This is a genomic window from Nocardia blacklockiae (assembly GCF_015477355.1).
Classification (GTDB): domain Bacteria; phylum Actinomycetota; class Actinomycetes; order Mycobacteriales; family Mycobacteriaceae; genus Nocardia; species Nocardia blacklockiae.
Genome location: NZ_JADLRJ010000015.1, coordinates 57,672 through 158,147 on the forward strand (window position 1 = coordinate 57,672; position 100,476 = coordinate 158,147).

Here is a 100,476-nt window from a genome sequence, read left to right on the forward strand (position 1 = left end):
GCCGCCGCCTTCGGTCCCGCCCTCGGCGGCCTGCTGGTGTGGGCCTGGGACTGGCGGGCGGTGTTCCTGATCAACGTCCCCGTCGGCCTGCTGGCCTTCGTGGTGGGCCGCCCGTGGCTGCCCGAGATCAAGCCGGAGGTGCGGGAGCGTCCCGACCCGGTCGGCGCCATCCTGATCGCGCTCGGCGTCGGGCTGATCGTCGTCGGCCTCACCCAGGGCGGCGAATGGGGTTGGGCCAGTGCGGCTTTCCTCGCCACCACGGTCGGCGGCCTGGTGTTGCTGGCGGCCGGGATCCTGCGCTCGCTGCGGCACCGGGTGCCGGTGTTCGAGGTGAAGCTCTGGGGCGACCGCAAATTCGCCTCCGCGAGCGCGGTGTCGTTCCTGTTCGGCATCGCCATGTTCGCGTGGCTGCTGGCCTGCCCGCTCTACACCATCGTGGTCTGGAAGTACTCGATCTGGGAAGCGGGCCTGGCGAATTCGCCCGGCGCGTTCACCGCCGCGATCGGCGCGGGCGTGGTCGGCAAGTCCAAGCATCCCGACATCCAGCGCCTCGCGACCATCGGTGGCGCGGCGCTGTTCGGGATCTCGGCGGTGCTGTTCGCGCTGCTGCTGCACGAGCAGAGCCGGTTCCTGGCGGTGTGGCTGCCGGTCGGCCTGCTCTCCGGGCTGGCCATCGGCCTGCTGATGACCGCGGTGTCCTCGGCGGCGGCGACCTCGGTCCCGCAGGAGAAGTTCGCCTCCGGCTACGGCATGAGCATGACCGCCCGCCAGATGGGCGGCGGTTTGGGCATCGCGGCGTTCGCGGCGATCACCACCACGGTCACCACCGGGTGGCTGGACGGGCTGCACGCGGTGTTCTGGTTCGCGGCCGCGGCGATGGTGCCGGTGGCACTGGCCGCTCTGCCGATGACCGGCACACCCGCGGCGCCGGTGTCCGCCAACGGCTCCGGCCCGGCCACCGCACCGGGAGTTCGCGACGGTGTGTGATCGAATTCATAGCTTGCATTTCGGGGAACCGGATACGGCGCGGCGGGCGGCGTATGCGGGTCGGGAAGGCGGCTGACACCGGCATCGCGCAATTCGAATAATTTCTCGATTCCCGAGCGGGCGTATCGGATCATCCGATACGCCTGATCGGCGTGCCCGGGGGAATTCGTATTTCGCGTCCGGAGGCGAAGAATTTCCGGCGATCGGGTGCTTTCCGAGGCCGGATCGGAACGGGGGAAAATGCGGTCCAAACATGGGATCTTCCGGCGAATTGCGGGGCCGGTGCCCCCAACTGGCGGGGCAGTTGCCGGAATCGGGTGTGAACGCATTCGGTCGTTTCCACGATTACCATGACGAACGGTGGACGCCGGGGTCCTCGTACCATATCCGTTACCGGTAGCGAGAGATCCGCGACCGGTCTGTTGGGTAAGGGTGCCTCCCTTGGTAGCAGTTGAGAAAATCGCAGTAGCAGAATCGGAACGGGAGAGATCGGAGGGGACCGTTTCTGCCGGGGGGCGCGGTCGAACCTGGTCGGTGCCGGCGGCACTGGCCTATGTGCGCCAGGGCGGCGCCGGACGGGTTCGGGTGGCGCAACTGCTGGCAGTGCTGGATCAGCCGACCGCGTTGTGGATCCTGGCCAGGGTGCTGGACGCGGAACCCGCCGCGGTACGCGCCCAGGTGCGCGAGCTGACCGCGGTGAATCTGGTGGGATACGCGCAATTCCGGCGTCGCGACATCCGCGACGCGATCCTGCGCGAGGTGCCGATCGGGGTGCGGCAGCGGCTGCATCGGCGCATCGCGGAGGTGCTCAACGACGGCGCCGCGCCGGCCGTGCGGGTGGCCGACCACCTCCTCGGCGCCGACGAGGTCCGGGCGCCGTGGACGGTGCCGGTGTTGCGGGCGGCGGCCGAGGACGCCGTCGCCGACGACGAGATCCACCGGGCCATCGACTATCTCGAACTGGCCTGCCGCCTGTCCGACGACGAGGCCGAGCGCGCGGTGATGTTGTTGATGCTGGCGATGATTCGCTGGCGGCTCAATCCGTCCACGTCCAATCGCAGCTTCTCGCGGTTGCTGGCGGCGCTGCGCGGCGGCGCGATGCCGGTGGCCTGTCTGCCGATGGCGGCCCGATACCTGTTGTGGCACGGCCGATCCGAGGACGCCGCGGTCGCCCTGCGACTACTGCGGTCCGCGGCCGCCGCCGGCGACGCGACCGGGCTGGCCGGCTGGTCGGCGCTGCGGGAATGGCTCGGCTGTCACTACCCGGGCCTGCTCGACGACCACGCCGCACCGGCGCTCGCGGGCGAAACCGACCGCGCCGCAGCGTATCTGGGCAGCGGCTGGGCGGAATCCGACGCCGACGCCGCGCGCCTGCTGTCGGATGTGTTCGCGCACGGGGTGTGCGACCACGCGATGGCGCGGGCCCAGCGGCTGGTGCGCGCACATCGCTTGGACGACACCACCTTCGGCGCCCTGCTGATGGTCCTCGACGGCATGGTCTACAGCGATCGGCTGGACTCGGCGGCGACGTGGTGCGAATCGCTCATGCTCGAATCGGCCGCGCGCCGGGCGCCGGCCTGGCAGTCGATCTTCGCGATCTGGCGGTCGGCGATGTTCGTGCGCGCCGGGGCGCTCGACGCCGCGATCGCCCACGCGGGCAACGCGCTGGGCCGGGTGCGAGGCGAAAGCCTGGGCACCTACGCGGGTTTGGCGGTGGCGGGTCTGGTGGAGGCGTCGACGGCGGCCGGGCGGTATCGCGAGGCCGCCGCCTACCTCGACACCGAACTGCCCGACACGGTGGCGCTGTCCCGGATCGGCCTGCACTACCTGCGCGCCCGCGGCCGCTACCACCTGGCGGTGGGCGATCACGAGCGGGCTCGGGCGGACTTCACGCTGTGCGGGGAGCGAATGCGGCGCTGGCACATGGACATCGCGGGCATCGCGCCCTGGCGCAACGATCTCGCGGAGAGTTACCTGGCGGCCGGCGACCCGCGCTCGGCGCGCCACTGGGCGGCGGCACACGTGCGGCACTTGCGCGGCGCGACACGGCACTCCAGCGGCGCGACCTCGCTGCGCCTGGTCGCCGCGACCAGCCCGCCCGCGCAGCGCATCGGTTTGCTGCGCAAGGCGGTGGAGATCGCGGGGGCGGGGCCCGATCTGCTCGAATTGGCCACGGCGCTGGCCGATCTCGCGCACGCCTATCACCTGATCGGCGAGCGGGACCGGGCGCGCACCGCGTCGCGGCGGGCGTTGCGGCTGGCCGAGCAGTGCGGCGCGGAGCCGTTGCGCGCCCGGCTGGCGGGGACGCGCGGGCCGAACCTGCATTCGGTGACGGCGACCGAGAGCCCGCGCGGGGCGCTGGACACGCTGAGCCCGTCGGAGCTGAAGGTGGCGCGATTGGCGGCGGCCGGGTGCCGCAACCGCGATATCGCGCGGGATCTGCACATCACCACCAGCACCGTGGAACAGCACCTGACCCGTGTCTACCGCAAGCTCGGCGTCGCCCGCCGCACCGACCTGGCGGTCGTGCTCGGCGGTAACGAACCCGCGCGCACCGAGGCGGTGTGACCCGGCCTCACTGCTGCAGGATCTGCTCCATGAGCTTCTGGCCCTCCAGCAGCAGGAGGAACAACCCGTAGTAGATCATGAGCATAGTGATCAAGTGTGCAACACGACGCCGCACCGGGGACAGGGTTCGCCCGCAGATCCGGTGCGGCGGTGGCCTTCGCGCCGCGCGGCGTAATGCGAGGCCGCGCGGTCTGCCCGGTCCGGTTCGGGCGGATTCGCGCGGCGGTCGGGTGTGACGTAGTTCACGTCTCGCGGCGTGGACGGCCGATTCAGCGGCCCGGCGCCGCCGATCCGGGGCCCGGCGGCAGGTCCGGGTCGAACAGCGATGGCGCCCAGGTGAATTCGCTGTCGGCCAGCACCTTCGTGATCTGCTCGGCGGGCATCGGGTGGTGGAAGAACCAGCCCTGCGCGGTGTCGCAGCCCAGATCCAGCAGTCGTTCGGCCTGGTGCTGGGTCTCCACGCACTCCGCGGTGACGGTCAGGCCCAGTTCGTGGCTGAGCTCGACGATGGTCTGCAACACCAGCAGGTCGCTGCGGCTCGAGGTGCCGGGCGTGCGGATGCGGTGGATGAACGCCCCGGCCAGTTTCACCACGTGCAACGGCAGCCGGCCCAGGTAGGCCAGGTTGGAATAGCCCGTGCCGAAGTCGTCGATGGCGATGCGCACCCCGGCCTCGGTGAGCGCGCGCAGCGCCTGCAGCGGCCGTCCGGCGGCGTGCATGAAGGCCCGCTCGGTCAGTTCCAGTTGCAGGTGGTGCGGGTCGATCCCGGTGTCGTCGATGGTCCGCCGCACCCGGTCCAGCCAGGCCGGGTCGGCCACCTCGGCGGCGGAGACGTTGACGCTCAGCACCGGAGTGCGCGGACCGAACCGGTCGTGCCAGTCCCGCGCGGCGCGGCAGGACTCGGCGAGCACCACCGCGCCCAGCGCGCCGATGTGACCGCCGTCCTCGGCCAGCTCCACGAACCGGGCCGGGGACAGCACGCCCAGCTCGGGATGCCGCCACCGGACCAGCGCCTCCACCGCGACCGGCGCGCGGTCGGTGAGCGCCACGATCGGCTGGAAGTCGAGGAAGAATTCGCCCCGGCCCAGCGCCGCGGGCATGGCGGCGGACAGTTCGGCGCGGGTGTGCTCGCGGCGGCGGCGGTCGGCGTCGAACACCGCGTAGCGGCCGCGGCCGTCGGCCTTGGCCCAGTACATGGTGGTGTCGGCGGCCTGCAGCAGCTCGTCGGTGCTGGTGTGGCCGGCGCGCTGCACCGTCACCCCGACGCTGGCGCTGACGTTGAGGCGGTGGCCGTGGATGTCGAACGGCGTGGTGAACGCGTCGAGCACCGTGCGGGCCAGTCGGGCCAGTTCGCCGCCCGCGGCCGCGCTCGGCACGAGCACCACGAATTCGTCGCCGCCCATCCGCGCCACCAGGTGCTCCGGCTCGGTGATACAGGCGCTCAGCCGCGCGGCGGCCTGCCTCAGCAGCTCGTCGCCGGCGGCGTGGCCGAAGGTGTCGTTGACGCTCTTGAAATGGTCCAGGTCGACGTAGCACAGCCCGACCCGGGCGTCGGGGTCGGCGAAGGCGGTGGCGAGGGTGTCGAAGAAGCGGGTGCGGTTGGCCAGCCCGGTCAGCGGGTCGTGGTGGGCGCGGAACTGCAACCGCTCGCGCAGGGCCCGCTGTTCGGAGATGTCCTCGACCAGCACCAGCGTGTACTGCGGCGCGCCCTGCTCGTCGCGGATGAGCGAGACGTTGATGTTGGTCCACACCGTGTGGCCGTCGCGGTGCAGGTAGGCCTTCTCCAGTTGCACGTTGTCGTGGTCGCCGCGCAGCACCCCCGCGTAGAGCTCCCACATGCTCGGCGGGTCGTCGGGGTGGGTGAGTTCGGCGACGTTGAGCGCCAGCATCTCCTCGGGGCGGTAGCCCAGCAGCGCGGCGAAGGCGTTGTTGACCTCGATGATGCGGCCGGTCATATCGGAGAGTCCGGTGCCGATCCCGGCCTGCGAGAACACCGCCCGCAACCGGGCCTCGCTGGTGCGCAGGCGTTGCTCGGCCAGTCGGCGGGCGGCCATGTCGGCGGCGTGCACGCTCTCCTGCTCGCTGAGCAGCCACGCCCGGAAGGCGCGCACGTACCCGGAAGTGAAGGCGGCGAGCACTTCCGCGGTCCGGGCGGGGCGCACACCGGCGGTCGCGAAGTGCGTGCTGAGTACGGCGACGCTGCGCCCGAGCACCTCGTCGCCGACGAAATGCGCGCGCGCCAGCCGCTCGCCGGCCTGCGCCGCGCGCGCGGTGCCGCCACCGCGGGAGACCGCGTCCAGTTCGGCCGCCAGCCCGGTCAGCAGCGCGCGCACCTCGGCGGCGCTCAGCGGCACGATGTGATCGCGGGCCCCGCCACCGAGTGCGGCCGCCCACCGCTCGGCCAGATCGGCGTGCAGGACGTCGTCGGATCCTTCCCACGCCATAAAGATCGATCGTAGCCGCGTGCGTCGACGCGTGTGAACCGCCCGCGTTTCGAAGGTTGCTCGAATACGATTGCGATGCTTCGCCTTCCGGGTCGCCGGGCCGCGGGCGACGTTTCGCAGAGAGGTTTTCCGATGACCAGACCGAGTTGGGCGCCCGAGGGCATCGACCTGGACCGGCCCAGCGCCTCGCGGGTCTACGACTTCTTCGTCGGGGGCATGCACAATTTCGAGATCGACCGCGTGCTCGCGCGGCAGATCGAGTCGTTCACCCCGAATGTCGCCGAGACCATGCGGGCCAATCGTGATCTGTTGCGGCGCTGCGTCCGCCACCTGGTCGACGCGGGCATCACCCAGTTCCTCGATCTCGGTTCGGGCATTCCGACGGTCGGCAACGTGCACGAGGTGGCGCAGGCGCGCGATCCCGAAGCGCGCGTGGTCTACGTCGACATCGACCCCGTCGCGGTGGCGCACAGCCGCGCGATCCTCGACGGCAACGCGCACGCCACCGTCGTGCAGGCCGACATGGCCCGGCCCGAAACGATTCTCGCCGATCCTGAGGTGACGCGGCTGCTGGACTTCGAGCGGCCCGTCGCGGTGCTGTTGCTCGGTGTGCTGCACTTCCTGCCCGACGACGCCGATCCGGCCGGGTGCGTGGCGCGGCTGCAAGAGGCGGTGGTGCCCGGCAGCTACGTCGCCATCACCCACGCCACCGCCGACGGGCAGCCCGCCGAGGTGCTGGAGGCGCAGAAGCTGTCCGGCCGCACCTCCACCGAGATCGTGCTGCGCGGCAAGGACGAGATCGCGGGGTTCTTCGGCGACTGGCCGCTGCTCGAACCCGGCCTGGTCCATCTGCCGCTGTGGCGTCCCGAGCACCCCGGCGACGTGGGGGAGCATCCCGAGACGTCGGGTGCCTACGGGGGTGTGGCCCGCAAGGCTTAGGCAGAAGCCCTCGGAACGGTTGGTACCGAATGGTTTTCGCGGTTCGACGACCACGTCCGGCGGCGGCGACTGTAAGGTGTGAGCGCCCTCGAAGTAATCGGAAGGACTGTGGTGCGTACACCTTTGCTGATGGTTGTGTTCGGTCTGGCGCTGGCGGCCGGTGGCCCGAGCGTGATAGCGGCGGCCGATCCCGTCCCGGGCGTGACCGCCGCCCCGATCGCCGAGCCGATGGTGCTCGGCGCCGACGCGGACGGCCAGGCGATCACGCTGTCGTCCGGACAGGAACTGGTGGTGGCGCTGCCCGACAACCCCTCCACCGGCTACCACTGGCAGGTCGCCGAGGGTGACCAGGCCGTGCTGCGCCCGGAGGGCGAGCCGCAGTTCCGCGGCAACCCCGGCGACCTGCTGCCCGGCGGTGCCGGCAACTCGGTGTGGACCTTCACCGCCGGTGACGCGGGCGCCACCCACCTGACCCTGGTCTCGGTGCGCGCCGGCGACCCGGCTCCGGCCCAGCAGTTCTCGCTGAACGTGACGGTGCGCTGACCGTCGCTCCGCGAACACCGGCCCGGGCGAGTACGCCCGGGCCGGTGTGCGTTCCGGGGCCGCGCCATGTCCGGCTCGGCGACGAGTCGCGTGCCGGGCGCACGGTCCGGCAGCGGTTCGTTTGTTCTCGGCGCGTCAGGAGGCGGCGAGCAGGCGGGCCGCGTTGGCCGACTCGTCGTCGGCCGCCTCGTTCGCGGTGAGTTCGGCCCGGACCCGCTCGCGGTAGCGCGCGAGTTCGGCGGCCTTGGTGTCGGCGTCCCAGCCGAGGTGGCCCGCGACCAGGTCCGCGACGGTCTCGGCGGCGGCCAGGCCGCGATCGGGCACCTCGATGGAGATGCGGGTGCGGCGGGTGAGGATGTCGTCCAGATGCAGGGCGCCCTCGTGGGTGACCGCGTAGACCGCCTCGACGCCGAGATACTCCCCGGCCCCCGGCAGCCGCATCGCCAGTTCCGGTGCGGCGTCGAGCATTCCGATCAGCTCGGTCGCCAGTGAGCCGTAGCGTTCCAGCAGGTGCCGCACCGTCTCCACCGGCAGCCCCGCCCGCCGCGCGACGCCCTCGGCGTCCGCGAGCAGCTCCTGGTAGCCGACCGCGCCGAGGATCGGCAGATTCTCGGTGACCGACGGCGCCACCGCCTGCCCGAAGCCCGCCACCGCGGCGTCGACCACGTCGGCGGCCATCACCCGGTAGGTGGTGTACTTGCCGCCCGCGATCACGAACAGCCCCGGAACCGGTTCTGCCACCGCGTGTTCGCGTGACAGCTTCGCGGTGTCGTTCGAGGCGCCCGACAGCAGCGGGCGCAGCCCGGCGTAGGTGCCGACGATGTCGTCCTCGGAAATCGGTTCGCGCAGCAGCGAATTGACGTGATCGAGGATGTAGCGCACGTCGGTCGCGGTCGCCACCGGATGGTCGCGGTCCAGCGACCAGTCGGTGTCGGTGGTGCCGATGATCCAGTGCTCGCGCCACGGGATGACGAACAGCACGCTCTTCTCGGTCTTCATTATCAGGCCCGTGCGCAGGTCGAGGCGGGCGCGCGGCACCATGATGTGCACGCCTTTGGACATGCGCACGCGGAACGGGAAATCCACGCCGGTCATGGCGTTCATCTCGTCGGTCCACACGCCGGTCGCGCTGATCACGCTGCGGGCGCGCACGTCGTAGGCGCGGCCGGTCTCCAGATCGGTGACCGTCGCCCCGGTGACGCGGCCGCCCTCGCGCAGCAGTGCCGTCACCTTGGTGCGGGTCAGCACGGTGGCGCCGTGCTGGGCGGCGGTGCGGGCGAGCATCATGGTGTGCCGTGCGTCGTCGACCTGCGCGTCGAAGTAGCGGATCGCGCCGGTCATGGCGTCGGGACGCAGCGCGGGCGCCAATTCCAGGGCGCGCGAACGACTCAGGTGCTTGTGCATGGGCAGCGCGCGGGCCCCGCCGAGCGTGTCGTACAGCGCGACGCCCGCGCCGATGTAGGGGCGCTCCCAGTGCCGCTGCAACGGGAACAGGAACGACACCGGGTGCACCAGGTGCGGCGCCAGCCGGTTCAGCAGCAGCCCGCGCTCCTTGAGCGCCTCGCGCACCAGCGCGAAGTCCAGCTGCTCGAGGTAGCGCAGCCCGCCGTGGATGAGTTTGCTGGAGCGACTGGAGGTTCCGGCCGCCCAGTCGCGGGCCTCCACCACGACGGTGGTGAGGCCGCGGGACGCGGCGTCGAGCGCGGCGCCCGCGCCGACCACACCGCCGCCGATGACCAGCACGTCGATGTCGGCTCGCGCCAGGGAGTTCAGCCCCTCGGCCCGGTACTGCGAATCCAATTGTGTTGTCACAGCGGTATTTCTCTCTCGTGTTCCGTACGGGTCAGTCGTCGTCTTCGACCCAGTCGAGGGTGCGGGCCACTGCCTTCTTCCATCGCGCGTAGCCGCGTTCGCGTTGCTCCTCGGTCGAATTCGGGGTCCAGCGCTTGGATTCCTGCCAGTTCTGCGCCAGCTCGTCGACGTCCTTCCAGAAGCCGACGGCCAGCCCGGCGGCGTAGGCGGCGCCCAGCGCGGTGGTCTCGGAGACCACCGGCCGCGACACCGGCACGCCCAGGAAGTCGGCCTGCAACTGCATGCACAGCTCGTTGGCGGTGACGCCGCCGTCCACGCGCAGCACGTCCAGCTGCACGCCGGAGTCGGCCTGCATGGCCTCCACCACGTCGCGGGTCTGGTAGCAGATGGCCTCCAGCGCGGCGCGCGCCAGGTGCGCGTTGTTGCTGTAGCGCGACAGGCCGACGATGACCCCGCGCGCGTCGGAACGCCAGTACGGCGCGAACAGGCCGGAGAACGCCGGGACGAAGTACACCCCGCCGTTGTCGTCGACCTGCCGGGCCAGCGATTCGCTCTGTGCCGCACCGGAAATGATGCCGAGCTGGTCGCGCAGCCACTGGATCGCCGAACCGGTGACCGCGATCGAGCCCTCCAGCGCGTACACCGGGGCCTGGTCGCCGAACTGGTAGGCGACGGTGGTGAGCAGCCCGTGCTGCGAGCGCACCATTTCCTCGCCGGTGTTGAGCAGCAGGAAGTTTCCGGTGCCGTAGGTGTTCTTCGCCTCGCCGGGCCGGAAGCACAGCTGGCCGACGGTGGCCGCCTGCTGATCGCCGACGACGCCCGCGATCGGCACCTCCGCCTGGAACGGGCCGTCGGCGGAGGTGGTGCCGAACAGGTCCGGATTCACCGAGGGCCGGATAGTCGGCAGCATCGCGCGCGGCACCTCGAACAGCTCCAGCAGCTCCTCGTCCCAGTCCAGCGTCTCGAGGTTCATCAGCATGGTGCGGCTGGCGTTGGTGACGTCGGTGACGTGGTTGCCGCCGCGCGGGCCGCCGGTCAGGTTCCACAGCACCCAGGTGTCGGCGGTGCCGAACAGGGCGTCCCCGCGTTCGGCGGCCTCCCGCACGCCGGGCACGTTCTCCAGGATCCATTTCAGCTTGCCGCCCGAGAAGTACGGCGCCGGCGGCAGTCCCGACTTGTGCCGGATGGTGTCGGCGTGCCCGGCGCGCTCGAGTTCGGCGACGATGCGGTCGGTGCGGGTGTCCTGCCAGACGATGGCGTTGTAGTAGGGCCGCCCGGTGCGCCGGTTCCACACGATGGTGGTCTCGCGCTGATTGGTGACGCCGACGGCGGCCAGATCCTCGGCGGTCAGATCCGCGTGTGCCAGCGCGGTTTTGATGACGGTGCTGGTGCGCTCCCAGATCTCCGCGGGGTTGTGCTCGACCCAGCCGGCGCGCGGCATGATCTGCTCGTGCTCGAGCTGCCAGCGGGCCACCTCGTTGCCGCCGTGGTCGAACACCATGAAGCGGGTGCTGGTGGTGCCCTGATCGATGGCTCCGACGTAACGGGTCATCGTGGGTTCCTTTCGCCGAAAAGTAGTGGGGGAGAGGTAATCAGAAGACGGCGGCGGCGACCAGTCCGGCGAGCGCGCCGCCGGTCAGCGGGCCGAGCACGGGCACCCAGGCGTAGGCCCAGTCGTTGTTCTTGCGTTGCGGCTCAGGGGTTTCGGCGTAGTCGGCGCGTGCACCGACACCCGCCGCGACGCGCGCCCCGACCGGCTTGGTCACCGGCAGCACCGCGTGCGCCAGGCGGGGGCCCAGGTCGCGGGCCGGGTTGATGGCGTAGCCGGTGGGGCCGCCCAGCGAGGCACCGATGCCCACCACCAGCAACGCCGCCGCGAGCGGGCCCAGTCCGCTCGGGGTGTGCCCGATGCCGATGATGACCAGCACCAGCACGAAGGTGGCGATCACCTCGGTGGCGAAATTCCAGCGGTAGGAACGGATTTCGGGGCCGGTGGCGAAGACGCCGAGCTTCTTGGCGGCGTCCGGTTCGGCGTCGAAGTGCTTCTTGTAGGCCAGATACGCGGCCGTCGCGCCGAGGAACGCGCCGACCAGCTGTCCGGCGAGATAGGCGATCGTGGTGGTGACCGTGACGTCGATCCCGGTCGAGTACTCGTCGGCGCCGCTGAACAGCAGGCCGATCGTGACGGCCGGATTGAGGTGGCCGCCGCTCTTGTAGGCGACGTACACGCCGCCGAAGACGCCCAGCCCCCAGCCGAAGTTGATCAGCAGCCAGCCGCCGTCGAATCCTTTGGTCTTCGCGAGCAGCACGTTGGCGACCACGCCAACACCCAGCAGGGCCAGCACGCCCGTGCCGAGCGCCTCGCTGAGGAAGATCGACCCGAAGTTCACCGTTGAGCCTCCGTCCGCCGTCGGCCGCCCCGGTGCGACCGTCCTGGCCGCGACGCTACGGACGCCGCGCCGCCTGGAACACCGCGGTCGTTCGACAATGTCGAACAGGACGGGTGGAGCGTGCTCGTCGCGAAGGCTACCGTTCGGCCGTGTTCAGCAGGGTATGGCCCAGGTCACACCGCGTGGTCGCGGCGGCGCCGGGCCGGTGCGCGTGTTCGGCATCGTCGAATCCGCGGTGGCGAGTTAGGTTGCGTGCATGCCGGGTCCGATTCAGTCGATCGAGCGCGCGGCGGCCGTGCTGCGCCTGCTCGCCCGCTCCGGCCGCCTCGGGGTGGGCGAGGTCGCGGGGGCGCTCGGGCTGGCGAAACCGACCGCGCACGGCATCCTGCGGACGCTGCGGGGCGTGGGGTTCGTCGAGCAGGATCCGGGCAGCGGGAAGTACCGGCTCGGCGCGGCGCTGCGCGAGGTCGGCACCGGCTACCTGGACCCGAACGAGCTGCGCTCGCGGGCGATCAACTGGGCCGACGCGCTGGCGGCGCGCACCGGCGAGGCCGTGCGGATCGCGGCGCGGGCGAGCGGCGACGGTGTCGTGGTGGTGCACCACGTGTTCCGGCCCGACAACACCGAGCAGGCCCTGGACGTGGGGCAGGAACTGCCCGCGCACGCCACCGCCCTCGGCAAGGTGCTGCTGGCCTCCGACGCGGAACTGGCGGCGCGGGTGCTGAGCGGCGAGCCGGTCGAGCTGACTCATCGCACCGTGACCGAGCGCGGTGCGCTGACTCGGGAGATCACCGCGGTCCGGCAGGCCGGCTGGGCCGCGGAGATCGGGGAATTCCGTTCCGGCGTGGCCGGTATCGCCGCGCCACTGCGTGCGCACGGCGGGCTCGTGGTCGGCGCGATCGGGGTCGCGGGGCCGGTGGACCGGCTCTGTGACGCGCGGCTGCGGCCGCGTACCCGGCTGGTCGGGCATGTGCTCGACACCGCGCGCACGGTGTCGCGGGAACTGGGCGCGCAGTGACGGCCGCGCGCACCCCCGGCGGTCGTTATGTGGGTGCTTCGAAAAAGTTTGTGCTGGAAGGGTTCTCGACAGGAAGCGGCCGCGCATGACACAGCGATACGTGCTGGCGATCGACCAGGGCACGACCTCGAGCCGGTGCATCCTGTTCGACCGGCGCGCCCGGCTCGTGGGCGTGGCGCAGCGGGAACACCGGCAGTACTACCCGCGGCCGGGCTGGGTCGAGCAGGACGCCGCCGAGATCTGGCGCAATGTCGAGCGCATCCTGCCGCAGGTGCTGCGCGATGCCGGGATCGGCGCGGAACAGGTTGCGGCAGTGGGCATCGCGAATCAGCGCGAGACCACCGTGGTGTGGGATCGGCGCACCGGGCAGCCCGTCGGCCGCGCGGTGGTGTGGCAGGACGTGCGCACCGAGGACCTGGTCCGGGAATTCGAGGACGCGCCCGGCGCCGAATGCATCCGGGAACTGAGCGGGCTACCGCTGGCCACCTACTTCGCCGCGCCGCGGCTGCGGTGGCTGCTCGACACCGTGCCCGGATTGCGCGAGCGGGCCGAACGCGGCGAGGTGCTGTTCGGGACGATGGAGAGCTGGCTGGTGTGGAACCTCACCGGCGGCGTCGACGGCGGGCTGCACGTCACCGACGTCACCAACGCCAGCCGCACCCTGCTGATGAATCTGGCCAGCCGCACCTGGGACCCGGAGTTGTTGCGGTTCTTCGGAATTCCCGCCGCGATGCTGCCCCGCATCCAGCCCTCGACCGCCTCGTTCGGGACCGTCCGGCACGTGGTGCCGGGACTGCGGATCGCGGCCGCGCTCGGCGACCAGCATGCCGCGCTGTTCGGCCAGACCTGTTTCGCCCGTGGGGAACTCAAATGCACCTACGGCACCGGCGGCTTCCTGATGATGAACACCGGCACCGAACTCGTGCGCTCCGAGCACGGCCTGCTCACCACCATCGGCTACCAGATCGCGGACGAGCCGGTGTACGCGCTGGAGGGCCCGATCGCCATGGCGGGCTCGCTGGTGCAGTGGGTGCGCGACAACATCGGTCTGATCGCGACCGCGCCGGAGATCGAAACCCTCGCTCGCACAGTCGAAGACAACGGCGGCTGCTACCTCGTCCCGGCCTTCTCCGGCCTCTACGCCCCGCACTGGCGCAGCGACGCCCGCGGCCTGCTGATCGGCCTCACCTCCTACATCACCAAGGGCCACCTGGCCCGCGCCGTCCTCGAGGCCACCGCCTGGCAGACCCGCGAGGTCGTCGACGCCATGAACGCCGACTCCGGCCTGCGCGCCCCCGCCCTCCGCGTGGACGGCGGCATGACCTCCAACCACCTCCTGATGCAGATAGTCGCCGACGTCCTCGACATCCCCGTCACCCGCCCCTTCGTCGCCGAAACCGTCTCCCTCGGCGCCGCCTACGCCGCCGGCCTCGCCGTCGGCTACTGGCCCGACCTCCAAGGCCTACGCTCGAACTGGCGAGCAGCAGGCCAGTGGCTCCCCCACATGACCCCCCACCTCCGCGAGTCCGAGTACACCAATTGGCAACGCGCAGTGTCGCTTACGTACGGCTGGGCCCGGCCTTCCCAGACCGCCGACAGCCCACGACCAAGCGCCGCAACAGACAACTGACGACCGACAGGCAACCGCTCATCGCTCGCCTGCCTGGTACCCAAGGTCGCTACGACTTCAGACCTCGGTGTGCATTGCCTGTGTGCCGACGACTGTTAGGAGTGCGAGCTTTTCGGCGGTGTCGGTGCCGGGGCGGGGGGTGAACCACAGTAGGCGTTGGCGGGAGTCTTCGCTGAAGAGGCTGAGGCAGGTGAGGTCGAGCAGGCCGACGGTGGGGTGGAGGATTCGTTTGCGTTCGTCTCTGCGTACGCCGACGTCCTGGGCGGCCCACAGTGATCGGAATTCCGGGGATCGGCGTAGTAGGACGTCCACCAGTTCGGTCGCCTCGGCGTCGCCGGGGCTGCGGCGGCCGACCGCGGCGCGCAGGTCGGCGACGAACGAATGTGACTGTGGGGCAAGGTCTTCCGGTGGGTAGATCTGCCGGGAGGTCGGGTCGGTGAACCATCGGTAGATGAAGCTCGAGGCGGGGCCGTGGTGGGTGGACAGGTCGCCGAGCATCGCGATGGCGAGCGGGTTCTGGACCAGGACGGTGTGCAGGTCGGTGCTCACCATCGCCGGCGTGCCGTCGATTCGGGTGAGCAGGTCGAGCATGGCGGGGTGGACATGTGACGTCGTCCCGCCCTGGGGTGGGATCGGGCGGTTCGCCAGCCGGTACAGGTGGTCGCGTTCGTCGCGGCCGAGGCGGAGGGCGCGGGCGAGCGCGGCGAGCATCTGGTCGGAGGGCTGGGAGCCGGCACCGCGCTCGAGTTCGGTGTAGTACTCCACCGAGGCTCCGGCCAGCACGGCGACCTCATCGCGCCGCAGACCCGGGACGCGCCGCCGCGGGCCGGGCGCGAGCCCGACCTCCTCGGGGCGGATCCGCTCGCGTCGCGAACGCAGGAAGCCGCCCGAGTTCGGAGTACCTCGTGTTCGACATAGGCACAGCCTCCCCGGGCGGCTCAATCTGCGCCAGGGGACGGCGTCCCCACCTTCGTAAGCAACTCCCGCGCGCCCGCGCCTCGCAACAGAGTGGACGCCATGAACACCTCACTCACCGAATCCGGGGCCTCGCCGGTCGCTGGAAAGACGGTCCTGATCACCGGCGGGACGAGCGGGATCGGCGCGGCGACTGCCCGGCTCCTGCTCGAGCGTGGCCACCGCGTCGCCGTCACCGGGCGCGATTCCGGTCGGCTCCGAGCCTTCCTCGACGAAGTCGGCCACGGGGACCGCGTCCTGGGCCTGATCGCGGACGCCTCCGACCGGGAGTCCACGAACGCGGCGGTCGTCAGCACGGTAGAGCGCTTCGGCGCGCTCGACACGGCAGTCGCCAACGCGGGCGGCGCGTCCGCGGATCACTTCCGGACGCGCAGCGCCGTTGTCGACGACGGCGACCCGGAGCTGTGGGGACCGATGGTGCTCGCCAATGTGCTCGGCCCGGCCCTGCTGGCCAAGGCGACCCTGCCGCACCTCGAGCCCACTCGCGGCCGGTTGGTGCTCCTCGGCAGCGTGGCCGGAATCAAGAACAGCCCGGGCAACCTCTACTCCGCCACGAAGTGGGCGGTGGTCGGTTTCGCCGAGAACCTCCGCCTGCACGCCACGACCCGCGGCATCGGGGTCACGGTCGTGAACCCGGGCATGATCGACACCGCGTTCTGGCACGGCCACGTTCCCCCCATCGCGATGAGCCCGGACGCGGTGGCCGGGGCGATCGCCTTCGCGCTCGATCAACCGACCGGCGTCGACCTCAACACGGTGACGATCCGCCCGATCGGCCAGCCCGTCTGAAGCGGGCGGCCCCGACAGCGAAAACCGTTGTGGCTCAATGGTCACGGACGCGAGTGTGGACCGTCAGCAGTAGGTGATCGAAGACGGTGACGGTATCGGCGGGTGGTGGCGGGACCTGGTCGAGGTCGGCGATGAGCTGTTCGGCCAGGTCCCGGACTTTGGTGTTGGTTTCCTGGGAACGCCATCGCAGCAGGTCGAAGGCTTGCCCGGCGCTGATGCGGTACATGCGCATCAGCACGCCCTTGGCCTGTTCGATGACGGCGCGATTCTCCACCACCACCGGCATCGCCGCGTTCGGCGTGTGCTGTTGGGCGGCGGCGACGGTGTCGGAGAGGTCGACGTAGAACCCGGCGGTGCCGACGGGTTCACCGGCCGCGTCCACGATGCGGTCGGCGACGACCATGACCGAATGCTCGACGCCGGTGGCGTCGAGGAAGCGGTGCCGGCTGGAGAACGGCTCCTTCAGGTCGACCGAACGCGTAATCGCCTGCGCCACATGCTCGCGGTCGTCGGGGTGCTTCTGCTCGAGCAGCAGCGCGGTGGTCGGCTCGACCTGTCCGGGTTCATAGTCGTGCATGCGGTACAGCTCCGGCGACCACTCCCACCGATGGGTGGTGAACCAGAACCGGAAACTACCCGCGCGCGGCATAGTCGAAGCGGGTCGCGGCCCGAAACCGACTCCGCTGGTTTCCGACGTCTCGGTCACCGGCCGACCACGTCCTCGCCGTGGACGACGCACCGCGAGCACAGGAATGATGTCACGCCGGGCCGTGGCCAGGGAGTTCGCGGGAGCGTCATCTCGCAAATTTAGCCGAGCCCGCCCGAATTCACTGGTTTATGGCATCTACACCGGTTTACTCGCGCGAGCGCTACTGCCGCGCCTCGGCTGGCGGGAGTCCGGGCTCGTCGCCGTCCGGTACGTGTGGCTCCGGGTAACATAGGGTGACACGGTTCTTAAGGGGGACTTCATGTCATCGGACGATCACCGCGAGCAGGTTGATGATCCACGCGCACGCTGGCGTCACCTGCCTCCCGAACCCGACCGCTATGTCGAGGAAACTCAGGTCGATGGGGATTCGTCCGGGTACACGGTGCCCGCCGTCGATCCGGGCCAGGACTTCACTCGTCTCTATGGTGGCTGATGCTGGATAGGGTGGCGGTGGTGAAATCGTCCAGCGGGTAGAACAATTCGATGGCCAGTTCGGAGAGGGTCACGTCGGCCGGAGCGCCGAAGGTGGCCATGGTGCTGAACATCGAGAGTTCGCCGTTGGGTGTGCGGATGCGGATCGGGACCTGGAATGGGCTTGGTTGTGCCGCTTCGGGTTCCGAGGTTGCGGCAGGTTCGGGGTAGCGGGAGATCTCGTCGTAGAGTGCTCGCAGATGGGTGTCTCCGGTTGCGTTCACCTGACGAATGAGCCTTTCCAAGAACAGGTTTCGGACTTGGTGGGCGTTGACGAGGTGGGCGGACAATCCTTCGGGATGTAGGACCAAGCGGTACACGTTTGGCTCGGGGGCTAGTAGATGGTCCGGAATCCCGCTCATCAATACGCCCATCGCGCGATTTCCGGTGACCAGGTTCCAGTACCGGTCGACAACCACCGCCGGGTACGGCTCGTGCGCGGTGAGCATGGTGTCGAGCGCGGCTCGCACCGACGCCAGGTTCGCGTCCGTGAGACTGCTTTCCGGGTATTCGGGGGAATAGCCGGCGGCTAGGAGAAGGGTATTGCGTTCGCGCAGCGGGACATCCAGGGTTTCGCACAGTCTGAGGACCATCGCGCGGCTCGGCTTGGAACGGCCCGTCTCGACGTAGGACAGGTGCCGGGCCGAGGTGTCGGCCGCCAGCGCCAGATCCCATTGGCTCAGTCGCCGCCGTCGACGCCATTCCCGGAGGAGGGCGCCCACCTGTGTGGACGGGGCGATCGAGGTCATCGAGGCAGCATAGCCAGGCCGTTTCGGCGCCTCCATGACCTCCGAGGTTATTGAGACCACGATCTCCGTCCGGCACGGTCGTCTCAAGAGGCCCGATCGGTTTCGGCCCCTCGAATAGGAGACGAATATGACGACGATCCTGCCCGCGCCGATCACCGGGAATGCCCGTGCCGCCTACTTACGCACCATGCTTCAGGTGGACGGCTGGAGCACCGGTGGATTCGGCATCGTGCTGCTCGCGGCGGGACCGCTGCTGCATGGCCCGCTCGGGTTGCCCTCCACGTGGTCGATCCCGTTCGGCATCGGAATGCTCGGCGGCGCGGCGGCGCTCTTGCTCATCGCCGGATATCCCGATATCCCACGCGAACTGGCGCTCACCGTCGTGGCGGCGAATACGTTGTCGGCGGCGGTGATGCTCGTCCTGGTCTTTGTCGGCGCGATGCCGCTGACCGGGTGGGGAATTGCCTTCATGCTGATCGGTGCCGCGGTGGTAACGGCATTCGCCGCACTCGAATTCATCGGTCTGCGACGCACGCTGTCCCTTCGGCCCTAGGAGTCACGGGTGCGTTCCTGCCCTTTGCGTTCTCGTCCACGCTCTTCCCTGCCGCCGCGAGTCCAACCCGGCCTTCGGCGGTTCCCGGTGCCGTGACTCGATTCCGGGTGTCGGTCGCGTAACCCGCATCAAATCACTGACCCCGCGGGCCATGTCCACGGGCTGACCCTTGGCGGCCAGTTCGGGTTCTCTCTCTGAGCTTGCAGTGCGACACAAAAACTTGTGTCTTGTTATCGAACTCGATATCGAATCCGATTTGTTCGTCGCTCATTGCATCCCCCTGCGGCGGCTGTACCGGTACGCGGAGCCTATCGGATCCGGCCTGAGTCGGGCTTGACTCGTCCGGCCTCGATCAGCGTCTGGAACGCCGTCCGTTTCCGGTCGCAATCTTCTACCGGGCACTCTCGATGCTGCTGCATCGCCTTGTGCGCCTGGTTGGGTGTGAACGGCTCGGCCGGCGCGTCGTGCGTCCATCCGACCGCAGTCTGTTGGCGGGGCATCCGCTCTCGGATCGTTTCCACGGTGTTGCCGTGGTTGCGGTTGCGCCACCTCACGCGAAGCAGCCTTCTCGGATCATCGTCCAGCGAGTGAAACTCAGTCGCGGAGAGAGTGTTTCGATTTCCGCGAAGTGCAAGATCCCGTTGAGCGCGAGCGGGCTCAGGTGTTGCGGTGACGGAGTGATCACCGCGTCTACGTTGGCGGCCCGCACCTGGTCGGCAAGTGGGGTGAGTGAGAGCTCGGGCCAGATGATCAGGTACCCGAGCGAGCGCGCGAGCCGCTGGACTTGGGTGCGGTCCCACATCAACGCGTCGGATACCTCGGAATCAACCCATCCGAGTGCGGTCGGTCGGAATCGCATGACGCTGTGCCTCCCTGTGGGACTGACGTCGGTTCTTGGGTGGCACTTCCTGTGAAAGGTCTTGGCGCGCATGGGCCGCCGGGATGGGCGGCCGGTAAACGACTTCAACGGGAAGGCCGGTTCCCAACGTTATGGGCGGGCCGGGGACGCCAGAACCGTGCCGTGGACATTTCCGAAGACACTTCGGAACGTCCCGAATGTCTCCTAGCCTTATGGGTATGGCTCAGCAGAGACTAGAGACGGCAATCTTCAGGTCAGGGCTGAGTTCTGCGGAGTTGGCCGACAAGGCGGGCGTAGATGTGAAGACAGTGAATCGTTGGCTGGCAGGAAGGGTGCCCCACAGGCGGACACGCATCCGAGTGGCTGCATTGCTGGGGGAGACCGAAGAAACGCTGTGGCCCGCTGCCCGTCCGGATACACAAGCCGGTGCCCCCGCCACCGCTGAGGTACTGGGCGCTTACGCACACCGCGCCGAGATCCCGAACGATCTGTGGATTTCGTTGGTGCACAAGGCAACTCGTCGGGTAGACATCATGGGCTATGCCTACCCATTCGTGCTCGAACTTATGCCCGAGCCGCTGAGGTGATAGCGGACAAATGCTCGTCCGGGTGCGAGGTACTCTTAGGTTTCGCCGATCCGGACTGTGATCACGTCGCCGAGCGTGACACGCTGGAACAGATGAACGGCACGCTTCCGGGCCGGATACGCAACGCCCTGTCCATGCTCGGTCCGCTGCCCGATACCCCCGGGTGTCGGGTGGGTCTGCACTCGACGCACCTCTACAACGCCGTCTTTCGGTTCGATGACGAGATGATCGTTACCCCATACCTGTTCCGTGCTCGCGGTTACCAGCACACCGCCTTGCATCTGCGGCGTTTGTCCCCGCACGGAATATTCGAATCGTTCGCTGATCAGTTCGAACAGATATGGCAGACCACGGTGCCGTACACAGCGGAAGCCGGTCATGGGCGCACGGCGTGACTACTATCGCTCTCCGGACGCGCCTGAGCCGAACTCGCTGAAGCCGGGGGCATCTGCGCTGGTGACCGACGACTCCGGCCGTGTGCTCATGCAGCGTCGAGGAGACTCGGGCAACTGGTCGTTGCCAGGCGGGATCATGGAGTTGGGTGAGACGCTCTCGCAGTGCGCTGTTCGCGAGACTCGGGAAGAGACCGGCCTGGACATAGAGATCACCGGATTGCTCGGGATCTACTCGGACCCGGCGCACGTGATCGCATACGCCGACGGCGAGGTGAGGCAAGAATTCGTAGTCGTGTACTACGGCCGCGTGATCGGTGGTCGGCTCGTGGTGTCCCAAGAATCCATCTCTGTGGAGTTTCTGAGCCTGAAAGAACTCGAATCCTTGCCGGTGCACTCGACAGTGCGGTTGAGATTGCAGCACCATGCGGAGTACTGCGGTACGCCGTATCTCGGTTGACGCAGGTCGCGGTTGCCGCCGACTTTGGTCCAGCCCCCAACCCCGCCCGCCGCAGCTTGCGGCGGGCGGGTGCTGCCGGATCAGACCAGGCAGCCGTGGGTTTGCAGGCTGGCGTAGACGTCGTCGGAGACCGTGAGGGCGGTGCCGGGCTGGACGCCGGCGAGGACGCTCAGGGCGATGTTGTTCTGGAGCGAGCAGCCCAGCAGTTCGGTCGTGACGGTGATGGTTTCGTCGGCGTGGGCCACGCCGGTTCCGAGCACGGCCGCGCCGGCCAGTGCGAGGGCGGCAACGCCGGTCTTGACGAATCGCATGGAATCCTCCTGAATTCGTGATCGGACACGGCGGATGTCGGTCGTTTGTCCAGGTAAAGCGGGTTTTCGGCCGAGATTCGCCGCGATTGCGCGCCCAAGAGTAGAGGGTGCGACGCGGGTCTCGTGCGGCACCCCCGCCGCCGATCGCTCAGCGCAGGTCGCGGGCGAGGCGGGCGGCGCCGATCGCCATGTAGCCGCCGGTGAGGGCGACCAGGGGCACCGCCGCCGAGCGCGCGACGTCGCCGCGGGCGAGGTGCCCCGCGCCGTGGGTGGTGTCCATGATGTCCACCATGAGGGCGATGCGCTGCCAGCGCCGCCGCTCCGGCGCGGGCGCGGTCAGATAGCCGAGGCCCAACGCCACCGCGCGGGCACCGAAAATTCTTGTGAGATAGACGGATTCGGGGGAAATCCGGATGCCGAGCGCGCGGCCGAGCTGCCGGGGCGCCATCAGGGACGCCGCGCCCAGCGCGATCCGGCCGGCGGCCAGTCCCCGCAGTGCCGCGGCCAGGGTGCGATCGGCGCGCGATTCCTGAGTCGATGTCATGGTCCGAGCATGCCCGCCGCCGTGCGCCGAGGCGATTACCCGCGAGGTAAGACCGGACAGTTTCAATCAATGATTGAAACATTGCTTGAACGTGTGCTTGACTGGCCCGCATGAGCGAGAAGGTCTCGGCGGTGGGCACCCGCGAGCGGCTGCTCGCCGCCGCCGAGCGGTTGCTGCTCACCGAGCGCTACGACGACGTCTCGGTGCGTGCCATCTGCGCTGCGGCGCAAGCGAATCCGGCCGCGGTGCACTACCACTTCGGCTCCAAGGAGGCGCTGGTGTCGGCGCTGCTCGAGGACCGGCTGGGCCCGCTGTGGGCGGACCGGCTGTCGGCGCTGGCCGCGGCGCACGCCCCGGTTCCCGAGGTGGTCGAGGCGGTGCTCGAGCCGTTCGTCGAGCTGTCGGCCGATCCGGTGGGGCGGCTGCATCTGCGCCTGCTGGCCCAGTTCGTGCTGGGGCGGCACGGCACCGACTGGCGGCAGCCGTGGTTTCGGATGGACGCGTGGACCGGGCTGCTGCCGGATGTGCCCGCCGCCGCGGCCGGGCGCCGCTGGATGCTGGCGTTCGAGCTGATCATCATGCGTTTCGGCGGTGCGCGCGAGCGGCCGCCGTCGCCGCGGTCGGTGGCCGCGCTGCGCGAATTCGTGGTGGCCGGGCTGACCGCGCCGAGCGAGGAGGACCGATGACCGACATCTTCACACCGGCCGTGCTGGGGCCGATCACGTTGCGCAACAGGGTGATCAAGGCCGCCACGTTCGAGGCCCGCACCCCCGACGCCCTGGTCACCGACGACCTGATCGAGTTCCACCGCGAGGTCGCCGCGGGCGGGGTGGGCATGACGACGGTGGCCTACTGCGCGGTCGCGCCGGGCGGCCGCACCGACCGGCACCAGCTGTGGCTGCGGCCGGAAGCCGTTGCGGGACTGCGGAAACTGACCGACAGTGTGCACGCCGAGGGCGCGGCCGTGAGCGCGCAGATCGGCCACGCCGGGCCGGTCGCCAACGCGGCCTCCAACCGCGCACCCGCGCTGGCGCCGAGCCGGATGTTCAGCCCACTCGGCATGCGCCCCATGCACGTTCCCGACGAGGCCGAGATCCGGGAATTGATCCGCGCGCACGCCGAGGGCGCGCGCCTGGCGGAGCAAGCCGGATTCGACGCCGTGGAAATCCATTTCGGCCACAACTACCTGGTCAGTTCGTTCCTGAGCCCGCTGCTGAACCGGCGCAAGGACCGCTACGGCGGCTCGACCGCCAACCGCGCTCGTCTGGCTCGCGAAATAGCCTGTGCGGTAAGGGAAGCCGTCGGTGACCGAATGGCGGTGACGGCGAAGCTGAATATGGAGGACGGCGTCCGCGGCGGTCTCACGGTGCCGGAGTCGTTGCAGGTGGCGAGCTGGCTCGAGGCCGACGGCGCACTGGACGCGCTCGAACTCACGGCGGGCAGTTCACTGCTGAACCCGATGCTGCTGTTCCACGGCGACGCACCCCGGCGGGAGTTCGTGCAGGCCCTGCCCGCCCCGGCGCGCTGGGGCATGCGGCTGGTCGGGCGTGCCTTCCTGAAGGAGTATCGCCACCGCGGCACCTACCTGCTCGAGCGGGCGCGGCAGTTCCGCCGCGAACTCACCATGCCGCTGATCCTGCTGGGCGGCATCACGAATCTGGACGACATGCGAACGGCGCGCGCGGAGGGCTTCGACTTCGTCGCCATGGGCCGCGCCCTGCTCCGGGAGCCGAATCTGTTGCACCGCATACGATCCGACGCCACGACGCAGTCGGCCTGCGTGCACTGCAACCGCTGCATGCCGACCATCTACCGCCGCACCCGGTGCGTCTACCGACCGGAGCCGCTGTCCATCGAGAACATCGGAGGGAAGAACCTATGACCGGCCGACTGTCCGGACGCGTCGCGCTGATCAGCGGCGCGGCCTCGGGGATGGGCGCCGCGCACGCCCGCGCGTTCGTCGCCGAGGGCGCCGCGGTGCTGCTGGGCGACATCGCCGTGGACGCGGGCAAGCAGCTCGCCGACGAACTCGGCGAGCGGGCCGCCTTCGTTCCCCTGGACGTCACCCGCTCCGGTGACTGGGAACTCGCGGTGGCCGCGGCCGTGGGCCAGTTCGGCAAGCTCGACGTACTGGTGAACAATGCCGGGCTGTTGGACGGCGGTCCGCTGGGCACCTACACCGAGGAACAGTGGCAGCGGATCCTGGCGGTGAACCTGACCGGGCCGTTCCTGGGCCTGACCGCCGCGCGGGACGCCCTGGTCGCCGCGGCCCCGGCGGCGGTCGTGAACATCTCCTCCGCCGCCGGCATCCAGGGCGTAGCCGGGATGCACGGCTACACCGCCTCCAAGTTCGGGCTGCGCGGACTCACGAAATCCGCTGCGCTGGAACTGGCTCCGTTCGGCGTGCGGGTCAACTCGGTGCATCCCGGCGGCATCGCGACCCCGATGATCGGCGCGCAGCCGGGCCAGGTCACCATCGACCGCAATGCCGACACCCTGACCAGACTCGGTGCGCCCGAGGAGATTTCGGCGCTGGTCGTTTACCTGGCCAGCACGGAGTCCAGCTATTGCACCGGCGCGGAGTTCATCGCCGACGGCGGCATGACCGCGGGCTCGACGCTGGGCTGACCCGCTGCGCGACCGGTCGTCGCGCCGGGCTCAGGCCCGCCCCGCTTCAGGAGCGACCTGTCCATCTTCACTCGACGACTCCCTCGTGCCCGCAAGCACGGTCGTGCCCGACGGCGCGACAGTGCCCGACGACGCGACCGTATCCGGCGGCTCCGGCAGGGCCAGGGTCAGCGCACCCAGCCCGACGGCCACCACGGCGATGGCCGACAGCATGGTGATGCTGCCGTCGAGAGTGTGCGCGCGGAAGAACACCGTGCTCAGCACCGCCAATCCGACCGCGTTGCCGACCTGTTCGATGGTCGGCAACGCGCCGGAGGCCTCCGCCATGCGGTCCTCGTCCAGGCCGGCCAGCATGATCGGTTGCAGCAGCGCGCCGAAGGCGCCGACGCCGAAGCCGGACACGAACACCGGTACGACCGCGAGCGCGAGGCTCACCTCGCCGTCGGTCACCCACAGATACCCGGCGGCGATGGCCACGCAGACCCCGAACACGGCGATGCCCGCCGCCAGCACCCGCACGCCCCACCGCTTCACGAACAGCGGCGAAAGCAGCGCTCCCGCACCGGCTCCCAGCGCGAACGGCGTCATCGCGATGCCGGTGCGCAACGGCGACCAGTGCAGCACGTCCTGCAGCATGATGGACGCGGCGAACACGAACGCGGTGAACAGCCCGAAGAAGATCGTGATCAGCACCGAGCCGACCCGGAACCCGCGGTCGGCGAACAGGTCCAGCCGCACCAGCGGCCCCGCCCCGCGCCGGGCGCGCCGCCGCTGCTGCGCGACGAAGACCGCGGCGACCGCGAGCGCGGCGGCGATCATCGCGAAATGGCCCGGCCGCCAGCCGTTCTGCTGCACGTCGGCCAGCGCCGACAGCAGCAGGAGCAGGCTGATCGTCGACACCACCGCCCCCGTCAGGTCCAGTCCCTCGCGTTCCGGCGCGGGTCCCAGATGGAGGAATCGGTGCGCCAGCACGAACGCCAGCACGCCCAGCGGCAGGTTCATCAGGAAGATCGCGTGCCAGCCCGACCCGCCCAGGTTCAGGGTGATGAGCACGCCGCCCACGATCGGGCCGAGCATGCCCGCGAAACCGGCGGTCGCGCCGTAGAGCGCAAAGACCTGCTGATGCCGCTCGCGCGGGAAACTGGCGGTCAGGATGGCGATGGTCTGCGCCGCCATCCCGGCCCCGGTGATTCCCTGCGCCACTCGGGCCACGATCAATTCCGTAGCGCCGGTGGACATTCCGCACCACAGCGAGGCGGCGGTGAACCCCACCACCGACACCAGGAACATCCGGCGCCGGCCCACCAGCGCGCCGATGCGGGCCGCGGTGAGCAGTGTGCACGCGAACGCCAGCGAGTAGCCCGCCACCACCAGCAGCTGCGCCGACTGCGAGGCGTGCAGGTCGTGGCTGATGTCGGGCAGCGCGGTGTTCACGATGGTCACGTCGATCATCTGCATGAACACCGAGATCAGGCAGCCGGCGAACGCGAGCCACGCGGCCAGTTCGCCGCCGGTGCGCGCGGTGGTGTCGGCCTCGGTCACGAGATCGCCTCCGATTCCGGACGGTCGGGTGTGTCGTCCTCGACTGGGACTGTGGCAGAGGGCGGGCGCGCCGTCGCTCGGTACTCCGGAAGATTCCGCGATCACACAGCCGGGGTGTGCAGCCGTTGTGAGGCCGCCCAACGCGTTGTGACGCAGCGTCTTCGGGCTCAGCGCGTGGTCGGCTCCGGGGTGTCGGGCTGGTTCAGCGCCGCCTCGAACATCGGCCACGAGTTGTGCAGATCCTCTTCCCAGTAGCCCCACGAGTGGGTGCCGTTGGGCCGGAAATCGAAGGTGGCCGGGACCTTCAGCTGCCGCAGGCGCTCCTGGAGCTGATGGGTGCAGACGTTGGTGATCGCCTCCAGCGGCGCGCCGAAGAACAGCTGGTACATCAGCTGCACCGCGTCGCCGCGGGCGCCGGGCAGGTTGTCGCGCGGGCCGGGCAGGCCGTTGCCGGTGGACACGTAGATCGCGGTGCCGCGTAGTCGGTCCGCGTGCAGGTAGGGGTCGTTGGCTGCCCAGGCCGGATCGCTCGGCGGGCCCCACATGTTCACCGCGTTGCCGCGCTGCCCGGTGACAACCGCCGACACCATGGCCTGGCCCTGCGGGTCGCTGGTGCGCACGCAGCCGCTGTAGGAACCGATGGCGCGATACAGCTCCGGCGCGCCGATGGCCAGCTGGAACACCGAGGTGCCGGCCATGGAGAGGCCGGCGATGGCGTTGCGGCCGTTGCCGCGGAAGGCGGCGTCGACGATCGGCGGCAGTTCGCGGGTGAGGAAGGTGGCCCAGCGCTGGCGGCCCAGGATCGGGTCGTCGGCGCGCCAGTCGGTGAAGTAGCTGCCCGCGCCGCCGAACGGGATCACCACGTTGACCTGCTTGTCGCGGAAGTACTGCACCAGGTCGGTGGTCTCGAGCCAGTTGCCGTCCGAACCGCCGTTGGCGCCGTTGAGCAGGTAGAACGTGGGCGCCGGCCGGTCGGGGTCGGCGGCCCGCAGCACGGTCAGCCGGGTGACGGTGTTCATCGCCGCGGAATGCACCCCGACATCGAGGACGCGCTCGGAGATCTGCCGGATGTCCTGGATGCGGGTACCGTCGTCGGCGGTCAGCGGCGCACCCGCCGCGGGCTCCGCCGTCGCCGGGCCGCTCACGGCGAAACCGTTGACACTCAAGGCAGTAACGAGCACGGTGGCCGCGGTCAGCAGGCCCCGCGACAGCCGCTCGGACATCATCGCACTCCGATCTGGACGCCGTGACCCACCGCTGCGCGATCGGCGGGTCACCCCCGAAACCTCTTGCGAGTCAACCGCATGGTGACCGGGTAGGGCCAGGGTGCGGTCACAATGTTGTGGCGCGTCCCAGATCGTTCGTCGGGCGAATTACCCCGGGTCCCAAAGGGTCGTCCGGGCGTCAGAGCGTGAAGGGCTGCTCGGCGGGTGTCAGGCGGGGGAGGGTCGCGGAGATCCGCGCGCACAGCCGCCACGGGCGGTCGGTGTCCGTCGCGGCCTTGCCGCTGGTGAGGATGGCCCCGGACAGCGCCCGCTCGGGATCGGCCCAGCCGTATTGCGTGGTCAGGCCGCTGCGGCCGAAGTGGGAGCGGGTGTGTGCGCCGAATTTCGATCTGCGCCCGCCCAATTCGAAGCCGGCCCGGCTCACCCGGCCGGCCACGCCCGGCAGCCAGGCGGCCGGCTGCACCGCGCGGCGCAGGGTGTCGGGCGCGAGGATCCGGACACCGTCGAGTTCGCCGCCGCGCGTGAGGATCTCGTAGAACCGCGACAGTTCGGCGGCGGTGGTGACGAGATTGCCCGAGGGCAGCTCGGCGGTGAGGAAGGCGCGGTTGTCGGCCTCGGACACCGGCCCGCTCAGGCCGCCGCCGAGTGCCTTGTGCGCCAAGTACTTCCACACCCGCGAGGGCGGCGGGCCGGTGCGCACGCTGGGCACCACCAGGTCGACGTCCTCGGGCCGGACTCCGAAGTTGGTCCACCGGAAACCCAGTGGGTTCAGCACCTGTTCGGCCAGGTGCTCGCGCATCGGGCGGCCGGTGGCGCGGCGCACCAGCAGCCGCTGGATCAGTCCGCTGGTCATCGCGTGGTAGACGCGGAAGCGGCCGGGACGCCAGCTGGGGACCAGGTCGGCCAGCGCCCGCGCGGCCAGTTCCTCGTCGAGCACCAGTTCCGCGCCGCGGTAGGGCCCCGTGATGAACGGCACCCCGGCCGAGTGCGAGAGCACGTCGCCGAGGGTGATGGCGGCCTTGCCGTTCGCGGCGAACTCCGGGATGTAGCGGCAGATCGGGTCGTCGAGGGCGAACGCGCCCTGCTCGATCAGCATGAACATCAGGGTCGCGGAGACGCCCTTGGCGGTGGAGAAGCCGCAGAACGGCATGTCGGGGGTGACGAGCACGCGCTCGGCGTCGGGATCGTCGTCGGGGGCGTTGCCGCGGGCGTGGCCGATCGCCCGATTGAGCAGGATCTTTCCGTTGCGTCGCAGGCAGATCTGGATCGCGGGGGTCGTGCCCAGCCGGTACCAGTCCAGGACGGCGTCCCAGAGGTGGTCGACGGCCTCGCGCGGTACACCGGCGGCGGCCGGGTCGTCCTCGGGGCCGGTCGTCGTCACCGAGTCGAGGTCGGCGGGGACGGTCACCATCGGGTTGGTCATTGCAGCCAGCATAGCCACGGGCGGTAAATCGGGATCGGCGGTGCGTGCGGGCCGAGCCGCGCGGGGCTCGAATGTGTTGGCGGACAATAGGATCACACTGAGCGCAACCCGTGGGACGCGGTGGCCGCGGCGGATACGGTCAGGCTATGAGCAGTGTGTCCGGGCCGCGCCGTCCGCTGAAGACCGTGACGGGTGTGAGCGGGTCGCCGGAGGTGTACGCCGCCGCGATCGACCCCGGGCGGTCGACCCTGGACGCCGCGGTGGAGGTGGCGCGGCTCGCCGAGGCGCACAAGATCGACGCGCTGTTCGCCGCGGATTTGCTGAGCTTCGGCGCGCAGGGAGCGATCGGGGCGCAGGAGCCGCTGATCGTGCTGTCGGCGCTGAGCTCGGTGACCACGCACGTCGGCCTGATCGCGACGGTGACCACGACCTTCCACCACCCGTTCAATCTGGCCCGGCTGTTCGGGACCCTCGATCACGTGAGCAACGGGCGGGCGGCGTGGAACGCGGTCACCTCGTCGGTGGGGGAGGAGAACTACGGGGACGCGGACCTGCCCAGCCCGGACGAGCGCTACGCGCGCGCCGCGGAATCGCTCGCCGTGGTGAACGCGCTGTTCGACAGCTGGCATGCCGGTGCCCTGACCCCGGACGGGAACGGTGGCGCGCTGTTCGACGCCGAGCGGGTGCGGCCGATCGACCACGCCGGGCGCTACTTCACCGTGCGGGGGCCGCTGAACATCCCGCCGCTGCCGCAGCGGCGGCCGGTGCAGTTCCAGGCGGGGCAGTCCGAAGGCGGTGTCGAACTCGGCGCCCGGTTCGCGGAGGTGGTGTTCACCTCGCTGCCGACGCTCGAGGACGCGGTGACCTACGCCAAGCGCATCCGGGCGGGGGCCGCGGACCTGGGCCGCGCCGACGGGCTGCCGCTGATCATGAGTTCGCTGCACGCGACCTACGGGGCGACCGAGGCCGAGGTCCGCCGCACGGTGCGCGAACAGCAGGAGGCCACCGATTTCGACGCGGGGCGGCTGCGGCTGGCGGACATGCTCGGTGGCGACGTCGACCTCTCGGAACTGCCGCTGGATCGCCCGCTCCCCGAAAGCCTGCTGCCCGAGGTGGGTGCGCTCAACCGCCGCCGCGGCCGCGCCGAGATCTTCAGCCGCTTCGCCCGGCAGGGAAAGACGTTGCGCGAGTTGATCCTCGCCGCGAAGGACACCGGGCACTGGGCGGTCGCGGGCACGCCCGAGCAGATCGCCGACGCCGTCGCGGAACGCTACGACGCCGGCGTGCTCGACGTGGTCACCCTCGGCGGCCTCGACCACCCGCGCACCCGCGACTTCGCCCTCAACGGCCTGCTCCCGGAGCTGCGCCGCCGCGGCATAGTCGGCACCGACTACGCGGGCGACACCTTCCGCGCCAATCTCGAACTGCCGCCCCTGCCCGCGCCCTGACCGACTGCGCCTTCCCGGTGCCCCGCGAACGCTGCTGTCCGGCTCGGACGACCCGAAGGCTACTCGGGGTCGGTGATGCCCTCTGCGAACAGGAGGCGTAGGTCGATGGCGCCTTCTCGGACGGCTCTGGCCTCGCCGTATTCCGGGGAGTCGTACCACTCGCGGAGTCGGTCGAGGGTCGGGAATTCGATGGCGGTGACGACGCGGCCGGTGGGCCAGGGCGGGCCCTCGGCCACGTGCGGCGTGGCGCCCTGGATCAGGTAGCGGCCGCCGTACGCGGCGATGGAGGCCGCCGCGATCGAGAAGTATTGGGCGGCGCGGGCGGAATCGAGGTTGGTGGCCTCGACCAGAACGTATGCGGGCAAGGAAGCCTCCGGGCGATCAGGAGTGGATGGCGATGGTGGTGTCGGGAATGGCCTCCAGCAGCCGCCCCCACTCCGGATAGGTTCGCACCTTACGCGCGACCATGTCCGCGATCCGCGCACCCAGCTCCGGGTCGGGGTCGTCGGAGAGCCGGGCCGGCACCAGCCGCTCGAGGTGCGGCAGGATCTCGAAATCGCCCGCGAGGTGCACCGGGTCGTACAGGTAGCGTTCCAGCGCTTCGAGATCGGCGACCCCTACGCAGTAGGCGTGCGTGAATCCTTCCGCTGGATCGCCCAGATCCTGGCCCACCGTGCCGAACGACACCGACTCCACGCTTGCCGTCCGGCGCATCGCCGCCAGCACCGCGGCGCGCGTCGCCGCGTCCGCGCTGTCCTTGAACCGGAAGCGCAAAACGTTGACTATCACCGGAATACCTCCTCTGATTGAACTTGTCGGTTCAGATTAGTTGTCTGGTTAGTTTTGTCAAACGGTCCATCGGGCTGAACCGCCGAGTACAGCGCGGGGCGAGGCGGGATATGCTGCGGGAGTGGCAGCGGGACAGGCGGGCGCGACGCCGCGCGGGCGGATCGACAAGCGGCAGGCGATTCTCGACGCCGCCTTCCAGGTGTTCGCGCGCAAGGGTTTCGAGCAGGCCTGCGTGCAGGACATCGCCGCCGCGGCGGGCGTCGCCAAGCCCACGGTCTACAACCACCTCACCGACAAGCACAGCCTGCTGCGCGAATCGATCGCCGTGGTCGCCGATGCCGTCGGCGCGGACTGCGTCGCCGTCCTCGAACGGCTGCGCAACCCCGGCGACGATCTGCCCGCCCTGCTCGAGGACGTCGCCTACCGGCTGCTGCGCATCTGCAACGACGACCGCTCCCGCGCGCTGCGCCGGCTCGCCTACGGACAGGCCGCCGGGGACCCGGGACTGGTCGAACTCGCGCGCGAGCGCACCGGCCAGCGCACCCTGGACGCGCTGTCCGACCGGCTGGCCCGCCTGGCACTGTCCGGCCGCCTCCGCACCGCGGACCCGGCCGTCGCCGCCGAGCAGTTCCTCGCCTTGCTGACGGCGCCGGTGGAGAACCGCTCCCGCATGGGCACCCGCACCGTCCGCACCACCGAACTGCGGACCATCGCCGCGGCCGCGGTCACGACGTTCCTGGCCGCCTACGGCGCCGACGCGGGCTAGGCGTCTTCGAAATACACCAGCCGGTAACCGGCAGTTCGCCCGCGTCGCTGCAAGGCTCAGCGGGTGGCGTGCGGCCGATCGCCTCGGGGCAGCGTTCGGCCGACCGGGCGACGTAGCCGCCGAAACGCTGCGCCGACGCGGGCGGGGTGCTCAGGAGGTGAGGGCGGTCTCGAAGAGGGCCCAGGAGTCGTGCAGGTCTTCCTGCCAGTAGCCCCAGGAGTGCGTGCCGACCGGGCGCAGGTTGAAGGTGGCGGGGATCTGCAAGTGGTCGAGGCGCTCGCGCAGGGTGAGCGCGCAGCGGTTGGTGATGGCCTCGAGTACGCCGCCGCTGACCAATTGGCCGATGAGCTTGCCGCCGTTGCCGTGGATGCCGGGACCGTCGAGGGTGTCCAGGGGGCCGGGGAAGCCCGAGCCGTTGGACACGTAGATCGCGGTGCCGCGCAACCGTTCCGCGTGCAGGAACGGGTCGTTGGCCGCCCAGGTCGGATCGTTCGGCGGGCCCCACATGTTGGCCGGGTTGCCGCGCCAGCGCAGCACCACCGCGTCGACGAACGCCTGCCCTTGCAGATCACTGGTCTGCACGCAGCCGCTGTAGGAGCCGACCGCCCGATACAGCCCGGGCGCGGCGAGCGCCAGCTGGAACACCGAGGTGCCGGCCATGGAGATCCCGGCCACGGCATTGGCGCCGCTGCCGCGGAACGCCGAATCCACGATCGGCGGCAGTTCGCCGGTGAGGAAGGTGGTCCAGCGCTGGCGGCCGAGCACCGGGTCGTCGGTGCGCCAGTCGGCGAAGTAGCTGCCGTTGCCGCCCATCGGGACCACCAGGGTGACCTGCTTGTCGCGGAAGAACTCGGTGAGGTCGGTCTGCTCGGTCCAGCTGCTGGAGTCCGCGCCGCCGCTGGCGCCGTTGAGCAGGTACAGCACGGGCGCGGGACGCGAACCGTCCGGCGCGGGACGCACTTTCACCGTGAGGTCGGTGTTCATCGCCGCCGAGTGCACCCGCAGTTCGAGCATCCCGTCGCCGGTCTCGGCGGCGGCGACCAGGTGCGAACCGTCGGCCGCGGGCAGCGCGGCGGCGGTGAGCGCGGGAATGTCCACCGGCGCCGGCTCGCTGCCCGCGTCGGCGGCCGCCGGCGACCACGGCGACAGCCCGACGACGATCAGCGGCGCGAGCAGCAGCCTGGCCCGCACGCGCCTGCCACGACTTCTCACCGGGGACCTCCGAAACCTCTCGTACGAGCGTGTTCGGTGCCACCGTAGATTCGGATATTCCGCTGCCACAACCGGTTACGCGGGGAATTGGGACGACCGGTCGGGCCGGTCGGCCGATCCTGGGGAAGGTCACAAGATTCCCGGCCGGAGGTGGTCGCATGCCACCGGCTGTCGTTAACTCGTCACCATGTTACCGGCGCGTTACCCGGGTCGGTGACCGAGTTCTGCTGTGCCGTATGAATTGAGGGCCACCGTGGTCAGTTTCGGTTTCTTCGACGATTGGCATCCGGAGCCGGGCAGGCTCACCAGTTGGACGGCATCGCCCAGCTCACGGGCCGCGGTGCGGCAGGCGCCGGTACACCCGGCGCCGCCGTCGTATCAGCAGGAGGCGTATCTGCGGGCGGCGCATCGCAATTCCGGTGCGGGCTTCCGGGTTTCCCGCCTGTGTATGATCGCATTCGATATCCCCGGGGCCCCGGTACATGTCGCCCTGACCCGGACGGTGAATGCGTTCCTGCGCCGCCACGACACATTCTCCAGTTGGTTCGAGCTCGATTCCGAGGACCGATTCGTCCGGCATGTGGCGGCGGCCGAGGATATCGAATTCGAGCCGACCGATCACGGTGAATTCACCGACAGCGACGCGATTCGCGCGCACGTGCAGAACGAGACCCCGGACCCGTCGCAGTGGGACTGCTTCAGCTTCGGCATCATCGAGCGGGCCGACTCGTTCACCGTCTACGCCGCGGTCGACCACCTGCACACCGACGGTGTGGCGCAGGCGTTGTCGTGCGTGGACCTGCTGACGCTGTACGGCCGCGAGCTGTCCGGCGGCCAGGTCGCGGTGGGCGAGGTCGACGGGCACATCGCGCATTGCGCCCGGGAACGGGCCTACAACGCCGAGCTGACGCTGGACTCGCCGCCGGTCCGCCGCTGGGTGGAGTTGTTGCGGCGCAACGGCGGTGACGTGCCGTCGTTCCCCTTGGACCTGGGCGCCGGGGCCGGGTACACGCGAGGCGCGCAGGTGACCGTGCCGCTGATGAGCGAGGCCGACGCGCTGGCCTTCGAGCGGGCGTGCGCCGAGCACGGCGGGCGGTTCCTGGGCGGGCTGTTCGTGGCCATCGCCATCGCCGAACTCGAATTGAGCGGCCGGGACCGGTATTTCGGCTTCACGCCCGCGAACACGCGCAGCACGCCCGGCGAGGCGGGCTCGATCGGCTGGTACACCAACCTGATTCCGGTGACGGTGGACATCCGGCCCGAGGACACCTTCGCCACGCTGGTCGGCGCGGCGCAACAGGCGGCCGAGCGCGCCAAGGACCTGCTCGATGTCTCGCTGCACCGGGTCCTGGAACTGGCCACCCCCGACCTCGGCATCCACACCGAGCCGGGCTGGGCCGCGCCGATGTTGTCCTACGTCGACGTCCGCAAGATCACGGGCGCGGAGATGTTCAGCCGCATCAACGGCGGCCTCTACGGCAACAACGCCTCCGCCGGCGAGGTCTACACCTGGGTCAACCGCCTACCCGACCAGACCAAGCTGAGCGTGCTGTTCCCCGACACCCCCCAGGCCCACGAATCGATCGACCGCTACGTGAAGGCGGTGACCTCGGTCATCACCACCGTCGCGGCCGAAGGGGATTACGGCATCCGCGCCGACGCGCGGTCATGAAAGGAGCATTCGGCGCGGCCGCGCCCGACCGCGTCGATACTGTGGCGGAAGTCGGCGAGCAGCGCGACGGTTCACGAGAAACAGTGCCGCCGTTCGCGTTCCGGCCCGTGGCGGCCGTTGCCGGGCTTGCCGCGCTGATCCTGGTGGTGCGGGCGGATCGGTACGACTGGTTCGGTGACGAGTTGTATTTCCTGGCGGCCGGGCGGCGGCCGGCGTTCGGGTATGTCGATCAGGGGCCGCTGGTGCCGCTGTTGGCCCGGTGTGCCGACCTGATCGCGCCTGGATCCCTTGTGGTGCTGCGACTTCCGTCGATTCTCGCGACGGTCGGGGCGATCGTGCTCTCGGCGGCACTGGCCCGGGAGTTCGGGGGGCTGCGGGCGGCGCAGGTGCTCGCGGCGCTGGCGTACGCTACCTGCCCGTTTCTCGTCACCCAGGCCGCGACCCTGTCGACCTTCGCGCTGGACACCACGCTCACCGCGGCGGTGATCTGGTTGCTGGTGTGCTGGAACCGGATTCGCGACGATCGGCTGCTGCTCGCCGCCGCGGCCGTGGCCGCTCTCGACGTGCAGGTCAAGCTGCTGGTTGCGGTGCCACTGCTCGGGCTCGCGCTGGGTGTCGCGGCCTGCGGCCCGCGCGAGCTGCTGCGTCGGCGCGCGCTGTGGTTCGGCACGCTGCTGGTGGGCGCGTCGGCGCTGCCGGGATTGCTGTGGCAGGCCCGGCACGGCTGGCCCCAGCTGGCGATGGGCGGGGTGATCCGCGCCGAGCAGCAGGCCGCCACCGGCGGCACGGCGGGCCTGCCGCTGCAAACGGTGCTGCTGATGGGCCTGCTGGGCGGCCTGCTCACCCTGGCCGCTGTGTGGGCGTGGGCCGCGGCGATCCTGCGGCGCAGCGGGTCCGTTAGTGCCACAGGCGCTTTCGGCGCGGCGCTGGTTCGCCACCGCTTCGTCGCGGTTGCGGTGGGTTGCCAGATTGTGTTCGTCGCGGTTACCGGTACACGGCCGTATTACCTGGCCGGGCTGTTCCCGGTGGTGTTCGCGGTGGGCGCGGTGTGGGTGCTCGAGCGGGAGGTCTCCCGGCGCTTGCGGGGTGCGGTGACGGTGGTGACGGGGATCTCGGCGGCGATCGTCGTCACCGTGCTCGTCGTGTTGCCGCTGCCGCAGACCGAGCTGCGGCAGCCGAGCGACACCCAGAGCCGGATCTCCGCGCGGCTGCGGATGTTCGGCACCAGCGGCTGGGACCATCTCGGGGCCGCCGTCACCGCCGCCTACCGCGGCCTCGCACCCGAGGAACGGGCGCGGGCGGTGATCGTCACGCAAACCTATTGGCAGGCAAGCGCTCTCGACCACTTCGGCGGGGAACTTCCCGCGGTGTACAGCCCGAACCGTGGGTTCGCCTACTTCGGAACGCCGCCCGAGTCCGCGACCACCGTGCTCTACCTCGCCCCGCCGAAAGCCGCGCCGCGCCTGCGCGAAACGTTCGCCGGCGTCCGTCCCGTGGCCGTTCTCGACGACCGGCTCGGCTTCCCCGGCATCGACCGCGAACTGATCGTCTGGCGCTGCGACCGGCCGCAGCGGTCCTGGGCCGCCACCTGGCCGAGCCTGACCACCACCGTGCTCGACCCGGGCATCTGACGCGCACAAGGAGATTCGATGTCGCTGACGGCCGACACCACCGGCAGCACCTGGTTCCGCGGCGAATGGTCGCTGCCGGACCTGACGAAACGCAAAGGGACGCGGACCATCTCGGTCGTCGTCCCGGCACTCAACGAGCAGGACACCATCGCCGGGGTGATCGCCTCGGTCCGAGGTCTGGTCGGCACTCTCGTCGACGAGCTGATCGTGGTCGACTCCGGTTCCACGGACGCCACCATCGACCGCGCCCGCGCCGCCGGGGCCACCGCCGTCTACACCCGCGAACAGGCGCTGCCCTCGCTGCCGCCGCGCCCCGGGAAGGGCGAGGTGCTGTGGCGTTCGCTGGCCGTGGCGACCGGCGACGTGATCGTGTTCATCGATTCCGATCTGCGCCACCCGGATCCACGCTTCGTCCCGTCGCTGGTGGCGCCGCTGCTGCACGACGAGCGGCTGCGGCTGGTGAAGGGCTGCTACCGCCGGCCGCTGGGCAACGACCCCTCCGGCGACGCCGACGGCGGCGGGCGCGTCACCCAGCTGGTCGCCCGCCCGCTGCTGGCCGCGCTCGCCCCCGAACTCGCCGACATCGTGCAACCGCTCGGCGGCGAATACGCCGCCACCCGCGAACTGCTCACCGCCGTGCCGTTCGCGCCCGGCTACGGCGTCGAGATCGGCATCCTGCTCGACACCTGGCGGCGGCACGGCGCGGCCGCCATCGGCCAGGTCGACCTCGGCACCCGGGTGCACCGCAACCGCCCCACCCACGAACTGGCCGTGATGAGCCGCCAGATCGTGGCCACCCTGCTGGACCGGCTCGGCATCGCCGACTCCGGGATCGGGCTGACTCAGTACCGCCCCGACGGCACCGGCTGGCGGCGGCACACCACCACGGTGTCGCTGGCCGACCGCCCCGCCATGGCCGACCTGCTCGCCTACGACTGTTCCCTGCTCAACCCGTGATGCCACGGCCCACGCCGCCGGAGGACCCACCGTGATCGCCCATCCCGCCCGCGTCGCCCCGGTGCGGCGCACGCTGCTCGCGGCACTGCTCCTGGCCGCCGCGCAACTCGCGAGTGTACCTGCGGCACAAGGTCAGCCGCCGGTCTCCACGTCGCCGGTCCCCACGCCGGTGTCTACGTCGCCGGTCTCCACATCGTCGGTTCCCACGCCGCCGGTCTCCACGCTGTCGGCCGACGGCTCGCGGCTGGACCGCATCCAAGCGCAGCCCGGCCGCCTGCTCGACCTGTACGTGTACTCGGCCGCGATGAACATCGTGATCCGCTCCCGGGTGCTGCGCGCCGTCGACGAGCAGACCCCCGCGCCGACGCTGTACCTGCTCAACGGCGCGAACGGCGGCGTCGACGGCAGCTGGTACGACGAGACCGACGTCGCCGAGTTCTTCCGCGACAAACAAGTCAACGTCGTCATCCCGATCGGCGGCGCGGGCAGCTACTTCGCCGACTGGCGGACCGACGACCCGATCCTGGGCCGCCAGCGCTGGGCGACCTTCCTCACCACCGAACTGCCCCCGATCGTCGACGCCGCGCTGAACGGCAACGGCGCCAACGCGATCGCGGGCCTGTCGATGGCCGGCACCTCGGTGTTCCAGCTCGCCCTCAGCGCGCCCGGGCTGTACCGCGCGATCGGCTCCTACAGCGGCTGCATCCAGACCAGCAACCCCGGCGGGCAGGCCATGGTCGCCGCGGTGGTGGCGCGCCAGCGCGGCAACGCCGCCAATCTGTGGGGCCCGCCGTCGGATCCGGCGTGGGCCGCGCACGATCCCTACCTGCACGCCGACCGTTTGCGCGGCACGGCCGTCTACGTCGCCACCGGCACCGGCGTCCCCGGCGACCACGACACCCCCGCGGGCACCCGCGGCGACCTGATCCAGCTCACCTGGCAGCTGATGTTCGGCGCGCCGCTCGAGGCCATCGCCAACGCCTGCACCTACCAGCTCCGAGATCGCCTGCGCGAGCTGGACATTCCCGCGACCTTCGATTTCCGGCCGACCGGCACGCACTCGTGGGGTTACTGGCAGGAGGACCTGCACCGGTCCTGGCCGCTGTTCGAGGCCGCGCTGGCCCGCCCGGTGCGTTAGGTGTCATCGCGGCCCCGCCGCGACGATTGTGGACCGTCATCATCGACGCCGCAGCACATTTCGGGCATCGCCGCGGTGTCGTAGCCTGGCCGACCGACAGGCAGCGACACAGCGGATCGGAGGAGCGCGATGGCCGACGCCTTCGGTGCCGACGCACGGTACTGGGAACCGCCGTCGGAGCGGACCGTCGAACTGCTGCGGGCCGCGGTGGAGCTGGTGCTCGACCACCCCGAGCTGATGTACGAGGCGATGGACGACGCCTCGCTGGCCGCCGCGAGTCCCGCGATCGCCGCCGAACCCGCGCTGGCCGAGGCGGTGCGCGCCTGCGTGCGCGCGAATCTGACGCACTGGTGCCTGGCGAATCTCAGCAATCCGGGAATGCCGGTGGCGCCCAATCTCTCGGCCGAGAACGTGAACATCGCGCGCGCGGTGGTGCGGCACGGATTCGACGAAATGCTGGTCACCAATTTTCATGCCGGGCAGAATGCCGCGGTGCGGAAATGGACGCAGCTGGCGTTCTTCGTCAGCCCGGACCCGTACGAGGTGCGCGAATTACTCGACGTCGTCATGGGATCGATTTTCGCTTTCATCGACGACACCCTGGCCGGCGTATTCGAACTGATTCAGCGCGAACGCCGGGAACTCGCCGACGTCGATCACACCGAACGCATGGAGACGCTGAATCTGGTGCTCGGCGGCGCGCCGATCAGCGCCGGCCGCGCGGGGGAGCGGCTGCGCTACGAACTCGACCGCTCGCACCTGGCGGCCATCGTGTGGAGCGACTCCTACCCGGCCGAGCCCGAGCCGCTCGAGAAGGCGGTCAACGCGCTCGCGCAGGCGGCCGGTTCGGTGCAGCCGCTCACCCTCGTCCCCAGCCCCTCGACGCTGTGGGTGTGGCTGCCCGCCGAGCGGCTGCCCGAACTGGAGCCGGTCCGCGCGGCGCTGACCGCGCCGGGCGTGCGGATGGCCGTCGGCTCGGTGGGCACGGGCATGGCGGGGTTCCGTCGCGCGCACCTGGATGCCGTTGCGGCACAACGACTCATGCGCCGACTGCCGGCGGGCGCGCGGCTGGCCACCTACGACGAGGTGGAGGTCGTCGCGCTGGCCACCGGCGACGAGGAGCGGGCCCGCGAGTTCGTCACCCGGACGCTGGGCAACCTGGTGACCGCCGACGCCGAACTGCGCGAGACGGTGCGCGTTTATCTGCACGAGGGGTCGAACACGACGCGGACCGCGCGGGCGCTGTTCACCCACCGAAACACGATCGTGCACCGGCTCGACCGGGTCCGCGGGCTGTTGCCCTGCCCGCTCGAACAGCGTCCGCTGCAAGTGGCGCTGGCGCTGGAGATCGTGCGTGTCATCGGCGCGGCCGACGGCCACTGAGCCATAGCCGCGGCGCGCCGCCCGCGGGCCGCGTCGGCGAGAGTGCACAAAGTCCCCGCGCAGCGGTGTGCACTTCGACCTGTTCCCGTCGCGGACTTCGGGATAGAGTTTCCCCCTGGCGAATTACGCCGTGCAAAGTGTGCCTCGCAGCGTCGAACGGGGAATGTCATGACCATCCACCGCCCGGGTCCGCCCCTTTTCGGAAAGAACTTCCGATGGCCGAGCGAGGAAGTATCACAGCGGAATTCGGCCCGTATTCGTGAATTCTCCCAATCGGGAGGCCGCTCGTGACGGTGACCGACGGCATCGGCCCGGGAATCGCCACCGTCGAGGGGACCGGCACGCCGAATTATCAGGCGCTGGCGCGGAAGATCGTGGACGGTCTCGACCTCTCCGCCGTTGCCGCGCGGGCCCGTTCGGACCCGGGTGTGCGCGGCGACCTGCTCACGGTGACCCGCTGCTGCATGGAGGCCATCGTCGCCGCCGCGCGCACCGGCGCGGCGGTGCCCGAGCGCGCGGCGGCCCGGGTGGAGGCGATCGCGGCGCGCTGGGCGGACCGGCAGCTGCCGGTGGAGTTGGTGCAGCACGCGGTGCACGCCGCCGCCGAGGCCGTCACCGAGGTGGTGGTGGGCGAACGCGGGCGGCCCGATGTCGCGGCCCGGCTGCACGGCGCGGGCGTGGTGCTGATCGAGGCGCTGCGCACGCTGTCGACCGCGGTGGTGCGCGGCTACGTCAACGAGGTGCGGGCGATGACCGGCGAGCGGCGGGTCGCCTCGCAGACGCTGGTGTCGGCGCTGCTGACCGGTCGTGCCGACGCGATCGCGCGGCGCCACAACGACATCGAGCTCGCGGAGCACTACCTGGTGGTGGCCGTCGCGCTGGCCGCACACCCCGATGAGCAGGATCCGCGCCTGGACGCCGGGGTGGTCGCGCGCCGCAAACTGCGCCGCGTGCAGGCCGAACTCGCCCGCGAGCAGGAGCCGCGGGCGCTCGCGCTGCTCAGCGTCGACGGCGGCACGGTGCTGGTGCCCGCCGACGCGTCCGGCTCGGCCGACGACCGGCTCCACGCGCTGATCGACCGGCTGAGCCGCGCCGCGGACGCGGAGGTCACGGCGGCGTTCGTGCCGGCGCCGCGCGCGCGGATCCCGGAGGCCGCCGACCGCGCGCATCAGCTGCTGGATCTGGCGCTGCGCCTGGGCCGCGGTCCTGGCCTGCACCGGTTCCGGGAGCTGGCCTGCGAATACCAGCTGGTGCAGCCGGGCCCGGCCAACCGGCACCTGCGGTCGCTGCTGGACCCGCTGCAAGCCGAGCCCGAACTGGTGGACACCGTCGACGCCTTCTTCGCCGCCCAGTGCAAACGCGAATCCGCAGCTCGCCGGCTGGGCATCTCGGTGAGCGCGGTGCGCCGCCGTCTCGACCGCATCACGGCGCTGACCGGGCTGAATCCGGACGCACCGACCGATTTGTGGTATCTGCGCGCGAGTTTCGTGGCGCGGATGCTGGAGCCGGGCCCGGCGGGCGGTCCGTTGTGACCCCTCGGTTGTCCGCCACGTACGCACTGGTAGTCGCCACAAAGCGCGGTAGCGCGGCGGATGCGGGCTGTTAGCGTCGAGTTCAGGAGGTGGCCATGACCGCAGAGCGGCGGTTCGATGTCGACGTGCTGATCGTCGGATCCGGGTTCGGTGGCAGCGTGACGGCGCTGCGGCTGGTGGAGAAGGGATACCGCGTCGCGGTCGTGGAGGCCGGGCGCCGGTTCGCCGACGCCGACTTCGCCGCCACCAACTGGGATCTGCGCCGCTATCTGTGGGCGCCGCGGCTGGGTTGCTACGGGATTCAGCGCATCCACCGGCTGCGGGACTGTTTCATCCTCGCGGGCGCGGGCGTCGGGGGCGGTTCGCTCAACTACGCCAACACGCTCTACAAGCCCGGCCCGGCCTTCTTCGGCGACAAACAGTGGACCGAGATCACCGACTGGGACGCGGAATTGAGCCCGCACTACGAGCAGGCGCGGACGATGCTGGGCGTGGTGCCCAACCCGCACACCACGCCCGCCGACGAGATCATCGAATCGGTGGCGCGGGACATGGGCAAGGCCGACACCTTCGTACCGACACCGGTCGGCGTGTACTTCGGCGAACCCGGAAAGACCGTGCCCGACCCGTATTTCGGCGGCGTCGGCCCCGAGCGCACCGGCTGCGTCGAATGCGGCGAATGCATGACCGGCTGCCGCCACGGCGCGAAGAACACCTTGGTGAAGAACTACCTCGGTCTGGCCGAACGCGCAGGCGCGCAAGTGCATCCGCTGACCACGGTGACCGCGCTGCACCCGCAGCCCGACGGGAGCTGGCGGGTCGACACCCGCCGCACCGGGGCCTGGGTCCGGCGGCGTCCGCGCACCTTCACCGCTCGCTACGTGGTGCTGGCGGCGGGCACCTGGGGCACTCAGCAATTGCTGTTCCGGATGCGGGATTCCGGTGTGCTGCCGAATCTTTCGGCGCGGCTGGGGGTGTTGACCCGCACCAACTCGGAGGCCATTCTCGGAGCCGGGCGCACCGAGGTCGATCCCGGCCTGGACCTCACCGCCGGTGTCGCCATCACCTCTTCGTTCCATCCCACGCCCGACACCCACATCGAACCGGTTCGCTACGGCAAGGGCTCGAACGCGATGGGGCTCTTGCAGACCTATCTTGTCGACGGCGGTCACCGCAGCCCGCGCTGGGTGCGGGTGTTCGCGACGGCGTTCGCGCACCCGGTCCGGACGGTGCGGCTGCTGCGCACGCACCGCTGGAGCGAGCGGACGTTGATCCTGCTGGTGATGCAGAGCCTGGACAACTCGATCACCACCTACACCAAGCGCGGCCTGTTCGGCCGGCGTTTCACCAGCAAACAGGGCTACGGCGAACCCAATCCCGCCTGGATCCCGCCCGGCCACGAGGTGACCCGGCGGGTCTCGGAGAAGCTCGGCGCCACCCCGGGCAGCACCTGGCCCGACGTCTTCGGCGTCCCGATGACCGCGCACTTCATCGGCGGCTGCGTGATCGGCGCCGATCCCGAGCACGGCGTGATCGACCCGTACCACCGCGTCTGGGGCTACCCGACGCTGAGCGTGGTCGACGGCTCGGCCATCTCGGCCAATCTCGGCGTGAACCCGTCGCTGACCATCGCGGCGCAGGCCGAACGCGCCGCCTCGCTGTGGCCCAACCGCGACGACGAGGACACCCGCCCGCCCATGGGCCACCCCTACCGCCGCATCCCCGCCGTACTGCCGCGCAACCCGGTCGTCCCGGCCGGCGCCCCGGCGGCGCTGCGCCTGCCGCTGTTCGTGGTACGCGATTCGGCCGACCGGGCCGGGGACCAATCGGCCTGAGAGTTCGCCGAGGTCCCGAACGACCGGCACCGCGACCGCGGCCCAGGCACGGTGGTCGATGAACCCGGGCATGTCGTCGGCTACCCGTACCGTGTGTAGGGCGCTGAGTGAACGGGCCGGGCTGTACGAGTGATCGACCGGAAGAGGTGATCGCGTGCGCTGTGTGGTGTTCGGGGCGACCGGGTACATCGGGGGCCGGCTGGTGCCGGAGTTGCTGCGGCGGGGGCACGCGGTGCGGCTGCTGGTGCGCAGTCCGGAGAAACTGAGCGAGGTGCCGTGGCGCGATCGCGTGGAGGTGGTCGTCGGTGATGTCACCGACGGCGACGCGGTGCAGCGGGCCGTCGCGGGGCAGGAGGTGCTCTACTACCTCGTCCACTCGCTGAGCTGCGACGACTTCGAGGACGTGGACCGCACGGCCGCCCGGATCGCGGCCGACCGCGCGGCGCGGGCGGGGCTGCGGCGGGTGGTGTACCTCGGCGGCATCACTCCGGAGGGGCAGGAGTTGTCGCGGCATCTGCGGTCCCGCGCCGAGGTGGGCGAGATCCTGCTCGCCGGGTCGACCCCGGCGCTGGTGCTGCGGGCCGCGGTGATCATCGGATCCGGTTCCGCCAGTTTCGAAATGCTGCGTTACCTGACCGAGCGGCTGCCGGTGATGGTGACCCCGCGCTGGGCGCACAACCGCAGTCAGCCCATCGCCGTGCGCGATGTCCTGCACTACCTGGTCGGAGGCGCGGAACTGCCCGAATCGGTCACCGGGGCGTTCGACATCGGCGGTCCCGACGTGCTCACCTACCTGGACATGATGCGCGGCTACGCGGCCGTCGCCGACCTGCCGCGCCGGGTGATCCTCACCGTCCCCGTCCTGACGCCGTGGCTGTCGGCGCAGTGGGTGAATCTGGTGACGCCGGTGCCGCGTTCGATCGCGGTGCCGCTGATGGAATCACTGATCAACGACGTGGTCTGCCGCGACGACGCGATCGCCGAGCACATCGCGCCGCCGCCCGACGGCCCGACCGGCTACCGCCGTGCCGTCGAACTGGCGCTGGCGCGCATCAAGGACCTCGACGTGCCCACGCGCTGGTCGGACGCGGGCGCGCCGTCGGACCCGCTGCCCACCGACCCGGACTGGTCCGGCGGCTCGCTCTACACCGACGTGCGCGAACACGCCACCACCGCCGACCCGGAGCGGCTGTGGGCGGTGATCGAGGCGATCGGCGGCGAAAACGGTTGGTACTCTTTCCCGTTGGCGTGGGCGCTGCGCGGCTGGATCGACCGGGTCTCCGGCGGTGTGGGCCTGCGGCGCGGCCGCCGCGACCCGCAGCGGCTGCGACCCGGCGAGGCCCTGGACTGGTGGCGCGTCGAGCGCATCGACCGGCCGCGGCTGCTGCGCCTGCGGGCCGAGATGCGGGTGCCCGGCCGCGCGTGGCTGGAGCTGTCGGTCGCGCCCGGAACGGGGGCGGGCGCGGTCTACCGGCAGCGCGCCGTCTTCGAGCCGCACGGTTTCGCCGGACATCTGTACTGGCACGCCATCGCACCCTTCCACGCGCTGATCTTCGGCGGCATGGCCCGCAACATCACCGGTGCGGCCGAACGGGAGCGGTGATTCGCGGCGAGGCTATTGACAGCCCCCGAGGCCGGGATGCTTTACTTTAGGCGAGGCTTACCTCGTTAGTTGAGGCTAACCTCCCGACCTTGTCCCCGTGTTACCGAGGCCCGCCGTGTACGTCTGCATCTGCAACGCCGTCTCCGAGAAGGACGTGCATCGTTGTGTCGCCGCCGGCGCCTGTTCCACCCGTCAGGTGAAGCTGGCGTGCGGCTGGAAGCCCGGTTGCGGTTCGTGCACCTCGCGCCTGGCCGAGGTGGTGGGCCGTGCTCGCGCCGAGGCGTCGGCGGAGGTCGCCGCCGAGGTGGCAGGGGTTCCGGCCGCCTGATCCGTAGTCAGGTCTGCCTTACCGGGTGGTCTCCTGTGAGCTGTGACACGATCACACGCTATGGAAGGCGACAAGGAAATCATCGGGCTGCTCAACGAGCAGTTGACAGCCGAACTCACGGCGATCAACCAGTACTTCCTGCACGCGAAGATGCAGGAGAACTGGGGTTTCACCAAACTCGCCAAGCACACCCGCTACGAATCCATCGATGAGATGAAGCACGCGGAGCTGCTCACCGACCGGATCCTGTTCCTCGAGGGGCTGCCGAACTATCAGAAGCTCAACGCGCTGCGCATCGGGCAGACCGTGCCCGAGCAGTTGCGGGCGGACCTGCAGATCGAGATGGAGGCGGTGGACCGGCTGCGCGGCGGCATCGAGCTGATGCGTTCGCGCGGCGACGTCACCTCGGCGCGCATCTTCGAGGCCATCCTCGAGGACGAAGAGCACCACGTCGACTACCTCGAGACCGAGCTGGACCTGCTCGAGAAGCTCGGCGAGCAGCTCTACCTGCAGCGCTACACCGACACCCCCGAAGGGGACTGATCGGGCCGGCGGCCCGCGCCGAGGCCGTGGAGGATCGTCTCGACGACGACGTCCGCGGCCTGGGCGCAATCCGCGGTGATCAGAAGCGGAAGGTGGCGCCCGCGCCTTCCAGCGCGCAGGTGTTGGCGAAGGTGTGCTGGTAGTCGACGGGGCGCGATTCCCATGTGCCGGTGACCCGCACGGTCACCGGATCCCAGATCATCGTGCACATGCGATGCTCGTCGCCCGCCGCGACCGCGTCGAGGTCGCCGCCGCGCTCGGTGAGCTGTGCGCAGGCGGCCTGCGGATCGGGATGGGTGCCGCCCGCGGGCTGGCAGTCCAGGGTCACCGTCCGCTGCGGCGGCGCGGACTGGTCACCGGGCGCGACCGACAGCGTGAGCCGCGATCCCGGTTCGTCCTGGGCATGGGCGGGTCCGGTCAGCGCCAGCGCCGCGAGCAGCACACCGGGCGCGACGACCAGGGCCCGTATCGGAAAACGCACGTCATCGACCTCCGCCTCGACTGATCACTTCGCCACCGAGCCTAGCCCCGCCGCCCGAGTGGCCCGGCGCACCGCAGTCGTCACCGCATGACGGCGGCCGTCGCCGGACCCGTAGGTACGCGACCGCATGGCGGCGGCCGTCGACGGGCCCGCAGGTACGCGACCGGATGGCGAACCGGTCATGGCCGGGTTGGTGGCGGACCCGGCCGCGTGTTTGCCTGTAGCCGTGTGGTCGAAGGTGATTCGGGTCGGGGTTCAGGTGCTCGCGGGACTCGCGACCTTCGCGGGGGCGGTGGGCGTCGGGTTGCATTTCAGTTCCTCGTGGGCGCGGGTGTTGGTGCTGGCGGCATCGGGTGCCCCGTATTTGATGGTCGGCGCGGTGGTCGGGGTCGTGGGGTTCGCCGCGGTGCGCAATCGGGTGGGGGCGGCGGTGGCGATCGTGGTCGTCGCCGCGGCGCTGTGGACACTCGCCCCGCTCTACGCCGGGCGCTCCAGCGCGGCCGACGGGCCCGGTGTGACGGTCCTGCAGTCCAATCTGCTGTTCGACGGCGCGGACCCGGCGGCGCTGGTCGAGCAGGTGCGCGCCCGGAACGTCACGGTGCTCACGGTCGACGAACTCACCCCGGCCGCGGTCGAGGCGCTGGGCCGGGCGGGGCTCGACGAGCTACTGCCGCACCGGTTCCTGTCCCCGGGCCGGACCGCGACCGGGACCGGCATCTGGAGCGCCCACCCGCTGTCGGAGACCGTCGAATACGACGGGTTCGTCCTGAACCAGCTGTCGGCCACGGCGGCCGTCCCGGGCGTCGGACCGGTCACCGTGTACGCGTTCCATCCCGTGCCGCCGATCTTCGGCACGCGGCAGTGGGGCGACGAATTGGCCCGGCTCCGTGCGATTCTCGACCGCGCGCCGGACCGTCCGGCGATCGTCGGCGGCGACTTCAACGCGACCTACGACCACGCGCAGTTCCGCGCGCTGCTGACCGGACGCTTCCACGACGCCGCCGAGCAATCGGGCGCGGGCTACCTGGCCACCTATCCCACCGACAAGCGCTGGCCGCCGCTCATCGGCATCGACCACATCCTCGTCGCGGGCGGCCGCGCGGGCGGCGTGGACACCGTGTCGCTGCCCGGCGCGGACCACCGGGCGCTGGTGGCGCGGATCGGATTCGATTCGGCGCGTTGACCTTTCGCGGCTCACCACCAGCCGAAGATGGGCCGCAGCTGCCGCTCCAATGCGGGCGCCAGCGAGCGTGAATACGTCGCGGTCAAGTGATGCTCGTCGTGGTAGAGCAGGACATTGCCCGCCACCACGGGACAGATCTGCGGGCCGCAGACCGCGTCGCTCAGGTCGATCGGGAAGAGGTTGGGGAAGGCGGCGGCCGGTGCCGCGGCGGGATCGACGGGGTCGAGGGCGTCGGTGCGGGGCATGCCGCAGCCGTCGCGATCGCCGCCCTGGGCGAGACAGTCGATGGCGCGGTAGCGAATCCCGTTGCGCCGCAACCACGGCGTATCCCGCACCACGACGACGTGGAGACCGCGCTCGGCGAACTGGGTCCACACGTCCACGTAGTCGGCGGGCGTCTCGTCGCCGGTGGTGTCGCGCGGGCGGGTCCCGGTGGTGAACACCCAGTCCGGCCGCTCGACGCCGAGCCGATCGATCACCTCGCGCGACCAGTCGCGGCAGTCGGGGATGCTCTCGCCCTTGTACATCGTGTCCGCCGAGACGGTCAGCGGGCAGCCCATCTTCAGGTACACCACGATCCGGAACGCGTGCTGCCTGCCGAGTTCGTGCAGTGCGGGAATCCAGTGCTCGGCGTGCGAACTGCCCACCACCGCGAGCGTGCGATGCGCGTCGGGGTCGCCGTAGACGCAGGTGACGACGTCGCGGGTGTCGAAGTCGGCGATGCAGCCGTCGCGGGCGGGATAGGCGCGGTCGGCGGGCGCCTCGGCGATCGACGGGCGCATCGGGGCGTCGGGCGCACCGACGCCGGCCGCGAGCTGTTCCGCGCCGGGATACCGCGCGCGGTCCAGGTCGCCGACCGGATGCGGCGGATTCGAGCCGACCACCACGATCCACACCGTCGCGAGCACCGCGACCGCCGTGCCCGCCGCCGACACCGCGACGCCCGCCCGGCGGCGATAGGTCGCCGACGCCTGCGGCTCGGCCGCGCGGAGCCGCAGCGGCTGTTCGACGAACCGGTGCGTCGCCCACGCTGCCGCCAGCGACACCGCGATCACCACGAGCCCGTCGGCGAATCCCGCGTCGGGACGGCCGCGTTCGGTCAGGTAGAAGATGAGGATCGGCCAGTGCCACAGGTACAGCGCGTAGGCGATGTCCCCGAGCCGCAGCATCGGAGCCCAGGTGAGCAGCCGGTTCGGCAGCGGTCGTGCCGCCGGGTCCGCCGTGTTCCCGGCGATGATCAGCGCGGCGGCGGCGCACACGGGGAACAGCGCGGCCGGTCCCGGGAACAGGCTCGCCCCCTCGAACAACCACCCGCACGCCACGACCGCCGCGAGACCGAGCACGGCCAGCACGGACCGCATCCAGCGCGGCGGCGCGAGGTAGGGCAGGGCCACCGCGAGCAGCGCCCCGACGAGCAGTTCCCACGCCCGCGCCACACTGTCGTAGTAGTTCCAGCCCTGCTGGTCCGCGCTGCCGTGCGCGGCGTAGGCGAACGACAGCAGCGCGAGCACCGCGAAGACCGCGAGCCAGGCCCGCGTCGGCACCCGCGAGGCCGCGAATCTCGCGCCCAGCCAGCACATTCCGGCGACCAGCAGCATCGCGGCCAGGTAATACTGCCCCTGCACCGACATCGACCACAGGTGCTGCAGCGGGCTCACCGACGGATCGGCGGCCGCGTAGTTCGACCACGACAGCGCCAGGTGCCAGTTCTGGTAGTAGAACAGCGAGGCGACCGTCTGGTCGGCCAGTTCGTTCCACTGGGTGTAGGGACGCAGCAGCACCGTCGCCGCGACGACCGCCGCCAGCACCGTCACCAGCGCTGGGAGCAGCCGGCGCGCGGTCCGCCGCAGGGTGGCGCCCAGGCCCACCGACCCGGACGCCGCCCGGCGCAGCAGCAGCCCGGTGAAGAAGAAGCCCGACAGCACCAGGAACACGTCCACGCCGCCGGACACCCGCCCGAACCAGACGTGGAACACGACCACCAGCCCGATGGCCACACCGCGCAGACCGTCCAGGTCGAGCCGGTAGGTCGCGGCGCCCGAGCGTTCCGGGGCTCGGGTCCGGCGGCCGCGTGCGCCGATCTGCGTCCTCGCGGGCCGGGCCGTCACCGCGACCGGCGCGCCGGGCGTCCGCGGCGCACGGTCGCGGTGCGAACCGGCGCGGGACGGGCGGGGAGGAGGGGCTGCACGATATGTCTCTTACCACGGTGCTCGAAGACGGGTCCAATCCGCCGCGGCCCATAGCTGACGATTCGCTGCCGTACCGGTACGGCGGCCGGCGGGAGCGGTGTTATTGCGTACCAGGGTAACTGCCTGGTCGCTCCGGGCGCGTCGCGGACCCGGCCCCGGTGACCGCCCGCTGTCGCCGGGTGGCGCGCCGGGGCGGTGTGATGCTTCGATCGTGAGATGACCGACAGCACCACCGACACGCGCATCGTCTCGGCCGCCCGCGAGATCGCGGCCGGCGCGGACCGAATCTTCGAACTGATCGCCGAGCCGTCCCAGCAGCCGCGCTGGGACGGCAACGACAACCTGTCGGAAGCCGCAGCGGGACAACGCCCGCACGCGGTGGGCGACGTCTTCGTCACGACGCTCACCAAGCCGGGCGTGGTGCGGGAGAACCACGTGGTCGAGTTCGAGGAGGGCCGCCGCATCGCGTGGCGCCCGGCCGAACCGGGTGCGCAGCCGCCCGGGCACCTGTGGCGCTGGGAACTCGAACCGGTGGACGAGTCGCGCACCCGCGTCACCCACACCTACGACTGGACGCTGCTGAACGACGAGAAGCGGCTGGTCCGGGCGCGCGCCACCACCGCCGACAACCTGCGCGCCTCCCTCGATCGCCTCGCCGAACTCGCCGAGCGGGACTGATGCGGCTACCTGGTGGCGCGGTAGCTGCGCGCCACCAGCGCCGACCGTAGGTACCACAGCCCGGCCGGCTGGGTCGGGTCGAAACCGGTCAGGTGCGCGACGCGTTTGAGCCGATAGTCGACGGTGTTGGTGTGCACGTGCAGCGCCCGCGCGGTCTGCTGCCGGTTCAGGTTGGTGGCGATGTGCTTGCGCAGGGTGCCGAGCAGTTCGGGATGCGCGTCGAGCACGTCCAGCAGCGCGCCGAGGTACTCGCGGCCCGGGCCCGGCCGGGTCAGCTGGTACTCCAGCGCCAGTTCGTCGAAGCGGTAGAGCGCGGGCCGGCACTGCAGGCGCTGCACCATGTCGAGCAGGTCGTGGGCGCGCTGCGCGGCGTCCGGGATGTCGGTCGCGCTCGCCTCGATCACGGCGGCGGTGACGGGCACCTGCGCGTTGCGCGACAGCGCCGCCACGAACTCGTCGAGGTCGCCGTCGCCGAGGGTGGTGGTCGGCACGAGCACCGTGCCGCCGTCGACGCTCAGCAGCGACAGCGCGGTGTCGGCGCAGCGGTCGGCCAGCACCGCCTGCACCCGCCGCAGCTTGCGCCGGGCCACCACCTGGCCGTTCAGCGCGGGGTTGCGCTCGTCCGGATGGGTCGGGATCGACAGCGCGACAACGTGATACGACTCGGCGATCTCGATGCCCGATTCGCGGGCCATCACCGAGGTCGGGTGGCCGGCCAGCAGCGCCGAGGTGAGGGTGTGCACGGCGGTGTGGTGTTCGCCGACCACGCCGCGCAGCTCCTTGACGTAGGCGCGCGAGACGGTGGCGTTGATGGTGTCGAGCACGTCCAGCAGGCGCCGCGACGCGCCCTTGAGGCTGTCGAAGTCGTCGGGGGTGGCGCGATCGAGGATGAGGTCGAAGCCGAGCCGGAAGCCCTCGTGCAGCGCGTGCTGGATGGTGTCGATCGGAATGCCCTCGCGGGCCCAGTTGGCCGCGGCCTGTTCGAGCCGCGCGGTCTTGTCCGGGATGTCGGTGCCGTCGAGCATGCTGATCGCCAATTCGAGGCAGGCCCGGGTGACGGCGGTGATGTCGCCGCGCAGCGCGTCGCCGGGCAGCGTGCCGCACGGCGCGACATTGTCGACGAAGTGGCCTACCATCTTCCGCGCCAGGGCGCGCACATCCTTGAGCGGGGAGGTGACCGGTTGCCCCGAGACGGTGAGGTCGTGGTGCTCGGTGCTGGTAGCCGTCATCGTCGATTCCCTTCCGCCGGCGCGGCATTCGCGTAGCACCTCACGGTAACGCTCCGGTCACGGCCGGACGGCCGACCTGGTGGTGTTCTGTGAACGCACGGGGTGGCGACCGTCGCGGACTGTGATCGGTCACAGCGCGGTGCGCACGCGAGCCCGGGCGCGGCCCGCAGGATTCGGCATTCCGGGACGGGTGCGGCGGCGTGGTGTCGTACCGTCGAAGGCAGGTACCGATGGTGGAAGGAGTGGGTATGAGCGCGGAGCCACACGATGCGGGTTCGGTCGGCAGACCCGGTCCCGCCCGGCGACATACCGCCGCCCACGACGCCACGGTACGCGCGGGCTTCGCGTCGGCGCTGTCGGTCGTCCAGGCGGCCGAGGCCGCGGGCGTGTCGACCCTGGACTGGTTCGAGTACGCGGCGGCGAACTGCCGGCACAGCGGCGTCTCGCGCGACGCGGTGCACAGCGCGGTCGCGGGCGGCATCGCCGAGGGGCTGGACGACAGCGACGAGACGGCTCCCGGCGCGGACGGCTCGCTCACCACGCTGCGCGAGCTGCTGACCACCACGGTCGACCGGATCTACCGGAGCTGAGCGGCCGGAAACCGTTGTGCCGCCGCACCTTCGGCCGGTCCGCCCGCCGCATAGAATGGCCGGTGACCGGTCGAGGCGGTGGGAGGCGTGGGTGTGACCCGATTGTCGGGTGTGTACGACGCGTCCCGGCCCGGGCTGCCGCGCGGGCGCAGCCGCCTGCCGGCCGAGCGGGCGCGGGCCGAGCAGCGGTCCCGGCTGTTGCGCGGGGTGATCTCGGCGGTCGCCGAGAAGGGGTACGCGGCCACCACGGTCGCCGATATCGTTGCGCGCGCACGGGTTTCGCGGCGTGAGTTCTATCAGCACTTCGGCGACAAGCAACAGTGCTTCCTGGACGCGGCGATGGCGGGGGCCGAAGTGGTGTTCGCGGCGCTGGATCCGCCGCCCGCGAACGGCTCCGCCCCGGCCGATCCGCTGGCGCTGCTGCGGCTGCGGGTGCGCGGCTATCTCGACATGTGCGCTCGGGAGCCGGAATTCACCCGCTGCCTGATCGTGGAGCTACCGGGCATGGGCGCGCTGGGGCTGGCGCTGCGCAACGCGGGCTATCAGCGCATCGCGGAGATCCTGCGGGAGTGGCACGGCCGGGCGCGCGCGGTGTATCCGGGCTGGCCGGAGGTGCCGGAGGCGATGTTCACCGCGGCGGTGGGCGCGATCGAGGAGTTGGTGCTGGGTCCGATCAGCGCGGGGTTCCCCGACGAGATCCCCGCGCTCGAGGAAGCGGCGGTGCAGGTGCTGGTGCGGCTGTTCGCCGTTCCGGCCTGACGCGCTCAGCGGGTGGGCAGCGCGCCGCCGAGGCCGCCCACGTCGGTGATCTGCCAGCCGTGGGCGCTGTCGACGGTGACGTCGTAGGTGACCGTCATCCGCCCGCCGTCGGGGTTCTGGGCGTTGGTCGAGGTGACGTCGACGAACACGTCGACCTTGTACACGCCGCCGGTCTTCGAGATCACCTTCGCGGCGAGGGGCGCGGCCGTGGAGGTCCATTTCAGCGGGAGCAGGATCTCCTCGAGTTTCGGTGCGGTGGCGTCGAACTTGCTCGCCAGCTGCGGGCTGGTGTTGGCCTTCAGCTTGCTCACCCAGGCGGCGACGTTCTGGTGATCGATGGTCGACGCGCCGACGGCGTAGTCGGTGGCGACCTGCTCGGCGTGCCGATCGCCGTCCGCGGTCGCGCGCTGTTCCGCGAGATCGCCACGCGCCGAATACCATCCGAAACACGCGACGGCCAGCGCGGCGACCAGGACGAGCAGCCCGGCCGAACGCGCCAGGGCGGGTACCGATATCGACACGGTCCGCCCGCGCACCGGAATCTTTTCCCGCACAACGGAATCTTCCGCCGCTGGAGCAGCGGCGGACGGCTCGGGAGTCGCGGCGGGGGTGGGGGTTTCGCGGGTCATGGCCTTCCTTCGGGCTACTTCACGGTGAGCTGCAGGTGGATGGCGCCGTCGCCGGGGCCGGTCGCGGCCAGGGCGCTGGAGATCAGGCCGGAGAGGTCGATGCGGGGGACCACCGCGACGAGCGTGTCGACCAGTGGTTTCAGGATCGGCGCGAGCGGTGCGAGGTCGGGCCCGATCTCCTGGATCCAGCGGCCGAGGCGATCCACGAACGGCACGAGTCCGTTGTCCTCCACATACATTCGCGGCGCGTCGCCGGTGCGGAACAGGCGGCCGATGGCCTCGGCGATGTCGTCGACGCGGTGCCCGAAATCGATGAACGGCGGGGCGGCGGCGCTCATCGCGGGCCCGGCCTGGTCCATGCGGGGTGCGATGCCCTGCAGGTCGGCGAGCAGGCCGCCGATCGCGGGGGAGCGGCCGGCGAGCGCGGCGGCGAGCAGGTCCGTCGAACGGGACAGTTCCGGGACGACGGTCTCGGTGCCGGTCAGTGCCGTGCTGAAGGTGTCGACCAGCGCGTTGGCGGCGGCCGGATCTATCTGTCCCAGTAGGCGGGTCGCGAGCCGGGCGAGCTCGGGGATCGACAGCGGCGGCCGGACCAGCGCGGTGTCGACCGTCTGGCCGTTCTCCAGGTAGCGCCCGCCGTCGCGCCGCGGCGCGAATTCGACGTAGGGCTCGCCGAGCCACGACAGGTTCTCGATGGTGACGACGCTGTCGGCGGGCACCCGGTACGGCGACCGGATGTCCATGACGACCGCCACCCCGGCGTCGGTGGTGTCCACGTCGGCGATCTCGCCGACTTCGATGCCGGTCAGCAGCACCGGCGAGCCGGCCCCGAGACTGCCGGAGTCGGGCAGGCGCAGGGTGACGGTGGTGTGGTGCGCGAACGGATCCGCCCGCACCACACCGAACGCCAGATAGGCCGAGCCGAGCACCGAGACCGCGGCGATGGCCCCCAGCGACAGCAGCGAGCGCGGCGTCATCGCACGACTCCGATCATGCGCAGGGTGCGCAGGATCCGCTCGGTCTGCTCGTCGGCGTCGGGCGGCGGCCCCTGCTCGGGGGTGACCGCGACGCGCCGCAGGTTCACCTTCGGCCCGTGCTCGACGAACGGGATAACCTTGTCGCGGATCAGCGCGACGAGCATGTTGAGATTCGACGGCGCGTCCAGATCGAGCGGCCGCGCGGTGAAGGCCAGCGGCACGAACGCGCGCGCCGCGGCGTCGGCGGATTCGGCCAGCGGCGTGAGCCAGACGACCGCGTGGGCGATCGGTGCCATCGCGCCGAGCACGCCGACGACGCCCACGATGGACGCCACCGCCGCCGAAACCTGTTCGACCGCAGGCTCTCCCAGCAGTTCGGCCAGGGTGTCGCCGCGCCGGTTGACCACGTCGGCGTCTGTGCCGAAGCCGTTGAGCAGCAGGTCGACCTGGTCGAGATTGCGGGCGAGGTCCTCGGCGTCCGCGCCGAGCACCTGGAAGATGTGCGCGGTCTCGGCCGGGTCCTCGGGCAGTACGCCGTTGAGCTGGGTCACCATGTCCTGCAGGTGGTTCACGGCGCCGCCCTGCACGAATGTCGCGATGCCCGCCAGGGTGTCCTCGACGCGCACCGCGGGCCGGGTCTGCCGGGCCGGGATGGTGTCGCCGTCGCGCAGCAGCCGCCCGAAGCCGTCCGGCGGCGTGGTGAGCGCGATGTGCAGGTCGCCGAGCAGCGTGTTCTGCCGCATGGCCGCCGTGGTGGTCGCGGGCAGCGCGACCGCGTCGTCGATCTCGGCCTCGACCACGACGTGATCGGCCCCCGCCGCCCGATCCCGCGGCGCGAGTTCGACTTTCGTCACCACGCCGATCTGCGCACCGTTCGCGACCACCTTCGCGCGCGACGGCAGGTTCAGCACATCGGTGAACTCGATCCGAATGTGGTAGGCGGGCCCCGCCACACCCGCCCCCGGCACCGGCAGCGTGGCCGGGTCGAAAGCGCATCCGCCGCAGACCAACCCGGTGGCCGTCACGAGAGCGGCGATCGCCGCGCGCCGCTTCATCGCGCACCTGCCAGGGCGAGAACGGTGCGGGCGAGGTCGAGGTGGGCGATGCCGTCCTTGCCGGTGCAATGACCCGGTAGTAAGGGTTCGACTGCGGCACAGAGTCTTTCGGCGTCCGGAGTGGGGACGGCGACGCGCGGCGGGGCGTAGGTGAGGCCGGGTGCGCCGGTGCGGGGGTTCAGGACCTCGGCGAACGCGCCCGTGATGACCGGCAGCATGTCGAGGATCTGGCGCAAGGTCGCGACGCCCGCGCCGACCAGGTGCAGCAACGGCACGCTCGCGTCCAGCAGCAGGAAGATCGGGTCGCCGAACATGGTGGTGATGTCGTTGAGCATCGGCAGCACGCGGCGGAAACTGTCGATGATGCCGACGGTTTCGCTGAACAGCTCGTCGTTCACCTGGTGCAGCACCGTCTCCAGGCGCAGCACCATGGCGTCGATGCTGTCCCAGTGCGCGGCGACGCTCTCGGCGAGCGCCGCCAGGCTGTCCACGACGCCCGCGAGGTGACCGATGGCGGCATCGGGATGATCCAGTGCCGCACCGAGTTTGCCGACGATGGCGTTGAGCTGCGGTCCCGTGCCCGAGGTCGCCGCGTTCAGCTGTGTCACCAGCCGCCCGATCGCGTCGTCGGAACCCGCTGCGGGACCGAGCAATTGCCGCGACAGCTCGGCCACCGCGCGCAGCGTCTCGGTGAGACTCTTGGGCGTCAGGGTTTTGGTGAGGCAGCGGGCGGGATCCCAGGTGTCACGCACCGTCCCGCTGTGTAATACGGCGAGATCGCGGTCGGTGGTGATGTTGCGCGACACGGTGGTGGCCGAGGCGTCGGCGAGTACCGGGTGCTCGGCGTCGACACTGAAATCGACTCGCACCCGGTCGTTCTCGGGCCGCACCGAGGTGACGGTGCCGACCGTGATGCCGCGCATGGTGACGTGGTTACCGGCGTAGAGCCCGATGCCGTCGGCCATGATGGCGCAGTACGACACGGTCCGGCGCAGCGGATCGGCCGCCACCACGTACCCGAGCGCGGCGAGCAGCACCAGCACGAGCGCGCCGACCACCGACATCGTCGTGCGCGACCCGGCCACCGCGCGCAGCCGCGCCGACGCCTCCCCACGCACCGGCCGCAGTCCTGGCAGCGCGCGCATCAGCAGGCCTTTCCGGGTACGGGGACACAGAATTCGCCGACCAGCGCGGCGGGATCGACCGTCTCGCCGGGCACCTCCGCGCCGGGTTCGCCGACCTGCATCCCGCCCTCCGGCAGCGCCATGTCCCGCAGCTGCCCGGCGATGCCGTGCACGGAGTCGACCAGGGGCCCGAGCCGTTCGCCGAGCGTCTCGAGTTCGTCGACGGCGTCGGCGAGCTGACGGGCCATCGGTTTCAAGGTGCCCTCCCAGGACGGTTGCAGGGCGCCGACCCGGCCGAACACCGTGCGCAACAGCCGCACCGCCACCCGCACCTCGGCCCGCTTGTCGGTGAGCATGGTCTCGAGCAGGTTTATCTTCTCGATCATGCGGCGCAGCTGGCCCTTGCCGAGATCGACGACGCCGAGATACTCCGCCGCGATCGCCAGCGCCTTCGACACGTCGGCGCGCTGCTGGTTCAGGACGTCGACGAGATGCTCCGCGCCGCCGAGCATGTCGCGAATGCTGCCGGGCGCGCCGGTGAGGGCGTCGGCGAGCGCGGACACGTTGGCGCGCAACGTCTCTCCGTCGATGCCGCGCAGCGGGGCGTCGGCGTCCTGGAAGGTCTGCATCAGGCTGTAGGGCAGCCGCACCCGATCCGCCGGAATCGCGTTGTGTCCCAGCGGCTTCGTCCCGGCGGGGAAGACCGCGACGTAGTTGCCGCCGACGAGGGTGAGCATCCGGACGTCGAGGGTGGTCTCGTCGCCGAGGAAGACGTCGGCGTCGACGGTGAACCGCATGAGCACCCGATCCGGGTGCAGCTCCAGCGATTTCACCGTGCCGACCGAGATGCCCGCGAGCCGCACCTCGTCGCCGGGCTTCACCGATTCGGCCTCCTCCAGGACGGCGAGGTAGGTGCGCTGGCCGAACGGCACCGCGTACAGCACGGCGACGGCCAGCAGCGCGAGCACCACCAGCACCGCGCCGAGCAGGCCCGTGCTCAGTTCGCGCCCGGCGGTGCCGCGCCGGGGAAGCAGCGGGCGCACCCGCGTGATCAGCGATTGCATATCGACACCCGTTGTCCGGCGATGAGTACCTCCAACGGCTGGGGCACGGCCGCGGTGCCCTTGCTGCACACCGGCGTCGAATCCGGAATGCGGTGCGGCAGCGAGGCATTGAGTGCGGCAAGCGCCGCGGGCAGCCGCCCGAGAATGTCGACGATCGCCGCCGGATCGGGGATCAGCCGCCGCAGGATGGCCTCGACGTCCGGATTGTCGTCCACGGTGAAACCCAGTGTGGCCAGCAGACTGTCGGCCGGCCGCAGCACCGGCGGCGCGGTGAGCGAGAAGTCGATCAGCCCGACGACGTTGCGCTGCAACGAATCGAAGATGTCGGCGATATTGGCGACCAGGGTGACCAGCGGCGCCGACCGGCCGCCGATCTTGTCGGAGATCTCGGACATGTTGCGTACCAGGGTGGTGATGACGTGCTGACGGTCGGTGACGTAACCGGCCAGCGCGCCGATCGCGTCGAGAGCGGGCCCGATGCCGCTGCCGTTGCCCTCGATCACCGCGAGCATGCTCTCGGTGAACCGGTTGAGCGTTTCCGGCGACAGCGTCGCCAGCACCGGCTTCAGGCCGTTGAACAGGCTGGTCACGTCGAACGAGGGCACGGTGTGCTCGGGGCCGACGGTGACGCCGGGCCCCAGCCGGGCACCGGGATCGGGCGGATGCTGGATGTCGACGTAGCGCTGCCCGATCAGGTTCTGGTAGCGGATTGCGAGCGTGCTGCGCTCGAACAGCGGCGTCGCGGTGTCGAGGCGGAACCGCACCTCGGCCCGGTTGCCGTGCAGCGCGATCGTTTCCACCTTGCCGACCTGCACGCCGCGCAGCCGCACGTCGTCGCCGGTCCGCAGGCCGTTCACGTCGGTGAACACCGCGGTGCGGGTTTCGGTGCGGCCCGCCACCGGCCGCTGGATCGCCGTCACGACGGCGGCCAGCAGGAGCACCGTCGCGACGGTGAACAGCGCCAGTCGCCAGAGCGCGCCGCGCACGGTCGTCATCGCCCGCCTCCGTTCGTCACCGGAATACCCAGCGGCACCGCGAGTGCCGGGACACCTCGCAGGTCGACCTCGGCCTGGAGCACCGGGCCGTCGGGGGTGTCGGGCATGGCCGCGCGCCAGCGGTCCAGCATCTCGCGCAGCTCCGCGCCGGAGCGCTGCGGCGCGGGCACCAGCTGCGCCAGCAGCCGCAGCACCGGCACACCGAGCTCGGTGTAGCCCGCGAACGCGGTCTCCGCCTTCGTCAAAGTCTGTGTCACAGTGGGGAACAGCTGGTCGATGACCATCGCGATACCGGCGTCGACGCGGGCCCGGTCGGTGCGCAGCGTGTCGATGCGGTACACCCGGTCCAGCACGTCGACGATCGAGTCGATGAACTGCCCGCCGCCGCCGAGGGTCGCCCCGAACCGGCCCAGCACCAGTGACGGCTGCACGTTCTGCACGTCGGTGACGGTGCGGGCGAGCACGACGACCGATTCCAGGAACGGCGTGAACGCCCGGGTCTCCGCGGCGAGTGTGGCCAGCAGCGTCGCCATCCGCGGCGTGAGCACGGCGTCACCGACCTGCGACAGGTTGCGGAGCAGGTGTCCCATGGTCGCGTCGTACACGGCGTCGGCGGCGGTCAGGTCGACCTCGGTGCCCGGCCGCAGCGGCGGCCCGCCCGGTCCGCGCCGCAGCTCGATCTCGCTGATGCCGAACAGGTTTCCCGCGGCGTAGTCCACCCGCAGGCTGGCATCCAGGCCGGGCAGCCGAAACCGGTCCAACTGTACGGTGATCCGCTGGGTGCCCCGCTCGGCCGGGCTGATCCCGGCGACGCGGCCGACCTGCACGCCGTCGAGGCGCACCGGCGTGCCCGCCACGATGCCGTCCCCGATCCGGCTGGTACGCACGGTGATTCGCAGTCCGTCGTCGCCGCGCTCGGCGCGGTACACCGCGGTCACGAACACCGCGAGCACCGCCAGCACGATCGCCGTCACTCCGACCAGCAGCGCGCGCCGGCGATCGACGGTCACTCCCGGCATGGCATAGTTCGGCATCCGCGTCACCCCGTGAAGGTCACCGCGGAGCTGACGCCCCACAGCGCGATCGACAACACCATGTCCAGCGCGATGATCGCCACCGAGCTGGCCCGCACCGCGCGGCCGGACGCGATGCCCACGCCCTCCGGCCCGCCCGTGGCGAAGAATCCGTAGTAGGAGTGCACCAGGATGACGGTGGTGGCGAAGACGGCCACCTTGATCACCGCCGCGATCACGTCGAATCCGGCCACGAACTGGAAGAAGTAGTGGTCGTAGACCCCGGCGGACTGGCCGTGCACCAGGGTGATCAGCCCGCGGCAGGACAGATACGACAGGATCAGCGCGATCAGGAAGGTCGGCACCATCGCGACCGCGCCCGCGATCACCCGCGTCGTCACCACGAACGGCACCGAGCGCAGACCGAACGCCTCGAGCGCGTCGATCTCCTCGCTGATCCGCATCGAGCCGATCTCCGCGGTCATCCGGCAGCCCGCCTGCCCGGCGAACCCGACCGCCGCCGCGATCGGCGCCAGCTCCCGGGTGATGGCGTAGGCCGACACGATCCCGGTCACCGGGCCCATGCTCAAAATGTCCAGGGTGGCAAAGGATTCGATGCCCACCGAGGCGCCCATCACCAGCCCCAGCACGATCATCATCGGCACCGTGCCGCCGCCCACGATCACCGACCCGGCGCCCCACGTCATATTCGACACCGCGCGCATCGTCTCGTCCCGGTAGCGGCGCAGGGTCAGCGGAATCGACGACAGCACTTGCCAAGTGAAGGCGAGGGCGAAGCCGATCGACTCCACCCGCCCCAGCCCGTAGCGCCGATACCACCGCGCCACCGCGGCGAAACCCCTTGGTGTGTAGGTGCTTACGGCCATCACGCCAGCCTCGTCGGGAGGAACATGGCGGTGATCTGTGTGATCACCAGGTTCACCAGCACGATCGCCACCACCGACAGCACCACCGCGGCATTCACCGCGTCGGCCACCCCGCGCGGGCCGCCGCGGGCCTCGAGTCCGCGCTGGCAGGCGATCACCACCACCAGGAACCCGAAGATCATCGCCTTCAGCAGCGAGATCCACACGTCGGTGAGCGTGGTGAACGAGCCGAAGGTGGCCCAGTAGCTACCGGGCGTGACATTCCGGCCGCCGATGGCGACCGCGTATCCGGCCAGCACGCCCACGACGATGATCAGCACGTTGAGCAGCGGCGCGACCAGCAGCATGGCCACCGTGCGCGGGATGACCAGCCGGTGCACCGGGCTGATGCCCATGGTGTTCAGCGCGTCGATCTCCTCGCGGATGGTGCGCGCGCCCAGATCGGCGGCGATCGCGGCCGCACCCGCGCCGCCGAGCAGGAACCCCGTGGCCAGCGGCGCGCCCTGCTTGATGACCCCGAGCCCGCCGGTCGCGCCGAGCAGCGAGTCCGCGCCCAGGCTGTGCACGAGATTGCCGACCTGCACCGAGACGATGACGCCGAACGGGATCGCCATCAGCACCGCCGGGATCGCGGTCACCGTCACCAGCCACCACGCCTGCAGCGCGGCCTCGCGCCACTGCAGCCGGCCGCGCAGCGTGTCGCCGAGGGCGCCGGTCACCGTTTCCTCGGCCATGCCCACAGCTCGCCCGAAGGTGCGCAGCGCCGCGATCAGGGTGTCGGAGACCGTGTCGCGCGCCACCCTGGTCAGGGAGCGGCCCGCGGTCGTCGCCCGGTTCGAATTCGTCACCGTCACAGGAGCTTCCGATTTCGTTCGCTGTCACCGAATCGGTCCCGAGCCGATCGGTCGGCTCATTGGTACGGCAGGATTCCTTTGATCATGAACGGAACCGGGCAAGGCTGGGCAGATCCCCAACGCGAACGCGGCGAACCGCCGGGAAGTCACAACGGACCGGGCCGCGCGGGTGTTTCGATCGCGCTGCGCACAACCGGTGAACACACCGGGGATCGTGGGTGATGGTGAGGCATGACTTCCACCGCTGCGCCCGCTGTGACCGATGCCGAACTGGACGCGGTCTTCGCCCCGATCTACGAGCGAATCGCCGCCGGTGCCGTCGATCGCGAGATCGACCGCACGCTGCCCTACGACGAAGTGGCCGAACTACGCGCCGCACGCCTCGGCGCGCTGCGGGTGCCCGCCGAGTTCGGCGGGTACGGCGCGAGCGTGCGGCAGCTGTTCCGGCAATTGATCGAGCTGGCCGCGGCCGAGTCGAACATCCCGCAGGCGCTGCGCGTGCACTTCTCGTTCGTGGAGGACCAGCTGCTGGCCGAGCCGGGGCCGGTGCGCGAGCGGTGGCTGCGCGCGGCGGGCGAGGGCGTGCTGGTCGGCAACGCCATCACCGAACCCGGCGTCGGAGCGGTCGGGCGCTATCAGACGCGGCTCACCCGCGACGGGGATCGCCTGCTGCTCAACGGCGTCAAGTACTACAGCACCGGATCGCTCTACGCCGATTACATCCTCGCCGCCGCCGATCGCGACGGCGAGCGGGTCGGGGTGCTGGTCGACGCGCAGGCCGCCGGGGTCCGCCAGCACGACGACTGGGACGGCTTCGGTCAGCGGCTGACCGCCAGCGGCACTACGGAGTTCACCGACGTGGTGGTCGCGGAGGACCGGGTGCTCGGGCCGGGCTACGGTGTCGCGGGCCCGACCTACGTGACGTCGTATCTGCAACTGGTGCAGCTGGCCGTTCTCGCGGGCATCGCCCAGCGCGCCGAACGCGATGCGCGCGAATGGGTCTCGCAGCGCACCCGCACCTACACCCACGCCGTGGCCGACCTGCCGCGGCACGATCCGCTGGTGCAGCAGGTGATCGGGCGGCTGTCCGCGGCCGCGTTCGGCGCCCGCGCCGCCGTGCTCGCGGTCGCCGACGTTCTCGACGAGGTGCTCAGCGGCGACGCGACGGACGAGAAGGGTTTGGTCCGCGCCGAATTGGCGGCGGCGCAGGCGCAGCTCGCCGTCATCGACACCGTGCTGCCCGCCACCAGTCAGCTGTTCGAGGTGGGCGGCGCGTCGGTGACCTCGGAGCGGCTGCGGCTGGATCGGCACTGGCGCAACGCCCGCACCGTCTCCGTGCACAACCCGGCGATCTTCAAGGCGCGCGCCATCGGCGACCACCTGCTCAACGGCGCCGACCTGCCGTTCGCCTGGAGCGCCGGCGAGCGCACCGGCGGTTCGGAGGCCGCGCGGTGACGCGACGCATCCGGTTCAACGCCTTCGACATGAACTGCGTCGCCCACCAGTCGCCCGGCCTGTGGCGGCATCCCGACGACCGGTCGCACCGGTACAAGGAGCTGAGCTACTGGACCGAACTCGCGAAGCTGTTGGAGCGCGGCCGGTTCGACGGCATCTTCATCGCCGACGTGCTCGGCACCTACGACGTCTACGGCGGCAACGACGTCGCGGCGCTGCGGCAGGGCGCGCAGATCCCGGTGGCCGATCCGCTGCTGCTGGTCTCGGCGATGGCCGCGGCGACCGAGCACCTCGGGTTCGGGATCACCACCGGCACCGGGTTCGAACACCCGTATCCGTTCGCCCGCCGCCTGTCCACGCTCGACCATCTCACCGGCGGGCGGATCGGCTGGAACGTCGTGACGGGCTATCTGCCCTCCGCCGCACGCAATTTCGGCGCGGACGACCAACTCGACCACGACGAGCGCTACAACCAGGCCGACGAGTACCTGGAGGTGCTGTACAAGCTCTGGGAAGGCTCGTGGGAGGACGACGCGGTGGTGCGCGACGCCGCCCGGGGCGTCTACGTCGATCCGGCGAAGGTGCATCACATCGGGCACCGCGGCCGCCACTACACGGTGCCGGGCATTCATCTGTCCGAGCCCTCGCCGCAGCGCACGCCGGTGATCTACCAGGCCGGGGCGTCGCCGCGCGGCGTGCGGTTCGCGGCGGAGAACGCGGAGGCGATCTTCGTCGCCGCGCCGTCGAAACGAGTGCTCGCACAGACCGTTTCGAATATCCGGGACGCGCTGGAAGCGGCGGGACGGGGCCGGTACGCCGCGCGCGTCTACGCCCTGTCCACCATCGTCACGGCGGCGACCGACGACGAGGCGCGGCGCAAGCACGAGGAGTACCTGTCCTACGCCAGCATCGAGGGCGGGCTGGTGTTCATGTCGGGCTGGATGGGAATCGACCTGTCCCGCTACGACCTCGACGACCCGATCGGTCAGGTGGAGAGTAATGCGATCCGCTCGGCGGTGGCGGCATTCCAGGAGTTCGACGACGACGGCCGGGAATGGACGGTGCGCGACATCGGGCGCTGGGCCGGGATCGGCGGCATCGGACCGGTTTTCGTCGGTTCCGGGACCACGGTCGCGGATCGGTTGCAGGAATGGGTGGCCGAGACCGACGTCGACGGATTCAACCTGGCCTACGCCGTGACGCCGGGATCGTTCGAAGACGTTGTCCGGCACGTGGTTCCGGTGCTGACCGAGCGCGGGGCCTATCCGAGCGAGTATGTCCCCGGCACCCTGCGCCACGCGCTGTTCGGCGCCGGTGACCGGCTGCCGGCCGAGCATCGCGGCGCGCGCTACCGGCTCGGCGGGCCCGGCTCCACGGTGCTGTCCGACGCCGAATCCCGGCCCGGCACAGTGGCTTCCCTCGATTCTCGCTGATCGCAATACTCCACTGTTGCCGCTTCGGACCGGAGGATTTCGTTATGACGACTCAATCCCGCTCCGAATCCACCCGCTCGGCCGCGATCATCGGCGCCGGGCAGACCGGTGTCACCGCCGCGCTCGGTCTGCTCGACGCCGGGTTCGACGTCACGGTGTACAGCGACCGCGAGCAGCGGTCGCTGCGCGACGACGTGCCCGCCACCGGCACCGCCCTGATCTTCGGCGAGGCGCAGGCCGCCGAGGCGGCCCTCGGGCTCACCAGCTACGCCGACCGCGCGCCGCTGCACAGCGGCCTCACCGTCCGGATCGCCGCGCCGGACGCCGAACTCATCGAATTCGACGGCGCCTTCGACGATTACAGCGGCATCGCCGTGGACACCCGGCTCAAGGCCGACGACCGCCTGACCGCGTTCCAGGAGCGCGGCGGGCGGTTCGTGGTCGAGGCGGTGACGCCCGAGAAGCTCGACAGCATCGCCGCCGCACACGATCTCACCCTGGTCGCCACCGGGCGCGGCGGGCTGTCGGACCTGTTCCCGGTCGACACCGCGCGCACCGTCTACGACGCGCCGCAGCGCAGCCTGCTGACGGTCACCGTCACCGGGCTCGGCTTCGACGAGAGCGTCTTCGCGCACCGCAGCCCGGCGGGCGGGGCGCGCAGCGGCTTCTCCATCCGCGCCGACCAGGGCGAGGGCTGGTGGGGCCCGTACCTGCACAAGGACGTCGGCCCCAGCTGGGCGTTCCTGGGCTGGGCGCGGCCCGGCAGCGACTGGGAGAAGCGTTTCGCCGCAGCGGATTCCCCGGAGTCGGCGCACCGCATCGTGGTCGACCTGTACCGCGACTACCTCGACTGGGACCTGCCCGAGGTGCAGGCCACGCAGGTGATCGCCGAGGACCGCCACTCCTGGCTGAAAGGCGCGGTGCGCCCGGTGTTCCGGGCCGGCCTGGGCCACACCGCCGGCGGGCATCCGGTCGCCTCGCTCGGCGACACCTCCGTCGCCTACGACCCGATCGCCGGGCAGGGCGCGCAGAGCGGCCTGATCCAGGCGCAGCGGCTGGTCGCGGCGGCCGCCACTCACACCGGACCGTTCGACGACGCGTGGATCACCGAGCAGCACAACGGTTTCCTCGCCGCGCGCGCCGAGGCCGCCGCCCACACGACCCGCCTGTTCCTCAGCGACCCGGAACTGGGCGACATCGGCAACCTGTTCTTCGCCGCGGCAGCGGTCGACCCCAAGTTCGCCTCCGCCCTCGTCGGCCTCCTGCACCGCCCCCAGCCCTTCCAGGGCATCGACACCGTCGCCGCCGCCGAGGAATACGTCGCCTCGGTCACGGGTGAGAAGGCCTCGGATCTCCTGTCCCGCTTCGAGCCCGCCGGTCGCTTCTCCCGCTCCACCTACCCCGCCGCGGCCACCGCTCGATAGGTCACGTTTTCCGCACCACCGCACTACCCCGGGTCGCCGTGGGTCTCTCGCTACCGCGCTCAGTGAGAGGCCCACGGCGCATTCGCTTCCCGTGCCGCCCAGGACGGGATGGGTATCGGCGGACGATCGTTGGGGATGCGCTGTCGAAAGTGACATAGCCCACCGCGTGGGTACTGCCGCGGCACTACTCGCATTTCGGGTGGGCGGTATCGCCATGCACGGGGAGGAGGCCGCTCACCTGGAGCGAGCGGCGGGGAGCTGTGGTGGTAACCACACGGTCGCCCGCGCGCGGATCTTCGGTGGGCGCGGTAGTTTCGGGACGGGTCCGTGCACAGTGGACCGGCGCGGCGGCGGCGCGGGCGTTCCGGCCTGCGGCGTGGCGGTGCTCCCCCTATGCTGGTCGGGTGATCGAGATGTCTACGGACACAAGCGAATTCGCGTTGCCTTCGGTTACCCGCATGTTGCTCAGCGCCGACGGGTCCACCACGTTGCTGCTGGAGGCGCTGGTCGGGCAGCCGCTGTCGCTCGACGTGCTCGACCAGCACGCGGCGGCCGCCGGTGAGCTGCCCCCGGCGGTGCGTTCGGCTCTGAACTGCGGTGCGGCGGACCGAGTGATCGTGCGACGGTCCATGCTGTTCGCCGGTGACGGCACCCGGGTCTCGGCGAATTCGGTCGTCATCGCCGGCGCGGACCGCGGCCTGGTCGACCTGCTCGCCCAGCAGCGCGTCCCCATCGGCCACAGCCTGGCCGCCGCCAAGCGACATCTGGGCCGCACCGTGCTGGCCGCCGGGCGGACCACCTGGCCCGCGGACGACGACGCCGCCGGAATCCCGTGCGCCTGCAAGGAGAGCGTGCTCCTGGATCACACCGCGAGGGCCGTGGCCTACCTGCACGAGCGTTTCAACCCGGCTTTCGTGCCCGTGGCGGCGTGCTGATGCGGGTGCTCGTGGTCGGCGCCGGAATCGGCGGCCTGACAACGGCTTTGAGCCTGCACGCGGCCGGGATCGAGGCAGTGGTGGTCGACGCCGTCCGCGAACTGCGGCCGCTGGGCGTCGGCATCAACCTGCTGCCGCACGCCACCGCGGAACTCGCCGCGCTCGGGCTCGCCGACCGCCTCGCGGAACTGGCCGTCCCGACCGCGGAGGTGGTGCACTTCGATCGGTTCGGCAACGAGATCTGGCGCGCGCCGCGCGGTGTGGCCGCCGGGCACCGGTGGCCGCAGTACTCCGTGCACCGCGGCGAGTTGCAGGCGATGCTGCTGGCCGCGGTCCGTGAACGACTCGGCCCCGGCGCGGTGCGCACCGGCCACCGGTTCGTGTCCGCCACCGAGATCCCCGGCGGCGTGCGCACCCGGCTGTGCGAGCGCGACGGCGGCGGCGTCACCGAGGTGGAGACGGATCTGCTGGTCGGGGCGGACGGCCTGCACTCGACCGTGCGCGCCCAGCTCTATCCGGGGGAGGGGCCGCCGCGCTGGAACGGCATCCGGATGTGGCGGGGCGTGGCCGTCGCGCGGCCGTTCCTGTCCGGCGCGTCGATGGCGTTCGCCGGAAGCAACCACGCCGCGAAGTTCGTGGTCTACCCGATCTCGCGCGCGTCGCGGTCGGGGCGAACGCTGCTCAACTGGGTCGCGGAGGTCCGGCTGCCCGACGGTGACGCCGAGGCGGCGGACTGGAACCGGGTGGGCCACCCGGCGGACGTGCTGCCGCACTACCGCGGCTGGCGGTTCGCGGGCGTCGACGTCGCCGAACTCGTCACCGCCAGCGACCACATCCTGGAGTACCCCATGGTGGACCGGGACCCGTTGCCGCACTGGACGATCGGCCGCATCACCCTGGTCGGCGACGCCGCCCACCCCATGTACCCGATCGGCTCCAACGGCGGTTCCCAGGCCGTGCTCGACGCCCGCGTCCTCGCCGCCGAACTCGCCCGCGCGGGCGACGCGCAGGCGGGCGCCCGCGCCTACGAGGCCGCCCGCCTGACCCCGGTCAACGAGATCGTCCTGGCCAACCGCGACATGCCCATGGACCGCATCCTCCGCGCGGTCGCCGAGCGCGCCCCCGACGGTTTCGACCGCATCGAGGACGTTCTCACCCCCGAGGAACTGGCCGCGATCGCCGAGGGCTACGGCCGCACGAGCACCGTCCGGTGAACGCGCGGCCGCATCCGCTCAATCCGCGACGAGAAACGTTCGGAATCCGCCGAATTCGCGCTGGCGGCGAATCACGTAGGTGCCCGGCGCGCACCCGGTGGCGCCGTGTTCGGGATGCATCAGATACGCGACGGCCTCGGTCGTGAACATGCCCAGCGCCAGCCCGGTGGGGTCGGCGACCTGCGTCGTCCAGCGACATGTGCCGGGTTCGGCGACGAGGCTGTGCGGGTTGCCCCCGGCCGCGCCGCGCAGCACCTCGACGCCGCCCGGCGGCACGTGACGCCAGTCCGCCTGCGGGTGCGCCGCGACCGCGTCGAGCAGGCGGATCGGGATCACGAGGAGGTCGCCCTGGGCGTGCAGGCCGTCCAGCACCGGGATCCGCAGGGATTGCTCGAGTCCTTCGAGCGCAACGGTATTCGTCATATGTCACCTCAAGTACGTTGTGCCAGTCGGGAATACTGCGCCGCGGTCAGGCCGTAGGTCCAGGCGGCCGCGGCGACGGGATCGGTGAAATGGCCCGGCACGCCGAGCCCGTAGCGGCGGCGGGTGCCGTCGCGTTCGAGCGACCCGTTGGTGACCACCAGCAGTCGCCGGTCGCGTCGCAGGTCGTACAGCAGCAGGTCGAAGGCCTGGTTGCCCGGGTCCGGCGCCGTGGCGACCAAGCGCATGCCGGCCTGCTCGACATAGTCGGGCCAGCCGAGGCGTTCGATGGCGCACCGGCGCACCTCGACATTGGGTTCGGCATCGATGGCCGCCGCGGTGGGCGCGGTGATCACCCATTCCGGCACTCGCGTGCCGTGCCAGAAGTACAGCTCCCAGCCGTCGGCGTAGCGGATCGCCGGGCCGTCGGCGCGATGCGGGCGCACCTCGTCGCGGTCGCCTGCCGGTTCGGTGTGCAGTGCCACCGGACGCTCGGCGAGCACGCATTCGGTGCGGCCGGGCCACCAGTGCCCGCAGGTGCGGGCCACCGTCGCCCACAACGCCCAGGCTTGCGCGTCCGGGCCGCCCCGGTGCGCGGCCCAGTCCGCCCACACCCAGTACCAGCCGCGCGACCGATGCCAGCCCGCCGACGTACTCCAGCCGTCGTGCGCGGCGGTGAGCACCGGTTGCGCGCACTGCGCCCAGGCCCGCGACATCGGCGCCGACACCCACTGGTCGAACAGCCGCCTATCGAGGGGGTCGGCCGTGCACACGTCGACGCACAGGGCCGAAAGACGTTGCAGTACCGGGCAATCCGACATATCCCAGCTGTGTACCGGCTTGCGTTCGACCCGGCCCGGTGTGCCGGTGTGCAACGCGGTGAACGGTGACGACGCCCAGCGGAAGCGCGGCGGGCTCAGCCCGGCCAGGCGGTAGAGTTCGCGGATCGCGGCCTCGGCGGCCGGTCGATCGGCGGGAGTGGTGGACAGCAGCCACCGGAGACGTTCTCGACGGATGTGCGCAGCTTCCCGCTGCCCGAATGCACTCACCGGATGACGGTGGTGTGGTCCTTTCCAACGAACATGACGGATATCGTGACAGCTCGGGCGCGGCCGGGCAACCGTGCCGCGGTCACCGGCGCTCGGCGATCTCGCGGCCGACGGTTGCGATGGCGGTGAGGCCGGCGGCGATCAGCGGGTGGGTGGCGGCGCCGCGGCGGACGGTGCCGATGATGGTGCGGGCCGGTCTGGGGCTGCCGTGCAAGGGGATTCGGGTGACCGTGTGTTCGTCGGGGATCGGCACCAGCCGGGGGAGCAGGCAGACGCCGAGGCCGTGGGCGACCGCCGACGAGACGGCGAACCACTCCTTCACGTGGTGCGCGACGCGCGGGGTGAAACCCGCGGTGGCACAGGCGGACAGGACCACGTCGTAGGTGTCGCCGCCGGGGAAGTCGAGGATCCACGGTTCGGCGGCGGCGTCCAGCAGCGTGACCGACTTCCGTTGTGCCAGCGGGTGTTCCGCGGGCACCAGCAGGTCCTGTACGTCGTCGAGCAGCACGTGCTGTTCGAAGCGCGGGTCGTCGACGGGAGGCGTTGTGGCCGTGGGGAATCCGACAGTGATGTCCGCCGCGCCGGCGAGCAGGAGCTGGAACGCCTCGGTGCTCTCCATCTCGTCCACGGTCGCCACCACCCGGGGGTGGCGGTCGCGCAGGCGTCGCACGGCGGGCACGACGAGCGCGGCGATGGCCGAGGACACGCCGGTGAAACGCAGTGTGCCTGCGGGTTCGTCGCCGCGCGCGGCGATGTCGGCGCGGGCAAGCTCCCATTGCTCGCTGAGGATGTCGGCGTGGCGGAGCAGTTCGAGCGCCGCCGGGGTCAGCCGCACCCCGCGGCCTTCGGGCTGTAGTAGGTCCACACCGAGTTCGCTTGCCAGCGAACGGATCTGCTGCGACACGGCGGACGGCGTGACATACAGCGCGGCGGCGGTGGCCGTGACGGTCCCGCGATCGGCGAGCACGCGGAGCACCTGTAAGCGTCGTAGGTCGATCATGTAGGTAATTCTGCACAATATGTGACGGAGATCGGTGGTGGATCTGCACGGCGGGAGTCGAGAGGCTGGTTTCATGGTTCCGGCTCCACTGTTCGTCCTGGCCGCCGCGCTCGCCACGCAGACCGGCCAGGCCTTCGGCAAGCAGTTGTTCGCGCGGGTGGACCCGCCCGGCGTGGTCGCGCTGCGGGTCGGGATCGCCGCCCTCGCGCTTGTGGTGCTGTACCGGCCGCGCCGGTGGCCGCGCGGTCGGCGACTGGGCACCGTCGTGGCGCTGGGCGCGGCGATCGCGGGGATGAACCTCATCTATCCTGCGCTGCACTATCTTCCGCTGGGCGTGGCGGGCACCCTGCAACTGCTCGGCCCGCTGACCGTGGCGCTCGCGGGATCGCGCAGACCGGCCGATGTCGCGGTCGTCGCGTTGGCCGTCACGGGCCTGGTGCTCGTCCGCGACCCGGCCTCGGGTGCGCTGGCCTGGCAGGGCATCACGCTGGCGCTGCTGTCGGCCGCTTCGATGGGCACGTATCTGCTGCTGTCCCGGCGCGTCGGAGCGGACGCGGACAGCCGAGCCGGGCTCGCGCTCGGCGTGGCGGTCGCGGCACTGTTCTGGGTGCCGGTCGGTGTGGCGGACAGCGGCTCGGACCTGGCCGCGCCGGGCGTCCTGGTGGCGGGCTGCGCGGTGGCGCTGCTGTCGGCCGTCGTCCCGTATTCGCTGGAACTCGCGGCGCTGCAACGGCTTCCGGCCGGTGTCGTCGGTACGCTGCTCACGCTCGAACCCGTGGTCGCCGCGGGCACGGGGTGGCTCGTACTGCACGAGGAGCTGTCCGCGCGGCGCTGGCTCGGCATCGGGTGTATCTGCGCGGCCGCCGCCGGGGTCACCCTGGCGACCGGCCGCCGGTCCCGGGATCGGATCGGACCGATTCAAACCCTGGTTCCCGACCGGGAGCGGTGTTGAAGTGTGGGGCACACCGGGCGCTCGGTTGCCGCGCCCGGTGTCCGCCAACCTCTCGATCACAACCGCCTGGAGCAGCAATGACGACCGAGAACATCGCCGAGCAGGTGCGGTTCGCCTACTGGGTGCCCAACGTCAGCGGAGGGCTCGTCACCAGCGACATCGAGCAGCGCACGAGCTGGGATTTCGAGTACAACAAGAAGCTCGCGCAGACCGCCGAACGCAACGGTTTCGACTACGCGCTGTCCCAGGTGCGCTACACCGCCTCCTACGGCGCCGAGTTCCAGCACGAGTCCACCTCGTTCAGCCTGGCGCTGCTGGGCGCGACCGAGCGGCTGAAGGTCATCGCGGCCGTGCATCCGGGGCTGTGGCATCCGGCGGTGCTGGCCAAGTTCGGGGCCACCGCCGACCATCTCTCCGGCGGGCGTTTCGCGATCAACGTGGTGTCCGGCTGGTTCGCGGGGGAGTTCCAGGCCCTCGGCGAGCCGTGGCTCGAACACGACGAAAGGTACCGGCGCAGCGGCGAATTCCTCGAGGTGATCCGCAAGATCTGGACCGAGGACGCGGTGAACTACGGCGGCGACTTCTACCGGATCCGCGACTTCACCCTCAAGCCCAAGCCGCTCAACACCCCCGAGCGGCCCAATCCCGAACTGTTCCAAGGCGGTAACTCCACCGCCGCGCGGCGCAACGGCGGCCGCTACGCCGACTGGTACTTCTCCAACGGCAAGGACTTCGACGGCGTCACCGAGCAGCTGGACGATCTGCGCGAGGTCGCCCGCGCCCACGACCGCGAGGTGAAGTTCGGGCTGAACGGCTTCATCATCGCCCGCGACACCGAGAAGGAGGCGCGCGACACCCTCCGCGAGATCATCGAGAAGGCCAATCGCCCTGCGGTGGAAGGCTTCCGGGACGCGGTGCAGCAGGCGGGCGCGTCGACCAAGGACCGCACGGGCATGTGGGCCGACTCCACCTTCGAGGATCTGGTCCAGTACAACGACGGCTTCCGCACGCAGCTCATCGGCACCCCGGAACAGATCGCCGAGCGCATCGTCGCCTACCGCGACCTCGGCGTGGACCTGATCCTCGGCGGCTTCCTGCACTTCCAGGAGGAGATCGAGTACTTCGGCGCCAAGGTGCTGCCGCTGGTCCGCGAACTGGAGGCCGCCCGCACTCCCGCCGCGGCCGCGAGCCGATGACCGCGGTCGCCGCCGAGCGCATCGAGTCGGCCGCGCACGCCCACGCGGTGGCGCGGCGGCTGGCGGCGGATTTCGCGACCGGCGCCGCCCGCCGTGACCGCGAACGTGCACTGCCGCACCGGGAAATCGAGCGGCTGGCGGCCAGCGGGCTGCTCGCGGTGACGGTGCCGGCCGAGTTCGGCGGCGCGGACCTGGCGCCGAGCGCCGTCGCCGAGGTGGTGCGGATCCTGGCGACCGCCGACCCGAACATCGCCCAGATTCCGCACAGCCACTTCGTGTACGTGAACCTGTTGCGGCTGGCGGGATCTCGGGAGCAGCGGCGGCGGTATCTGGGGCAGGTGCTGGGCGGCGGGACCATCGCCAACGCGCAGTCGGAGCGCACCAGCGCCACCGTCGCCGAGATCGGCACCACGGTGCGCCCGGACGGTAACCGCTTCCGCGTCGACGGCGTCAAATACTATTGCACCGGTTCGCTTTTCGCCGATGTGCTGGCGGTGCTGACCCGGCTCGACGACCCTGGCGAGCAGAGCGGCTTGGCGCCGGGGGAGTACGTCGCCTACCTGCCCGCCGAGTCGCCGGGGGTGCGGATCGTCGACGACTGGAACGGCATCGGGCAGCGCACCACCGGCAGCGGGACGGTGTCGTTCGACGGCGTGCTGGTGGATCGCGATCAGCTGGTCGCCCGTTCGGCGGCTGTGCGCGCCCCGACCGGCTACGGCGCGTTCGCGCAACTGCTGCACGCGGCCATCGACACCGGCATCGCCCGCGGAGCCCTCACCGCCGCAACAGATTTCGTTCGCACCAGCAGTCGCCCGTGGTTCGAGGCGAACGTCGACCGCGCCATCGACGACCCCTTGCTGATCCAGCGCTTCGGCGAACTCGCGGTCTCCGTCGCCACCGCCGAAGCGGTTTTGACCGCCGCCTCCACCGCGGTCGACGCGGCGGTGGGTTCGCCTGTTACGGCTCGCACCGTGTCGCCCGTCGACCCGGCACCCGCTGGTCTCGAAGCGAACGATGCGCCGGGAACAGCGTCCGAGGACCCGGTGGCAGCCGCCTCACTGGCGGTCGCGGCGGCGAAGATCGTCGCCGACCGAGCCGCCAACGAGGTCTCCGCCGCCCTCTTCGAGGTCTCCGGAACCCGCAGCGCCGCAGCCGATCTCAACCTCCACCACTTCTGGCGCAACGCCCGCACCCACACCCTCCACGACCCCGTCCGCTGGAAATACCACCACCTCGGCAAGTCCCTACTCCACGACACCCCACCCCCACTACACGGCGTGATCTGAGCCCACCCGCCCAACACCGTCACGCCCCCACCACGTCAACCCGAACGCCCCTCGCGTCATCCGAGCGTCGCCACCCCGAACGCCCCTCCCGTCATCCGAGCGTCGCCACCCCCCGGCTCCCGTCATCCCGGCACGTTTTTGGCCGGGATCCACCCCGCCCTCACCCCCGCCCGTGCCGCGACTCGTACGCCGCCCGCTCGGCCTCCGCCCGCCGCCGCTGGCGGATGTCGGCGAGTTCGGGGTCCAGACCGTGCTTGATGAGGCGGTGGCGGCGGTAGACGTACATGAGGGCGACGGTGAAGTAGATCAGCGGGATGTAGAGCAGCGCCATCATGGACAGGCCGATCCACAGCGGGCCGGGGACCAGCAGGAACAGGCACAGGACGGGGATCACGGGGACCAGGAAGCGCAGCAGGTAGCGCCGGGCCGCGCCCGCCCCGGTGAGGTCCTCGAGCACCCACTCCCGCATCGAGTCCGGCAGTGTCGCGCCGCAGATGTAGCGCAGGCGCTGGATCGGGTCGGGGGTCTGCCCACTCATGTGTCTCTCCTGGTCTCGGGGGCGGCGTGGGCCGCGCGGGCGGCCTCGTTCACGCGGGTGAGGACGTCGCGCAGTTCCTCCAGATCGGCCAGGCTCACGCCGAGCCGCTCCACGACGGCGGGCGGGATTCGCTCGGCCCGGCGGCGCAGCGCGCGCCCGGCGGCGGTGAGGTCGATCAGCAGGTTGCGTTCGTCGCGCGGATCCCGGCGGCGGGTGATGAGCCCGGCCGACTCCAGCCGCTTGAGCAGCGGCGAGAGCGTCGCGGAATCCAACTGGACCGCTTCGGCGATGGCGCGCACCGACATCGGCGACTCGCCCCACAGCGCCAGCATGACCAGATACTGCGGATGGGTCAGCCCCATCGGCTCCAGCAGCGGCCGATACACCGCCAGCACCGACCGATTGGCGACCGCCAGCGCGAAGCACACCTGCCGGTCCAGCCGCAGCGGATCGTCCTCGTCGCTCACCGGTCACCTCTCGAAGTCGTCACCCGGCAAAGCTTAGTCCGGCAATAGTTAGTGCACAAACTATTAGGGCGAGAGTCGTGCCACACCCGGGTTCCGATCAAGGGGAGGACAAACCTCGTGGAGCGCCCGGCCGCTTCCTAGGCTGCGCCACCGTGACCCTCACAGAACGGACATCGCCGCCCGAGATCCGCCCGGCCGCGATGTCGCCCCGTTCCGTCGCGCTCGGCAGTGTCATCGGCACGACGATCGAGTGGTACGACTTCTACCTCTACGCGACCGCCGCGGCCCTGGTCTTCAAGCCGCTGTTCTTCCCGAACGTCTCCTCCACCGCGGGCACCCTGGCCGCCTTCGCCACCTACGCGGCCGGCTTCGGGGCCCGCCCGCTCGGCGCGATCGTGTCGGGCCATCTGGGCGACCGGGTGGGCCGCAAGGCGGTACTGGTCGGCGCGCTGCTGCTGATGGGCGTGACGACCGCCGCCGTCGGCGTGCTGCCGACCTACGGCCAGGTGGGCCTGCTCGCCCCGGCGCTGCTCGCGACGCTGCGCGTGCTGCAAGGTCTCGCGGTCGGCGCGGAATGGGGTGGCGCGGCACTGCTTTCGGTCGAACACGCGCCCTCGGGACGGCGCGGGCTGTACGGCAGTTTCACCCAGCTCGGTTCGCCCGCGGGCATGCTGCTGGCGACCGCGGTCTTCTATCTGGTGCGCGCCGTCGCCGGCGAGGACGCGTTCCTGGCCGGGGGCTGGCGGATTCCGTTCCTGCTCAGCGCCGTGCTGGTCGCGGTCGGCCTGCTGATCCGGGTGCGGCTCAGCGACGCCCGGATCTTCGGCAGACTGCGCGAGAGCGGCGACCTCGCGCGGCTGCCGATCGTGGAGGTGGTGCGCACCCAACCCCGGAACATCGTGCTCACCATCGGTTTACGCCTCTCGCAGATCGCGCTGTACGTCCTGCTCACCACGTATTCGCTGAGTTATCTGCAAGACGAGTTCGGCAAGGGCAGCTCGGTCGGGCTGGTCGCACTGCTGATCTGCTCGGCGATCGGGCTGGTGAGCACGCCGCTGTGGGCGTGGCTGTCGGACCGCGTCGGGCGGCGGCGGCCGTACCTGTTCGGCGCGGTCGGCGGGCTGGTCGCGCTCGCGCTGTTCTTCGCCGCCGCCGAGACGGGATCGAAGGTCGCGGTGGTGGTGGCGATCGTGTTCGGCGTCAACGTCATGCACGACGCGATGTACGGACCGCAGGCCGCGTGGTTCGCCGAGCTGTTCGACACCCGGGTGCGCTACAGCGGCAGCTCGCTCGGCTATCAGATCGGCGCGGTGCTGTCGGGCGGGTTCGCTCCCTTGATCGCGGCCGCGCTGCTGACGGCGGGCGGCGGCAGTCCGTGGCTGATCGTCGGGTACTTCGCGGTGCTGTCGGCGCTGACGATCGCGGCGGCCTGGTTCGCGCGGGAGACCTATCGAGACGAGATCGGAGAGACAGCGTGAGCCGGATCTACCTCAACGCCTTCGACATGGCCTGCGTCGGGCACCAATCGGCGGGCCTGTGGCGTCACCCCGACGACCAGGGCCATCGGTACCGGGAACTCGGGTACTGGACCGAGTTCGCGCGCATCCTCGAGGCCGGCGGTTTCGACGCGCTGTTCCTGGCCGACGTGCTCGGCGTCTACGACGTGTACGGCGGTTCGCGCGACGCCGCGGTCGCCGACGCGGCGCAGTTCCCGGTGAACGACCCGACACTGGCGATCTCGGCGATGGCCGCGGTGACCGAGCGGCTCGGCTTCGGCGTCACGCTGTCGCTGACCTACGAGCAGCCGTACGCGCTGGCCCGCCGGATGTCGACGTTGGATCACCTCACGGGTGGTCGGGTGGCGTGGAACATCGTCACCTCCTACCTGGACAGCGCGGCGCGAAACCTCGGGCTGGACAAGCAGATTCCGCACGACGAGCGGTACGCCGTCGCCGACGAGTATCTCGAGGTGTGCTACAAGCTGTGGGAAGCGTCGTGGGAGGCCGACGCGGTGGTGCGCGATCCGCGGCGCGGCGTGTTCACCGACCCGGCGAAGGTCCACGACATCGAGCACAAGGGCCGGTACTTCACCGTGCCGGGGCCGTTCCTCTGCGAGCCGTCGCCGCAGCGCACGCCGGTGCTGTTCCAGGCCGGGGCGTCGCCGCGCGGGGTCCGGTTCGCGGCCGCGCACGCCGAGGCGGTGTTCGTCTCCGGGCCGACGCCCGAGATCGTGCGGGAGCCGGTGCGCGCGCTGCGGGAGACGGCGGCCGAACTGGGCCGGGATCCGCGGTCGATCAAGGTGTTCGCCATGGCCACGCCCGTGGTGGCCGAGACTCGTGAACAGGCCGCCGAGAAGCTGCGGTCGTATCGCGAGTTCGTCAGTGTCGAGGGTGCGCTGGCCCTGTTCGGCGGGTGGACCGGTGTCGATCTGGCCGATCTCGACCCCGACGAGCCGTTGCGCTACGTCGAGACCGACGCCAACCGCTCCGCTCTCGCCTCGTTCACCACCGGCGACCGCTCCTGGACTCCCCGCGAACTCGCGGACACCCTCGGCATCGGCGGCCGCGGCCCGGTGCTGACCGGCGCGCCCGCCGACGTCGCCGACGAACTGGAGCGCTGGGTCGACGAGGCCGACATCGACGGCTTCAACATCGCCTACGTGACCACCCCGGGCACTTTCGCCGACTTCGCCCGCCTGGTCATCCCCGAACTCCGCCGCCGCGGGCGGGTCCCGGAATCCACCACCCCTACGACCTTGCGCGAAAGATTGGGCGGCGCAGGACCGCTGCTGGCCTCCGACCACCCGGGTTCGGCGTACCGCCGCTAGCGGGTTCGCGGACCGTAGCGACTCCCGCTGCCGCGTCCTTCGCCGTGCCCGTGTGCCGCCCCACTGGGCGCGGCCGATTCGGTGCGCGCAGTGTCTGGACGGCGCGATTCGGCGGGAGCCGCCTGCGGAGGCGGGTGAGCGCATACGCTGAGCTACGTGGATTTGCTGGTGGGTATTGATCTCGGGACGGGGAGTAGCAAGGGGGTCCTGGTCCGGCCGGACGGGGTGGTGGTCGCCGAACATCAGGTCGCGCACGAGATATCGCTGCCGCGGCCGGGGTGGGCCGAGGTCGATCCGGTCGGCATGTGGTGGGCCGAGGTGTGCGCGATCAGTCGTGCGCTGGTGGCCGCCGCGCCGTCCGGGTCGCGGATCGCCGGGATGTGCGTCAGCGGCGTGGGGCCGTGCTTGGTGCTGTGCGATGACGAGTTGCAGCCCGTGCGCCCCGCCATCCTGTACGGCATCGATACCCGGGCGTCGGCGGAGATCGCGGCGCTCACGGACCTGTTCGGTGCCGACGAGATCCTGCGGCGCGCGGGCAAGTCGTTGTCGAGTCAGGCGGTCGGGCCGAAGATCGAATGGGTGCGCAATGCCGAGCCGGAGACTTTCGCGCGGGCCCGGCGCTGGTACGGCTCCAACTCGTTCGTGGTGGCGAAGCTGACCGGCGAGTACGTCCAGGACCACCACACGGCCAGCCAGTGCGATCCGCTGTACTCGATCCGCGACTTCGACTGGAACGCGGACTGGGCCGGGCGCATCCTCGGCGACCTGCCGCTGCCGCGCCTGGTGTGGCCCGCCGAGGTGGTCGGCGCGGTCACCGCGGCGGCCGCCGAGCAGACCGGGATTCCGGCCGGGACGCCGGTGGCGGCGGGCACGGTCGACGCCTACGCGGAGGCGTTCAGCGTGGGCGTCCGCAATCCCGGCGACCTCATGCTGATGTACGGGTCGACCATGTTCCTGGTGCAAGTGCTGGAGAAGTTCCACACCAACCCGGCGCTGTGGACCACGACCGGCGTCGAACAGGGCACCTTCGCGCTCGCGGCGGGTACGTCGACGGCAGGAAGCCTCACCCAATGGCTCCAGAAGGTCACGGGCGGTGCGCCTTTCGACCAGCTGATGGCCGAGGCCGCGGCGGTGCCGCCTGGCTCCGAGGGTCTCGTGGTGCTGCCGTACCTGGCCGGTGAACGCACGCCCGTCTTCGATCCGGACGCGCGCGGCGTCGTCGCCGGACTCACCCTGCGCCACGGCCGCGGCCACCTGTTCCGCGCGTCCTACGAGGGCATCTCCTTCGGCATCCGCCAGATCCTGGAGATGTTCGACGACGCCGACTCCCCGGTGACCCGCGCGGTCGGCGTCGGCGGCGGCCTGCGCAGCCCCGTCTGGACCCAGGCCCTCAGCGACATCACCGGCCTCACCCAACTCCTCCCCGAACAAGCCATCGGCGCCAGCTACGGCGACGCCCTCCTGGCCGCCATAGGCACCGGCCTCGTTGCCCCCGAAACAGATTGGGCCCGCATAGCCCGCGAGGTCCCCCCGAACCCCGCCCACCGAGAACGCTACGACGACCTCTACAAAACCTGGCTCCAGCTCTACCCCGCCACCCGAGACCAAGTCCACCGCCTAGCCGAATTCGGCTGAATCGCGTTCACCAAGACTCAACGGCCCCTAGGTTCGATGCCACGTTCCCGGCCTCGTTCCACCCGACCGGTGCGTGTCCGAGCCGCCGCTATCGCGTCGCGGCTCGGCGGTTCGATGCCGGGTGTGGGTCGGGTGACTCTCAGTAGATCGGCCACCTCTCGGGCCATGTCGCCGCGTTCTCCCTTGGCGGCGAGTTCTCGCGCCTCTTGTGCCGTCTTCGCGAGCCGATCGGCCGCATCCCGCTGATGCTTCCGTGCTGCCTCCTCGGCAGCCTCACGTCCTTTCCTCGCCTTCTCCGTCGCAGCGTCCGCGACCTCCCGCCGGCGCGCATTCTCCACTGTGTCCGGCGTATCTCGCCCGCGCCCGCTGTCACCCTGTCCCTGTGCCCGCAACACATGCCCGAATCGCTGCGCGAACTCGCGGGCTACCTGTCGGGCCGCTTCCTTCTGCAGCCGCTCGCGCTGTTGTCTGTGCGCTTCCCGTTCGTCACGAGCGCGCTGCACGGCGCGGTCGCTACGTTCGCGCTCCGCCCGGACTCGCGTCAGCCATCGGGCAACCTCTCTCTTTTGCTGCAACAGCCGATTACGCGCCAGCTCTTGCCCGACCCGGATAGCGCGCAGCCGTTCCGCTTTCGAGTCCTCGACGACTTTGAACCGGCCTTTGAACTGTTTCTCCATCCGGTCCATGAGCGCCCGGACCGCCGGGTCGACGCGCTGCCCTCTGACTATCACCCATTCCTTGTAGTCGATTCGACCCCTCGCGAGCAGTTCTCGCTCTTTCAGCAATTGCGGGATGGCGGTTTTGGCACGAATTCGGCCGGATTTGTACTCGGTTGCTTCTCGCACCCTCTTACCGGGTCCCGGCAGCGCGTTATCCAGGATGCGTGGGCCTTTGAATCCCGGTACGTCCAGGCGTAGCTCTTTGCGCCACCCGTTTGCTTCGGTGTGCCCGCGTAGGTGCGCCATGCCGTCGCGGAACCAGTCGCCGACCTCGCGGGGGCCCTTGCCGTGACTGCTGTAACTGTCGTCGCGGTCGGCCACGACTGCCCCCCAAGGTTTCTGGATACAGTTAGCCGGGTCCTACTGGAACAGGTACGGCTTCCACTTCCGCAATGCGTCCCCGGTGGGACGTCCGGCCGCCACCCATTCAGCATGGTCTTCGGCGGTGTAATCGTATGTGTCCAAAAGGAATTCGCTGCAAAGCAACCCCGCCGGGTCGATGCCCGCCCCGAACGGTAGTTCGACCTCCGGCGACACCTTTGGCCCATCGTTCCCGGGGGCCGAATTGTTTATCCATTCACCCTCGAAATTGCGGCGGAACACTTCGCCGATGAACCGGATGAACGGGGCGGCCTCCTCCCAGTCCGCAACGTCGAATTCGCCGCGCTCGACAGCTGCCCAATTGGGAAGGGTCTGCTTCGCCACCGCTCGAGCGTGAATCAAACCTTCACGGCTGTAGGGGTCTTCACCCAAACTTGGAACAGTCCGGAAGAACGCCTCCAAGTCGGAATCCGCGCGGGCGAGCCATTCGATCCACAACTGAGAGGGCTGGTCGGCGTCCATCCGTGATTCCCCTTTCCGTCTGCTGCTGTCGCTGGGAGCCTAATAGTTCCGGCTGCTGTCCGGCTTGATCTTCTCGGCCTCGATCAGCGTCCGCCATGCGGCCCGCTTGCGTGGGCAGTCCTCCACCGAGCAGGCCCGGTGCTGCTGCATGATCGTTTGGGCGTGCCGAACCGTCAGCGGCGAATACGGCGCATCGTGCGTCCAGCCGATCGCCGACCGCTCCCGGCCGAGGCGCGCCCGAATCTCCTGCACGCTGGGTCCAGCTTGGTCGTCGCCGAAGCCTCCGCGCCACCAATCGAATCTCGTCATGTCCGATCCACCTTCATCGAGAAGGAGGTCCATCGCCCGAAACTCATTCGTGGAGTAGCGGTTTCAACGTCCACCACACACATCAGCGCGTGCAACTGGACCACGTCGAAATGGCAAGGCGTCGGCGCGATCACGGCATCCACGTCAGCGGCCCGCACCTGATCGACCAACGGAATGACCGACGGGTCCGGCCAGTACAGGGCATAGCCCAGCTGCCGGGCAAGCCTTCTGATCCGAGCATCCTCCAACTCGCCCCACCGCACATTCGAGTCCACCCACGCAAACGCTGTCGGATGTGCCCTCATAGTCCCGCTTGCCTCCCAATCTGTCGCTGGTGAGCACCCGCCCGCCGGGCCATGAAGAAGAGCCTGATCGAGGGAGGACAGACGAAGTGCCACCGCTTGTGGCACTCTGGGCAGCGAGGACACTGTCCAATTGGGGATGTGAAAACGATGACCCAACCAGTCGACGGAGTCGGCGTCCGCGTCAGGGAACGGCGCAAGCTCGCCGGATTGACGCAACGGCAACTGGCAGAGCGGTCGAACCTTTCACTGTCGCTGGTCCGAAAAGTGGAACAGGGCGACAAGCCGGCTTCGCCAGGCTTCATCAGCGCCGCCGCCCGAGCTTTGAACACCGGCATCGACGATCTCACCAACCAGCCATTTCCGCGGAACACCCGCGACGAGCAACAGGTACACGCCGGAATCGTCGGTATCCGCCGCGAACTCGCCTCGTATCGCATCGAGCCGTTCGGGGATATTCCGCCGCGACCGATCGACGAGCTCGCGAGCGAGGTAGCGACCGCATCGGCATACCGGCATGGCGTGAAGCTCGGCGAACTCGGTCATATGTTGCCGGGGCTACTGTCCGATCTTCGGACGGCTTGGCATTCGACATCGGGCTCCGAGCAGGAACGCGTCTTCGCACTTGCCGCCGAGGCATACGCCGCGACCAGCCAGGTCGTCTACAAGCTCGGCTACATCGACCTGTCCTCGCTCGCCGTCGAGCGGTACGAGTGGGCCGCCGCTCGTTCGGGCGACGAGCTGATGGTGCTCGCGGGCGATTACCAGCGCGCCGGAGAGCTGATCATGGGTGCCGACTGGGCCGCGTCCGAGCGGCTTCTCGAAAGCAGCCGATCACGGATCGAAGATCGCCTCGGCACCGGAGATCCGGTGGTGCTGAGCATGTGGGGGAACCTGCATCTGAAGAGTGGGCTCGCTGCCGCTAGAGCCGGACGGCGCGACGTTGCCGACGCACATTTGGCAGAGGCCACGGACACCGCCCAACGGATCGGCGAAGACCGCAACGATTACCAGCTCTGCTTCGGACCGACCAACGTCGATATCTGGCGAGTCGGCTTGGCGGTAGAAGGCATGGACGGCTCCGAGGCGGTCCGGCGCGCACAATCGGTCAAGCTTCCCCGGCACACGCCCAAAGAGCGAGCCGGGCACTATTACATCGACCTGGCCAGAGGATTCCTGTTGCACGGCGACAAGGAGGGCACTCTCCACTCGCTGCACATGGCCAAACGGATCGCGCCGACACAAACCAGATACCACACCCAAGTCCACGAGACTGTCCGACAACTCGCGCGAGACGAAGTCCGCAGCACCGAATCCATCCGAGGCTTCGCCGCCTGGTGCGGCATCACACCATTCTGATCCGGTGTCTACGCGACGGTGGACGCCACGCAGGAAGGACATGGGGGCAGGGCGTGTTCGTGGCCGAGCTTGTCAGCTCACCCCGTACCCCCCGTCGATCGGCACCTCCACCCCGTTGATCATCGACGCGAGGTCGGAGGCGAGGAACAAAGTGGTGGCCGAGACCTCGGCGGGAACCGCGAAGCGGCCCAGGGGGATTCGGGCGAGCATGGGGGCGGATTTGGTTTCCTCGCCCCAGACTTTGCGGCCCATGTCGGTGAGGACGACGGTGGGGCAGACCGAGTTCGCGCGGACGTTGTGGGGGCCCAGTTCGAGGGCGAGTACTCGGGTGGCCATCACGAGACCGGCCTTCGAGGTGCAGTAGGCGTAGTGCTCGGGTAGGGCGCGCAGGGCGGCGGCGGAGGCGACGGTGACGATCGCGCCGCCGCCGGCTTCGGCCATGGCCTTGCCCACTGCGGCGGCCAGAAGTGCGGGCGCGCGGAGATTCACCGTCAGCACTTCGTCGAACGCGGCGGCGGTCAGGTCGGTCACCATCTCCGGGTGGGAGATTCCGGCGTTGTTGATGAGTACGTCCAGCCCGCCGAAGACCGCGGCCGCCTCGTCCGCCAGCCGCGCGGGCGCGTCCGGTTCCGACAGGTCGGCCGCGACTCCGGCGGCTTCAATCCCATACTGCTCAGCCAACTTTCGGGCCTGCGACGACAGCGCGTCGCCGCCGCGCCCGGACAGCACCAGCGTCGCGCCCGCACCGGCGAACGCCTCGGCCAGGTCGGCCCCGATACCCCGGGACGCGCCCGTGATCAGCACCCGTTTCCCGTCGAGCCGTATCGAATGCGTGTGCTCCCCAATCGAATTCATGCGCTCTCCAACAGTTGTCGTGCGGTGGCGGGATCGGTGACCAGCCGGTTGAAATAGCCCGCCCGCGCCCCGGCGAGGATCGGTGCCACCTTCTCGCCGCCGACGGCCACCGCGATGCCGACGGGAATCCGTTGCAGCACCGCCAGTTCCACCGCGATCAGCCGCTCCCCGCCGGGAAAGTCGACCCGCTCACCGGACCGGTCGTAGAACCGCGAGCACACGTCACCCACGGCCGCCCGCAGCGAGGCCGAGGTGGTGGGTACGAATTGCGGGATGTCGTCGCGCAGCAGCGGGGGAGCGCCGACACCCATCAGCGCGCACCGCGCCTTCGGCCACAGATCGAGGACCCGCTGAATCGACGGGTCCGCGCGCAGCGTGTCGTAGAGATCCGGGCCCGGAAGTGCCGGAGCGAACAGGTAATTCGGCCGCCCGCCGAGCTTCGCGGAGATCAGCCGGGTGATCTCGTTGGTCTGATACCACCCCTCCGGCTGGTCGTTGCCGCCCACCGTGGGCACCACGAGCACGCCGGGAACGCGCTCCAGATCGAACTGCGCCACCTCGTAGACCGTGCGCCCGGACGACACCAGCAGCACGTCCCCGGCGACCAGCCCGACCTCCGCCAGCGCCCGCGACACCGCGGGCGCGAGGAAGCTCCCCATCACCTCGACCAGCGGCTTGGCCGGGGTCGGCGCGGGCAGCGGAGCGGACAGGTAAACCCGTTGCAGCCCAATCGCTTCGGCCAGCGAACCGGCGAGATCGCCGGTGTCGTGCGCGTCCGGCGCGCGCACCTCGATGCGCACGATGCCCTGCCGCCGGGCCTGCGACAGCAGGCGGCTCACCGTCGCCCGGCTGACCCGTAGCTTCTCCGCGACCTGGGCCTGGGTGGCGTCCTCCTCGTAGTACATCTTCGCGGCCGCGTAGAGCTGCGCCGGCGCGAAAGTGCCACTGTCGGACGGGGTCTGCGCCGGAGTGTCGGGGCTGCTGGGCATGCCTGCAGTATTCCACTGAACATATGTTCACGCCATAGGTGCTGTGAACATTCGTTCTGGACAAATGTCAACGACGTGGGTTACTGTGACGGCAGACACAGGATGAAGGGCAGTGCGATGACGGAGAAGATGCAGGCGGTGATCTGCCACGGACCAGGTGACTACCGGCTGGAGGAGGTGCCCGTCCCGGTCCCCGGTCCGGGCGAGGCGCTGGTCCGCGTCGAGGCGGTCGGGATCTGCGCCAGCGACCTGAAGTGCTACCACGGCGCGGCCAAGTTCTGGGGTGACGAGAACCGCCCGGCCTGGGCCGAGACCGAGGTCATCCCGGGTCACGAATTCGTCGGGGAGATAGTCGAAATCGACGCCGAGGGCGCCACGCGCTGGAACGTGCAGGTCGGCGACCGGGTCGTCTCCGAGCAGATCGTGCCCTGCTGGCAGTGCCGCTACTGCCTGCGCGGCCAATACCACATGTGCGCCCCGCACGACCTCTACGGCTTCAAGCGCCGCACGCCCGGCGCGATGGCGAAGTACATGGTGTATCCGGTGGAAGCGCTGGTGCACAAGGTGTCCAAGGACCTGCCGCCCGCGCACGCCGCGTTCACCGAACCGCTGTCGTGCTCGCTGCACGCGGTCGAGCGGGCCGGGATCACCTTCGACGACGTCGTGGTGGTGGCGGGCTGCGGCCCGATCGGCCTGGGCATGGTCGCGGGCGCGCGCGCCAAGAGCCCGGCGCACGTGATCGCCCTCGACATGGCCCCCGAGAAGCTGGAACTGGCCCGCGAGTGCGGCGCGGACATCGTGATCAATATCCGCGAACAGGACGCGCAGGCCATCGTCATGGAGCTGACCGACGGCTACGGCGCGGACGTCTACCTGGAGGGCACCGGCCACCCCTCGGCCGTGCCGCAGGGCCTGAACCTGTTGCGCAAGTTGGGAACCTACGTCGAGTACGGCGTCTTCGGCAGCGACGTGACCGTCGACTGGAGCATCATCAGCGACGACAAGGAACTCGACGTCCGCGGCGCGCACCTGGGCCCGCACTGCTGGCCGGCCGCGATCCGGATGCTCGAGTCCGGCGTCCTGCCGATGGACAAGATCTGCACACATCAGTTGCCGCTCAGCGAGTTTCAGAAGGGCCTCGACCTGGTGGCGAGCGGGACGGAGTCGGTCAAGGTGTCGCTGATCCCGTCGTGAATCCGGCCGGGGCGGCCGCCGGATGAGGGGGCGGCCGCACCACAGCAACGGGGGGACGACCACACCAGCCGCCGGCGACGGCGAATCCGAGGAAGTTCGATGAGGGACAGACAGTATTGCGGACCGCAGATGTCACGCCGGAACATGTTGCGGGCCATGGGAATCGCGGGCGCGGCCGCCGCGACGCTGCCGGCGCTCGCGGCATGCGGCGTGGGCGGCGGCGTGAACGCCACCAACGGCGCGTCGGAGGTGACCGGACCGTTCGACTGGCGCGCCGCCCAGGGCACCACGCTGAACCTGCTGCAGACTCCGCACCCGTACCAGCAGTCGCTGCAACCGCTGCTGGCCGAGTTCACGCAGCTGACCGGGATCACGGTGAACACCGACCTGGTCCCGGAGGCCGACTACTTCACCAAGCTGAACACCGAATTGGCCGGCGGCACCGGCAAACACGACGTGTTCATGCTCGGCGCGTACTTCATCTGGCAGTACGGCCCGCCCGGCTGGGTCGAGGACCTGGCCCCGTGGATCGCGAATTCCTCGGCGACCAACGCGGAGTACGACTTCGAGGACATCTACGAGGGCCTGCGCACCTCCACCCGCTGGGACTTCACCCTCGGCTCGCCCCTGGGCACCGGCGGCCAGTGGGCGATCCCGTGGGGCTTCGAGAACAACGTCGTCGCCTACAACAAGGCCTACTTCGATCAGCGAAAGATCAAGCTGCCGGACACTTTCGACAATTTCATCCAACTCGCCGTCGATCTCACCGACCGCTCGCAGAACCGGTACGGCATCGCCACCCGCGGCTCCAAGTCGTGGGCGACCATCCATCCCGGATTCATGACGCAGTTCGTCCGTGAGGGCGCGCGCGACTACGAGTTCTCCGGCGGCGAGCTGCGCGCGGCGATGGATTCCGACGCCGCGGTCGCCTTCACCGAGAAGTGGATCGAGATGCAGCGGCTGGCCGGGCCGACGTCCTGGACCACCTACGACTACCCGAACGCCACCGGCGACCTGGGCGACGGCAAGGCGATGATGGTCTACGACGCCGACAGCGCGACCTACCCGAAGAACAAGCGCGGCGCGAGCGCGCAGGCGGGCAACCTCGGCTGGTACCCGGGACCGGCGGGCCCGGGCGGCAACTACAGCACCAACCTGTGGACCTGGTCGCTGGCGATGAACTCGATGTCGAAGAACAAGCTGGCGGCGTGGCTGCTCATCCAGTGGGTGACCGGCAAGGAGGCGCTGTCGAAGGCGGTGCAGGGCGGCATCTTCGCCGATCCGGTGCGCAAATCGGTGTTCGACGGCGTGTTCAAGCAGCAGCTCGGCGGCATGCCCGGCTACCTGGAGACCTTCGAGGCCGTGATCGGCAGTTCGAAGATCCAGTTCACCCCGCAGAAGAAGTTCTTCGACACCACCGAGGACTGGGCCGTCGCCCTGCAGGACGTCTACGGCGGCGCGGACGCTCGGTCGCGGCTGGCCAGCCTGGCCAAGACCTGTTCGTCGAAGGTCAATCTGTGACCCGCCGCGGGTCGGAGAAAGGGAGAGCGAGATGACCACTCGAGCCGTCAGTCCGCCGCCGACCGCGGCCCCGCAGGCCTCGCCGCCGCCGGAAACGACTGCCGCCGTGGCGGTTCCGCGCTGGCGACGGTCGCTGCGGCCGTACCTGCTGTCGGTGCCCGCGGTGCTGATCGTCGTCGGCATCCTGTATCCGTTCGTCATCGGCGCGTACTACTCGGTGCTCAATTACGCTGCCGTGAACCCGAATCCGGTGTTCATCGGCCTGCGCAACTACGCGAGTGTGCTGGGGGACATGCAGTTCTGGACCAGCGTGCGGGTCACCGGCGTCTTCGCGGTGGTGGCGACCGCCGTGGAGACGGTGATCGGCGTGGGAATCGCGTTGCTGCTCAACAGGTCCAGCCTGATCGGGCGGATCTTCGAGAAGGTGCTGATCCTGCCGCTGATGATCGCGCCGGTGATCGCCGGGGTGATCTGGAAGCTGATGTTCAACCCGCAGTTCGGGATTCTGAACCACGTCTTCGGGCTCGGCTCCACCTTCGACTGGCTCTCGCACGACAACGCGCTGTGGTCGGTGATCCTGGTGGACCTGTGGATCTTCACGCCGTTCGTGGCGATCCTGGTGCTGGCCGGCATCCGGTCGCTGCCCAAGGAGCCGTTCGAGGCGTCGGCGGTGGACGGCGCGAGCTGGTTCTACATGTTCCGCAAGCTGATGCTGCCGATGCTGTGGCCCTACATCCTGGTGGCGGTCATCTTCCGATTCATGGACAACCTCAAGGTCTTCGACGCGGTGTACGTGCTCACCGCGGGCGGTCCGGGCGTGGCCACGCGCACGCTGCAGATCGGCGCCTTCGAGGACTCCATCATCAATCTCGACTACTCCCGCGGCAGCACCTACATGTTCCTGCTGTGGGCGATCGTGTTCATCACCGCGCGCCTGCTGGTGGGCGTGCTCGGCAAGGCGCAGCGTCGCGCCGCTGGAGCGGAGTCGTAGCTCATGGCCAAAGAACTTCTTCCCGGACAACGGCGGTTCACCGCCGCGTCGGTGGGCGCCGACGTGGTGCTGATCGGCTGGTTCGTCTTCTCGCTGTTCCCCATCGTGTGGATGGTGTTGCTGGCGTTGAAGACTCCCGCCGAGCAGACCACCACCTACTTCCGGTTCAGCCCGACGCTGGAGAACTTCGGGACCGTGCTCAGTCGGCGCGGTACCGACCTCACCAGTGTCGACTTCAAGGCGGCGTTGCTGACGAGCTTGCTGAACTGCGGTGGGGCCGTGCTGGTTTCGCTGCTGATCGGTATCCCCGCGGCGTACGCGGCGGGCCGGTGGCAGTACAAGGGCTCCAACGACCTGATGTTCACCATGCTGTCGTTCCGGTTCGCGCCGGAGCTGATGGTGATCGTGCCGCTGTTCGTCATCTACAACCAGATCGGGCTGTTCGACACCAAGGTCGGCATGATCTGGGTGCTGCAACTGGTGACCATGCCGCTGGTGGTGTGGATCCTGCGGTCCTATTTCCAGGATCTGCCCGAGGATCTGGAACAGGCCGCCCTGCTCGACGGGTACACGCGGCGGCGGGCGTTCGTGATGGTCGCGCTGCCGCTGGTGCGGCCGGGCATCGCGGCGGCGGCGCTGCTGGCGTTCATCTTCGCCTGGAACAACTACGTGTTCCCGCTGATCCTGGCCGACAGCAACGCCAGCACGGTGACGGTGGCGATCACCAAGTTCCTCGGCGGCGGCGGGCAGGCGTACTACAACCTGACCGCGGCGGCCGCCGTGATCGCGGCCCTGCCGCCGCTGCTCGTGGCGCTGACCATTCAGCGATACCTGGTGCGCGGCTTGTCGTTCGGGGCGGTGAAATCCTGATGGCTGTTCTGACACTGCACGGGCTGACCAAGCGATACGGGAAAACCGTTGGCATCGAGGACGTTTCGCTCGACATCGCGGACGGCGAGTTCTTCGTGATCCTCGGGCCCTCGGGCGCGGGCAAGACGACCACGCTGAAGTCGATCGCGGGACTGGTCGACGTCGACGGCGGGTCGGTGCGCATCGGCGGCACGGACATGACCTCGGTGGAGCCTTACCACCGCAATGTCGCGATGGCGTTCGAGAGTTATGCGCTGTACCCGCAGAAGACGGTGGCGCAGAACCTGGCCTCCCCGCTGCGTTCGGGGCGCACGGGCAAGTATTCCGAGGCCGAGCAGCAGGAGCGGATCGACACCGTCACCCGCACCCTGGGAATCGACCACTTGCAGAAGCGTTTTCCGCGCGAGCTGTCCAACGGGCAGCGGCAGCGGGTGGCGCTGGGCCGGGTGCTGGTCCGGCCGGCGGACGTGTACCTGCTGGACGAGCCGCTGTCGCACCTGGACGCCAAGTTGCGCGCGGCCATGCGAGCGGAACTGCGTGAACTCGGGCGTCTGTCGAATACGACGACGGTCTACGTCACGCACGACTACCAGGAGGCGCTGGCGCTGGGCGACCGGATCGGCATCCTGCGCGACGGGCGCCTGGTGCAGGTCGGCACGCCGGAGGAGATCTGGCGGCGGCCGGTCGACACCTTCGTGGCGCGGGCGCTGGGGCAGCCGGAGATGAACATCGTCGACGCGGTGGTGTCCGGCGGTCGAATCACGGTGCCGGGCACGGGAATCGACATCCCGGTGGGGCTCGAGGTTCCCGGCGGCCGGGCGCGGCTGGGGCTGCGTCCGTGCGATGTGACGGTGGCCGAACGCGGCGGTGACCGGGCGGGTGTGCTGACCGTCGCCGGGCGCGTCACGCTGGCCGAGCGGCTCGGGCGCAATGTCGAGGTCTCGGTCGATATCGGCGGGGTGTCGCTGATCGCGCTGTCGGCGGGCGGCGCGCACGTCCGCGAGGGCGCGGAGGTCGCGCTGACCGTCCCGCTCGCCGACGTGCACGTGTTCGCCGCCGGTGATCCCGGGAGCGACAGTCGGCGGCTGGGCACGGTCGAGGGCGGCTCCCCGGCCGCGCCGAAAGCCAACGGCCACCGGCCCGATGTCGACGTTCCGGTAGCCGAGGAGCGGCAATGACAGCGGTGGCGAAACCCGGGAGCGGCAAGACAGCGGCGGCGAGACCCCAGGAGGGACAATGACATCCGAGGCGACAGTGACCTCGCCCGCGGGTTCGTCCGTGGCACAGCGGCTGACGCTGGAGCGGCTCACCAAGACCTACTCGGCGCGGGGCCGGGAGAGTTTCCAAGCGGTCAAGGGCATCGAACTCGATATCGAACCCGGCGAACTCGTCGCGCTGCTGGGTCCTTCGGGCTGCGGCAAGACCACCACGCTGCGCATGATCGCCGGGTTGGAGACGGTGACCAACGGCGCGATTCGTATCGGGGAGCGCGACATCACCGATCTGCCGCCCGGAAAGCGCGGCGTCGGTGTGGGATTCGAGAGCTACGCCCTCTATCCGCCGCTGTCGGTCCGGGAGAATCTGGCCTACGGGTTGAAGGCGCGCAAAGTCGCCGGGGCGGATCGGCTGGTCGCCGAGATCGCGCGGCGGCTGGAACTGGAGGACCTGCTGGAGCTGCGGCCCGCGGGTCTGTCCAGTGGGCAGAAGCAGCGCGTCGCGCTCGCCCGCGCCCTGGTGCGCAACCCGCCGGTGCTGTTGCTGGACGAGCCGCTGTCGCATCTCGATGCCTCGGCGCGGCAGCGGGTGCGGCGCGAATTGAAGGTGTTGCAGCGGGAATTCGGCTACACCACCATCGTCGTCACGCACGATCAGGTGGAGGCGCTGAGCCTGGCGGACCGGCTGGCGGTCATGGACGGCGGCGTGATCCAGCAGTTCGGCACGCCGGACGAGGTGTTCGACGATCCGGCGAATCTGTTCGTCGCCGGGTTCGTCGGCGAGCCGCAGATCAACATCGTCGACGGTGTGGTGGAGCGGGACGGGTCGAGCGCAGCCGTCCGGATCGGCGGTGCCGCACTGCCTGTCGCCGCGACGGAGGTCGCCGCCGGGCAGCGCGTGAAAGTGGGTGTGCGCCCGCAGGATTGCCGCCTCGCGGCCGGGCCCGGCGGTGCGGGCGAATTGCCTTGCGCCATCAGGTATTTCGAGCATCTGATGGAGTTCGGCCACGCGGCCGTGGATATGCCGGGCGTGGATGCTCCGGTACTGGTGGAGACTCCGGCGGAGATGCGATTCGACGCGGGGCAGTCCGTCGCGCTGTCGGCGCCGGCCGAGCGCGTCTACCTGTTCGACCCGGATTCCGGAAAACGTTTGCGATAGAGGGTTTCTCATGACGTGGCTCTACAACGACCCGGCATCGTTCACCGAAGATATGCTGACCGGATTCCTCGACGCCAACGCCGAATACGTGATCGGGGTGCCCGGCGGCGTGGTGCGCGCGACGCCCACCCGGCCCGGCAAGGTGGCCGTGGTGGTCGGCGGCGGATCGGGTCACTACCCGGCGTTCTGCGGGGTGGTCGGGCCCGGCTTCGCCGACGGTGCGGTGGTCGGCAACATCTTCACCTCCCCGTCGGCGGCGGACGCGGCGTCGGTCGCCCGCGCCGTCGACAGCGGCGCGGGCGTACTGCTCACCACCGGCAACTACGCGGGTGACGTGATGAATTTCGGCCTGGCCGTGGAACAGCTGGCCGCCGACGGGATCGCCGCGCGGTACTTCGCCGTCACCGACGACATCGCCAGCGCGCCCGCCGGGGAAGAGGACCGGCGGCGCGGAATCGCCGGGGACTTCACCGTTTTCAAATGCGCGAGCGCCGCCGCCGAGGAAGGCTACGACCTCGACGGCGTGACGCGGGTGGCGGCGCTGGCCAACGGCAACACGCGGACCCTGGGCGTGGCCTTCGACGGGTGCACGCTGCCCGGTGCCGCCGGGCCGCTGTTCACCGTCGAGAAGGGGACGATGGGCCTGGGCCTGGGTATTCACGGCGAGCCGGGGGTCGCGACACACGAGCTGCCGTCCGCCGCTGAACTCGCGCGGCTGCTGGTCTCGGGTGTGCTGGAAGACCGTCCCGCTGGGGGCGGCACGCGGATCGCGGTAATCCTGAACGGTCTCGGCCGCACCAAATACGAAGAGCTGTTCGTCCTTTGGGGCACCGTGGCCCCGCTCCTGCGCGACGCGGGCTACACCCTGGTGCAGCCGGAAGTCGGCGAACTGGTGACCAGCCTCGACATGGCCGGTTGCTCTCTCACGGTGATGTGGCTGGACGACGAACTGGAACGCTTCTGGACCGCGCCCGCGGATACTCCGGCGTACCGTCGCGGGGTTGTTTCCGGTGTAGGCCAGGCTGTTTCGCGTGTGAGTGCGGCGGCGGTGTCGCCGACCGGCTCGGATCCGGCCTCGGTGAACGGTGCCCGTGGTGCGGACGACCACGATCGCGTCGAAACGGCTCTGCGAGCGGGCGATTCGGCGCGTGGATCAGCCGGGGGTCACCGTACTGCCGCCGCGCCGGCGGACGGCATGGACGTGGGGGCTGCGAACAGCGGCAGTGCGGCGGTTGATGCGGCTGCGCGGGAGTGTGGTGCGGCTGTCGCGCGGGTTGTGCGTGCGGTGGCGTCGGAAATGGTTGCGGCAGAAGAGGAACTGGGGCGGATAGATGCCGTGGCCGGGGACGGGGATCACGGGCGGGGGATGGTCCGGGGTACCGCCGCGGCGCGGGCGGCGGCCGATGCGGCGGTGGCCCGGGGTGCCGGTCCCGGCGGTGTGCTGAAGGCCGCGGGCGAGGCGTGGGCGGCGCAGGCGGGCGGTACGTCCGGGGTGCTCTGGGGTGCCGCGCTGACGGCGCTGGGCGGGCGGCTCGGCGATTCCGGCGTGCCCGGTCACGCGGAAATCGTTGCGGGAGTGCGGGCCGCCTACGAGGCGGTGGCGCGACTCGGGCGCGCGCAACCGGGCGACAAGACCATGCTCGATGCCTTGCTGCCGTTCCTCGAGGCCGTCGAACGCGGTGAAACCTGGTCGGCCGCAGCGGAAATCGCGGAATCCGCCGCCCAGGAGACCGCCTCGCTGCGACCACGGGTCGGCCGCGCGCGTCCGCTCGCCGAACGCAGCGTGGGCAGCCCCGACGCGGGCGCGATCTCCCTGGCCCTGTGCCTGCGCACGGTGGTCACCGAACTGAAAGACACTGCCGCGGAAGGAGTCCGCCGATGACCGGAAAACTACGCATCGTGGTCGGCTGCGACGACGCCGGCTTCGACTACAAGAACACCATCAAGGCCGACCTCGAGGCCGACGACCGCGTGGCCGAGGTGATCGACGTGGGCGTCGGAGCCGACGAGCACACCGCCTACCCGCACGTCGCGGTCGCCGCCGCCCGCCTCATTACCGAGGGCAAGGCCGACCGGGCGCTGCTGATCTGCGGCACCGGACTGGGCGTGGCGATCAGCGCCAACAAGGTGCCGGGCATCCGCGCGGTCACCGCCCACGACAGCTTCTCCGTGGAACGCTCGATACTCAGCAACAACGCCCAGGTCCTGTGCTTCGGCCAGCGCGTGGTCGGCCTCGAACTGGCCCGCCGACTGGCCAAGGAATGGCTCGGCTACCACTTCGACCCCGACTCGGCCTCGGCGGCGAAGGTCGCGGCGATCGGCCGATACGAAAGCGCTTGACGCGTAAGGTCGGCAGGATGACGGTCGCCGAGGATCTCCTGTTGCTCGCCTACCGCAACGACACGGGCAGACCCCGCGTCGGCGGTACCCAGTTGAATGCCGCGCTGGCCGGCGCGGCCATCGTGGAACTCACCCTCGCCGGTGCCCTGCGGCTCACCGAAACCGACGAACCCGGCCACAAGAAGGGCCGCCTGGTGGCCACGGGCACTCGGCCCGACGACCCGCGCCTCGCCGACCTCGTCGCCGTCGCCGACGGCCGCAAACCGAAGGACGCCGTAGCCAAGGTCGCCGGTTTCGGCGCCTGGCGCAACCCCTCCCGAAACCTGCGCGAGGCCCTACTCCACGACCTCGCCGACGCCGGCCAATTCACCTCGACCACTTCGAAAATCCTCGGCCTCTTCCCGACCACCGCCTGGAAACCCAACCCGACCGGCGACAAACCCCGCATCGAACAACGAGTCCGCGCCGCCACCGTCGACGGAACATCCCCCGACGACCGAACCGCCGCCCTCATCTCCATCCTCCACGCCGTAGACCTCCTCCCCAAACTCTTCCCCGACGCCGACAAACGAGCACTCAAACGCCGCGCCAAGGAAATCAGCGAAAGCGAATGGGGCGGCCCCGCAGTCCGCAAAGCAGTCCAAGAAGTCCAAGCCGTCACCGTCGCCGTCATAGTCGCCACCACCACAGCCGCCAACGCAGGAAGCTGACATGCCCGGCCACGGCCTACGTGACCCGGTGACCTCCCTCGAGTTGACGGAGTGGTTGTCACCCCTCACCGAGTCCCGCCGTGCCCACTCTCTGGCAGTCGGCCGCAAGGTGGAAAACGCGGCACCGACCTTGCCTGAGCCCGCGCGGCAGATCGCCGTCGAGGCGGCATATCTGCACGATGTCGGATATGGCCACCCAGTGCTCGGCTTCCATCCCATCGACGGCGCGAATTTCCTACTCTCGCAAGGCCGCCCGGCCGCAGTATGTCATCTCGTCGCCTACCACACCGCGAGTGTCGTCGAAGCCGAAGTACGTGGAATAGACATGGTGGTATTCGACGCTTTCCGCCCGCCTTCCGATCTCCCCGGCCTCGCACAAGCAACCGACCTGCTCTGGTGGGGCAGACATCACCACCGGCCCCAACGGCGAGCATTTCACCATCGACGAACGTCTCGCGGAAATCCGGAACCGCTACCACCCGGGAACAGCCGTACACACCGCCATCGAGCGCTCCGAACCACTCCTACGGGCGGCCGTTCACCGAGTCTGCGGATCGAAGTAGGGCTCCGCGTTCCCACAGCCAGTCGCTTCGACCCCGACACGGCCTCGGCAGCGAAGGCCGCGGCGATCGGCCGATACGAAAGCGCTTGACGCGTAAGGTCGGCTCGTTTCGGCGGGCCGTTCGGTCAAGGCCCGACGGTTGTCTCGAATCGGTCCCGCGTCGAGTACAGCTCCCAGGCGGCTTCGGCGAGGTCGGCGGGGTCGAGCGGTTTCGGAAGGATCACCGGATCCCAGTGCCGGGCAGCGTATTCGGCGGATTCACTGCCCCCGACCATGCCCGCCACCTGAATCAGACCCGCGTACACCCCGGTTCCGGCGAGCGATACGTGGAGGTTGTGCAGATACGCCCGTGCCGCTGCGGCGGCGACCGCGACGTTGCCCAACTGCGGAACCGGCGTACTCGCCGCGACCGTCGATCCGAACAACACGGCCCCGTTCCCGCGGGCGAGCATGCCCGGCAGCACCGACTCGATCAACACCGTCGGCGTCCGCAGCAGCATATTCAGGCCGAACTCGAACGATTCCGGATCACAGGCGCGGATATCGACCCGCCGCTGCATCCACTCCGGCCCGGCCGGCGCGTACTCCAGCACATCGATGCGACCGAACCGGTCCGTGATCGCCTTTACCACACCTGAAAGCTGTTGCCGGTCAGCAAGATCCGCCACGAAGCCATTGGCCTCGATACCGTCGACGGCCAATTCACCGACCATCGCGTCCAGCTTCGCCCTGGTGCGCGCGACCAGGGCGACCCGGAACCCTTCCCGTCCGAACCGGCGTGCCACCGAACGCCCGAGGCCTGGCCCCGCACCGAACACCGCGATCGTCTTGGACGTGTCGGTCATGAATCCTCCTCGAAAGCACCGTAACTTGACGGTGCCGTCAAGTTGATTCGAAGGTTACCGCATAACATGACGATGCCGTCAAGTTATAGAATTCGGGAATGCCTTCCAGCGCTCCCGTCCCTCGGCCACTGCGCAGTGATGCCGAGCGCAATCGGGCCCGAGTGATCGACGCGGCGCGGGAGATGTTCGCCGAGCACGGCATCGACGTGGCGATGGCGGAGATTGCCCGCCACGCCGGCGTCAGCAACGGCACCCTCTACAACCGCTTCCCGTCCCGGCAGGACCTCGTCGAGGCGGTATTCCTCGACCGGCTCGAAACGCTGGCCACGCTCGCCGAACACGCGGCGGCAGACCCCGATCCGTGGCGCGGATTCGTCTCCTACGTCACGGGAATGTGTGAACTCCAGGCCGGCGACCGCGGGTTCAACGAGGTCGCCGCCCGCGGCTTGAAATCTCCTGCCGCACAACCGTTGCGAGACAGAGCGGCGGCAGCGTTGGCGGAACTGTTCGGCAACGCCAAGGAACGCGGCCGGCTTCGCGCCGACGCCACCGTCGACGATCTGGCTTTCGTGGTCTGGGGAATCTCATGCACCGTCGAGATGACCCGCGACCACGCGCCCGACGCATGGCGCCGTCACCTCGCCCTGTTCATCGACGGATTCCGCTCCACCGGCACCCGGACACTCCCGGAACACACGAACTGCCCGTATCCAGCCGCTCACTGACCCGACAGGCGAAGCCGGCGCTCCGGCGTCGTAATAACGACCAATACGTTGCCGTCGAGGCACGGCAATTCATTCTGTGTGCGCAGGCTTGTTTGTGATGAGGGTGTTGAGGTTGGTGCGGGTGGATTGGAGTTGGTCGATGGCTTCGTCGATTCGGGTGCGTTGTTGTAGGAGGCCTTCGATCAAGCCCTCGCAGCCGGGGATCAGGTTGCCGTTGTCATCGATGAGGCAGGGGAGTACTTCCAGGATTTGGGTGGTGTTCAAGCCTGCTGCGAGGAGGGTTTTGATGCGTTGTACTGCTGCTACGTCTTCTTCGCGGTAGGTGCGGTAGCCGCTCGGGCGGCGGGCGGGGGTGAGCAGGCCCTGTTGTTCGTAGTAGCGCAGGGCGCGTTCGGTGACGCCGGTGCGGCGGGCCAATTCGCCGATTCGCATGTCCACTCCAGCTTGACTCTGACGCTGACGTCAAGGTTTAGCTTAACCGGCATGACCACTGTGACCGTTCTCGGACTCGGGCCTATGGGGCATGCGCTGGCCGCCGCATTTGCTGCTCATCATCCGACCACCGTGTGGAACCGCACGCGGAGTAAGGGGGCCGACCTCGATGCGACCATCGCCGATACCGCCGCCGACGCGATCGCGGCCAGTCCGCTCGTCATCGTGTGTTTGCCGGATTACGAAGTGGCACAGTCGGTTCTCGACGCCGACGCCTTGCGGGGACGCACTCTCGTGAACTTCTGTGGTGGCTCCCCGTCGCAGGCTCGTGCGATGGCGGCGTGGGCGGAGCGGTACGGCATCGGTTACCTCGACGGTGTGATCATGTCGACGCCCGAGGCCATCGGCACGGCGGAGGCGGCGCTGTACTACAGCGGGTCGCGCGAAACCTATGCGGCGCACCGGATCACGCTGTCCGCGCTCGGTGAGAACGCGAACTACCTCGGCGCGGAACCAGGCCGGGCCGCCGCGTTCGACCTGTCCCTGCAGGACATGCTGTGGACGTCGATGGCGGGCGTGGTGCACATGTTCGCCTACGCCGCCGCCGAGGACATCGCCGCGGGCGAACTCGCCGAGCACGCGAAAGGGCTGCTCGGCTTCTTCCCGGACATGATCGACATGCTCGCCGAGCAAGTCGCCGCGGGACGTTTCCCCGGTGACACGGGCACGCTCACGGCCATCGGGGCGATCATGGACCGGATCTCCGAGGCAGTCCGCGCGAAGGGCCTGGACGACAGTGTGCTTGGCGCTGTGCGGGCCCAGATGCGGCGGGCGATCGACGTCGGATACGGAACCGACGGGTTCGGCCGACTGGCTGCGCTCGAGCAGTCGACTGTTGCTTGAAGGGCGAAGCTTGCCGTTCGGGCTCAACTTATCTACTGTCTCCGTACGTAGATAGTAGATAGCCGACGGGGGTGCCCGTGTGGTTCCGGTCGGCTTCCCCGTGATCTCGACGGGGCGGAAAGGAGTGCAGCATGGCGAAATCCGAGATCTGGTCGCGGGGGACGGCGGTACGGGCGGCTACGGTGGTCGCGGTGGCGGCTGGTACGGCGATCGTCTTTGCGGGGCCGGCGGCCGCGGACGAGGCGCCCGCCGCGCAGCCTGCCTCCGTCACGGTGGAAGAGGTGCACGGCAAGGGGCATGGGAACAATCGCGGGAGGGGCGACAACCGTGGTCCCGGCCGCAACCGTGGTCCGGGCTGGGATCGCGGACCGGGCTGGGATCGTGGCCCCGGGTGGGACCGTGGTCCGGGCTGGGATCGTGGCCCTGGCTGGGATCGTGGACCCGGCTGGAACGGTTTCCGGCTGCCCGGTACCGGCAGCGCTTTCTGATCCCGACCTGACGAACGAGGCCGTCGGCGGTCGGCATCGCACGAAGCCTGTGGCGGGCGGCCTCATTCACCACGCGCGGCGATTTAGGTAGACCCCGCGATAGCGCAGGGGTGCGACGTGGCCGGGGTCACGGTGACGGGGTGGCTTCTCTGAGTAGCTTTCCAGGTATGGACAACCAGGAACCCAGTCGGACCGCGCTCGTGACCGCCTACGCCCGGGCCTACCACCAGATCGCCGACCGGCCGAGGATTCTCACCGATCCATTGGCGGCACGGCTGCTCGGTGTCACCGACGACGAGCTGAGCGAATTCGACAGTCCCGCAGCGGATCCCGAGAGCAGTCTGGGAGCCCTGCGGTTCGGTGTCAGCGATCGCCCCCGCCGCCTGTTCTTCGCCGCCCGAGCCCGTTTCGCGGAGGATCGAGTGGCCGAAGCCGTCACGACGGGCGTGCGGCAGGTCGTGATCCTCGGGGCGGGTCTCGACACCTTCGCCTACCGCAATCCGTATCCCGGCCTGCGGGTCTTCGAGGTCGACCATCCCGCTACCCAAGCGTGGAAACACCGACGCCTCGCCGCCTCCGGCATCGACCGGCCCGAGGCGCTGGCCTTCGTGCCGGTCGACTTCGAAACCGATTCATTGGCAACACGTTTGGACGAGGCCGGATTCAGCCGGACCGAACCCGCCGTCTTCGTGTGGCTCGGCGTCGTCTACTACCTGACTCCCGACGCCGCCCGCGCCACCCTCGACTACATCGCCCGTCAGTCCGAGTCGGTGGAGGTCGTCTTCGACTACCTGGCGGACACCGACGAGGATCGTGCGCAGCTGCGGGCGCGCGCACAGCGAGCGGCGGCCGTCGGCGAACCCTGGTTCAGCTATTTCGCTCCGCACGACATCGCCGCGCAGTTGCGCGCGCTCGGCTTCACCGACATCGAAGACCACGCCGCCGCGAATCTCATCGCCGGATATCTCGACGGGCCCGGGGAATTCGACGGCGCGCCGCCCCAGTCGCTGCGCCCCATCCGCATCCTCCGGGCGAGCCGCTGAGCACATCACACCGGCAAACCCGCTGTCACCGTGCGCAATTCGGCCAGCGACTCCTCGATGAAGTCGCGCAGCGTGCGCTGTCCGGGCGCGGCGATCCAGCGCTCGTAGGAGATCTTGAAGACGGCGATGCCCGTCTCGGCGGCGAGGGCGGCCGCCGGATCCCGGACGCCGCGGCGTCGCAAGGCGTCGGCCAGGGCCGAGGCCAGCATCGCCAGTTTGATGAGTTCGCGCTCGCGCAGTTCGGCATTGCCGCTGACGGCGGACTGGCGCTTGCGGGCGAAGCCGGGATCGGCCTGGAGCGGTTCCACGACGGCCCGCAGCGCCGTGGCGACCGCGGCCAGCGGCGTCGCGGTCGCGGGCGCCTGCTCGAGCGCGGCCACCATGAGGTCGCGCAGGACGCCCTGGCCCGCGAACAACACCTCGCGCTTGTCGGCGAAGTAGCGGAAGAAGGTCCGTTCGGTGAGCCCCGCCCGCTTCGCGATCTCCGCGACGGTCGTCTGGTCGAACCCGCGCTCGGTGTACAGGTCCAGCGCGGCCTGCGCCAGCCGCTCGCGCGCATTGGGTTCCCATCGACTCACCCCACGATCGTATGCGACGGCAGAGACTGCCATCAACGCGCCGATCGGGGCACCGCAGGTCAGGACGGGGTGGTGGTGTAGCTGCGGGCGACGAGCGCGGAGCGCAGGTACCACAGGCCGCTGGCCTGGGTGGGGTCGAAGCCGGTGAGCTGCGCGATGCGCTTGAGCCGGTAGTCCACGGTGTTGGTGTGGACGTGCAGGAGCCGGGCGGTGCGTTGCCGGTTGAGGTTGTGCGCGATGTGGGTCCGCAGCGTCTGGAGCAGTTCGGGGTACTCGTCGAGCGGTGCCAGCAAACCGCGCAGGAACTCCAAACCCGGTCCGGGCCTGGTCAATTGATATTCGAGGGCGAGATCGTCGAAGCGGTACAGGCCCGGCTCCAGTTGCAGGCGCGTGACCATGTCGAGCAGTTGATGGGCCTGGTCCGTGGCCGCCGGGATGTCGTCGGTCGCGGCCGTGACCACCGTGGCCGTCACCGGGACGCGGGCGGCGTGGGAGAGGGTGGTGGTGAGGGTGTCGAGGGGTGGGGTGGTGGTGTGGGTGGGGAGGAGGAGGGTGCCGCCGTCGGTGGAGAGGAGGGCGAGGGTGGTGGTGTTGGTGGTGG

Annotated in this window: 99 protein-coding genes (1 of these 99 cut by a window edge); 55 read left to right on the plus strand and 44 right to left on the minus strand. The window is 70.1% G+C overall.

Annotation, left to right across the window (positions count from 1 at the left end):
* Both IU476_RS30935 and IU476_RS37160 read left to right on the plus strand, forming a co-directional pair.
* On the plus strand, positions 1 to 987 hold the 3' portion of the coding sequence (locus IU476_RS30935) for a DHA2 family efflux MFS transporter permease subunit (protein ID WP_195105847.1). It extends 498 nt beyond the left edge of the window; the window shows 987 of its 1,485 coding nt (coding positions 499-1,485); the start codon falls outside the window, past its left edge; the stop codon is at positions 985 to 987.
* Between the two features lie 534 nt (positions 988 to 1,521).
* Entirely contained in the window at positions 1,522 to 3,555 is a 2,034-nt protein-coding gene (locus tag IU476_RS37160; protein ID WP_195105848.1) for a helix-turn-helix transcriptional regulator, read from the plus strand.
* A gap of 269 nt (positions 3,556 to 3,824) precedes the next feature.
* On the opposite strand, the gene IU476_RS30945 is transcribed toward IU476_RS37160, so the two are convergent.
* A complete protein-coding gene (locus tag IU476_RS30945; protein ID WP_195105849.1) occupies positions 3,825 to 5,999 on the minus strand; it encodes a putative bifunctional diguanylate cyclase/phosphodiesterase in 2,175 nt (724 codons plus the stop codon).
* Between the two features lie 132 nt (positions 6,000 to 6,131).
* Here IU476_RS30945 and IU476_RS30950 point away from each other — a divergent pair, with 132 nt between their 5' ends.
* Positions 6,132 to 6,938 (plus strand): SAM-dependent methyltransferase, encoded by an 807-nt coding sequence (locus IU476_RS30950; RefSeq protein ID WP_195105850.1) that lies wholly within the window; start codon positions 6,132 to 6,134, stop codon positions 6,936 to 6,938.
* A 129-nt stretch (positions 6,939 to 7,067) separates the two neighbouring features.
* Complete coding sequence (locus IU476_RS30955) at positions 7,068 to 7,481, plus strand: protease inhibitor I42 family protein (RefSeq protein ID WP_195105851.1); 414 nt, start codon at positions 7,068 to 7,070, stop codon at positions 7,479 to 7,481.
* 135 nt (positions 7,482 to 7,616) lie between these two features.
* Here IU476_RS30955 and IU476_RS30960 read toward each other — a convergent pair whose 3' ends face one another.
* From IU476_RS30960 to IU476_RS30970, 3 genes are read right to left on the minus strand one after another with little or no spacing between them, the layout of a single operon-like run.
* The gene (locus IU476_RS30960; protein ID WP_195105852.1) at positions 7,617 to 9,293 is read right to left on the minus strand and encodes a glycerol-3-phosphate dehydrogenase/oxidase; all 1,677 of its coding nucleotides are present in this window, start codon (positions 9,291 to 9,293) and stop codon (positions 7,617 to 7,619) included.
* Positions 9,294 to 9,324: 31 nt separating this feature from the next.
* Positions 9,325 to 10,845, minus strand: coding sequence for a glycerol kinase GlpK (glpK, locus tag IU476_RS30965; RefSeq protein WP_195105853.1), 1,521 nt, complete (start codon positions 10,843 to 10,845; stop codon positions 9,325 to 9,327).
* A gap of 40 nt (positions 10,846 to 10,885) precedes the next feature.
* A complete protein-coding gene (locus IU476_RS30970) occupies positions 10,886 to 11,683 on the minus strand; it encodes an MIP/aquaporin family protein (protein ID WP_195105854.1) in 798 nt (265 codons plus the stop codon).
* Positions 11,684 to 11,939: 256 nt separating this feature from the next.
* Between IU476_RS30970 and IU476_RS30975 the strand changes: the two genes are divergently transcribed.
* Both IU476_RS30975 and glpK (IU476_RS30980) read left to right on the plus strand, forming a co-directional pair.
* Complete coding sequence (locus IU476_RS30975; protein WP_195105855.1) at positions 11,940 to 12,701, plus strand: IclR family transcriptional regulator; 762 nt, start codon at positions 11,940 to 11,942, stop codon at positions 12,699 to 12,701.
* 85 nt (positions 12,702 to 12,786) lie between these two features.
* Positions 12,787 to 14,331: a glycerol kinase GlpK gene (gene glpK, locus IU476_RS30980; RefSeq protein WP_195105856.1), complete on the plus strand. Its 1,545-nt coding sequence runs from the start codon at positions 12,787 to 12,789 to the stop codon at positions 14,329 to 14,331.
* 57 nt (positions 14,332 to 14,388) lie between these two features.
* Here glpK (IU476_RS30980) and IU476_RS30985 read toward each other — a convergent pair whose 3' ends face one another.
* Positions 14,389 to 15,273: an MmyB family transcriptional regulator gene (locus IU476_RS30985; protein WP_228824589.1), complete on the minus strand. Its 885-nt coding sequence runs from the start codon at positions 15,271 to 15,273 to the stop codon at positions 14,389 to 14,391.
* A 75-nt stretch (positions 15,274 to 15,348) separates the two neighbouring features.
* On the opposite strand from IU476_RS30985, the gene IU476_RS30990 reads away from it, so the two are divergent.
* Positions 15,349 to 16,095 (plus strand): SDR family oxidoreductase, encoded by a 747-nt coding sequence (locus IU476_RS30990; protein ID WP_195105857.1) that lies wholly within the window; start codon positions 15,349 to 15,351, stop codon positions 16,093 to 16,095.
* A gap of 34 nt (positions 16,096 to 16,129) precedes the next feature.
* Here the strand turns inward: IU476_RS30990 and IU476_RS30995 are convergent, their stop codons facing one another.
* The gene (locus IU476_RS30995) at positions 16,130 to 16,744 is read right to left on the minus strand and encodes a PAS and ANTAR domain-containing protein (protein ID WP_195105858.1); all 615 of its coding nucleotides are present in this window, start codon (positions 16,742 to 16,744) and stop codon (positions 16,130 to 16,132) included.
* Between the two features lie 319 nt (positions 16,745 to 17,063).
* Here IU476_RS30995 and IU476_RS31000 point away from each other — a divergent pair, with 319 nt between their 5' ends.
* Entirely contained in the window at positions 17,064 to 17,237 is a 174-nt protein-coding gene (locus IU476_RS31000) for a hypothetical protein (RefSeq protein WP_195105859.1), read from the plus strand.
* Here the strand turns inward: IU476_RS31000 and IU476_RS31005 are convergent.
* Positions 17,215 to 18,024, minus strand: coding sequence for an MmyB family transcriptional regulator (locus IU476_RS31005; protein ID WP_195105860.1), 810 nt, complete (start codon positions 18,022 to 18,024; stop codon positions 17,215 to 17,217). The genes IU476_RS31000 and IU476_RS31005 overlap by 23 nt on opposite strands.
* A gap of 127 nt (positions 18,025 to 18,151) precedes the next feature.
* Between IU476_RS31005 and IU476_RS31010 the strand changes: the two genes are divergently transcribed.
* On the plus strand, positions 18,152 to 18,577 hold the full coding sequence (locus tag IU476_RS31010) for a hypothetical protein (protein WP_195105861.1): 426 nt from the start codon (positions 18,152 to 18,154) through the stop codon (positions 18,575 to 18,577).
* Between the two features lie 550 nt (positions 18,578 to 19,127).
* On the opposite strand, the gene IU476_RS31015 is transcribed toward IU476_RS31010, so the two are convergent.
* Positions 19,128 to 19,436, minus strand: a complete 309-nt coding sequence (locus tag IU476_RS31015) for a hypothetical protein (protein ID WP_195105862.1) — start codon at positions 19,434 to 19,436, stop codon at positions 19,128 to 19,130.
* A 218-nt stretch (positions 19,437 to 19,654) separates the two neighbouring features.
* On the opposite strand from IU476_RS31015, the gene IU476_RS36900 reads away from it, so the two are divergent.
* Positions 19,655 to 20,023 carry a helix-turn-helix domain-containing protein gene (locus IU476_RS36900; protein ID WP_267466651.1) on the plus strand — a complete coding sequence of 123 codons (369 nt, stop codon included), beginning with the start codon at positions 19,655 to 19,657 and terminating at the stop codon, positions 20,021 to 20,023.
* A 35-nt stretch (positions 20,024 to 20,058) separates the two neighbouring features.
* Here the strand turns inward: IU476_RS36900 and IU476_RS36470 are convergent, their stop codons facing one another.
* Positions 20,059 to 20,403: a hypothetical protein gene (locus tag IU476_RS36470; protein WP_228824591.1), complete on the minus strand. Its 345-nt coding sequence runs from the start codon at positions 20,401 to 20,403 to the stop codon at positions 20,059 to 20,061.
* Between IU476_RS36470 and IU476_RS31025 the strand changes: the two genes are divergently transcribed.
* Complete coding sequence (locus IU476_RS31025) at positions 20,402 to 20,875, plus strand: NUDIX domain-containing protein (protein WP_195105863.1); 474 nt, start codon at positions 20,402 to 20,404, stop codon at positions 20,873 to 20,875. The two genes, IU476_RS36470 and IU476_RS31025, sit on opposite strands and share 2 nt — an antisense overlap.
* 80 nt (positions 20,876 to 20,955) lie before the next feature.
* On the opposite strand, the gene IU476_RS31030 is transcribed toward IU476_RS31025, so the two are convergent.
* On the minus strand, positions 20,956 to 21,186 hold the full coding sequence (locus IU476_RS31030; protein WP_195105864.1) for a hypothetical protein: 231 nt from the start codon (positions 21,184 to 21,186) through the stop codon (positions 20,956 to 20,958).
* Positions 21,187 to 21,334: 148 nt separating this feature from the next.
* Entirely contained in the window at positions 21,335 to 21,730 is a 396-nt protein-coding gene (locus IU476_RS31035; RefSeq protein WP_195105865.1) for a hypothetical protein, read from the minus strand.
* A gap of 110 nt (positions 21,731 to 21,840) precedes the next feature.
* Here IU476_RS31035 and IU476_RS31040 point away from each other — a divergent pair, with 110 nt between their 5' ends.
* From IU476_RS31040 to IU476_RS31050, 3 genes are read left to right on the plus strand one after another with little or no spacing between them, the layout of a single operon-like run.
* Positions 21,841 to 22,416, plus strand: coding sequence for a TetR/AcrR family transcriptional regulator (locus tag IU476_RS31040; protein ID WP_195105866.1), 576 nt, complete (start codon positions 21,841 to 21,843; stop codon positions 22,414 to 22,416).
* Complete coding sequence (locus IU476_RS31045) at positions 22,413 to 23,612, plus strand: NADH:flavin oxidoreductase (protein WP_195105867.1); 1,200 nt, start codon at positions 22,413 to 22,415, stop codon at positions 23,610 to 23,612. Before IU476_RS31040 ends, IU476_RS31045 begins: the two co-directional genes overlap by 4 nt.
* The gene (locus IU476_RS31050) at positions 23,609 to 24,358 is read left to right on the plus strand and encodes an SDR family oxidoreductase (protein WP_195105868.1); all 750 of its coding nucleotides are present in this window, start codon (positions 23,609 to 23,611) and stop codon (positions 24,356 to 24,358) included. The genes IU476_RS31045 and IU476_RS31050 overlap by 4 nt, the downstream gene beginning before the upstream one ends.
* A gap of 30 nt (positions 24,359 to 24,388) precedes the next feature.
* Here IU476_RS31050 and IU476_RS31055 read toward each other — a convergent pair whose 3' ends face one another.
* The 3 genes from IU476_RS31055 to IU476_RS31065 form a co-directional block, all read right to left on the minus strand.
* Positions 24,389 to 25,900, minus strand: a complete 1,512-nt coding sequence (locus IU476_RS31055) for an MFS transporter (protein ID WP_324194460.1) — start codon at positions 25,898 to 25,900, stop codon at positions 24,389 to 24,391.
* Positions 25,901 to 26,067: 167 nt separating this feature from the next.
* A complete protein-coding gene (locus IU476_RS31060; RefSeq protein WP_195105869.1) occupies positions 26,068 to 27,123 on the minus strand; it encodes an alpha/beta hydrolase in 1,056 nt (351 codons plus the stop codon).
* A gap of 181 nt (positions 27,124 to 27,304) precedes the next feature.
* The gene (locus IU476_RS31065) at positions 27,305 to 28,549 is read right to left on the minus strand and encodes a serine hydrolase domain-containing protein (protein WP_195105870.1); all 1,245 of its coding nucleotides are present in this window, start codon (positions 28,547 to 28,549) and stop codon (positions 27,305 to 27,307) included.
* Between the two features lie 146 nt (positions 28,550 to 28,695).
* On the opposite strand from IU476_RS31065, the gene IU476_RS31070 reads away from it, so the two are divergent.
* Complete coding sequence (locus IU476_RS31070; RefSeq protein ID WP_228824592.1) at positions 28,696 to 29,997, plus strand: NtaA/DmoA family FMN-dependent monooxygenase; 1,302 nt, start codon at positions 28,696 to 28,698, stop codon at positions 29,995 to 29,997.
* A gap of 59 nt (positions 29,998 to 30,056) precedes the next feature.
* On the opposite strand, the gene IU476_RS31075 is transcribed toward IU476_RS31070, so the two are convergent.
* Positions 30,057 to 30,362: a DUF1330 domain-containing protein gene (locus IU476_RS31075; protein ID WP_195105871.1), complete on the minus strand. Its 306-nt coding sequence runs from the start codon at positions 30,360 to 30,362 to the stop codon at positions 30,057 to 30,059.
* Between the two features lie 16 nt (positions 30,363 to 30,378).
* A complete protein-coding gene (locus tag IU476_RS31080) occupies positions 30,379 to 30,786 on the minus strand; it encodes a Dabb family protein (RefSeq protein ID WP_195105872.1) in 408 nt (135 codons plus the stop codon).
* A 121-nt stretch (positions 30,787 to 30,907) separates the two neighbouring features.
* Here IU476_RS31080 and IU476_RS37165 point away from each other — a divergent pair, with 121 nt between their 5' ends.
* Positions 30,908 to 31,552, plus strand: coding sequence for a TetR/AcrR family transcriptional regulator (locus IU476_RS37165; protein WP_195105873.1), 645 nt, complete (start codon positions 30,908 to 30,910; stop codon positions 31,550 to 31,552).
* Positions 31,553 to 31,702: 150 nt separating this feature from the next.
* Here the strand turns inward: IU476_RS37165 and IU476_RS31090 are convergent, their stop codons facing one another.
* A complete protein-coding gene (locus IU476_RS31090) occupies positions 31,703 to 32,764 on the minus strand; it encodes an alpha/beta hydrolase (RefSeq protein ID WP_324194462.1) in 1,062 nt (353 codons plus the stop codon).
* 253 nt (positions 32,765 to 33,017) lie between these two features.
* On the opposite strand from IU476_RS31090, the gene IU476_RS31095 reads away from it, so the two are divergent.
* The 10 genes from IU476_RS31095 to bfr all read left to right on the plus strand — a co-directional run bounded on the left by IU476_RS31095 (position 33,018) and on the right by bfr (position 45,386).
* Positions 33,018 to 34,436, plus strand: a complete 1,419-nt coding sequence (locus tag IU476_RS31095) for a condensation domain-containing protein (protein WP_195105874.1) — start codon at positions 33,018 to 33,020, stop codon at positions 34,434 to 34,436.
* Positions 34,433 to 36,067: an ArnT family glycosyltransferase gene (locus IU476_RS31100; RefSeq protein ID WP_195105875.1), complete on the plus strand. Its 1,635-nt coding sequence runs from the start codon at positions 34,433 to 34,435 to the stop codon at positions 36,065 to 36,067. The genes IU476_RS31095 and IU476_RS31100 overlap by 4 nt, the downstream gene beginning before the upstream one ends.
* An 18-nt stretch (positions 36,068 to 36,085) precedes the next feature.
* Entirely contained in the window at positions 36,086 to 37,024 is a 939-nt protein-coding gene (locus IU476_RS31105; protein ID WP_195105876.1) for a glucosyl-3-phosphoglycerate synthase, read from the plus strand.
* 34 nt (positions 37,025 to 37,058) lie between these two features.
* Positions 37,059 to 38,162: an alpha/beta hydrolase gene (locus IU476_RS31110; RefSeq protein WP_438944091.1), complete on the plus strand. Its 1,104-nt coding sequence runs from the start codon at positions 37,059 to 37,061 to the stop codon at positions 38,160 to 38,162.
* 129 nt (positions 38,163 to 38,291) lie between these two features.
* Entirely contained in the window at positions 38,292 to 39,545 is a 1,254-nt protein-coding gene (locus tag IU476_RS31115; protein WP_195105877.1) for a PucR family transcriptional regulator, read from the plus strand.
* A gap of 287 nt (positions 39,546 to 39,832) precedes the next feature.
* The gene (locus IU476_RS37170; protein ID WP_195105878.1) at positions 39,833 to 41,077 is read left to right on the plus strand and encodes a PucR family transcriptional regulator; all 1,245 of its coding nucleotides are present in this window, start codon (positions 39,833 to 39,835) and stop codon (positions 41,075 to 41,077) included.
* A 95-nt stretch (positions 41,078 to 41,172) separates the two neighbouring features.
* A complete protein-coding gene (locus tag IU476_RS31125; RefSeq protein WP_195105879.1) occupies positions 41,173 to 42,912 on the plus strand; it encodes a GMC oxidoreductase in 1,740 nt (579 codons plus the stop codon).
* 154 nt (positions 42,913 to 43,066) lie between these two features.
* Positions 43,067 to 44,515, plus strand: a complete 1,449-nt coding sequence (locus IU476_RS31130) for an SDR family oxidoreductase (protein WP_195105880.1) — start codon at positions 43,067 to 43,069, stop codon at positions 44,513 to 44,515.
* A 97-nt stretch (positions 44,516 to 44,612) separates the two neighbouring features.
* A complete protein-coding gene (locus IU476_RS31135; RefSeq protein ID WP_324194464.1) occupies positions 44,613 to 44,843 on the plus strand; it encodes a (2Fe-2S)-binding protein in 231 nt (76 codons plus the stop codon).
* A gap of 60 nt (positions 44,844 to 44,903) precedes the next feature.
* The gene (bfr, locus tag IU476_RS31140) at positions 44,904 to 45,386 is read left to right on the plus strand and encodes a bacterioferritin (protein WP_195105881.1); all 483 of its coding nucleotides are present in this window, start codon (positions 44,904 to 44,906) and stop codon (positions 45,384 to 45,386) included.
* Between the two features lie 79 nt (positions 45,387 to 45,465).
* Here the strand turns inward: bfr and IU476_RS31145 are convergent, their stop codons facing one another.
* Positions 45,466 to 45,867 (minus strand): subtilase-type protease inhibitor, encoded by a 402-nt coding sequence (locus IU476_RS31145; RefSeq protein WP_195105882.1) that lies wholly within the window; start codon positions 45,865 to 45,867, stop codon positions 45,466 to 45,468.
* A gap of 226 nt (positions 45,868 to 46,093) precedes the next feature.
* On the opposite strand from IU476_RS31145, the gene IU476_RS31150 reads away from it, so the two are divergent.
* A complete protein-coding gene (locus IU476_RS31150) occupies positions 46,094 to 47,050 on the plus strand; it encodes an endonuclease/exonuclease/phosphatase family protein (protein ID WP_324194465.1) in 957 nt (318 codons plus the stop codon).
* Positions 47,051 to 47,061: 11 nt separating this feature from the next.
* Here the strand turns inward: IU476_RS31150 and IU476_RS31155 are convergent, their stop codons facing one another.
* On the minus strand, positions 47,062 to 49,158 hold the full coding sequence (locus IU476_RS31155) for an acyltransferase family protein (protein WP_324194466.1): 2,097 nt from the start codon (positions 49,156 to 49,158) through the stop codon (positions 47,062 to 47,064).
* A 297-nt stretch (positions 49,159 to 49,455) separates the two neighbouring features.
* Between IU476_RS31155 and IU476_RS31160 the strand changes: the two genes are divergently transcribed.
* The gene (locus IU476_RS31160; RefSeq protein ID WP_195105884.1) at positions 49,456 to 49,917 is read left to right on the plus strand and encodes an SRPBCC family protein; all 462 of its coding nucleotides are present in this window, start codon (positions 49,456 to 49,458) and stop codon (positions 49,915 to 49,917) included.
* 5 nt (positions 49,918 to 49,922) lie between these two features.
* On the opposite strand, the gene IU476_RS31165 is transcribed toward IU476_RS31160, so the two are convergent.
* Complete coding sequence (locus IU476_RS31165; RefSeq protein ID WP_228824593.1) at positions 49,923 to 51,146, minus strand: RsbRD N-terminal domain-containing protein; 1,224 nt, start codon at positions 51,144 to 51,146, stop codon at positions 49,923 to 49,925.
* Positions 51,147 to 51,394: 248 nt separating this feature from the next.
* On the opposite strand from IU476_RS31165, the gene IU476_RS31170 reads away from it, so the two are divergent.
* Both IU476_RS31170 and IU476_RS31175 read left to right on the plus strand, forming a co-directional pair.
* Positions 51,395 to 51,736 carry a hypothetical protein gene (locus tag IU476_RS31170; protein WP_195105885.1) on the plus strand — a complete coding sequence of 114 codons (342 nt, stop codon included), beginning with the start codon at positions 51,395 to 51,397 and terminating at the stop codon, positions 51,734 to 51,736.
* Positions 51,737 to 51,823: 87 nt separating this feature from the next.
* Positions 51,824 to 52,495, plus strand: coding sequence for a TetR/AcrR family transcriptional regulator (locus IU476_RS31175; RefSeq protein ID WP_195105886.1), 672 nt, complete (start codon positions 51,824 to 51,826; stop codon positions 52,493 to 52,495).
* A 5-nt stretch (positions 52,496 to 52,500) separates the two neighbouring features.
* Here the strand turns inward: IU476_RS31175 and IU476_RS31180 are convergent, their stop codons facing one another.
* Genes IU476_RS31180 through IU476_RS31220 form a run of 9 tightly spaced genes read right to left on the minus strand, consistent with a single transcriptional unit; the run spans position 52,501 to position 60,973 of the window.
* Positions 52,501 to 53,124 (minus strand): hypothetical protein, encoded by a 624-nt coding sequence (locus IU476_RS31180; protein WP_228824594.1) that lies wholly within the window; start codon positions 53,122 to 53,124, stop codon positions 52,501 to 52,503.
* A gap of 14 nt (positions 53,125 to 53,138) precedes the next feature.
* Positions 53,139 to 54,101 (minus strand): MlaD family protein, encoded by a 963-nt coding sequence (locus IU476_RS31185; RefSeq protein WP_195105887.1) that lies wholly within the window; start codon positions 54,099 to 54,101, stop codon positions 53,139 to 53,141.
* On the minus strand, positions 54,098 to 55,156 hold the full coding sequence (locus tag IU476_RS31190; protein ID WP_195105888.1) for an MlaD family protein: 1,059 nt from the start codon (positions 55,154 to 55,156) through the stop codon (positions 54,098 to 54,100). Before IU476_RS31190 ends, IU476_RS31185 begins: the two co-directional genes overlap by 4 nt.
* Positions 55,153 to 56,301: an MlaD family protein gene (locus IU476_RS31195; RefSeq protein ID WP_195105889.1), complete on the minus strand. Its 1,149-nt coding sequence runs from the start codon at positions 56,299 to 56,301 to the stop codon at positions 55,153 to 55,155. The genes IU476_RS31190 and IU476_RS31195 overlap by 4 nt, the downstream gene beginning before the upstream one ends.
* Positions 56,301 to 57,344 (minus strand): MlaD family protein, encoded by a 1,044-nt coding sequence (locus IU476_RS31200; RefSeq protein ID WP_195105890.1) that lies wholly within the window; start codon positions 57,342 to 57,344, stop codon positions 56,301 to 56,303. Before IU476_RS31200 ends, IU476_RS31195 begins: the two co-directional genes overlap by 1 nt.
* Entirely contained in the window at positions 57,332 to 58,339 is a 1,008-nt protein-coding gene (locus IU476_RS31205; RefSeq protein WP_195105891.1) for an MlaD family protein, read from the minus strand. Before IU476_RS31205 ends, IU476_RS31200 begins: the two co-directional genes overlap by 13 nt.
* Entirely contained in the window at positions 58,336 to 59,358 is a 1,023-nt protein-coding gene (locus IU476_RS31210) for an MlaD family protein (RefSeq protein WP_228824620.1), read from the minus strand. Before IU476_RS31210 ends, IU476_RS31205 begins: the two co-directional genes overlap by 4 nt.
* Positions 59,359 to 59,378: 20 nt before the next feature.
* Positions 59,379 to 60,239, minus strand: coding sequence for an ABC transporter permease (locus IU476_RS31215; protein WP_195105893.1), 861 nt, complete (start codon positions 60,237 to 60,239; stop codon positions 59,379 to 59,381).
* Positions 60,239 to 60,973, minus strand: a complete 735-nt coding sequence (locus IU476_RS31220; RefSeq protein ID WP_195105941.1) for an ABC transporter permease — start codon at positions 60,971 to 60,973, stop codon at positions 60,239 to 60,241. The genes IU476_RS31215 and IU476_RS31220 overlap by 1 nt, the downstream gene beginning before the upstream one ends.
* A gap of 351 nt (positions 60,974 to 61,324) precedes the next feature.
* Here IU476_RS31220 and IU476_RS31225 point away from each other — a divergent pair, with 351 nt between their 5' ends.
* The 5 genes from IU476_RS31225 (at position 61,325) to IU476_RS31245 (ending at position 67,554) form a co-directional block, all read left to right on the plus strand.
* Positions 61,325 to 62,548: an acyl-CoA dehydrogenase family protein gene (locus IU476_RS31225; protein WP_195105894.1), complete on the plus strand. Its 1,224-nt coding sequence runs from the start codon at positions 61,325 to 61,327 to the stop codon at positions 62,546 to 62,548.
* Positions 62,545 to 63,981 (plus strand): LLM class flavin-dependent oxidoreductase, encoded by a 1,437-nt coding sequence (locus IU476_RS31230; RefSeq protein ID WP_195105895.1) that lies wholly within the window; start codon positions 62,545 to 62,547, stop codon positions 63,979 to 63,981. Before IU476_RS31225 ends, IU476_RS31230 begins: the two co-directional genes overlap by 4 nt.
* Positions 63,982 to 64,025: 44 nt before the next feature.
* A complete protein-coding gene (locus IU476_RS31235) occupies positions 64,026 to 65,405 on the plus strand; it encodes a styrene monooxygenase/indole monooxygenase family protein (RefSeq protein WP_195105896.1) in 1,380 nt (459 codons plus the stop codon).
* 413 nt (positions 65,406 to 65,818) lie between these two features.
* Complete coding sequence (locus IU476_RS31240) at positions 65,819 to 66,340, plus strand: chorismate--pyruvate lyase family protein (protein ID WP_195105897.1); 522 nt, start codon at positions 65,819 to 65,821, stop codon at positions 66,338 to 66,340.
* The gene (locus tag IU476_RS31245; RefSeq protein ID WP_195105898.1) at positions 66,340 to 67,554 is read left to right on the plus strand and encodes a flavin-dependent oxidoreductase; all 1,215 of its coding nucleotides are present in this window, start codon (positions 66,340 to 66,342) and stop codon (positions 67,552 to 67,554) included. The genes IU476_RS31240 and IU476_RS31245 overlap by 1 nt, the downstream gene beginning before the upstream one ends.
* 18 nt (positions 67,555 to 67,572) lie before the next feature.
* Here the strand turns inward: IU476_RS31245 and IU476_RS31250 are convergent, their stop codons facing one another.
* From IU476_RS31250 to IU476_RS31260, 3 genes are all read right to left on the minus strand, one after another.
* Positions 67,573 to 67,977 carry a DUF8820 family protein gene (locus tag IU476_RS31250; protein WP_195105899.1) on the minus strand — a complete coding sequence of 135 codons (405 nt, stop codon included), beginning with the start codon at positions 67,975 to 67,977 and terminating at the stop codon, positions 67,573 to 67,575.
* An 8-nt stretch (positions 67,978 to 67,985) separates the two neighbouring features.
* Positions 67,986 to 69,023, minus strand: coding sequence for a DUF6745 domain-containing protein (locus IU476_RS31255; protein ID WP_195105946.1), 1,038 nt, complete (start codon positions 69,021 to 69,023; stop codon positions 67,986 to 67,988).
* 82 nt (positions 69,024 to 69,105) lie between these two features.
* On the minus strand, positions 69,106 to 70,023 hold the full coding sequence (locus IU476_RS31260; protein WP_195105900.1) for a LysR family transcriptional regulator: 918 nt from the start codon (positions 70,021 to 70,023) through the stop codon (positions 69,106 to 69,108).
* Between the two features lie 73 nt (positions 70,024 to 70,096).
* On the opposite strand from IU476_RS31260, the gene IU476_RS31265 reads away from it, so the two are divergent.
* The 3 genes from IU476_RS31265 to IU476_RS31275 all read left to right on the plus strand — a co-directional run bounded on the left by IU476_RS31265 (position 70,097) and on the right by IU476_RS31275 (position 73,457).
* Positions 70,097 to 70,975 carry an EamA family transporter gene (locus IU476_RS31265; protein ID WP_195105901.1) on the plus strand — a complete coding sequence of 293 codons (879 nt, stop codon included), beginning with the start codon at positions 70,097 to 70,099 and terminating at the stop codon, positions 70,973 to 70,975.
* 77 nt (positions 70,976 to 71,052) lie between these two features.
* Positions 71,053 to 72,171 (plus strand): dimethylsulfone monooxygenase SfnG, encoded by a 1,119-nt coding sequence (sfnG, locus tag IU476_RS31270; RefSeq protein WP_195105902.1) that lies wholly within the window; start codon positions 71,053 to 71,055, stop codon positions 72,169 to 72,171.
* On the plus strand, positions 72,168 to 73,457 hold the full coding sequence (locus IU476_RS31275; protein WP_195105903.1) for an acyl-CoA dehydrogenase family protein: 1,290 nt from the start codon (positions 72,168 to 72,170) through the stop codon (positions 73,455 to 73,457). The genes sfnG and IU476_RS31275 overlap by 4 nt, the downstream gene beginning before the upstream one ends.
* A gap of 160 nt (positions 73,458 to 73,617) precedes the next feature.
* Here the strand turns inward: IU476_RS31275 and IU476_RS31280 are convergent, their stop codons facing one another.
* The gene (locus IU476_RS31280; RefSeq protein WP_195105904.1) at positions 73,618 to 73,995 is read right to left on the minus strand and encodes a DUF5313 family protein; all 378 of its coding nucleotides are present in this window, start codon (positions 73,993 to 73,995) and stop codon (positions 73,618 to 73,620) included.
* Complete coding sequence (locus IU476_RS31285; protein WP_195105905.1) at positions 73,992 to 74,462, minus strand: MarR family winged helix-turn-helix transcriptional regulator; 471 nt, start codon at positions 74,460 to 74,462, stop codon at positions 73,992 to 73,994. The genes IU476_RS31280 and IU476_RS31285 overlap by 4 nt, the downstream gene beginning before the upstream one ends.
* A 200-nt stretch (positions 74,463 to 74,662) precedes the next feature.
* Here IU476_RS31285 and IU476_RS31290 point away from each other — a divergent pair, with 200 nt between their 5' ends.
* The 3 genes from IU476_RS31290 (at position 74,663) to IU476_RS31300 (ending at position 78,924) form a co-directional block, all read left to right on the plus strand.
* Positions 74,663 to 75,940: an MFS transporter gene (locus tag IU476_RS31290; protein ID WP_195105942.1), complete on the plus strand. Its 1,278-nt coding sequence runs from the start codon at positions 74,663 to 74,665 to the stop codon at positions 75,938 to 75,940.
* Positions 75,937 to 77,289, plus strand: a complete 1,353-nt coding sequence (locus IU476_RS31295) for an LLM class flavin-dependent oxidoreductase (RefSeq protein ID WP_195105906.1) — start codon at positions 75,937 to 75,939, stop codon at positions 77,287 to 77,289. Before IU476_RS31290 ends, IU476_RS31295 begins: the two co-directional genes overlap by 4 nt.
* Before the next feature lie 156 nt (positions 77,290 to 77,445).
* Complete coding sequence (locus tag IU476_RS31300; RefSeq protein WP_195105907.1) at positions 77,446 to 78,924, plus strand: FGGY-family carbohydrate kinase; 1,479 nt, start codon at positions 77,446 to 77,448, stop codon at positions 78,922 to 78,924.
* Between the two features lie 17 nt (positions 78,925 to 78,941).
* Here IU476_RS31300 and IU476_RS31305 read toward each other — a convergent pair whose 3' ends face one another.
* The 4 genes from IU476_RS31305 to IU476_RS31320 are packed head-to-tail and all read right to left on the minus strand — an operon-like array spanning position 78,942 to position 81,070.
* Positions 78,942 to 79,964 (minus strand): hypothetical protein, encoded by a 1,023-nt coding sequence (locus tag IU476_RS31305; protein ID WP_195105908.1) that lies wholly within the window; start codon positions 79,962 to 79,964, stop codon positions 78,942 to 78,944.
* 39 nt (positions 79,965 to 80,003) lie between these two features.
* Entirely contained in the window at positions 80,004 to 80,486 is a 483-nt protein-coding gene (locus tag IU476_RS31310) for a hypothetical protein (RefSeq protein WP_195105909.1), read from the minus strand.
* 39 nt (positions 80,487 to 80,525) lie between these two features.
* A complete protein-coding gene (locus IU476_RS31315; RefSeq protein WP_195105910.1) occupies positions 80,526 to 80,795 on the minus strand; it encodes a hypothetical protein in 270 nt (89 codons plus the stop codon).
* Positions 80,792 to 81,070, minus strand: coding sequence for a hypothetical protein (locus IU476_RS31320; protein ID WP_324194467.1), 279 nt, complete (start codon positions 81,068 to 81,070; stop codon positions 80,792 to 80,794). Before IU476_RS31320 ends, IU476_RS31315 begins: the two co-directional genes overlap by 4 nt.
* A gap of 177 nt (positions 81,071 to 81,247) precedes the next feature.
* Between IU476_RS31320 and IU476_RS31325 the strand changes: the two genes are divergently transcribed.
* A complete protein-coding gene (locus tag IU476_RS31325) occupies positions 81,248 to 82,456 on the plus strand; it encodes a helix-turn-helix domain-containing protein (RefSeq protein WP_195105943.1) in 1,209 nt (402 codons plus the stop codon).
* Positions 82,457 to 82,528: 72 nt separating this feature from the next.
* Here the strand turns inward: IU476_RS31325 and IU476_RS31330 are convergent, their stop codons facing one another.
* Both IU476_RS31330 and IU476_RS31335 read right to left on the minus strand, forming a co-directional pair.
* Positions 82,529 to 83,311 carry an SDR family NAD(P)-dependent oxidoreductase gene (locus IU476_RS31330; RefSeq protein WP_195105912.1) on the minus strand — a complete coding sequence of 261 codons (783 nt, stop codon included), beginning with the start codon at positions 83,309 to 83,311 and terminating at the stop codon, positions 82,529 to 82,531.
* Positions 83,308 to 84,300, minus strand: coding sequence for a sugar-binding transcriptional regulator (locus IU476_RS31335; protein WP_195105913.1), 993 nt, complete (start codon positions 84,298 to 84,300; stop codon positions 83,308 to 83,310). The genes IU476_RS31330 and IU476_RS31335 overlap by 4 nt, the downstream gene beginning before the upstream one ends.
* Before the next feature lie 117 nt (positions 84,301 to 84,417).
* Between IU476_RS31335 and eltD the strand changes: the two genes are divergently transcribed.
* The 10 genes from eltD to IU476_RS37260 all read left to right on the plus strand — a co-directional run bounded on the left by eltD (position 84,418) and on the right by IU476_RS37260 (position 94,951).
* Positions 84,418 to 85,494: an erythritol/L-threitol dehyrogenase gene (gene eltD / locus IU476_RS31340; protein ID WP_195105914.1), complete on the plus strand. Its 1,077-nt coding sequence runs from the start codon at positions 84,418 to 84,420 to the stop codon at positions 85,492 to 85,494.
* A 144-nt stretch (positions 85,495 to 85,638) separates the two neighbouring features.
* The gene (locus IU476_RS31345; protein WP_195105944.1) at positions 85,639 to 87,015 is read left to right on the plus strand and encodes an ABC transporter substrate-binding protein; all 1,377 of its coding nucleotides are present in this window, start codon (positions 85,639 to 85,641) and stop codon (positions 87,013 to 87,015) included.
* 31 nt (positions 87,016 to 87,046) lie between these two features.
* The gene (locus IU476_RS31350; protein ID WP_195105915.1) at positions 87,047 to 88,006 is read left to right on the plus strand and encodes a carbohydrate ABC transporter permease; all 960 of its coding nucleotides are present in this window, start codon (positions 87,047 to 87,049) and stop codon (positions 88,004 to 88,006) included.
* A 3-nt stretch (positions 88,007 to 88,009) separates the two neighbouring features.
* Positions 88,010 to 88,876 (plus strand): carbohydrate ABC transporter permease, encoded by an 867-nt coding sequence (locus tag IU476_RS31355; protein ID WP_195105916.1) that lies wholly within the window; start codon positions 88,010 to 88,012, stop codon positions 88,874 to 88,876.
* On the plus strand, positions 88,876 to 90,054 hold the full coding sequence (locus tag IU476_RS31360; protein ID WP_195105917.1) for an ABC transporter ATP-binding protein: 1,179 nt from the start codon (positions 88,876 to 88,878) through the stop codon (positions 90,052 to 90,054). Before IU476_RS31355 ends, IU476_RS31360 begins: the two co-directional genes overlap by 1 nt.
* A gap of 58 nt (positions 90,055 to 90,112) precedes the next feature.
* The gene (locus tag IU476_RS31365; RefSeq protein ID WP_195105918.1) at positions 90,113 to 91,249 is read left to right on the plus strand and encodes an ABC transporter ATP-binding protein; all 1,137 of its coding nucleotides are present in this window, start codon (positions 90,113 to 90,115) and stop codon (positions 91,247 to 91,249) included.
* Positions 91,250 to 91,259: 10 nt separating this feature from the next.
* Positions 91,260 to 93,131 carry a dihydroxyacetone kinase family protein gene (locus tag IU476_RS31370; protein ID WP_195105919.1) on the plus strand — a complete coding sequence of 624 codons (1,872 nt, stop codon included), beginning with the start codon at positions 91,260 to 91,262 and terminating at the stop codon, positions 93,129 to 93,131.
* Positions 93,128 to 93,589 carry a ribose-5-phosphate isomerase gene (locus IU476_RS31375; protein ID WP_195105920.1) on the plus strand — a complete coding sequence of 154 codons (462 nt, stop codon included), beginning with the start codon at positions 93,128 to 93,130 and terminating at the stop codon, positions 93,587 to 93,589. The genes IU476_RS31370 and IU476_RS31375 overlap by 4 nt, the downstream gene beginning before the upstream one ends.
* Before the next feature lie 17 nt (positions 93,590 to 93,606).
* Positions 93,607 to 94,299, plus strand: a complete 693-nt coding sequence (locus IU476_RS31380) for a GOLPH3/VPS74 family protein (protein ID WP_195105921.1) — start codon at positions 93,607 to 93,609, stop codon at positions 94,297 to 94,299.
* Between the two features lies 1 nt (position 94,300).
* Positions 94,301 to 94,951, plus strand: a complete 651-nt coding sequence (locus IU476_RS37260) for an HD domain-containing protein (protein WP_369123139.1) — start codon at positions 94,301 to 94,303, stop codon at positions 94,949 to 94,951.
* A gap of 35 nt (positions 94,952 to 94,986) precedes the next feature.
* On the opposite strand, the gene IU476_RS31390 is transcribed toward IU476_RS37260, so the two are convergent.
* Positions 94,987 to 95,706: an SDR family NAD(P)-dependent oxidoreductase gene (locus IU476_RS31390; protein WP_195105923.1), complete on the minus strand. Its 720-nt coding sequence runs from the start codon at positions 95,704 to 95,706 to the stop codon at positions 94,987 to 94,989.
* A 98-nt stretch (positions 95,707 to 95,804) separates the two neighbouring features.
* On the opposite strand from IU476_RS31390, the gene IU476_RS31395 reads away from it, so the two are divergent.
* Positions 95,805 to 96,431, plus strand: coding sequence for a TetR/AcrR family transcriptional regulator (locus tag IU476_RS31395; protein WP_195105924.1), 627 nt, complete (start codon positions 95,805 to 95,807; stop codon positions 96,429 to 96,431).
* Positions 96,432 to 96,500: 69 nt separating this feature from the next.
* On the opposite strand, the gene IU476_RS31400 is transcribed toward IU476_RS31395, so the two are convergent.
* Positions 96,501 to 96,863, minus strand: a complete 363-nt coding sequence (locus IU476_RS31400; protein ID WP_195105925.1) for a MerR family transcriptional regulator — start codon at positions 96,861 to 96,863, stop codon at positions 96,501 to 96,503.
* Positions 96,864 to 96,875: 12 nt separating this feature from the next.
* Here IU476_RS31400 and IU476_RS31405 point away from each other — a divergent pair, with 12 nt between their 5' ends.
* Both IU476_RS31405 and IU476_RS31410 read left to right on the plus strand, forming a co-directional pair.
* Positions 96,876 to 97,766, plus strand: coding sequence for an imine reductase family protein (locus tag IU476_RS31405; RefSeq protein ID WP_228824595.1), 891 nt, complete (start codon positions 96,876 to 96,878; stop codon positions 97,764 to 97,766).
* A 655-nt stretch (positions 97,767 to 98,421) separates the two neighbouring features.
* Positions 98,422 to 99,297, plus strand: a complete 876-nt coding sequence (locus IU476_RS31410; RefSeq protein WP_195105926.1) for a class I SAM-dependent methyltransferase — start codon at positions 98,422 to 98,424, stop codon at positions 99,295 to 99,297.
* A 5-nt stretch (positions 99,298 to 99,302) separates the two neighbouring features.
* Here IU476_RS31410 and IU476_RS31415 read toward each other — a convergent pair whose 3' ends face one another.
* Positions 99,303 to 99,875: a TetR/AcrR family transcriptional regulator gene (locus tag IU476_RS31415; RefSeq protein WP_195105927.1), complete on the minus strand. Its 573-nt coding sequence runs from the start codon at positions 99,873 to 99,875 to the stop codon at positions 99,303 to 99,305.
* A gap of 59 nt (positions 99,876 to 99,934) precedes the next feature.
* Positions 99,935 to 100,476: PucR family transcriptional regulator (locus tag IU476_RS31420; RefSeq protein ID WP_195105928.1), on the minus strand; the 542-nt coding region annotated here is incomplete at its 5' end.

Bases quoted from the DNA above. Each gene is read 5' to 3' on its own strand.
- IU476_RS31235 (WP_195105896.1), top strand. From the start codon at position 64,026: ATGACGACTCAATCCCGCTCCGAATCCACCCGCTCGGCCGCGATCATC.
- IU476_RS31195 (WP_195105889.1), bottom strand. From the start codon at position 56,301: ATGCGCGCGCTGCCAGGACTGCGGCCGGTGCGTGGGGAGGCGTCGGCG.
- IU476_RS36470 (WP_228824591.1), bottom strand. From the start codon at position 20,403: ATGACCGGCTTCCGCTGTGTACGGCACCGTGGTCTGCCATATCTGTTC.
- IU476_RS31000 (WP_195105859.1), top strand. From the start codon at position 17,064: ATGTCATCGGACGATCACCGCGAGCAGGTTGATGATCCACGCGCACGC.
- IU476_RS31335 (WP_195105913.1), bottom strand. From the start codon at position 84,300: ATGCCCAGCAGCCCCGACACTCCGGCGCAGACCCCGTCCGACAGTGGC.
- IU476_RS31060 (WP_195105869.1), bottom strand. From the start codon at position 27,123: ATGTCCGAGCGGCTGTCGCGGGGCCTGCTGACCGCGGCCACCGTGCTC.
- IU476_RS31035 (WP_195105865.1), bottom strand. From the start codon at position 21,730: ATGACATCGACTCAGGAATCGCGCGCCGATCGCACCCTGGCCGCGGCA.
- IU476_RS31205 (WP_195105891.1), bottom strand. From the start codon at position 58,339: ATGACGACCGTGCGCGGCGCGCTCTGGCGACTGGCGCTGTTCACCGTC.
- IU476_RS31165 (WP_228824593.1), bottom strand. From the start codon at position 51,146: ATGACGGCTACCAGCACCGAGCACCACGACCTCACCGTCTCGGGGCAA.
- IU476_RS31100 (WP_195105875.1), top strand. From the start codon at position 34,433: ATGAAAGGAGCATTCGGCGCGGCCGCGCCCGACCGCGTCGATACTGTG.
- eltD (WP_195105914.1), top strand. From the start codon at position 84,418: ATGACGGAGAAGATGCAGGCGGTGATCTGCCACGGACCAGGTGACTAC.
- IU476_RS30950 (WP_195105850.1), top strand. From the start codon at position 6,132: ATGACCAGACCGAGTTGGGCGCCCGAGGGCATCGACCTGGACCGGCCC.
- IU476_RS31105 (WP_195105876.1), top strand. From the start codon at position 36,086: ATGTCGCTGACGGCCGACACCACCGGCAGCACCTGGTTCCGCGGCGAA.
- IU476_RS37260 (WP_369123139.1), top strand. From the start codon at position 94,301: ATGCCCGGCCACGGCCTACGTGACCCGGTGACCTCCCTCGAGTTGACG.
- IU476_RS31265 (WP_195105901.1), top strand. From the start codon at position 70,097: ATGGTTCCGGCTCCACTGTTCGTCCTGGCCGCCGCGCTCGCCACGCAG.
- IU476_RS30995 (WP_195105858.1), bottom strand. From the start codon at position 16,744: ATGCCGCGCGCGGGTAGTTTCCGGTTCTGGTTCACCACCCATCGGTGG.
- IU476_RS31375 (WP_195105920.1), top strand. From the start codon at position 93,128: ATGACCGGAAAACTACGCATCGTGGTCGGCTGCGACGACGCCGGCTTC.
- IU476_RS31240 (WP_195105897.1), top strand. From the start codon at position 65,819: ATGTCTACGGACACAAGCGAATTCGCGTTGCCTTCGGTTACCCGCATG.
- IU476_RS31170 (WP_195105885.1), top strand. From the start codon at position 51,395: ATGAGCGCGGAGCCACACGATGCGGGTTCGGTCGGCAGACCCGGTCCC.
- IU476_RS31015 (WP_195105862.1), bottom strand. From the start codon at position 19,436: ATGCGATTCCGACCGACCGCACTCGGATGGGTTGATTCCGAGGTATCC.
- IU476_RS31315 (WP_195105910.1), bottom strand. From the start codon at position 80,795: ATGACGAGATTCGATTGGTGGCGCGGAGGCTTCGGCGACGACCAAGCT.
- IU476_RS36900 (WP_267466651.1), top strand. From the start codon at position 19,655: ATGGCTCAGCAGAGACTAGAGACGGCAATCTTCAGGTCAGGGCTGAGT.
- IU476_RS30955 (WP_195105851.1), top strand. From the start codon at position 7,068: ATGGTTGTGTTCGGTCTGGCGCTGGCGGCCGGTGGCCCGAGCGTGATA.
- IU476_RS31370 (WP_195105919.1), top strand. From the start codon at position 91,260: ATGACGTGGCTCTACAACGACCCGGCATCGTTCACCGAAGATATGCTG.
- IU476_RS31115 (WP_195105877.1), top strand. From the start codon at position 38,292: ATGGCCGACGCCTTCGGTGCCGACGCACGGTACTGGGAACCGCCGTCG.
- IU476_RS31160 (WP_195105884.1), top strand. From the start codon at position 49,456: ATGACCGACAGCACCACCGACACGCGCATCGTCTCGGCCGCCCGCGAG.
- IU476_RS31400 (WP_195105925.1), bottom strand. From the start codon at position 96,863: ATGCGAATCGGCGAATTGGCCCGCCGCACCGGCGTCACCGAACGCGCC.
- IU476_RS31005 (WP_195105860.1), bottom strand. From the start codon at position 18,024: ATGACCTCGATCGCCCCGTCCACACAGGTGGGCGCCCTCCTCCGGGAA.
- IU476_RS31200 (WP_195105890.1), bottom strand. From the start codon at position 57,344: ATGCAATCGCTGATCACGCGGGTGCGCCCGCTGCTTCCCCGGCGCGGC.
- IU476_RS31025 (WP_195105863.1), top strand. From the start codon at position 20,402: ATGGGCGCACGGCGTGACTACTATCGCTCTCCGGACGCGCCTGAGCCG.
- IU476_RS31190 (WP_195105888.1), bottom strand. From the start codon at position 55,156: ATGAAGCGGCGCGCGGCGATCGCCGCTCTCGTGACGGCCACCGGGTTG.
- bfr (WP_195105881.1), top strand. From the start codon at position 44,904: ATGGAAGGCGACAAGGAAATCATCGGGCTGCTCAACGAGCAGTTGACA.
- IU476_RS31355 (WP_195105916.1), top strand. From the start codon at position 88,010: ATGGCCAAAGAACTTCTTCCCGGACAACGGCGGTTCACCGCCGCGTCG.
- IU476_RS30945 (WP_195105849.1), bottom strand. From the start codon at position 5,999: ATGGCGTGGGAAGGATCCGACGACGTCCTGCACGCCGATCTGGCCGAG.
- IU476_RS31260 (WP_195105900.1), bottom strand. From the start codon at position 70,023: ATGATCGACCTACGACGCTTACAGGTGCTCCGCGTGCTCGCCGATCGC.
- IU476_RS31275 (WP_195105903.1), top strand. From the start codon at position 72,168: ATGACCGCGGTCGCCGCCGAGCGCATCGAGTCGGCCGCGCACGCCCAC.
- IU476_RS31310 (WP_195105909.1), bottom strand. From the start codon at position 80,486: ATGGACGCCGACCAGCCCTCTCAGTTGTGGATCGAATGGCTCGCCCGC.
- IU476_RS31360 (WP_195105917.1), top strand. From the start codon at position 88,876: ATGGCTGTTCTGACACTGCACGGGCTGACCAAGCGATACGGGAAAACC.
- IU476_RS31380 (WP_195105921.1), top strand. From the start codon at position 93,607: ATGACGGTCGCCGAGGATCTCCTGTTGCTCGCCTACCGCAACGACACG.
- IU476_RS30990 (WP_195105857.1), top strand. From the start codon at position 15,349: ATGAACACCTCACTCACCGAATCCGGGGCCTCGCCGGTCGCTGGAAAG.
- IU476_RS31220 (WP_195105941.1), bottom strand. From the start codon at position 60,973: ATGGCCGAGGAAACGGTGACCGGCGCCCTCGGCGACACGCTGCGCGGC.
- IU476_RS31250 (WP_195105899.1), bottom strand. From the start codon at position 67,977: ATGACGAATACCGTTGCGCTCGAAGGACTCGAGCAATCCCTGCGGATC.
- IU476_RS31350 (WP_195105915.1), top strand. From the start codon at position 87,047: ATGACCACTCGAGCCGTCAGTCCGCCGCCGACCGCGGCCCCGCAGGCC.
- IU476_RS31040 (WP_195105866.1), top strand. From the start codon at position 21,841: ATGAGCGAGAAGGTCTCGGCGGTGGGCACCCGCGAGCGGCTGCTCGCC.
- IU476_RS31325 (WP_195105943.1), top strand. From the start codon at position 81,248: ATGACCCAACCAGTCGACGGAGTCGGCGTCCGCGTCAGGGAACGGCGC.
- IU476_RS31395 (WP_195105924.1), top strand. From the start codon at position 95,805: ATGCCTTCCAGCGCTCCCGTCCCTCGGCCACTGCGCAGTGATGCCGAG.
- IU476_RS31180 (WP_228824594.1), bottom strand. From the start codon at position 53,124: ATGACCCGCGAAACCCCCACCCCCGCCGCGACTCCCGAGCCGTCCGCC.
- IU476_RS31330 (WP_195105912.1), bottom strand. From the start codon at position 83,311: ATGAATTCGATTGGGGAGCACACGCATTCGATACGGCTCGACGGGAAA.
- IU476_RS31010 (WP_195105861.1), top strand. From the start codon at position 18,152: ATGACGACGATCCTGCCCGCGCCGATCACCGGGAATGCCCGTGCCGCC.
- sfnG (WP_195105902.1), top strand. From the start codon at position 71,053: ATGACGACCGAGAACATCGCCGAGCAGGTGCGGTTCGCCTACTGGGTG.
- IU476_RS31245 (WP_195105898.1), top strand. From the start codon at position 66,340: ATGCGGGTGCTCGTGGTCGGCGCCGGAATCGGCGGCCTGACAACGGCT.
- IU476_RS31290 (WP_195105942.1), top strand. From the start codon at position 74,663: ATGTCGCCCCGTTCCGTCGCGCTCGGCAGTGTCATCGGCACGACGATC.
- IU476_RS31215 (WP_195105893.1), bottom strand. From the start codon at position 60,239: ATGGCCGTAAGCACCTACACACCAAGGGGTTTCGCCGCGGTGGCGCGG.
- glpK (WP_195105856.1), top strand. From the start codon at position 12,787: ATGACACAGCGATACGTGCTGGCGATCGACCAGGGCACGACCTCGAGC.
- IU476_RS31065 (WP_195105870.1), bottom strand. From the start codon at position 28,549: ATGACCAACCCGATGGTGACCGTCCCCGCCGACCTCGACTCGGTGACG.
- IU476_RS30975 (WP_195105855.1), top strand. From the start codon at position 11,940: ATGCCGGGTCCGATTCAGTCGATCGAGCGCGCGGCGGCCGTGCTGCGC.
- IU476_RS31345 (WP_195105944.1), top strand. From the start codon at position 85,639: ATGTTGCGGGCCATGGGAATCGCGGGCGCGGCCGCCGCGACGCTGCCG.
- IU476_RS31045 (WP_195105867.1), top strand. From the start codon at position 22,413: ATGACCGACATCTTCACACCGGCCGTGCTGGGGCCGATCACGTTGCGC.
- IU476_RS31410 (WP_195105926.1), top strand. From the start codon at position 98,422: ATGGACAACCAGGAACCCAGTCGGACCGCGCTCGTGACCGCCTACGCC.
- IU476_RS31125 (WP_195105879.1), top strand. From the start codon at position 41,173: ATGACCGCAGAGCGGCGGTTCGATGTCGACGTGCTGATCGTCGGATCC.
- IU476_RS31390 (WP_195105923.1), bottom strand. From the start codon at position 95,706: ATGACCGACACGTCCAAGACGATCGCGGTGTTCGGTGCGGGGCCAGGC.
- IU476_RS31225 (WP_195105894.1), top strand. From the start codon at position 61,325: ATGACTTCCACCGCTGCGCCCGCTGTGACCGATGCCGAACTGGACGCG.
- IU476_RS31185 (WP_195105887.1), bottom strand. From the start codon at position 54,101: ATGACGCCGCGCTCGCTGCTGTCGCTGGGGGCCATCGCCGCGGTCTCG.
- glpK (WP_195105853.1), bottom strand. From the start codon at position 10,845: ATGACCCGTTACGTCGGAGCCATCGATCAGGGCACCACCAGCACCCGC.
- IU476_RS31280 (WP_195105904.1), bottom strand. From the start codon at position 73,995: ATGAGTGGGCAGACCCCCGACCCGATCCAGCGCCTGCGCTACATCTGC.
- IU476_RS31050 (WP_195105868.1), top strand. From the start codon at position 23,609: ATGACCGGCCGACTGTCCGGACGCGTCGCGCTGATCAGCGGCGCGGCC.
- IU476_RS31070 (WP_228824592.1), top strand. From the start codon at position 28,696: ATGAGCAGTGTGTCCGGGCCGCGCCGTCCGCTGAAGACCGTGACGGGT.
- IU476_RS31365 (WP_195105918.1), top strand. From the start codon at position 90,113: ATGACATCCGAGGCGACAGTGACCTCGCCCGCGGGTTCGTCCGTGGCA.
- IU476_RS31210 (WP_228824620.1), bottom strand. From the start codon at position 59,358: ATGCCGGGAGTGACCGTCGATCGCCGGCGCGCGCTGCTGGTCGGAGTG.
- IU476_RS31030 (WP_195105864.1), bottom strand. From the start codon at position 21,186: ATGCGATTCGTCAAGACCGGCGTTGCCGCCCTCGCACTGGCCGGCGCG.